The organism is Flavobacterium rhizophilum (genome assembly GCF_046000485.1).
GTDB classification, from domain to species: domain Bacteria; phylum Bacteroidota; class Bacteroidia; order Flavobacteriales; family Flavobacteriaceae; genus Flavobacterium; species Flavobacterium rhizophilum.
Genome location: NZ_JBELQB010000003.1, coordinates 173,015 through 288,357, shown reverse-complemented (window position 1 = coordinate 288,357; position 115,343 = coordinate 173,015). Strand labels below are relative to the sequence as shown.

The window sequence follows — 115,343 nt, the reverse complement described above, 5'->3', positions numbered from 1 at the left end:
CTTCTTTTTCGGTGCCTTTGCTGTAAATAAGCTCGTGGTCATATTTTTGGTATGGCTCTATAAACGATGAAACCATCATAAATGTTGGTACCATTACTACAATAGACAATAGGGTAAAAATAGCTCCTAAGAGAAATAATTTATTACCTTTTACAAGTTTAAAAAATAACGGAAAGCCTATTTGGGTTTGCATGTTGAGGTGTGTTTGTTTAGTGGTGCGAAAGTAAAAATTCTGCATAGAATACACAAAGCCTAACCACATTAATACAATACACCTAATTAGCCTTTGAGATTGTTACGTCGTTCCTCCTCACAATGACAGTGGATCCAGAACTTAAAACACTGTAACTACCCTACTCCAAATCAACAAAAAACCAAATATACAAATAGGCATTTATGGTATTGCCAGTTATGGAAAATTAGATTAATTTTGCGTTTTCAACAACGTAACTACTTTTTCTAATGATCCATTTCTTCGGAAACCAGACGAATACCGTTTTTGCAGTACAAACGCAAGGCGAACTTTCTACAGAGGATATTTCAAAACTGAACTGGCTTTTTGGCAACGCACATAAGATAGAGAAATCCGTGCTGACGGATTTTTTTGTTGGGCCACGCGCCACAATGATAACGCCATGGAGCACCAATGCCGTAGAGATTACTCAAAACATGGGTATACAGGGTATTGTAAGGATTGAAGAGTTTGAAAAAACTACAGAAGACAATACTGATTTTGACCCTATGCTTTCGCAAAAGTATAACGGACTTAATCAGGATATTTATACCATAAACATACAGCCGGAACCTATACTGGAAATTACAGATATAGCGGCTTACAACGAAAAAGAAGGACTGGCACTTAGCCCTGATGAGGTTGAGTATCTTGAAAACCTTGCTACAAAACTGGGCCGTAAACTTACGGATTCAGAAGTGTTTGGTTTCTCTCAGGTGAATTCAGAGCACTGCCGTCACAAAATATTTAACGGTACGTTTGTAATAGACGGTGAGGAAAAGCCATCATCTCTATTTAAACTTATCAAAAAAACATCGCAGGAAAACCCTAACGATATCGTTTCGGCTTACAAGGACAACGTAGCCTTTATAAAAGGTCCACGTGTGCAGCAGTTTGCTCCAAAAACTGCTGATAAGCCCGATTTTTATGACGTTAAGGAATTTGACTCGGTTATATCTATAAAAGCAGAAACGCACAACTTCCCTACTACAGTAGAGCCGTTTAACGGTGCTGCAACCGGTAGTGGTGGTGAAATTCGTGACAGGCTGGCTGGCGGACAGGGTTCACTTCCGTTAGCAGGTACAGCAGTGTATATGACCTCGTACTCTCGCCTTGAGGAAAATCGCCCTTGGGAAAACGGTATGGAAGAGCGTAAATGGCTTTACCAAACCCCAATGGACATCCTTATAAAAGCATCAAACGGTGCATCTGACTTTGGTAACAAATTCGGGCAACCGCTTATCTCGGGTTCAGTACTAACATTTGAACATGAAGAAGATGCACGCAAACTTGGTTTCGATAAAGTAATCATGCTTGCAGGTGGTATCGGGTACGGTAAGGAGAGCCAGTCAATAAAACAAAAACCGCAAACAGGCGATAAAGTAGTTATACTTGGTGGTGAAAACTACCGCATTGGTATGGGTGGTGCTGCGGTATCATCTGCCGATACGGGAGAATTCAGCTCGGGTATCGAACTTAACGCCATACAGCGTTCTAACCCTGAGATGCAAAAACGTGCTGCAAACGCCGTGAGAGGTCTTGTGGAGAGCGACGAAAATCCAATTGTTTCTATTCACGATCACGGTGCGGGCGGACACTTAAACTGTCTGTCAGAACTTGTTGAGGAAACAGGAGGTAAAATAGATTTAGACAAACTGCCTGTGGGTGACCCTACCCTTTCGGCTAAAGAAATAATAGGTAACGAGTCGCAGGAACGTATGGGACTTGTTATAGGACAAAAAGATATTGATACCCTTAAACGTATTGCCGATCGTGAGCGTTCGCCAATGTATGCTGTGGGTGATGTAACGGGTGACCATAGGTTTACATTTGAGTCGGCTACCACAGGGGCTAAGCCAATGGACTTTGCTCTGGAAGATATGTTTGGCTCATCACCTAAAACAATAATGACCGATAAAACGGTTGAAGCGAAATATGCTAACCCTGAGTACACTCAGGAAAACATTCACAACTACCTTAACCAGGTACTTCAGCTTGAGGCTGTAGCTTGTAAAGACTGGTTAACCAACAAAGTTGACCGTTGTGTGGGCGGACGTGTTGCTAAACAGCAAACTGCCGGACCTATACAATTACCGCTTAACAACGTGGGTGTTATGGCACTTGACTTTGCAGGTAAGGAAGGTATTGCAACCTCTATAGGACACTCACCTGTTGCTGCCCTTGCCGATGCTGCTGCCGGTAGCCGTACTGCTATTGCAGAGGCTTTAAGTAACATTGTTTGGGCTCCGCTTAAAGACGGACTTAAAAGTGTATCGCTTTCGGCAAACTGGATGTGGGCCTGTAAAAACGAAGGTGAAGATGCAAGGCTTTATGATGCTGTAGAGGCATGTAGCGACTTTGCTATCCAGCTGGGTATTAACATCCCTACCGGTAAAGACTCTTTATCAATGAAACAAAAGTACCCTAACGGCGATGTTATCGCTCCGGGTACTGTGATTATATCGGCTGCAGGTAACTGTAACGACATTAACAAGGTAGTAGAACCTGTACTTAAAAAGAACGGCGGAAACATTTACTACATTAACCTATCAGGCGATGCATTTAAGCTTGGAGGTTCGTCGTTTGCACAGGTACTTAATAAAGTAGGTAACGATGTTCCTACTATTAAGGATGCTGCCAAATTCAAAACAGCTTTCAATACTATACAGGAACTTATCAAGAATGGTAAAATTGCTGCCGGACACGATATAGGTAGTGGTGGTTTAATTACTACGCTTCTTGAAATGAGCTTTACTGAGGTGAACCTTGGTGCTGAATATGACCTTACTGCCCTTAACGAAGCCGATACGGTTAAAGCCCTGTTTAACGAGAACATTGCGCTTGTTATACAGGCAGATGCAGCTGTAGAGGCAGAACTTGCTAAAAACGGTGTAGACTTTACCCTTATAGGTAAGCCTGCAGAAGGTGCTGTGGTTACCGTTAAAAACGGCGAAAGCAACCTTAGCTTTAATGTAAGCGAGGCTAGGGATACATGGTACAAAACATCGTACCTGCTAGACCAGAAACAAAGTGGAAAAGTAAAAGCGCAGGAGCGTTTTGACAATTATAAAAACCAACCGTTAACCTATAGCTTCCCTAGCCATTTTGATGGTAAAAAAGTAGCTATAGACAGCAGCAAGCCAAGACCAAAAGCGGCTATTATTCGTGAAAAGGGTTCGAACTCTGAGCGCGAAATGGCAAACGCTATGTACCTTGCCGGATTTGATGTTAAGGACGTACACATGACCGACCTTATCTCCGGTCGTGAAACACTTGAGGATATTCAGTTTATTGGTGCTGTGGGTGGTTTCTCTAATTCAGATGTACTTGGCTCGGCTAAAGGATGGGCTGGTGCTTTCCTTTACAACGAAAAGGCTAAAACGGCTTTAGAGAACTTCTTTAAGCGTGAAGATACCCTGTCGGTAGGTATTTGTAACGGTTGTCAGCTTTTCGTTGAGCTTGGGCTTATAAACCCTGATCATGAGAACAAACCAAAAATGCTTCACAACGACAGCCACAAACACGAAAGTGCGTTTACATCGGTTACCGTACAGGAAAACACATCGGTAATGCTTTCTACCCTAGCCGGTAGTACGCTGGGTGTTTGGATTTCGCATGGTGAAGGTAAGTTTAACCTGCCTTATGGCGAAGACCAGTATAATATTGTTGCCAAGTATGGTTACGAAGGTTATCCTGCAAACCCTAACGGATCGAGCTATAATGTAGCAATGATGGCTAGCAACGACGGTCGTCACCTGGTAATGATGCCACACATTGAGCGTTCTATGTTCCAGTGGAACTGGGCTTACTACCCTGAAGGTCGCGAAGATGAGGTTACGCCTTGGCACGAAGCATTTGTTAATGCCCGTAAGTGGATTGAGAACAAATAATAAGACGTTTAGAATATAGACGCCAGATAATAGACCAAGAGCCCCGCAAGTTGCGGGGCTTTTTTTATGGGTTATGTTAAAATAAAAATGTTAAATTAGTGGACGTAACTTTAAACACCTTACAAAATGAAACCTTTAGTTTGGATCAATGAAATCGAATTTAATGATGGTACAAAAATTCCATTATCTAAAAATGATATTATTGTATTTGTTGGACCTAATAATTCAGGAAAGAGTCTTTCATTGAAAGAAATTGAAAAAACTACAAGTCACCTCAATTACGAAACAAACAAAGTCATAAAAAAAGTAACATTTTCAAAAGAGGGCTCTGAAGAAGAATTAATTTTATATATAGAAAAAGATTCAATAAAAGGAAATGAGGGACAGCTTCTAGGATATCAATTTTCATTAAATAATAATAATATTAAATATTACTGGTCTAATGTTCTTTCGCTAGGTCTACAAGATTTAAAAAGTTACTTTTTAAATCTCTTATCAACTGAAAGAAGATTAGCAGCTGCTAACCCACCTCGGGCTATTGCATTAACTTCAGAACCACCTTCACACCCTATACATATTCTACAAAAAAATGATGAATTAGAAGAAGTTTTTAGTAACTATTTCAAACAGGCTTTTGGAACTGATTTAATAGTTCACAGAAATGCGGGTAATCAAGTTCCTTTATATGTAGGAAAAAAACCTATTCCTGAACAAGGAAAAGATAGAGTTTCTACATCTTATTTAAAAGAACTAGAAAAATTAGATTTATTACATCTTCAGGGTGATGGGATGAGAAGCTTTGTAGGAGTTTTATTAAATGCTTTTATTTCGACATATTCTATTTTATTAATTGATGAACCCGAGGCTTTCTTACATCCTCCACAAGCTCGATTATTAGGAAAAATGATATCTAAAAATATGTCCTCTGAAAGACAAACATTTCTATCAACTCATAGTGAAAGCTTCCTTAAAGGTTTATTAGATACTGATTCAAAAAATTTAAAAGTAGTTCGATTACAAAGGGAGGGAAATATAAACAAAGTTAGTCTCTTAGATAATACCGATATTAATACTATTTGGAGCGACTCACTTTTAAGACACTCAAATATATTGGATGGTCTTTTTCATTCCAAAGTAGTAATTTGTGAAAGCGATTCTGATTCCAGATTTTTTTCTTCAATACTCAGTTCACAATTTGAAGACACCAATCAAATTTCACCTGATATATTATTTATAAATGTGGGAGGAAAACATAGAATTCCAGTTGCTATTAAAGCTCTTAAAAATTTAAATGTTCCAATAAGTGTGGTATCAGATTTTGATGTACTTAATAATATCCATCCTCTAAAAGCAATTTATGAAGATTTAGACGGTAATTGGAATGAAATTAAATCAGACTGGGAATTAGTTAAATCAGAAATTGAAAGGAAAAGACCTGAATTTCTAACAATGGAAGCTAAAGAGGAAATAGAAAATATCCTAGAAGGAATAACAGATAGAATTTTTCCGAAGGAAAAAGTTAGAGAAATTCAGCAAGTATTCAAAAAAGCCTCACCTTGGACAGAAGCTAAAGCTGTAGGAAAAGCATTTATTCCTAGTGGTAATGCTACGCAAGCATTTGAACGTTTACAATTAAAATTTAAAGATAAAGGATTATTTATAGTTGAAGTTGGAGAATTAGAAGGTTTTGTAAGAAGTGTAGGCAATCATGGTCCAAAATGGATAAATGAGGTACTAATCAAAGATCAAAAAAATGATCCTGAACTAGAAATTGCACGCCAATTTATAAAACAAATTATATAAAATTACTCCCCTGCTGGCGCGAGCGTCCCGCTCGTGTTGCAATAAAAAACTAAATTAGGAAAATGCCATTATTAAAAAAACATAACATCTATTTGTTCAAAAATAAAAAAGGACTAATTGAAGTTGATTCTAACAACAATCGAGATCTTGCAATTTTTATTGAGTTACTTGCTAAGTACAAACCTGAGCTGGAAGATTTTTTAAGTACGCTAAACAATGCTTTGGACAATAAGTTTAATTTAATAGAAGAATGGGAATGGCTTCAGGAATTAGGCTTCCAAATTTATACAGGCATTATAAAACAGGATATGACTTTTGATGTGTTTATGGAAGATTATTACGACCTACTGGAGACCTATCCGTTAATAGATATAAAAGAGATTGTTGAAGAGGTATTAAACCTTATGGAGAAGTAAATTACATTACGTATCGGAATGACAACACGTTATGTCATTTCGATATGAAGCGAAGCGCAATGAGACACGAGGCTGAAAAGCCGACTGATGGAATAAATCCCCCTCTAATGAAAGAGATGTCTCCACAAGGTCGACATGGAAACGACAGTACAGTCAAGCTCCGGCATAAAACGCCGTGGCGTAAGCAAATTACAAACGAGGCGTTAATAAGTATCCGGTGTTTAAGGCGACAGCCGAGTTCGGATGGTTTAGCCGAGTGCCGAAATTTGTAGCCTAAGGGGTTAGAGCCTTGAATTTTTCGTTCTTTTGTTTCAAGACAAAAGGATAAAACACAATTTGAGATTTCTCACTTCATTACATTACGTATCTAAATGACAGCACGTTGTGGCATTTCGATATGAAGCTGAAAGATGTCTCCTGTAGTCAGCATGATATACCATTGCGGAAAAATAAAAAAGGCTCCCCAACTTCCAGGGAGCCTTTATGGTATTTTTAATATGGCTTATGACAAAAGCTTTCTGTTTACAGGCAGCCAGTACAGCACCACAAATAAGAGTCCGAAGAACAAGCCGGTCCCTACAGAGATAAGCGTAAATATGATATCAAAGTTTTGGAATATTGATATAGTAGTATATATCGTTATTATGATACTCAACCCGGCAGCTACGGTGTAAATATAAAGTCCTTTTAATTTTTTTTGTAACATAAATATAGCCCCTGTTAATTTACTTACCGATATAATTGCAGAAGCAATAAATACAGGCATAAGCGGATATCCTAAATCAATATTATGTGACAAACGCGGAGAGGTTATCAAGTTCATTAATGAAGTTATGAGATTAAAACCCATACTCAATATAGTTAGTATGCACAATACTTTTAGAAACACATCGCTTTGTTTTGGCTTTATTTCAAATTGCTCAAAACCTTCTTTTTGTTCAGTATTACATACATAACAAAAAGTGGCATCTTCGGCAAGCATGTTGCCACAACTTAGACATGGTTTCATGGTGTGATTATTTTTAAAAATTTAGGAGGGTAAAAATAACCATTCCAAAATTATCACAACAATTTATAAAACAATATTTAGTTTTTGTACTTAGGCTTTTATTTTGTGCTTTTTAGCTCCTGTAAAACCATAGTAAAATATAATAAATAGTATTGCATAGTTAAAGTAGCGCTCCAGTAATGGTTGCTGTACATTATAAACAATACTGTAAATGTTATACGTAAATTTTAAAAGTACTAATACAAGGGTAGTAATAGCCATTTGTTTTTTCATAGCTATAAAAATACTCATTAAGGAAATGCTTTAAGCCTAATTACTACCGCCGTTTTGTTCACATTCCATCATACATAAATTAAGGTCTGCCGGGATAATTATATTCATCATAAAATCATGATCTCTAACAGCCATATCTCTATATTCCTGACTTCCTAAAACATCGGCAAGTATTAAATCCTGCCTGTAACCTTCTATCTCCACATCTATATTATAAGTACAGGCATCCATACAGGCCTCTTCACATGCACTTTGAATATCCGGCTCCGGAGTAACAATTTCAAGTTCAGGATTTATTATATATGAATAAATCAAGTCATTATTAGCAGCAGTACGCAATAAATTAAACAGGCGCTGGTTACTTTGCCTTACAACAGTACTTTTACTCACAAAATCATTATACATATATTCAAACTGATTTACACTTGCATAATTAGTTTTCGAAATATTACTGCTTATCCATTGCATCCACTCGGCCTTAGTTAAAAAACTTACGCCCTTATTATATCCAATTTTAGTGTTAAACGCCCTAACAGAAGTTTTCATATCTATATAGGGTTGCGATTGCATCATATCAGCATAAAGTCTCTTTGCAACAGCTATACTGTCTGAAGACATGCTTTTCAGCTGAAATGAGATAGATTCAGGCTGCTGATTATCTGTTGCATTATCAATATCTGACGAACAGGAAAAATAAAAGAATGTCGAAACACAAAAAATAAAGGGTAAGGCTAGTTTTTTCATAAGGATAGTTTCTAAAATTAATTTAACAATTTTAGATATAAAAAAACATGTTTATGTTAAATAAAACATAAAATATATAACAAAAATTACATATTCAACGTACCATATACCTTTTTAATACCTGCATCAATAAACACCATTTGGTTAAGGGATCCTGCTATTTTTATTATTCTTAGTTTTTTATATGCGTTTTCCTTTTTGAGGTTTTTAAGAAGCTCTTTAAGAGCTGTTAGCTCCTTTTTATTTTTTTCTATAGTTTCTCTTATTTTATATACACTTACAATTTGGCTAATCTCTATATCGGTTGGATTAACACTTATCTCATTTTTTTTGAGATCGGCTTTCGTAAGAATGCCATTAGCTAACAATAGCTGTTCACACAGTTTTTGTTCCATACAGTTGAGGGATTGAGGTAAACTTATTATTCTTTTGAGTTTAATACGGTACTATAAAATTACACCTTTTAAAGTTATTAAGCTATACCTAAAATCCTCATTATCCTTATTTTAGTATATTTTAAAGAAATGCAGTGCTTTTTAACAATATAAATCAAAATCATCTCATGGTATTGACTCTTGGCTACTATAGTTTGTATAGGTTCAAATCCGGTATGTCTCGTCTTTTTATCATTATTTTTCAGTTGGGTAAATACAAGGTTTGCTTTACAAATTACTGTAATGAACCAAAAAACAATGTTTGAAAAACGTAATTTATTGTTTGAATCTTGCAAGTTTACCCGTTTACCCTTATCTAAATTTACATGGCTTTAAGGCAGGCATCAGTAAATTAAAAGGAAAGCTTATTGGCTTTTGATTCACTGATACTTATCTTAAATATTAGCAAAATATTAAAACCTGTTCAACAGGTTTTACCTTCAAAAATAACTAACTTTAAAGATTACCAAAAAACAAATCTATTATGAGTGTAACAAACGTAAAGGCTTATGGCGCACAAGCCGCCGATGCCGACTTAAAACAACTTAATATTGACCGCAGGGAACCAACTACTAAAGATGTGGAAATTGACATTTTATACTGCGGTGTGTGCCACTCTGACCTGCATACTGCCCGTAACGACTGGGGCGGGTCTATGTATCCTGCCGTACCGGGACACGAAATTGTAGGCCGGGTAACCCGTGTAGGTAGTGAAGTAAGCAAGTTTAAAGTAGGCGACCTTGCAGCTGTAGGGTGTATGGTAGACTCCTGCGGTGAGTGCCCCAGCTGTAAACAGGACTTAGAGCAATACTGTGTACCCGGATTTACAGGTACTTACAATGGTAAAGACAAACATTTGGGCGGACATACCTTTGGCGGATATTCTGAAAAGGTAGTGGTAGATGAGCACTTTGTACTTAGAGTGCCTGAAAACCTTGACCTTGCAGGAACAGCCCCGTTACTATGTGCAGGTATCACAACATGGTCACCATTACGCCACTGGAACGTGGGACCAAACAGTAAAGTAGCAGTTGTAGGACTTGGCGGATTAGGCCACATGGCCATTAAGCTTGCCAATGCCCTTGGAGCTAATGTAACCCTGTTCTCAAGAACTCCGGGAAAAACTCAGGATGCGCTTGACCTTGGTGCACATGAGGTGGTTATCTCTACAGATGATGAGCAAATGAAAAGCGTAGCTGGTAAGTTTGATGTTATTATCGATACTGTGCCTTATGTACACGACCTTAACCCATATGTAGGTACACTTGCCATTAACGGCACTCTTGTAGTTGTAGGTTACCTTGGCGGACTGGAGCCGTTACTTAATACCGTACCTATGATTTTAGGCAGGAAAGCAGTAGCCGGATCGGTTATTGGTGGTATTGCCGAAACTCAGGAGATGCTTGATTTTTGTGGTAAACACAACATCACATCGGAAATTGAGGTGATCAAAATGCAGGAAATAAACGAAGCGTATGAGCGTATGATAAAAAGCGATGTACGTTACCGTTTTGTAATTGATATGGCTTCACTAAAAGCCTAATTGTATTACCATATAAACACAACAAAAATCCCCGCACAGGCGGGGATTTTTTTATCCTCAAGAGCTTCTGATTGTGGTTCCGAAGGTCGTATCTATATTAATTGTTGGATTTTCTCACGGTATATAATCCGCCGGCAAGCAAAAGTATTGCTCCCCCTAAATATATAAAGCCCTGCATTTGCCCCGATTCGTTTGAGGCATCAATTTCAATTCCTAAAAAGTTGATTGCTTTAGTACTGTCGGCTACTTTATTTACACCAATATACCCCACTCCCAAGCTTATCACAATCAGTATAATACCTATTACTTTTGATACATTCATAATCTTTTGGTTTTAATGTTTCTCTAATTTAACAAGAATATTTTGCATGAATGAATCCTGACTTGTAATTAGCTTTTTTTTAGTACATAACCTTAAAATATTACACTAATTTTAAGAAAACCATACTGCTATTGCGATTAAGATACAACGAAGCAATCTCAATAATTATATAGATTACCACACTCCATTTCATTGCTCTCGTAATGACAACTTTAATCTTTAAAAGCTACGTCCAGAGAAGGGGAATTAAAAACTTAAAACCTCTATCTGGTCAATACTTCATCAATCATCCCGAAGGCTTTGGCTTCTTCGGATGTCATCCAGTAATCGCGTTCGGCACTTTTATTAATGGTATCAAAGTCTTTACCGCTATGGCGGGCAATTATACTGTACAGGTCTTGCTGCACTTTTAATACCTGACGTACACTTATATCCATATCGGCAGCCGTACCCTGTGCCCCACCCGATGTTTGGTGTATCATGACCCTTGCATGTTGTAATGCCGATCGTTTACCTTCAGCTCCCGCGCATAACAGTACCGACCCCATTGAGAGTGCAACTCCGGTACATATAGTAGCTACATCGGGCGTTATGTACTGCATAGTGTCATAAATACCAAAGCCCGCATATACCGATCCGCCCGGGGAGTTGATATATAACTGTATGTCTTTTTTTGCATCGAGCGACTGTAAAAAGAGTAGCTGTGCCTGTATAATGTTTGCATTACGCTCTTCCACCTGTTCCCCTAAAAAAATAATCCTGTCCATCATTAGCCTTGAAAAAACATCAAGCTGGGTAATATTAAGCTGGCGTTCTTCCATAATGTAGGGCGTTAGCGCCGTTGGATCGGCATAGCGTTGTGTATTACTCATGTATTTATCTACATGCAGGCTGTTTATCCTATGGTGTTTTACCGCGTAATTGCGAAATTCTTTTGCGTTCATAACTGTTCGTTTTTTGATTTGATTAAAGCATAACTATCCTGCCACCGCTATAGCACAGGGTGTTACTGATTGTGATTGTATTTTAAATTTGATTACCTAAAAAAACTAAACACCTTTTCCTTAAAGGAAACATATTTACGGGCAGTAAACACATGGTGGGCTACCTGTTCTACTTCGGATTTAAGCTGTTGCCTGCCATACTGCTGTACTATGGCACGGGTAGTTTTTTGCCAGTGCAGGTTTTCTTTTAAATCGAGTTCGAGTAGCAGGCGTGCTTCAAACAGCACTTTCTCTTCACCACTGCATTCACCGTTGAGGTAGCTGTCGGTCTCAACCGTATTATTCCATGAAGTCTTCATACTGCAGCGATTTTTGTTTTACGGTTTCCTTTACCTTTTCAAGGCATTTGTGTTTTTGTACTGTAGCCGATCTACTTCCCGAAAAACCGAACCTTTGCGCCAGTCTTTCAGCATCCAGTTTCTCATAATAAAAAGCCGATAGCAAATCCATACACTTTTTACCGGTTGTACTAAGCAGGCGCATCAGTTTTGGTGTGGCAGCCTCGGTATAATCAGCATCCGTATCGGTAAAAGGAATATCTCCGCTGTACATTTTGGTCACCTCATCAAAACGTTTACTCCACAAATGTTTTGAGATCCCCATTATATAAGCCTGTTCATTATTAGGCACTTCCCTCCCGTTTTGAATGTGCTCCATATAAATAACAAGGGCATCATGGAAAACATCTTTAGCCTCATCAAGAGTTCCTCCCCTTTTTGATACATAACGTGCCACGGCAGGGAATGCTTTTATATATAAAGCTTCCAGTAATTCTGCACGGGGTATTGTTGGATTATTTATAGCCATACTACATGGTGTTTATATATATGTGCCAAAAGTAAGGCAGATATCACCATAAAATTACTCTATTTCTAAAACAACTACCGAAAAAGGAGGAAGTTTTACAGTTAATTCCTCTGCTTTAAGCTTCATAGTATTAAATGTTTCCGGTTTAATAATTTCGGGATTTGCAAAAGTATTATGGTCATTCATATCTTTTGAGGTAAGTATCCTTCCAGATACTTTTTTATATTTTTTGTTGGTTGATATAACAATGGTTTGCGAAACCTTATTATCTACATTTACTAAAGATATATGAGTTTTACCGTTTTTTACCGATGCTGATGCAGTAACCGCAGGTATACTGTCTCCTTTATAAGTAAAATTAGCAGAATTTACTTCCAGAGGTACAAGCGTTGCATCCTGATGAACCTTATACATTTCCATTACATGATAAGTAGGTGTTAGCAGCATCTTTTCGCCATCAGTTAAAATAACAGCCTGAAGCACATTTACAGCCTGTGCAAGATTTGCCATTTTTACCCGTTCGGCATGGTTATTAAAAATATTAAGATTCATCCCGGCGATAATAGCATCACGCATTGTGTTTTGCTGGTAAAGTACTCCTTTATTGTCAGCCGGATCAGTATCATACCATGCCCCCCATTCATCTACTACAAGTGCTATTTCTTTTTTTGGATCATATTTATCCATTATTTCAGAGTGCTTTTCAATTTGCTCATTCATAAACCATGATGCCTTCATGGTATTAAAATATTCCTCATCGGTAAAATTCGTTGCCTTCCCTTTGTTACTCCAGTCTACTACAGTATAATAATGTAATGCAAGCCCTTTAACTAAATTTTTCGGGATTTTTTTCATTAATGTTTCTGTCCAGTTATAGTCGTCTCCACTGGCTCCCGAAGCAATCCTGTAAAGTTCCTTACCATTCCAGTTTGACATAAAAGTGGCGTACTTCCTGTACACATCGGCATAGTAATCAGCCGTCATATTGCCTCCACAGCCCCAAGCCTCGTTGCCTACTCCCCAAAACTGAACATTCCATGGTTTATCACGACCGTTATCCCGACGCATATTACTCATTGGGCTTGTACCTTTAAAATTTACATACTGCACCCAATCGGCTAATTCCTGAACCTCGCCGCTTCCCACATTCCCTGCTAAATAAGGCTCAGCCCCCAGCACTTCACATAAATTTAAAAAATCGTGTGTGCCAAAGCTGTTATCTTCGGTAACACCACCCCACCACATATTTACTATTTCAGGACGTTCTGTTTTTGGACCCACGCCATCTTTCCAATGATATGTATCTGCAAAACACCCTCCGGGCCAACGCAAATTAGGAATATTAAGTTTTTTTAAGGCTGCTATAATATCATTACGCACGCCATTTGTATTGGGAATTTTAGTGTTTGATTCCCCAACATATATACCGTCATATATACATCGCCCTAAATGTTCGGCAAAATGTCCATAAATGTGACGGCTTATTATAACAGTATCATTTTGTGAGGCAAAACGTATGGTGTTTTGTGCCCATCCTGTTATTCCGTAAAATAAAAGCAGATAAAAAAAGTAACGTTTTTTCATAAATTACAAATTTGTTATAAATCTATTTGCAATATAGTCATTTTGACAATATCTGTCTATTTGTAATTTTTATTCTTTAAATTTTACATATTTCTATATTGTTTAATGCCTTCTAAAACATATATATCACCCCATTATCACAGCTTGTTTTATTAAATAAGTTAAAACCACAGCCTGATATTTCTTAGTACATTTTAGCACTTAGGCTCCTTCGAAAGGCAATAGATAATAATAGATAGATGGTAATGTGATAGAGAGCACAAATGCATTGACAATATAAAATGAAACTAAATCTTTTAAAAAGCAGTTCATACTATTTTATATTCAGTTACAGTTATAACTATACACCAACTTTGCAATACCATGATAATAAACCGATTCACATCATTACTCTTAATTATTTGGCTCGCCTTTATGAGTTGTGGTAAACAGAAAGAACAACCACAAGTGAACTATGAAATAGCCATAGCCGACACTACCAAAACAACACTACCTGTAAACAATATGGTTTTTGATACAACAGCCAAAACCATTCATGTTTATGTGGCATTGTGTGACAATAAATATCAGGGTATAGTACCTGTACCAAAAGCTATAGGTAACGGTCAGGATCCCGATAATAACCTGTACTGGGGATGTGGATATGGTGTAAGGACGTTTTTTAAAAAGAGTACCGAATGGAAACTCCTTAAGAAAGAGAAAAAAGACACTCTAATCATGGAGCGCCTGGTATTTAAACACACCTCTAAAAACTACTACCTGATAGCCGATGCCTATAATGGTAAATACATAAAACAGTGTACCAAAGATTTTTTAAACAGTAGCGCAGGCAAACTTAAAGATACTCTCAATGTAAACGGAACAACACTGGGCATTGCAGGAAACTCAAAACTTATTACCTACACAGGTCATGACGGACTAATGGATTTTAACCTGTATGACGATTATATCAATACCGATGGCAAAAAACGTGATGTGATTATACTGGCCTGTTACAGTAAAAGTTATTTTGGTAAACATTTAAAAAAAGCCAATGTAAATCCCTTAGTATGGACAACAGGACTTATGTGCCCGGAAACCTATACCCTGCATGATGCCATTACAGGTTATATAAAGGGCGAAGACAACACACAAATACAACAGCGCGCAGCAGCAGCTTACAGCAAGTACCAAAAGTGTAGTGTAAAAGCTGCAAAAAATTTACTCGCTACGGATTGGTAGTAATTTTAAAAATCAATATGCTTTACAAACGACATTTGGAAATTGATTCCGGTGAGGTTTAGGTCGCTTTCCCCGTCCGGATACAGTGTTTTGTTATTAACAAGAATCGTAGCAGCAAGAGCCCAGTCGTTTTTATGATACACACCAGACCACCTTCCTAAAGCTGTTGGGTAGGCCTCCAGTTTCCAGTTCTTAAGTTCATCGGGGTCGTTACCCACATTGGCCCCCACTGTTAATATACCCGTAAGCAACCATTTTTCGTTAATAACCCAGGTATAGGCATAGCCCGCATTTGCACCAAACTGAAGATTATCCAAATGAGCAGGGTCGTTTTCCCAAAGTTCGCCCCCCGGATTAATCCTGAAAAGGTAAGCACCACCGCCAAGTATAAAACTCCCTGCCGACTTCAGCTGTATTTCGCTTTGCTGAAAAGCTGCCTTAGTAGAGAACTTATCCCCTTTAAAAACATAGGCAAATTCGGCTCCGATATTTCTAACCGACATATCAGGGAACAGTTCAATATCACCGTCATTATCGCTATAAAATCCTTTGTATTTTTGGTAAAACAAATCCAGTACAAAGTATCTGCTATATTGGTGTAGCTGTATATCTACAGCTTTGGTATCTCCCTGCCTTTTATCGGCAAGCGGTGCAAGTCCAAAATTGTAGCTTAGGTTAATTACGGTATTCTTTATCGCTATACCCGCCCCTACCTTTAAAGGATTATTAGGCATGTATTCCTTCTCCTCCGTACTCAGCTGAATACTGTTTTGTGTTAAAAAACCTGTAAGCATTACATTATGTGGATATTCTGCAACGTAAGTAGTATCGGCTTTTGACTGACCAAAAACCAGATTAGTAAACAAAAACAAAGGGATAATAGCGAAGTATCGCAACATGACTGATAGTGATTTATGTAAAGTCTTTCTGATAAACGGAACAAATATAGGCTTAGTATTTCCAAAATGAGATTAACTTGCGTTTAAGAGTATAAAATTTTAGGGTTAAAAAAATGCAGAAATTTTAATATGCACGCATATTAAAAACAGATAATGCAAAACCAAATGTGGCTTTTAGTGTGTTTAAAATTAAAAAAAAGCAGCAATAAAGCCACCTACTTACATAGTTATCAAAAGGTTACTTATTAAACTTAGCATAATCTCAAAAAAATTGCTTTTTATCATATATTTTCATAATTTGCATTAAGCAATTTTTAACAATACACATGAACACTATCACCCGTTTATTCGATTTTCCTTATCACCAGTTGGAAAAGTATAATTTACCCGATGCGCTTGTAACAAAATACGGCGACCAGTGGGTAAAAACATCAACACAGGAATATGTAGATAAAGCCAATGCTTTTTCCCGAGGGCTGCTAAGGATGGGAATAAAAAAAGACGACAAGATAGCTGTTATCTCCTCTAACAACAGGACCGAATGGCATATTGCCGATATAGGCATACTGCAAACCGGTGCTCAAAACGTACCTATTTACCCTACCATTAGTGAAGAAGACCAGGAGTATATATTAAATCACTCGGGAGCTACACACTGTATTGTTTCAGATCAGGAACTGTATGATAAGGTAATGTCCATTAAAGACAAAACCCAACTAAAAGAGATTTATTCCTTTAACGACATACCGGGATGCAAAAGCTGGAACGAAATACTGGAACTTGGTAAGGACGACAGTAACCAACAGGAGGTTGAGGATATTAAAAACACCATTACCGAAAACGACCTTGCCACTATAATTTACACATCGGGGACTACAGGAAGACCTAAAGGTGTAATGCTTTCGCATAAAAACATTGTATCTGATGTTTTGATGAGTGCCGAAAGGGTTCCGTTTGAGGCAGGTAAATACAGGGGGCTTAGCTTCCTCCCTATTTGCCATATTTATGAACGAATGATACTTTACCTTTACCAATACTATGGCGTGAGTACTTACTTTGCCGAATCTATTGAAAAGGTAAGCGATAATATTAAAGAGGCTACACCCGATGTTATTACGGCTGTACCAAGACTACTTGAAAAAGTATATGATAAAATTATTGCCAAAGGCAGTGAGCTTACAGGTATTAAACGCAAACTGTTCTTTTGGGCAGTTGAGGTTGGCCTTGAGTACGAACCCTATGGTGCAAACGGTGCATGGTATGACTTTAAACTGGCTATTGCCCGTAAACTGATTTTCAGTAAATGGAAAGCAGGTCTTGGCGGAAGACTTGGACTTATGGTAAGCGGTAGTGCTGCCATACAACCAAGACTGGCACGTGTGTTTGCTGCAGCCGAAATCCCTGTAATGGAGGGTTACGGACTTACGGAAACTTCTCCTGTTATTGCTGTGAACGACCAGCGTAATGGTGGTTTCAGAATCGGTACTGTAGGTAAACCATTAAACGGACTCGAAGTTAAGATTGCCGAAGACGGTGAAATTCTTTGTAAAGGTCCTAACGTAATGATGGGATATTACAAAGATGAGGAAAAAACCAATGAGGTTATGACCGACGGATATTTCCACACCGGGGATATTGGAGAGATTGACAAGGACGGTTTCCTTAAAATTACCGACAGGAAGAAAGAGATGTTCAAAACATCGGGAGGTAAATATGTTGCCCCTCAGCTTATAGAAAATGCCATGAAACAGTCGCGCTTTATTGAGCAGATTATGGTTATAGGCGAAGGTGAAAAAATGCCTGCAGCGTTTATACAGCCCGACTTTGAATTTGTAAAAGAATGGGCTTCACGCAAGGGTATTAAAGTTAGCTCTAACGAGGATATTGCCAACAGTAAGGAAATACACGACAGGATACAGGAAGAAGTAAGTGACATCAATAAGAAATTCGGACACTGGGAACAGGTAAAACGATTTGAAATTACTCCGGAATTATGGTCGGTAGACGGTGGGGAAATGACCCCTACCCTTAAACTGAAGCGTAAAGCCATTAAAGAAAAATACCAGAAACTGTATGACAAGATATACCGCACCGAAGGTGACAGGTAAAACACACTCCCCAAACCGGGGAGTTTTTTTGTATAAAAAGACTATGAAAAAACTACTCTATATATTACTACTCCTACCCTTTGCTACAATGGCACAGGAGGTGCCTACGGTTAACGGTTACAAAACCTACCTTGATAATAAACAGGTAGATATTACCCATTATTTTATAGAGCCGGCTAATGTGGCTAACGTTCGTACAGATAAAACCAACAAAGAAGTACATATTACCCGCAAAGAACAAAGCGAACTGGTATGCCTTGCAGATATTTTAAAAGAGATTGAAAAAGACGGAGCAACTGCCGTTATTGTTGTAAACGACAATCTTATTGAAAAGCCTGAAACCTACTATCTTGAAAATAATGCTATAGCCGCCGTGAATATCAATAAAACAGTCGAGGTTGCCCGCATTACTATTATAACAAAAAATGCTAGCAAAAATTAATTTCAAACTAGTTACACTACTCCTAATACTATTTACACTGGTAAGTTGCGGGAGTTCAGTAAAAAGCAGGAATGAAGCCCAAAAGGAGTTTGAAGCAAAACTAGCATCACTTAACAGTTTTCTAAACGGACAGCCCGACACCAGCCTGAGAATAATAGGAACCATAAGCTTTTTTGAAAAAGTTACAGGTATAATGTCGGAATCAGATGGTAGTGATATAGGTAAATTCAACCCTACAAAACAGGATTATTTAAACTGGCAACAATGGTATAAGGTAAACAAAACCAAACTTTATATAGATACTCATACCGGAAAAATTGAACTAAAACAATAGCAAACTCTTACTTCTCCATTCAAGATTATTTAAACCGTTTCGATTAATTTGGTAAATTAGTGTTTTTATACATCAACATGATACCTTACAAATGCTACACTATAGAATCACAATTAAGCTTTGACGAAATTATGGGCAGGCTTAACCGCCTTACGCAAAGTGAAAATTTATGGAAAATCTTTCCGCATAAAAAACAAAAGTATTTTACCGGTGTAGTTAGTAAAAACAGTTTTAACATAATGGAAACATCGGGTGCTACAAATAAGTCTGTTGTAGAGGGCACGGTAACACCAATAGGCAATCATACGGTTATTAAAATTAAAGTCAAACTGTCTATATCATTTATATTATTACCCATACTCATTACAGGTTGGTTTGTTTACCTTAATTTCAGGAACGACACATTAACCGATCTTTATCTTGCTATAGGCTCATCGATAATTGTATTTATCATATCTGTATGGAGTTATTACAATAATTCATTACTACTCAAAAAAAACCTCATTACTCTTTTTACTGAAGCAACACCTGATAAAGAGTAAAACTTTATTTATAAAATATTTATTATTTTCGCTACCCTAAAGGGAAAATCAATCCACACCAATTAAAAATGAAAAAAGTATTATTCGCATTATTACTATTGGCAGCCGCGTTACAAAGTTGTGACAATAAACCTGAAACAATCTCAAACAACGATATAGACCCAAAACTTAGGGAAGTTATAAAAGCCAAAAACGACAGCCTTTTTGAAGCCCTTTCAAACAGTAGTACAAAAGTGTTCGCCCAACTGGGATCAGATAAGTTTAACGACAACCTAACGGCAAACCTAAACGACGTAATTTGGCCTTTTAGAAAAGGAATGCTGGAAACAGATCATGAAGTGTATGAGGAGTTTTACAGTAAACACACCAAAGTAAACCATGAAGCGACTATACTGTCAGCACAGCATAACTACAAGTTACAGTTTGTAAACCAAAACTACGAAACCTATGTTTCGCTTTTAAAAAGCACCTATAGAGAAGTTACCGATTATCTTGTAACCGTTATTTATGCCAAAATAGATAACAAATGGAAAATAACTCACATAACTATGGGAACACTTGGCTCATATGATAAAGATGCCAATGATCTTTTTAATGATGCAAAAAGCTTTCATGATAATGGTTATGATATAGATGCCCTGCATCATGCCAAAATGGCGAAAGGATCCCTTGAACCTGCTAAAAACCTTATTAAGTATAACTTTGCAAAAGATATTGATGATTTTGGCGAAAAATTAGCTAATGAGATTAACAGGACTTACCCGTTACCCGATACACTTTTTCAAATTCAAAGTAAGCCTGTTGTTCTTGATCTTAACGTTGTACAAAACGCCGAAGGTATTTTCCCGCTTATAAGCTATGAGAGCCAAATACCACCAAACGACGAAACATCATTAAACAATGAGTTTGAGGTTGTTAAAAAAGAGATTCAGAAAAAATACAAAATAGACTATAACCAAAAGTTTGTTTACTACAGGGCTTATAACAAAAATGCGCAGGGCTTACTCTCTGAAAGTAAAACTTTTACTGAGACGAAGTAATGCTTTCCGAAAAAGAAAATACCCATATCAGTAAGTTTCTGAGCTTAGTACTTCGCCACAAACCCGAACACATAGGCATTGACCTTAACGAAAACGGATGGGCTAATGTTGAAAGCTTAATTACACTATCGGGTAAGGCAGGAGTTAATTTCTCCTTTAAGGAGCTAAAGCACATTGTAGACACCAACAATAAAAAGCGCTTTGCCTTTAATGACGACTGTACTCTTATAAGAGCAAGTCAGGGACATTCGGTTACAATAAACAGCGGATATGAACCGCAACAGCCTCCCGAAGTACTATTCCACGGCACGGCAATAAAAAACCTCGATTCTATACTCGCAAACGGACTACATAAAGCAAACAGACTGCATGTACACTTAAGTTCTAATACAGAAACTGCAATAAATGTAGGCAGTCGGCATGGTAAGCCCGTTGTGCTGGAAGTCATGGCGCTGCAAATGTATAACGATGGTTTTGCTTTTTATCTTTCTGACAATAAAGTATGGCTAACTGATAATGTACCTGTTAAGTATTTAAAAGACCTTTAAACATCGGTTATGAGTGAAAGAAAATTCAATTTTTTCTCAAATAAAAAAGAGTATATTACTACTCCGCTAAGAAAATTATTTTCAATCTATTTTTTTTCCAGCTTAGCAGCGCTTTTATTAATCTTTTTTGAAGATATTTTCCTTACTCTTCAGGTTTTCCTTATGACATTAGGAATTTGTATGATGCTTTTTTTAATCGTATTCCTATTACCTACCCTACTTATATACTATAATCATAAGAAATTTAACGAAAATAGTACATTTAATATCAGGTTAAGTACAGGTGAGTACTATTATTCGGATAAAAGCGGTGAACTGATTTTTAGAGATAGGGATATAAAAAAAGTAGTACTATTTTTACCGCATGGTTTAGGAAGTCGAACCTCTGTATGGAATCAATTGTTTTATACTCTTATAATACTTAAAACAGGTGAAAGGATTGTTTTATCCTGCTTGATTTTCAATCAGGTTAACATATATCCTAATACTTATAAATATTTTCCTGAAGCATCTTTAACAAGTTCATGGAAGGTTATACGCGAAAAGGTAACTTTCCCTAATGTAAAGAAAGGTTTAGCTCCTGCTTCAAACAATAATCTGGATAAACACATTAAGCAGTTTTAACAAATATTCATGTTTGAAACTAAATTTGACTTCACCACAAACAAAAAAGAATACATAGATACTCCTATTAATTAAATATTTTTTTTGCAAAAATAACATTTACTTAACTGATAATATTCACGCATAATATTTAACAATACCGCAGTAATGCGTATATTTAACTCTCCTTATATGGAGAGTTTTTTAATTTTAAATAAAATTATTTTAAATTTAATATGCACGCATATTAAATTTTATTATCTTTGAGAAACCATTATATATGAAAGATAAAACTATAGATTACATTCTCAGGGCAACCTGGCAGGCAGTAGCAAGAATGTACAACGAAGAAGCCGGAAAATATGGAGCAACAATGTCAATTGGATTTGCATTGCTTTCTATTGACAAGGAGAAAGGCATCTCGTCTACAGCACTGGGTCCGCAAATGGGAATGGAGGCCACAAGCCTCACACGTACATTAAAATCAATGGAAGAAAAAGGACTTATTGTCCGCAAAAAAAACCCTGTAGACGGTCGTGGTGTAATTATACACCTTACCAAACTGGGCAGGGAAAAAAGAGATCTTTCCAAAGAGGTGGTATTAAAATTCAATGAGGCCGTAAAACAACGTATATCCCAGCAAAAAATGGATCATTTTGTGGAAGTGGCTGAAGTTATAAACGAGCTGATTGCCGAAAAGCAGATTTATGCAACCGAACAGCCCGAAGCAGAGATTGAAAACAAAACAAAATAATAAAAGGTGAAACCGCCTTGGCGGGCTGTTTCATTTAACAAACAACTAAAAATACAACTATAAAAAATGAAACGCACTATTAAAAAGGCGGCCGTAATAGGCTCCGGTATTATGGGATCGGCAATTGCCTGCCATTTTGCCAATATAGGTGTTGAGGTTCTTTTGCTGGATATAGCCCCAAAAGAGCTTACGGAAGCCGAAAAGAAAAAGGGGCTTACACTGGAGGATAAGGTCGTTAGGAACAGAATTGTAAACGAACACCTTGCCAACTCCCTTAAGTCTAAACCCTCCCCTATTTACCACCAGAAATTTGCTTCAAGAATATCTACCGGTAATATAGATGATGATCTTCCTAAAATTGCCGACTGCGACTGGGTAATTGAAGTAGTTGTTGAAAGGCTTGATATTAAACAAAAAGTGTTTGAACAAATTGAAAAGTACCGCAAACCGGGTACACTTATCACATCAAACACATCGGGTATACCTATCCACTTTATGAGCGAAGGCCGCAGTGAGGACTTCCAGAAACATTTTTGCGGAACACACTTCTTTAATCCGCCACGATACTTAAAACTTTTCGAAATCATACCGGGTCCTCAAACTTCACAGGAGGTACTGGACTTTTTAAATAACTATGGTGAGCAATTCCTTGGTAAAACATCGGTAGTTGCAAAAGACACCCCTGCCTTTATAGGTAACCGTATTGGTATTTACGGTATTATGAGCCTTTTCCATCAGGTTAAGGAAATGGGGCTTACTGTTGAGGAAGTTGATAAACTTACCGGACCTGTAATAGGCCGCCCTAAATCGGCTACCTTCCGTACGGTAGATGTAGTGGGTCTTGATACCCTTGTACATGTTGCAAACGGTATTTATGAAAACTGCCCTAACGATGAGGTTCACGAACTGTTTAAGGTTCCGGGATTCATTGATACCATGATGGAAAACAAATGGCTGGGTAGCAAAACAAAACAGGGCTTTTACAAAAAGGTAGACAAAGACATCCTTGCACTTAATTTGGATACGCTGGAATACCGTCCGCAGAAAAAAGCATCGTTTGCCACACTGGAGCTTACCAAAACTATAGACAAGCCTATTAACCGCTTTAAGGTACTTGTAAAAGGTACAGATAAGGCCGGAGAGTTTTACCGTAAAAACTTCTCGGGTATGTTTGCCTATGTCTCTAACCGTATTCCTGAAATTACCGACGACCTGTATAAGATAGACGACGCTATGAAAGCCGGATTTGGCTGGGAAAACGGTCCGTTTGAAATATGGGATGCCGTAGGTGTTGAAAAAGGTATTGAACTGATGAAAGCCGAAGGGCTTGAACCTGCTGCATGGGTTAACGAAATGCTGGCATCTGGCAACAAAAGCTTCTACACTGTAAAAGAAGGAGCTACTTACTATTACGACATCGCATCTAAATCCCAGAAAAAAGTTCCGGGTCAGGATGCCTTTATTATACTTAACAACATTCGCGAGAGCAAAAAGGTATGGAGCAACAGCGAGGCCATTATAGAAGACCTTGGCGACGGCATCCTTAACCTTGAGTTCCAGTCTAAAATGAATACCATTGGCGGTGGTGTGCTACAGGGCATAAACAAAGCCATAGATATTGCCGAAAAAGAGTATGACGGACTGGTTATTGGTAACCAGGCTGCAAACTTCTCGGTTGGTGCTAACATTGGTATGATATTCATGATGGCTGTAGAGCAGGAATATGATGAGCTTAACATGGCTATCAAAATGTTCCAGGATACTATGATGCGTGTGCGCTACTCCTCTATACCGGTAGTGGTTGCACCACATGGTATGACACTGGGCGGTGGCTGTGAAATGAGCATGCATGCCGATAAGGTTGTGGCTGCTGCCGAAACGTATATCGGACTTGTGGAATTTGGCGTTGGGGTTATCCCAGGCGGTGGCGGATCTAAAGAGATGGCGCTGCGTGCTGCAGATACCTTCCGTAAAAACGACGTAGAACTTAACGTACTTCAGGAGTATTTCCTAACCATTGGTATGGCTAAGGTATCAACATCGGCCTATGAGGCGTTTGACCTTGGTATACTTCAGCATGGTAAAGACGTTATTGTGGTTAATAAAGACAGGCAGATTGCCGAAGCTAAAAAACATGCCAAGCTGCTTGCCGAAGCGGGTTACACTCAGCCGGTTAAACGTAAAGATGTAAAAGTACTGGGCAAACAGGCACTGGGTATGTTCCTTGTAGGGACAGACAGTATGGAAGCCGGACATTACATCTCTGAACACGATAAGAAAATTGCAAACAAACTGGCTTATGTTATGGCTGGTGGTGACCTTAGTGAACCTACACTGGTTACAGAGCAGTACCTTCTTGACCTTGAAAGGGAAGCATTCCTATCACTTTGTGGAGAGAGAAAAACGCTGGAACGTATTCAGTTTATGTTAACCAAAGGGAAACCGTTAAGAAATTAGTATTGAGTATTTAGATATTAGAATTGAGACAAGATGCATAAGGTACAAGATTTAAAAATCTGGCAAAAATCAATCGAACTGGCAAAACAGGTTTATACAGTAGTTGCTGATTTACCCGCTGATGAAAGGTTTGGTTTAACATCACAGATTAAAAGAGCAGCAGTCTCAATCGCATCAAATATAGCCGAAGGTGCCGGAAGGAACTCCAATAAAGAGTTTAGGTATTTCTTGGGTATAGCTAATGGCTCAAGCTATGAACTACATACTCAATTAATATTGGCTTCTGAACTTGAACTGATTGAAAAGTCTAAAATTGATGCAATACTGAATCTGATTACTGAAATACAAAAAATGAATTATTCATTTCAAAAAAGTATTGGTGAAGTCTCAATTCTCAATACTAACATCTAAAATCTAAAATAAAATGAAAACAGCATATATAGTAAAGGCATACAGAACGGCTGTAGGGAAAGCACCAAAAGGGGTTTTCCGCTTTAAAAGGCCTGACGAACTGGCCGCCGAAACCATTCAGCATATTATGAATGAGCTTCCGCAGCTGGACAAATCAAGAATTGATGACGTAATGGTAGGTAACGCCATGCCGGAGGCAGAACAAGGCTTAAACTTTGCCCGCCTTATTTCCTTAATGGGGCTTAAGGTAGAAGATGTTCCGGGGGTTACGGTAAACCGTTACTGTGCATCGGGACTGGAAACTATCGCTATGGCCACAGCCAAAATACAAAGCGGAATGGCTAGCTGTATTATTGCAGGTGGCGCCGAAAGTATGAGTTACATTCCTATGGGTGGTTACAAACCCGTACCGGATTATAAGTTGGCTAAAAACGGCCATGAGGATTATTATTGGGGGATGGGACTAACTGCCGAAGCGGTTGCTAAGCAATATAACGTTAGCCGTGAAGACCAGGATGAGTTTGGTTATCAGTCACACCAAAAAGCACTTAAAGCTCAGGCGGAAGGCAAATTTGACAAACAGATTGTGCCTATTACCGTAGAGCAGGTATATGTAGACGAAAACGGTAAAAAAGCAACTAAAAGCTATACGGTTACTAAAGATGAGGGTCCGCGTGCCGATACTTCGGTTGAAGCTCTTGGAAGACTGCGCCCTGTATTTGCTGCCGATGGTAGTGTAACTGCGGGTACATCTTCCCAAATGAGTGACGGTGCTGCCTTTGTTATGGTAATGAGTGAAGAAATGGTTAAGGAACTTAACCTTGAGCCTATTGCCCGTTTGGTTAGCTATGCCGCTGCCGGTGTGGAACCAAGAATTATGGGTATAGGTCCTGTAAAAGCCATCCCGAAAGCGCTACAAATGGCAGGGTTAAACCTAAATGACATTGAACTTATTGAGCTTAACGAGGCATTTGCCTCTCAGTCGCTTGCTGTTATACGTGAGCTTGGGCTTAACAAAGATATTGTAAATGTGAATGGTGGTGCTATTGCACTGGGTCACCCACTGGGATGTACAGGTGCTAAGCTGTCTGTTCAGTTATTCGATGAAATGAAAAACCGCGGAAGCAAGTACGGTATGGTCACCATGTGTGTAGGTACCGGACAGGGAGCTGCCGGAGTTTATGAACTAATGTAAAAGACTTGAAGACGAAAGACAAAAGATAATAGACTAAAAACTTACTGCACCATACCGATGAGTGATTTTAAAAGACACAATTTTAAAAAGCTTAAAATATGGCAGATGGCCATGGAAATAGCAAAAGAAATTCTTGATTTAACAGATACTTTTCCTTCACATGAAAAGTTTGGGTTAAAAAATCAGATGGACAGATGCTCAATATCCATACCATCAAACATTGCGGAAGGTTCAAGCAGAAGTGCAAAATCATTTAGTCATTTTATTAATGTCTCTTTAGGTTCTTCTTTTGAGTTACATACGCAACTGCTGCTAGCACATCACAGAGGTTATATTTCTGAAAGCAATGCAGTAGTAATTGAAAATAAATTAGAGGAATTCCAGAGAATGACTATGAGTTTTCAAAACACTCTGGTTTCCGTATAAGTCTGTTATCTATTATCTATCATCTAAAAGTCTAAATTAAAATATTACAAAAATGAGCGAAGCTAAAGATATAACAAGAGGAGGTCAGTTCCTTGTAAAAGAAACCAAGTGTGAAGATGTGTTCACACCCGAAGATTTTTCGGAAGAGCAGGTTATGATGCGCGACACGGTTAAAGAGTTTGTAGACCGTGAATTATGGCCGCACAAAGACCGTTTTGAGAATAAAGATTATGCCTACACCAAAGAGTGTATGGAGAAAGCCGGAGAGCTTGGCTTTCTTGGCGTAGCCGTACCGGAAGAGTATGGCGGACTGGGTATGGGATTTGTTTCGACCATGTTGGTTTGTGATTATATCTCGGGTGCTACAGGTTCGTTCTCAACAGCATTTGGTGCGCACACCGGTATTGGCACCATGCCAATTACCCTGTACGGAACTGAAGAACAGAAAAAGAAATATGTACCTAAGCTTGCCACCGGAGAATGGTTTGGTGCTTACTGCCTTACCGAACCGGGTGCCGGTAGTGATGCCAACTCGGGTAAAACAAAGGCTGTGCTTAGTGAAGACGGTACGCATTACAAAATAACAGGACAAAAAATGTGGATTTCCAATGCCGGATTCTGTAGCCTGTTTATTGTATTTGCACGTATTGAAGACGACAAAAACATTACCGGATTCATTGTAGAGAACGATCCTAATAACGGTATCTCTATGAATGAAGAGGAGCATAAACTGGGTATCCGTGCCTCCTCTACCCGTCAGGTATTTTTTAACGAAACTAAAGTACCGGTAGAGAACATGCTTTCTGAAAGAGGTAACGGATTCAAAATTGCCATGAATGCCCTTAACGTAGGCCGTATTAAACTGGCTGCTGCATGTCTTGACGCACAGAGAAGAACTATCTCGGGCGCTGTTAAATATGCTAACGAAAGAATCCAGTTCGACACTCCTATCTCAAGCTTTGGGGCTATCCGTTCCAAACTGGCAGAAATGGCTGCAAGTGCCTATGCCGGAGAAAGTGCGTGCTACCGTGCTGCAAAAAGCATTGAAGACCGTATCGAAGCTCGTGTTGCTGCGGGAGAATCACATCAGGATGCTGAGCTTAAAGGTGTAGAGGAATTTGCTATTGAGTGTTCTATCCTTAAAGTGGCGGTATCTGAAGACATTCAGAACTGTAGTGACGAAGGTATCCAGATTTTTGGTGGTATGGGCTTCTCTGAAGATACCCCAATGGAAAGCGCATGGAGAGATGCAAGGATTGCCCGTATTTATGAGGGTACAAACGAGATTAACCGTATGCTATCGGTAGGTATGCTTGTTAAAAAAGCAATGAAAGGACACGTAGATCTTTTAGGACCTGCAATGAAAGTTGCCGAAGAACTTATGGCGATACCATCGTTTGATACTCCTGATTATTCGGTATTATTTGCCGAAGAGAAAGAGCTTATCGGTAAGCTTAAAAAAGCATTTTTAATGGTGGCGGGTAGTGCCGTACAAAAATACGGACCAGACCTTGACAAACACCAACAACTGCTTATGGCTGCTTCTGATATACTTATCGAAATATATATGGCCGAGTCGGTTATACTGAGAACAGAAAAACTGGCAAAAAGCAAAGGCGAAGAAAACGTAAAAGAGCAAATTGCAATGGCTCAGTTATATCTTTACAGAGCGGTAGATACCGTTAATACTAAAGGTAAAGAAGGTATTGCATCGTTTGCCGAAGGCGACGAACAACGCATGATGCTTATGGGTCTTAAACGATTCACTAAATATACCAATATGCCAAACGTAGTAGCCTTAAAGGAAACTATCGCTGCAAAACTGGTAGACGAAAACGCTTATGTATACTAATACCACTAGTAATCACTAATTTCCGTTTTTAGTTTAGTTTATTCAAAAACATCCCGCCTGTTGGCGGGATGTTTATTTATATAGTATCTCTTTTTACAAATACTTTTTGATTTTCCCTGCTGCCAACTGATATGAGTTTTCAACCTTATTAAGCACTGTGTTGTTTTTAGTTATTACAGTAAAGGTTGCCCCACCATCGCAAAACGCATAAATATCGTCACTACTAAATTTTTTAAGGCTGTCCTCATTCCCTTCAATAGGCATAAAGTAATGCTCGCCTTTCCAGTTATTATCTATTATCCTGGCTGCCCAAAGGTTTTTAAGCTCGGCTTTGTCAATTCCTATATAAACAATTTGGAGGTCTTTTTCTTTTTCAAGATGTTGCAGTGAAGGTATTTGGTTCAGGATACTGCTCCCTGCAAACTCTGCCGACCAAAATACCAGCAGTACATTTTTTTTGTTTTTGTATTTTTCAAGTATAGCCTCCAGCTTTTGCTTATCCAGTTGTTTGCTACTATCTCCCAGATTATACTTTTTATCTGTAAGCGCTGTCTCCATGAGCTTTATAAAATCAATCGACTTTTGATAGGATTCACTATTGGCATTGTTTTGAAGGTAATCTAACTGTTTACTGTACTTATCATAAGGTTGCCCCATACTTACTAACCACGAAAAAAATTCGGAATAATACCTGTCGCATACCTCGGGGGTGAAGTTTTCATTCAGGAATTTTTCTTCCCATTTAATGAAATCTTCTTCGCTTACATACTTGTACCAGTTTTCATAGTACAGCTCCTTACCCTTTAAACTTTTTAAATATTCTACCCTTAAAATAAGGTAAACTATATAAGCAGGATAGCAGTTATTTACATTAGTAATTTTTTTATACTCACTAACATTAAAAGGTTTATAAACCGGATCAGAAAAATCAATAAGTTTTCCTTCCATCTCTTCCGACTTATATTCCAAAAAAGCACCTATCTCAAACTTTTGCAGGCTTATAACCGACTTTAAAAAGTCGTATTCCTTGTCGCTTAACGGAGACTCATTTATAATACGCTCTAAAACTCCCCTGTTTGCCGCATTGATTATAACCTCATTGTTTTTCTCTTTTTTGTATACCGCATCAAGCAATGCCAACTTTGCAGATGATAAGCTATCCAGATAAGCTGCATATTCTGTAGGAGTCATATCCTCCATAAACTCATCATCAAACTGAGGCAGGTGCATCATGTTAATTTTTCCTGCTCCCTTACCGGTAGCAAAAAGTGTTTCGCCCGGTTTATTGACATCAAAGTTAAGATTAACGTTATCTCCTTCAAACATTACAAGGCCTGTAATGTTCTTGTCTTTAAAAATAATATAGTACTCAGCTCCGTCCAGTATCTTATCTGATTTAAACGTAAAATTACCTTCTTTACTAATTTGGGTTCCCATACTGGTAAAACCTAAAGGATTTAGGGAGCCTCTTAAAAATGGCCTGTAAATAAGGGTGACGATTTCGCCATTGGCATTTTTAACGGTACCGTTTAGAGCGGTTTGTGCATTACAGTAAAACGTTACCAGTACAAGTAGTGTACACAGAAGTTTTCTTTTCATGGTGTGGTTTGTTTTGTTATGAAATAATAACGAAAAACAAACCTGTTTATTTTTAGACATAAAAAAGCCGCTGCGAATGTATCGCAGCGGCTTTTAAATAGCATATCGTATTTTTAACTGAGGGGCTTTTTTCCTCTAAACACATTAACCAGTATAGCGATAAGTGCCAACACCAGTAATAGGTGTATTAAGGCACCGCCTACATGAATTACAAAACTTCCCAGCGCCCATAGTATGACTAATACAATAGCGATTATAAACAATAGATTTTTCATAGCAATTTTTCCCTTCCTGTTTATTTCATTTCCTTAATAAGGTCCTGTAGTCTTACAGCCTCATTATGGTGTGTTTTAAGCGTAGGTAACATATCGGCAGCCCACATTCTTATTTCTTCGTCATTAGCTTCCTCACTGGCTTTTTCCATCTTCTTAATTGCCTCTTCATGACCATCCACCATCATATCCACATACTTTTTGTCAAAGTCCTCTGTTTTCTCTTTGCTTAGTTTATCATAAGCTTCTTTCCCGTCTTCACTTAAAGCTGTGGGCAGCGATATATTTTTTAATTCTGCGTTTTTCTTCAGGTCTTCCATTGCCTTAGTATGATCATTAAAAAGAGTTTCGGCAAAAGCCCTCACTTCGGCATTTTTACTTTTTTGCTGTGCCAGTTTAGCCAGCTCAATTTCTTTCATGTTCACTTCGGCTGCAAAAACAAAATACTCAGCATCTTCTTCCTTAGCTTCGTTAGTATCTTCAAACTTGGCTTCGTTTTGCTCTTCGGCAACTTCTGCAGGATCTGTTTCCTTATTATCCTTACACGAAGTAGCCCCTAATGTCATGGTTATAAGCGCTGCGCCAAGCAGCATTTTTCCTAATATTGATTTCCTTTTCATAGTCGTTTGTTATTTAGATTATTTGGTTACTTCATGATTACAATGTCAAAATTAACACATAAAGTATGACTAAAATATTAAGGGATTCACAATTAGTGTTAGGGAAATACTAAATGTAATTTATTCGTCTATAACATCTTTCCTAATCTTAACGGCATAAGCATTAGGAGTTATTTTTTTACCGTGAAGACGTGCGTACACCTTGGTAAACTCGGCACCGAAGTATAATATGATAGCCGAATAATATACCCATAAAAGTATGATAATAACGGAACCTGCCGCCCCGAAAGCCGAAGCTACATTTGAGTTGGTGAGGTATAGACTGATACCAAATTTCCCCAGCATAAAAAGTATTGCCGTTGTACCCGAGCCTACAAAGGTATCCTTCCAGGTTACATGTCCGTCGGGCAGGGTACGGAAAACAATTGAGAACAATAAGGTGATGGTACAAAAAACTAATCCGAAGTTTAATACATATACCAGATAGACTGTAGTTTCGGGCAGGAGTTGCTTTAACTGGCTACGCAGTAAATCAAGCACGGTGTTAGCCAGTAAGCTCACCAACAATAAAAAGCCAATAGCCCCAATCATGGAGAACGACATAAGCCTGTTCTTAATGAACTTCTTGATACTCTTATCTGGTTTAGCTTTTAATCCCCATATATAGTTAATGGAACTTTGTATCTCCACAAATACCCCCGATGCTCCCACAAGCAGTACCGCAATACCTATAATAAGCCCCAGTACACTATCGCCAGATAGTTTTGTATTAGTAATAATCTCCTGAATTTGTGCTGCGGCATTTGGTCCTACAAACTCATTTATCTGTCCGTAAAATTCGCCCTTAACAGCATCTTCCCCAAAGAAGAGTCCGCAAACCGATATAATTATAATGGAAAGCGGCGCAATGGAGAATATGGTATAATAAGACAGTGATGCCGCCAGTTTAATGGCATTATCAGAAAAAAATTCGGTAAACGTAGTCTTTAAAAGCGTCCATACGGTAAGGCCTTTATGCTTTATGCTCATGGTTGTAACAGGTAATTTTATCGGTCAAACGAAAACAGGGACAAATCGCCGTTGTTTTTGCCCTGCAGCAGGTCACAAAGTATTTGTGCTCCCACCACGCTAAAGGTAATGCCGTTTCCGCCAAAACCCAAAGAAAAATATCCGTTTGGTAATTTTTTATAAGGTCCTATATACGGGAGGCCGTCTTTAGTGGAGCCAAAGGTACCCGTCCAAGTGAATTCGGGAATAAAATTGAGGTTTGGGAACATCTTATTAATATCATTAGTAAGCTGCTTTGTTTTCCTGTCTATCAGTTTATCCCGCTTAGCCGGATTGGAAAAATCTTCATCCCTGCCCCCTACCAGTACCCTGTTATCTGATGTAGTTCGTACATATAGGTATGGGTCGGCCGTGTTCCATATTAGCACCTCATCTTTCCAAAAAGGCCTGTCATTATACTGTTCGCTTACCACAGCATAGGTAGACAACAGGTTAACAATATCCTTATCAATAAAATTAACCACCTCATAACCTGTAGCATATATAAGTTTGTTGGCTTTAATAGTATGCCCTGATTCGGTTTTAAGTACCACTCTGTTTTTGCTATGCTTAATATCGGTAACCGGGGTACGATCAAAAACATTTAGATCCTCTCCTTTTTTGTGGTGTTGTAACAGGCAGTGTGTAAGCATATAGGCATCTACCTCAGCAGCCTTGTCTGATACTATAGCACCGTAGCCCTTAAAGCCATATTGGTCTTTCAGTTCGTCCTCATTAAGCCAGCGTACTTTAAACCCGGCTTCCTTTCTTGCCTCATATTCCTTTTTAAGCCAGCTTACGTCTTTTTTATAGGCAGCATAATACAGGCTTTTACGTTTTTTAAACCCGTCGAGTTTAAAACCTTTGGTAATCTCCTCAAGTGTGTCAATAGCCTCTCCGCATAGCTGATAGGCTCTTTTGGCATTTTCCTTACCTATCATTTCGGTTAGCTTATACAAAGGGACATCTATTTCATACTGAAGCAGTGCTGTACTGGCACTGGTACTCCCCAGTCCAATAGTACGTGCATCTATAGTGGTGCACTGTATACCTGCATTTACCAGATAATACCTAACCAACGCCCCCGATATACCTGCGCCCATAATAACAACATCAGTTTCCACATCATGATCTAACTTAGGAAATGTAAATGGTAGCCCGTTTTTTACCAACCAGAACGGATAGCCTGCTTTAAGATTCATATATTTATTAATTAATGATTTACTCATAAAGTTATGGCATAATATATTTGTAACGGAAGTGTTAGCCTAATTATAGGTTTTATTTAACTCTTGTTAAATTGGTTTTTTAATTTATAAAAAGTCATAGTTTTGCATTACAATTAATACAGTATGATTAACCCTTCTGCCAGCGGCTGGATCGATAAGTTTTTTGCCAAGCTTAAAGACAATCCGCATATAAATAACAGTTCCCGTGAGTTTTACCTTTGCGTAAGGGAAACAGGATTTATATATGGGCATGTAGTAACCTTTAACGATCTGGACGATGCCGAAACCAAAGGGTGGACATCGGAAGAAACCACAAAGGCAGCATTGCTTAACACTTTGTATGCTTTATACAGGCTGGTAAACCAGAAGGAAAATAAAACCGACTTTATTAATCAGGCAATTGCCTTTTACAGGGAGATGACCCCTGAAGGATTTAATCCGCTTAAAATGGTACTGCCGGCAGGAGGCCCAAGCCATCAGCTTGAAGCCATACTGGAACAGCGCATTAAAACAAACGATAATATTATAAGCCGTAACTTTTCGCACATACTTACCAATGCATTACTGTTTATGGATGTACTGGCTTTTCGCCAATACCTGCTGTACCATGAGCTTCCGGAAAAATACCTGAGAAGACTGGAGGAAACGGTTATGGGAATTGTTGCTATTGCTCTTACCGAAAAAACCGAAAAATCATACTACGATGACCTTATTATCAAACTGTTTGAATCGTCTGTTCGCTATACCAAACTATCCAAAATAAACAACGGCAGTATCACTATGCCCGAACTGGATTTTGCAGAATCAGAACTGGAAAAAAACTACCTGCTGGATATGGCCGGAATGGCGGTGTGGAGTGATGCGGTAGAGGAACAAACAGAAATTGAGTTTTTGTACAACCTTGCCGGTCAGCTTAAACTTAACAGGGATATTGCTAAACAAAGTATAGAGTCGTTTAATCTTTTTATTGAAGAATATAAAAACGAGATACCGTACTTTAAGTACTCAAATCCTGTAAAGCATTTTTACGGACACGCGGCAAAAACCGTTTCGCTGCTTATTACACGTAATAAAAAGCGCCTTATCAAGGAAATTTCCAATAATGGCGAACTAATGTTACTACTTACCCACTCTACTCACCGCAGCCTTGATGAAGGCGAAAAGAAGAAGGTAAAAAAGCAATTGCTTGAAATTTGTAAAACGGTACCTTCACTTACTATTTTCCTGCTACCGGGCGGTAGCCTGCTGTTACCGGTACTTATTAAGTTTATCCCTAAAATGCTGCCTACAGTATTTAACGAGAACCTTGATAACGAATAAAAACAAAAAAGCCGGAAAATATATGATTTTTCCCGGCTTTTCGAATTAACACACCTTCTATAATTATCGATTAACTAAACTCAATTTTTCTTAGTCTGCATTGTACTCTTTGTACCTGTAGTATTCCTGTATTGTCATTATACCCTTGTGTACGCTTTTTCTTTTAACTGCAAGCACTAACAATACTACTGTAAGTATTGTAACACATGCCACCAAAAAAATGAACAGGGTATTTAAAAGGAAACCGCTAAAGCTTTCGTTATCAAAGCTAAAATCGTTAATAAACAGGTAGCCTCCTAACAGTACTACAAACAATAATAGGAAATAGTAAAGCAGTTTCATGATTTTGTTTTTGGTTGGTTTTGATACTGCAATTTCTAAATTTATATAGTTACATACCAGCACTTTATGAGTATATAACTTTTGTTTAAGAAATTTTTAGCATGTAAAAAGCCACACCGTTTTACGGTATGCACCACAAACAAAGGGAAATTCAAAAAGTTTTTAAACAATTGTCTATCTGTTAAATAAAAACTAAAAAAAGATTAGTCTCTTTTCTCTGGTTTTTTGGCAAAAGGATTAAACGAAATTCCCACATTAAAATAACCTGTAGCGTTTTGCTGTGTAGAAAGTATATATTTTGAAGTCACTTTTCCCCTTTCGGTAAAACGGGAATTGAATACATTACTCAATCCTCCTTTAAAATAGGCTATAAACTGATGGTTAAGTATGGTTTCATAAGTAAAACCTGTTTTTACTTCCAGTTGGCGGTAATCGTATACCTGTGCAAAACCGCTGCGGTTAGGGTAGTAATAAAATCCGTTTGAGGTAAGCTCACTACCCAGCAGTATCCTGCAGTTTTTAAATAGCGGATGCCTAAACAACAACCTATTTGGCAGAAAACAGTCAAAAACCCATTGTGAGTTTTCAAACTTGTGTTCAAGCGTAAACACGGGTGCAACGGGTACGGGAGATGCCGGATCTATAAAAACAAGAAGTCCTGTACTAATAGTGGTTCGAGCATTACGCTTCAGTACGATTGTCCCTCCTACAAAACCTTTTACCCTTTCTGCCGACTGTTCTGACCCATCGACAAAAACACTGGCGTTATAAATAAACGGCTTATTGAACATTTTGGAAAAGTAAGTAAAACTTAATGCTCCTGCCAGATAATGAAAATCGCTGGTATTGTTATCTACAGGTCCGTTGTAAGTACCTGTATTAGTAAGATTGTTTACTGTAAGGCTCTCGTAAGTATAATTAAGTGATGTAGTAATATTCCATTTGGGCTTTCTTATGACAGGAAGGTTAACGGCAAGTTTCAGCCTGCTGTGGTTTTGCAGTGTCCCTTCCTGATAGTCCTGTTTGTAAAGCTCAGAATTAAAATCAGACGGCAGGTACTGCTGGTATTGCAAGTCGATTATACGAAACGACGGAAACCTGTCTGCCAGTTCCCTTTGGAAACCTTTCTTGATTTCGTCCTGTTCCTGAGCGTTTGCAAAAAGGCATAAGAATGCCGATGAAAATAAAAGCAGGCTTCTTTTCATGGAATAATGATTTTTGATTGATGATTAAACTCCTATAGCTTATCAGGCTGGCTGCGGCCTAAATAGAGTTCGAAAAAGTCTTTGCGATACACATCGCCTACAGGTATCTCTGCCGATTTTATATATACGGTATGATTGTCAAACGAATCTATATGGCTTAGGTTTACCACATACGACTTACTCACCCTAACAAACTGTTTGGTGTTGAGGTTACCATGAATGGTTTTAAGGTTCATGGCAGTTACCATTTTACTCTCGTCAAGATGAATTACCACATAATCCTTTAATCCTTCTATATATCTTATATCTGTAAAAAGTATTTTATGGTACCTACGGTCACTTTTAACCAGCATATACTCGTTTTCAACGCCTTCCATTTCCCCTCCCTTACCTTTAAGCAGGTTGTGGTACGTTAATGCTTTTTCTATTGCGGTTAGCAGCCTGTCTTTTTCTATGGGTTTTACCAAATAATCTATGGCTTCTACCTCATAGCTTTTTAGGGCATACTGCGAATAAGCCGTGGTGAATATTATAAGTGTTTCCCTGGGTACCGATGAGGCAAAATCAAGCCCGTTAATTCCAGGCATTTCTATATCCAGGAAAATAAGGTCTACGTCGTTTTCATTTAAAAACTCGCGTGCTTTTTTTACGCCGTTAAAACATCCTTTAACCGTTACACAGCCAATATCCTGCAAAAGCAACAACATACCTTCGCGGGCCAGTGGTTCATCGTCTACAATTATACAGTTCATACCAGTAACGTTAATTTAACCATAAACTGACTATCAGTTTCTTTAATATCGAGTTCAAAAGCCTCGCCATACAGCAGTTCTAACTGCCTTTGTATATTTATTAACCCCAGTCCGCCTTCATTATTCACTGCTGTAGGTTCTTCGGGTTTTGTATTTACACATGAAAACACCAGTTTGTGGTCTACAACCCCAAAACCTATATCTATGTGCGACGGATTATCTAAATCCACACTATGCTTTACCGCATTTTCTACAAAGGTTACAAACAGGTTTGGCGGAAGCATAATCATTCTTATCTCATTTTCACAAACCACATCAATGGTAAAGCTAAAATCATCCCGCCTTATATTTTCCAGCTCCAAAAAATCATTAAGAAACTGAATTTCAGACACCAGTGCTACCGAATCCCTCCTGTTCTGATAAAGTAAATGCCTCAGGAAGCCCGATAGTTTCATAATGACTTGAGAAGCCTTATCGGTATCCTTTTTAACCAGTACACTCACATTGTTAAGCATATTGAACAAAAAGTGGGGATTAACCTGATTTTTAAGTTCTTTAAGCTCAATTTCCAGCGAGTTGCGTTCCAGTTCGTTAATACGATTAGTATTATAAACCCATTCCTGAAACAGCTTTATGGCTGTAGAGGAAAATACCAGCATTATCAATATATTACTCACATTGAGTATTTCCCTGTATATCCCCAAATGATGAATTTTATCGGGGAGTACCCTATAGGGCTCTATATAAGTGGTTCTTACAATTCTTATCACTGCATAGCTGCAAACTACCATTGCTATAAGCGATATAAGGTAGGTTACAAACCGGCTCTTTAACAAAAAACGTGGTATAAACACATACATGTTTATGTATACCATAAGCAGGAAATAGCCAAACCATATTGTCTTATTATAAAAATTATAAGGGCCTGAATATTCTTTAACCCCGTTTGGGTCATACATTATTAAAAGTAAATAGCTAAGTATAAGCAAATGCCTGTACACCCTGTACTTTTTACCTATAAAAAACTCAACAAACCAGCTCTTATTATTAAAACAAAAGTTATCCAAACCTATCAATTTTACACTGCGAAATAATACAAATTAGCACTTTAACGCATCAATTTTATACAAAACCGCTAATTAATTATACCAAACTTACTAATTAAGATTTAAGTAATACTAAATATTAGGTTTGTATAATATAACAGGCTGTTTGTATAAAATAATAATCCTGTACTTATATGTAATTTACATTTGAATAAAACTAGTTACTAATGGATTTATATACAATGGGGCAATGGACAGATGCTATTGAAAATCTTTCTGTTAGCACACAAAAAAAGGAAAAGAAGTTACAGGAACTTTCCACTTTATGGAAGTTTGTATCCACAAGCAGGGAGTTTGTTACTATTAATGGTGACTTTGGCCTGAAGTATAATAACGAAGAGATTAGTACTGTAGTAACCGACCTCAACCTTATACAATCAGGCTACAGTGATGTTTTAGAACAAACACTACAGGAAACCGAACTTAACCTGCTCCACAATCAAAAACAGGGGTTTTACACGCTTACACTATACAAGCATATAAACAACTTTACCACAAACGGATTACTGGAACTACAGGAAGAACTTTTGTTGTGCAGCAAAGGTGAAATGGTACACTACTGCTATGTGAAGGAATTTAACCGCACACAAGCCCTTTACCATAAAATAAATACTAATCTTAAGGTTAAGGAAATTACCCGTGAAAATGTAATAGAAGTATTGAAAAAGGAGGAAGAGAAAGCCACCGGTACCAATAAAAAATGGCTTATACTTACACTTGATAATTACCAGAGTAAGTGTGATCATTTCTTTATAAAGGATGAGGTTTTATACCTTCCGTTTGAATCAGGATACGACAGGGTTTTTATATTTGATTTTTTCAAATCAGAGATTATTGAACTTAAAACCAATTTATAAAGCGAAGTTAAAGAGCGTTAAATAGCTTACCGTTATGTTTTGCTTTGAGTAATTTTAAGGTAAAATCAAACTGAAAAAGCTATGACCAAATCACTAGTAGTAAAAAACAACATCAGGATAAACGCACCCTTAAGCCGTGTGTGGGAGGTGCTTACAAAACCTAAATACATCCGCATATGGGACAGGCTTCCCGAAGATTTTGGCGATTTTGACATTGACCCTGCCACTGTAATTGAATGGCCGGGATATTCAAGACTTTCGGTAATTGAGTTTATCCCTAATCAAAAGCTGCGGTACGAATTGTATGTGCCTACATGGGAAGAACGAGTAACCAATATTGGCTACACTTATACCCTAACCGTAGATAACGAAGGTAATACATGGCTGGGTGTGGAAATAGGCGACTTTGCCATACTTGCCGAAGGCGACAAATACTATGACACCAGTGTGGACTTTGAAAAAACAGCTTCACAAAAAATAAAAGAACTCGCTGAAAAAAGGGAAATTGTATTCTAATTTCCCTTTGCTCTATCTGTCAAACTTTATATACATGTGCTCAAAATTAAGAGTCATTTTATCAAATTGCTTTATTACATCCTGACCGATATTGCCATAATACAGATTCTCTTTTGAACCTATGTTTTCGGTAAAGGCCTGCACACTGTCTAATACCAACTCGTGGCCTGCAACATTAGGCTTAAAGGTAATGTAATAACCTTTTTTGGAAAGGGTTCCCCCTGCTCCGCCAAAAGTAAGATCGGTTAGTTGGTAATTGCCCTCTATTTCTTTTTGGTATCGGTTAAAGTATTTTATATACAATGAGGTACCCACCGCCCCGGAATCGAACGTATAATGATTACCTTCTATACAGATTACAGGATTAAGGAAATCAAGAGCCATATTACGCAACGGATACTGGCGCGGTACTTTTGGCACTATGAACTCATCGTTTTTGGTGATTTGGATTTCCTTTAAAGCCTCAATAACCGGAAAACCTAAAATTCCGTTTATCTGGTAATTAATTTGAGGGAATGCTAATGCATCATCAGGAAATACTAAAAATACAGCATTACTAACCGTTATATCACCTATGGTAAACTCAGGACAAACCGCCAGTTGTGATTTTACTGATAGTCCTGTTATAGCACCTACTTCTATAATACCATCAAGCATTTTCATATTAAACTGCTTTGCAGTGGTTTCGGTAACTGTTGAGATATTTGCGCCAGTATCAAAAATAAAATCAGCTTCAATATTTCCCACTTTAACAGGGAGATTTGCCAAGCCTGCCACATCCCTTTTCATGGTTATGGTAGTAAGTCTGTTTACTTTTACCTGCTGCTTTGGTTGAAACGAAAGTGCCGTCCACATTATTTGTGAGTTCTTATAATCTTCAATCTGATCTTTAGACAGTACCCCGCTATACTTATCCAGTATCTCTTTCACTATCCTGTTTGCCTTTTCATATTCATACAAGCGTGCGTAATTACCTTGTTGTATTTCCAGTAACTGCTGCTTTACCGAATCGTTAACCTGCTGTGCATAGCCATTAAAAACCTCATCAATTTTTTTATTAGATGATTCGGGCTTATTAAAAGCATTATCTATAAAAGCCTCTAGTATAAACTTTTCAGGCTTGCCTATTTCGGGTTTGTAATACTCAAAAGTATCACGCGCCTTAAAGAAGTCCTTTTCTTTAAGGTAACCGTTTACCTGTGTGTATCGTTCCAGTGATAAGGGACTATCGGTTTTAGCACCACAGGCAGCCAGAAGGATTAATAAAGTAAGAGTAAAAAGTCGGTTCATTTATATTGGTGTTTGTCTGTATATAAAGATATTAAAAAGCTTTATACCAATTGCTTAAACCTGTAATAAAACAGTACTACCCCGTTACGGAATTCTTTTGTGTTTACCAATTCCAAAAAGTGCGGAGAAACTGACTTGAACAACAGTTTACCCCTACCCAGTTTTATGGGATGTACCCATAACTGAAACTCATCTATAAGCTTATTGTCTATTAAATACCAAACCAGTTGTGCACTACCATATATCATTATTGGGCTTCCCTTCTGCTCTTTTAACTTCCTTATATAAACGGCAGGGTCATCATTTATCATAATACTGTTATTCCATGTACTATGAGTTAGTGTTTTGGAAAACACCAATTTGGTATAACTGTTAATCATTTGTGCAAAGGCACGGTCTTCAATTGGGGAAGATAAATCAACTCCTTTATTAGACCAATAGGCCGACATGGCGTTGAAAGTAATGCGCCCAAAGAGAATGGTATCAGCTTTGTTAAGTTCGTCTGCAAGACACTCTGCCATCTCGGTTGTCCAGGCATTAAAATGCCAGTCGAGTTCACAGTTCGGTCCCGAGAGGTAACCATCCTGAGTTACATTCATCGAGAGTATAAGCTTTCGCTTACTTTGTGTTTCTTTATTTGTGTATAGCATAGCAGTTTAAGGTGATTAACAAAGATATAGCCCGGTAACTGCCCTTCAAGGTGTTCGTACAGACATTTTAAGGGGCGGTTACCGACATAAATAATTTTATTACCTTAGCCTTAATTTTCATGTTTATCGCTACCACCTTTAGGTTTTATTAAATAGAAAAAGGAATTATGATACATGTATCGATACTGGTGCCTAACGAGGCTATAATGGCCAGCATAGTAGATCCCCGAACCATTTTTACCGGTGCAAACAATTTTCTTGAGGCTGCCGGACATTCCCCTGTTTTTAATATTCAGTTTGTAGGGTTGTCCCGCGAGGTAGAATACCACGAAGGGCTTTTTGCCGTGCGTACCGATGCCCTGCTGAAAGACATTAAAAAAACCGACCTGATTATTATTCCTGCCATTAGCGGGCAACTGGAAAGGGCTATAGACATTAACAGGGATTTTATCCCCTGGATAATTAAACACTACAATAACGGCAGTGAAGTGGCAAGCCTTTGTATAGGTTCGTTTTTACTTGCATCAACAGGTTTACTTGATGGTAAGGAATGTTCCAGCCACTGGCAAACGGCAAACGAATTTAGACAGATGTTCCCCGATGTTACTCTTGTAGACGGACGCATTGTTACCGAACAACAGGGACTATACTCCAGTGGTGGCGCTACCTCTTACTGGAGCCTGCTTCTGCATTTGGTTGAAAAACATGCCGGGCGCGATATTGCCATTGTCGCCTCTAAGGTGTTTGCTTTAGAAATTGACCGTAAGAGTCAGTCTCCGTTTATAATGTTTAACGGACAAAAAAATCATGATGATGAGCCTATACGTAAAGCTCAGGAGTTTATAGAGCAAAATATTGCCGAAAAAATATCTATAGACGAGCTTGCCGATAAGTTTGCCATAGGGCGAAGGCATTTTGACCGACGCTTTAAAAAGGCTACAAACAATACAGCAGGCGAATATATACAACGCGTTAAAATAGAAGCCGCAAAAAAGCAACTGGAAACCAGTAATAAAAACATTAACGAAATAATGTATGAGGTGGGGTATAACGATACCAAAACCTTTAGAAACCTGTTTAAAAAACTAACCGGACTCTCTCCTGTTGAATACAAAAACAAATACAACAGGGAAACAATAGTTGCATAACTATAAAATTTAGTTAAAATTTGCAGTTTACCAGCAACCTTTTAAATACTGTTGCATCTAATTAACAAAACAAGCAAAAAGTATTATGAAGTACCTTAAGTTTTTAGCACTATTTATAGGAATGACAACCCTTAGCGGATGTTTGAGTGACGATGAGAATTATTGTTCTCAAACCATACAGCCCTATGTAACTCAGGTTACGGGCCCCGGTACAGCCTTAACAGGTGAGGAAATAACCATAAATGTATCATTTGGTATGACCGAAGGATGTAGCACGTTTGTAGCCTTTTATGACAATGACGTATATCCAAGAACCGTTGCTCCGGCGGTAAAGTATGAAGGATGTACCTGTAGCGGTAACGCAATTACAGCTACAGAAGGATATACATTCTCTGAAGATGAACCGGGTGAATACGAGCTTAAGTTTGTAAATGGTGTAAATGAAGAGGGAACTGCATATACTTATATTTATAAAACCATTACGGTAAGCGATCCTGACTAATCTAAAATAATTTTAGTTTATTTATATTGATGTATGGCCCTGCAAATTGCAGGGCTTTTTTTGTTAAATATTAAGCTGATTTTGATATATTTGAAGCTTACACGCTTTACTTATGAACGAATTTGAAAAACAATATCAGGAAATATTGGACTTCCTGAAGTTTGAAGACTATCTGCTAGCCGTTAAACGTATTATTGACTTTACTTTGGATACTCAGGAAATCAGTTTCTACACAAAAACATGTAACCTGCTTAACTGGCTTGACAATAACCCTGATGACAACTCTAAAAAGGAAAAGTTACAGGAACTGCTGGCAGAACTACATTCGGCATTAGTAAAGCGGCCTCAGCAAATAAGGCAAAACATACTTGAAGCCAGTGAACTTACAAAAAAATACTCAGGTTTTACCCTTGGCCCCGTTAACCTATCCCTTAATGAAGGAGATATTATTGGTCTTGTAGGTGAAAACGGTAACGGTAAAACAACCCTTTTACGTTCACTGTGTGGTGAGTTACATCCTACTAGCGGACATATAAGCTATAATTTTAAACATGAGGATTTGTATGACCTGCGCACCAAGCTGGTTTACATACCGCAGCGAACAGATACCTGGTATGGTTCCATGATGGATAACCTCCTGTTTACTGCCTCAAGCTATGGTTTCTCTCCACAGGAATCTCCGCTGGTGGTAGAACTGATAGTTGCCAGACTGGGACTTAGAAAATTCAGGAAACATAAATGGAAGGATCTTTCTTCCGGTTATAAAATGAGGTTTGAACTGGCACGTATGCTGTTACGAAAACCTAAAGTATTGCTTATAGATGAACCTCTTGCCAATTTAGATATACTCGCACAACAAACCGTACTGGAAGACTTTAAAGCCATAGCCAAATCGGCATTCAGGCCAATAGGAATAATACTGAGTTCGCAGCAACTGTATGAGGTAGAAAAAACATCTGATGAGGTTATATTCCTGAAACAGGGAGTACAAAAAAACCTGAAAGAAAATAATGATGATAACGATACTGAAAAACATCTTGTAATAGAGTTTGAAAGCTCATGGTCGCAAGGTGCGCTTAACGATTGCCTGGCAAGTACAGGTTTGTTAAGCCTACAGTTTAACGGAGGTACTTATATTGCCACATTTAACGGAAATGTTACCATAAACCATTTTATGAAAACGGTTATAGACCAAAACATACCGGTGGTTTACATGCGTGATATTTCTAACTCAACCAGACGCTTTTTTGTTTCCTAATAATCACACCTGCTATGTTTAAAAAAATACAAAACTATTTACTGCTTCATCACCCTTTACTGTGGAATACCAAATTTGTACCTGTACTAATCACAACATTAATAATAAATATAATATTCTTTATTTGGGGTTATAGCGAAGGAGCCGTTGATTTTCATTCCACCGATTACGACTATTATGATAAGTTTTCCTATCAATGCACTTTTTATGCTGTTATAATCTCAATACTTGTTTTGGTGCTTTGGCTTGTATTCTATTTCAGGAATAATGCCTTTAAATCGTTTTATCCCAAAAAAAATTCATCCCTGTTTAAGGAATGGATAATTATAGCTGTACTATGCCTGCTTAATATATCCTATACATTTAGTTATTACTATGCTCATGATCTAAGGGGAAGAAATTACTTTGACCGGGAGGAGGGTGAAAGAAGGTGTACTATACTAAGTGAGGCGTCTATATTTATTGACGGATCATTCAGGCATTATAAAAACGATGAAACAAAAACCCTTGTTAATGAAAACTATTATCCTGAATTAAGATATTATGGGGGTGAAAATGATTATTATGAGGATAGTGAAATACATTATAATATAAAATCCCCTAGCGATTATGACTCGGTATGCTATTTTGGCAAAATGCACCCCTATATTTCGCTAATAAATAAACAAACAAGCACTTATTCCATACTTAGCCATGAACGTGATTCCATATTAAATTATAAAGTAAAAGGCTGGCTGTTACAAAATAAAAAGGATTCGGTAACCCAATTGTTCAGGAACTTTTTAGATATACAAAACGAACACGGTCTTAAAGCTAATATTACGGCCGAACAATGGATTAGCCTTGTATACAACCCTCCGGTATTTGATGACTATTACACCATAGGGGCATCACACTATTCATATATAACAGGATATGAATACCCTGTTAATGTGCCAGACAGATATGACAGCGAAAATAACGAAGCGGAAAAAAACACCAAAGACAACATTATTACTACAGATAAATATGGCGATAAAGTTATTTTACCACGTTATTATGTATCGTTTAAACAATTAGACTATGCATATAATAAAATTTCGCGAACATGGACTTCCCCTTTTGACCTTAAATACTCTATTGCATATTTATATGCAGCATTAGCTTTTTCACTTATCATCTTCTCATTCAGGATTTCAACAATAAGAAATTGGTTTATTGCTGTAATATCAACCGGTATAGTAGGTTTTATTCTGTTTGCTATTGTAATGTCTTTAAGACATGTTATAAGACATACTTTTTATTTTGATGAGCTAATACTCTATCTGGCTATCTGGCTCGTAATACTAATGGTTATTTATATTGTATTTTTTTCTGTTTACAAGAACAAAGGCAGTAAAAAAATCACTTCAGTATTTATAAATATAATACTATGGCTATCGCCATGTGTGTTACTTATTATCTATGCAATACTTCATGAAATATATGTAGACGACCGTTATTATTATGAACCCTGTAACACCGGCATTTGCCCGTGGTTAAAAGAATTTGAAGGTTATATTTTCTTTACCAACCTTGTATTCACAGTACTTTATATGTACCTGCTTACCAGAATAATAAAAAAATGGAAAGGTATTGCAGAGGCTTAGTCCTGCTGCATTTTGGGCAGGGTACTTACATATAGGTTTTCCACCTTTTTACGTGCCCAGTCGGTTTTTCTTAAAAATGTAAGGCTTGATTTTACACTTGGATTCTCGTTAAAGCATTTTATGTTTATCAGTTCGCCAAGAGTATCAAAACCGTAAAAAGCTACGAGGTCTTCTACCATCTTTTTTAAGGTTATGCCATGTAACGGATCGTTTGATTGTTTTGTTTCCATAGTGTAAATATAGTTAGTATTTTTAATACCCATCGGAAAGCAGAATTACGCATACATTATCAATAAAATATAATTATTACAGGCAGGGCTAACCTCTTGCCGCATTAAACTATTGTACTTACCTTTGCAATCCTTATGCAAAAAACAGTTAACATACTAAACAAAAGAGCTCGCTTTGATTATGAGATACTGGAGCGTTATACAGCCGGTATTGTTTTGGCAGGGTCTGAAATTAAATCCATTCGTTTGGGCAAGGCTTCTATTGCCGAAAGTTTCTGTGAATTTCACGGTCATGAGCTGTTTGCCATAAACACCAATATAGAAGAATACACCTATAGCAGAAGCTTTAGCCATGCCCCAAAAAGTGAACGTAAACTACTGCTTAACAAAAGAGAGCTTAAAGGCCTTTTAAAAAGTGTACAGAACAAAGGTTTAACTATTGTTCCGCTTAGGCTGTTTACAAACGAAAAAGGACTCGCCAAACTGGAAATTGGACTGGCACGCGGTAAAAAGAATTATGACAAGCGTGATACTATTAAGGATCGTGACGTAAAACGCGACCTTGACAGGATCAAAAAAATATACAAATAAAAAAGGGTTGACATTAAGTCAACCCTTTTTTATATACGTTTAGTTTTTATTTTCCAACAATGGCACAAACCTAAATTCACCAAACTCATGTTTTTCAAACTGAGTTTCATTTTTTCTTATCAGCATAGTCATTATCTGTATACCCTGCTCATTATCAACAGGAATAATAAGCCTGCCTCCTATTTTTAACTGCGCCATTAAAGGTTTAGGGATAAACGGAGCTCCGGCAGTAACTATAACACTGTCAAACGGAGCAAAATTAGGCAGTCCTTTGTATCCGTCACCAAACGAAAGATGCTTAGGTCTAATACCCAGTTTAGGCAATAACAGCGATGTGGTTTTAAAAAGTTCCCTTTGCCTTTCTACACTGTAAACTTTTGCCCCCATTGTACATAATACAGCAGTTTGGTAGCCAGACCCCGTTCCTATTTCGAGTATTTTATGTTCGGGATCTACTTCCAGCAATTGTGACTGGAATGCTACGGTGTAAGGCTGAGATATGGTTTGACCGGCCCCAATAGGGAAAGCCTTATCCTGATAGGCATAATCTTCAAAACTGGAATCCAGAAAAAGGTGTCGCGGTATCTTTTTTATTGCCGCAAGCACATTTTTATCTGTAATACCTTTTTGTTCCAAAACGCTTACCAACTGATTACGAAGCCCCTGATGTTTTCCTGTATCTCTCAATGCTGTAAAATGTTTATTTTGTAAAAATAGAAAACATTTCACATAGGGTGCAATACTAAACTCACTATCATATTAACAATACTGTATTATTAAAAAACATACTTTATTTTTAGTGCTGTGTTCTTGCGTTTTACAGCGAAATAGTTTTATTTTTGTTAAAAATTTTTCTTTATGCTTAAAGTAGGAGTATTGGGCGCAGGCCATTTAGGGAAAATCCACCTGCGTTTACTCAACCAATCCCAAAAATATGAACTGGTAGGGTTTTATGACCCTAACAGTGCCAATGCCGATAAAGTGGCAAAAGAACACGGCTACCGTAAATTTGACTCTATAGAAGAACTTATAAATGCTGTGGACGTGGTAGATATTGTAACCCCTACCCTTTCACATCACGACTGTGCCAAAGAGGCCATTACTGCCGGCAAACACGTTTTTGTTGAAAAACCTATATCTAACACGGTTGAAGAAGCCGAGGAGATTATAGCCCTTGCCAAACAACATAACGTAAAAGGACAGGTAGGACACGTGGAGCGTTTTAACCCTGCTTTTATGGCTACCCGCGAAAAGATTGTTAACCCCATGTTTATTGAAACCCACCGCCTTGCCGAGTTTAACCCTCGCGGTACAGATGTGCCTGTGGTGTTGGATTTAATGATACACGACATAGATGTTATACTTAGCGTGGTAAAAAGTAAGGTAAAGGATATTAAGGCCAGTGGTGTTGCTGTTATTAGTGATACTCCCGATATTGCCAATGCCCGCATTGAATTTGAAAGCGGTTGTGTGGCAAACCTTACAGCAAGCCGTATATCGCTTAAAAATATGCGTAAATCACGTTTCTTTCAAAAGGATGCTTATATATCGGTTGACTTTTTAGACAAGATGTGTGAGGTGGTAAAAATGAAAGATGCTCCCGAAGAACCGGGTGATTTTGACATGATACTTCAAAATGCAGAAGGACTTAAAAAGCAAATTTACTTTGAGAATCCCGAAATTGTTGCTAACAATGCTATACTGGACGAACTTGAAACTTTTGCCGATGCCATAAACAACAATACTACACCAATAGTAACGCTGGAAGACGGTACCGAAGCATTAAGGATAGCTTACCGCATTATTGACTGTTTCGAAAATAAATAACAATGACTACACGGTACACATTGAGCGCATATTTTATTTCATTCTTTGCTATTGTAGTACCGGTAATAATATTTCTCATTTTATACAACATAAATATTATTTTTCATAATAACATGTTTTATACTGTATTGTATACAGCAGCAATGCTTGTTGTTGAATTCATATTGTATACAACTTTAAGAACCAAAGTAATTACCGTTAGTATTAATGAAACAGAAATATCGGTTAAACGCTTTTTAGGATTAGGACCCGAAAAAAAGTACAGAATAAAAGATTTAGACGGCTTTCACTTATCAAAAGTTGAGATTAAAAGAGGATATTACGACTGCATTTATATTATATATAAAAATAAAAAAGTAGCTAAAGTATCTAATCTCTATCATGATAATTATGATTACTTTTTAAACAGAGTAGAAAATCATCTAAAGGATTTGGGGTTTACCGAAAGTGATTTTATAACCGAATTAAAAGATGCATTTGATTTTTAAAAGGCTATGATAATAACATCTAAATTTAAAACAGCTGCATATTTACCAATTATCGCTTTTGTATTTTACATCTTAGTAACTTTTTTTATTTATTATTTTCCGGGTATATTTCTTAACATGCCTAAAGTACTTGTAATAATAGTAACTATATATACTCTAGCAACAATAATAAAACTGTTCCTTATTGAAGGATTATTAAAAATAAATACCTTACAAATAAATAGCAGGGAAGTAATTGTAAAAAAAGCATGGGGTTTTTTGAACGAAAAAAAATACAGACTTAAAGACCTTGACGGATATTATACTTCAACAAAACAACTTAGGAGAAAACAGCAAACTTTTACCTATAACTATTTACTTATTATGCAAAAAGGTAAAATTGTAGCTCATATTTCAAATCAGTATCATCAAAATTTCAATGAGATGAATGATTTTATAAAAGAAAACCTAACCGAACTTGGTTATAAAAAAAGTACTATATTCTTAGATATAAAAAATGCACTAAAATTCTAATACATAAACCTTACCCAGCCATGAAAAAACTATTTTCCTTACTATTATTAGTCGTTACTACAAGTGGTATTGCACAAAACCTTATAAAAGGTACTGTGAAAGACCTTACTACACTGGAAAACATGGAACTGGTTACGGTTAGCACACTAGACCAGCAGCATAACACCATATCAAATACTGAAGGGAACTTTCAGTTAAGTTACCCTGACGGGACTGAAACCATAGTATTTACCTATTTGGGATATGCCCCACTGGAAGTGAATCTTACAAACCTGCCACAGGATAACGTTTTTTACCTTGAACCAACTGATTTTGAGCTTGAGGAAATTGTGGTTATCAGTACGCCACTTAATGAGTTTGTAGAACAGTTGGTTAAAAACTCATACAACCATTTAAATGCTCCTTTCCTGTTAAGCACGTATTACAGGGAGTTTGTAAAAATCAACGACACCTACAGTAAATTTTCTGACGGGCTTATAGATTACAATGTAGACAAAGGCCGAAAGAAAATTAAAAGTGATGTAGTAGTAAAACAAAGTCGTGCCTTTAAACTTAATGGTGATGAGGAAAGCATGCTGGCTGCCGAAATGACCTCTCCGCTAGACCTGCGCAAAGCCATTTCGAGAGATTGTAACTTTGGGGTACTCGATCATGTTTTTGATAAAAAGGAATTTAAAAAATATTCCTTCATTATTAAATCACAAAAGGATGCAAACGGTAACGATGTACAAACCATTTACTACGAACCGCTACCGGAAATAGAAGAACCGTTATATGCAGGAAGTCTTACTTATGACCCGGCTAAAAACCTTATACTTGCCATGGAACTACAAATGGCTCCATCACACAGAAAGTATTCTAAACTAAGAAATTTTCTGGTTATTAAAGCAAGGCTTGATGATATTGGTTATAAGTGTTTCTTTAAGGTAACAAATAACGATTATATGCTGTCTTACTCCTGCGTATATGGTGATATTTACATCAAAAACAAAAAAAAGTTTGACGATAATATAATATTTAAGAGTGATCTTATAGTAACCAACTTCACTAGTGACCTAAGTTCGTTCAATAAAAAAGAAAAGTACAGGGATAAAGATCTTTATCAGGCTGGAACGAATTATACCGAGGAGTTTTGGAAGAAAAATAACTCTATACTTTTAACTGCCGAAGAGGAAGAGATTATCAGTTCGCTAAAGGATGTAAAATAAGTACAGTTAGCAATCAAAAGCTGTGATAATTACGAATTTGAAAAGAAATTCATTACAAAAACGTTTTCTGTTGCAAATTTGCCATTATTGTTACTAATTTTACCGGCAAATTTTCATAAATTCGGCAAACTTTAAACAAACAGACTTTATAATGAAAAACATAGCAGTAATAGGTGCAGGAACAATGGGTAACGGTATTGCCCACACCTTTGCACAAAGCGGATTTACAGTAAAACTTATTGATATATCAGAAAAATCACTGGACAAAGGTATGGCTACCATAGCCGGTAACCTTGACAGGATGATTGCAAAAGGCACTATTACAGAAGAGGATAAAGCTAAAACAATAGGTAACATTATTACCTATACCGATATTAAGGACGGTGTTGTAGGTGTTGACCTTGTGGTTGAAGCAGCTACCGAAAATGTAGACCTTAAACTAAATATATTCAAACAGCTTAACGAGTACTGTGAGGAAAACACTATTTTGGCAACAAATACGTCGTCTATCTCTATTACTCAAATTGCAGCTGTTACAACAAGACAGGACAAAGTAATTGGTATGCACTTTATGAACCCGGTGCCAATTATGAAACTGGTGGAAATTATTCGTGGTTACAACACTTCTGACGAAGTTACCAAAACCATTATGGACCTGTCGGTTAAACTAAGTAAAGTACCTGTAGAAGTTAACGATTACCCTGGCTTTGTGGCAAACCGTATACTTATGCCAATGATTAACGAAGCTATCGAAACACTTTACAACGGTGTTGCGGGTGTGTATGAAATTGACACGGTAATGAAACTGGGTATGGCTCACCCAATGGGGCCGTTACAACTTGCCGATTTTATTGGTCTTGATGTATGTCTTTCTATCCTTAACGTAATGTACGACGGATTTAAAAACCCTAAATATGCACCATGCCCGTTATTGGTTAACATGGTACGCGCCGGTAAACTGGGTGTTAAATCAGGAGAAGGTTTCTACGATTATTCCGAAAGCAGAAAAGCCGAAAAAGTGGCAAAAATGTTTGCAAAGTAGTATATTTAAAGACGGGTTTTTCAACCCGTCTTTTTTAACTCTTTAAATCATGGAAATTAATTGGGATAGCCAGTCACTTTTGGTACTGGGCATGTCGGGACTTGTGTTTATTTTGGTAGGTGCTATAATGTATTTTTTTCCTCCCAAAAAAATCAACCATCTATACGGTTACCGCACACCAAAATCAATGGCTTCACAGGAGCGATGGGATTTTTCACAAAAATACTCTTCGGTGTTACTTATTATAAGCGGAGTTATTATAGTTCCGTTGGGAGTTATCATATCTTTACTTCCTATCAGCCAGAAAGCTGATATCCTGTTAAGTGTACCAATCCTGCTCCTTACAGTAATATTATTTTTTATTAAAACCGAACGTGAACTGAAAAAGCGTTTTGGTAAAAACTAAACACTACATAATTGGCAAAAATAGTTCCGTTTAAAGCTGTGCGCCCTACGCGCGACAAGGTGAGCCTGGTTACATCACGCTCATACGAAGAGTACACCCCTGCCGAACTGGCATCGCAGCTTGATTATAATCCTTTTTCGTTTTTACATATACTTAATCCTGCTTATGTAAACCTGCACAAAATATCTACAGACACAAGGTTTAAGGGAGTACAGCTAAAGTATCAGGAGTTTAAGGAAGAAGATGTTTTTAAAAAGGAACCAAATCCTGTATTCTTCCTGTATGAGATAGAAAGCAAAAATAACACCTTTACGGGTATTATTGCAGGTACATCTATAGAAGACTATAAGAACAATGTGATAAAGAAACACGAAGATACGCTTGCTTACCGCGTGGAACTGTTTAAGGATTACCTGCACCAAACCGGCTTTAATACCGAACCGGTACTTATTACCTATCCGCAAAATAACGAACTCCAGCAATGGATAGACAAACGCAAACAGAAAAGACCGTTATACCTGTTCTCTTCCCTTAATAAGGACAAGCATACCATTTGGCGTATTAAAGAGGATGAGGAGATACAATGGGTACAGGAACAGTTTGAAAAAATGGGTAACCTGTATATTGCCGACGGTCACCACCGCTCAGCTTCGGCAGAAATGCTGTACGATCAGGATAAAGATTCGGGTAACGCAAACCTGAACCATTTTATGAGCTTCCTGATATGCGAAACCAATTTAAAGATATACGAATACAATCGCATAGTTAACGACCTTAACGGACTTACAAAACATGCTTTCCTTAAAGCCCTGGAAAAGGATTTCACGATAGTAAACAAAGACCAGGAGTTATGGAAACCAAAACAAAAATACCAGTTTGGTATGTATCTGGATGGTGATTTTTATGCCCTTACGCTAAAAAACACTAACTTTAATTCGGTTATGGAGTCACTGGATGCACAAATTCTTTACACCAAAGTACTTAACCCGCTACTGGGAATTGGCGATTTACGTAACGATGAGCGCATTGCCTACATACCGGGCAGCAAACCTGTTACCGCCATTAAGGAAATGGTAGACGGTGGTGATTTTGAAGTGGGCTTTATGCTCTACCCTGCCTCTATAAACGAGATTAAGGAGCTGGCAGACAACAACCTTATTATGCCACCTAAGAGTACGTATATTGAACCAAAATTCAGGAGCGGACTTGTAGTGTACGAAATTTAGTTTTTAGATTACCCTATTTTTAGACTTACAAAGCATGAAACTATTAATTGTTTTACTTTTTACATCTATGTGCTGTTATGCACAGCAGGAGGATATTACAGAAAAAGTAAAGCAAATAGACGATATGTCTCAAAACAATAGTATTGCATCACTAGCCTGTGGAAGTATTTTCAAGAAAAGATTTCTTTTTGGTAAAAAAACTATTGGCGGATTTTCAAATCAAGTGTATTGTACTAAGCCTGTAAACGGTGTACAATACAAAAATGATTCTCCTTCAATCATGAAAGGACAGTACACTGAAACAAGTTTTATAACAAAAAACAGTACTGGGTACCTTGACGCTACTTTTTATTATGATAATGATAAATTGTTTTTTGTATGTATCGAAAAAGGTATAAAAAATAAAAATGCCGAACCTGTATCTGAAATATATAATATTGAACCTGGAAAAGATATTAGTCCTGAAATAAGTGAAAAACTAGGCTTTGATATTACCGAATGGATTAATAATCGTAAAATTCTATTTGAAGAAATGAGAGACCAAATGAAAGGATTAACAACTATGACTTATTAATTCATTTGTAAAGGTGTATTAAAACACTGCTTTTTGTTAGCAAATAGTATTAAATTTGTTATTCGGGACGATACCTAAAATCAGCCCTAAATACCACAATTGAAAAAATGTCGATAAAAGAAAATTTACTTTCCATAAAAGAGGCGCTGCCATCACATGTTACTCTTGTGGCAGTAAGCAAAACCAAGCCTGTTAGCGACCTTATGGAAGCTTATAATGCCGGGCAGCGTATTTTTGGCGAAAACAAAATACAGGAAATGACCGATAAGCATGAGCAAATGCCTAAGGACATTGAATGGCACATGATAGGCCACGTGCAAACCAATAAGGTAAAACATATGGCTCCGTTTGTTAGCCTGGTTCATGGCGTGGACAGCCTTAAACTGCTTAAGGAAATAAACAAACAGGCTAAAAAGAACGACAGAATAATAAACTGTTTGCTACAAATGCACATAGCCGAAGAGGATACCAAATTCGGGCTGTATGAAGCCGAACTTAACGAGATACTGGAGTCAGACGAGTTTCAGCAAATGGAAAACATAAAAGTTACCGGACTGATGGGTATGGCTACATTTACCGAGAGCGAACACCAAATTGAAAAGGAATTTAGCTACCTTAAAGGTATATTCGACAGGCTAAAGGATCATCCTGAAAGAAACAACTTTAAACCAGAAACACTTTCCATGGGAATGAGCGGCGACCATAAACTTGCTATTTCATGCGGAAGTACCATGATTCGCGTGGGTAGTAGTATTTTTGGTTCAAGACACTAAATTTTGGGAATTTTATCCGAAATTTGCAGCTTTAAAACTTTAAACAGATAAATACATTTTTTGTACGCAATACTTGACATAGAAACGACCGGAGGACAGTATAATGAGGAAGGAATAACCGAGATTGCCATATATAAATACGACGGGCATGAGGTAGTAGACCAGTTTATCAGCCTTGTAAATCCCGAGAAACCCATTCAGCCTTTTGTGGTAAAGCTTACCGGTATTAATAATGCCATGCTTCGCAGTGCCCCTAAGTTTTATGAGGTTGCCAAGCGTATTATTGAAATTACCGAAGGTTGTATTATAGTGGCACACAATGCCCAGTTTGATTATAGGGTACTGCGTACCGAGTTTAACCGACTGGGGTATAACTACGAGCGCCAGTCACTATGTACTGTAGAGCTTTCACAAAAACTGTTACCCGAACAAAAATCACACAGCCTTGGCAAGCTCGTTCGTGCACTGGGAATCCCAATGAGCGACAGGCACCGTGCTACCGGAGATGCCATGGCAACCGTACATCTGTTCAAGTTATTACTCTCTAAAGACACCACTAAAGAAATTGTAAAAAGCCTTATAAAAACCGATCAGAAAAAAGGCATACCTCCTAAATTGTTTGATATACTGGAAGGAGTACCTGCGGTTACAGGAGTTTATTACATATACAAAGAAAACGGCGACCTGATTTACATCGGCAAGAGCCGAAACATTAAAAAAAGACTGCATCAGCATTTTACAGCAACTTCGGGTAAATCAAAACGTATTCAGCGTGATACATATGCCGTAAAGTATGAAGAAACCGGAAGTGAACTTATTGCCCTGCTTAAAGAGTGTCAGGAAATCAAGGTAAATAAGCCGGTGTATAACCGTGCCCAAAAGAAAACGGTTTTCCCATGGTCTGTTTACGTTGAAAAAAACAGTGACGGCTACCTGTGCCTTAGCCTGCAAAAAACTGACGGCCGTAAAAAAGAAGTAGTTTCGTTTGCAAGTGTTACCGATGGTAAAAATGCCCTACATAAAATTGTAGAGCAGTACAACCTGTGCAAAAAAATAAACGGACTTGAGAGTCCGTCAAAAGCGAGTTGTTTCGGTCTTGAACTTAATACATGTAACGGTGCCTGTATAGGCAAAGAATCTGTCGAAGAGTACAACAATCGTGTACAGGAATTTGTAGGCAAGAACAGTTTTTATAATCAAAGTATGATTATTATAGACCGCGGCCGTACTGTTGACGAACGAAGTGCCGTGCTTATTGAAAAGGGCGAATACAAGGGCTATGCCTTCTATAACCTAAACTACCAGATCACTAAAACAGATATCCTTAAAAACATCCTTATCCCTATGGAGAATAACAGGGATGCCAAAAACATTATTAAAAGCTATATAAGGAAAAAGAAAGCTTTAAAAATAGTGCGTCTGTAAGAGTTTTAGTAATTTTGATAGGAATCAAACCCTACTGCATTGAAAAAAGGCATAATCAGCGACGATTTCAGGAAAAAACTACACGTTATAATTTACGAGGCCGATACTCCGGCTGGTCGTTTTTTTGACCTTGCCCTTCTGTTTGTTATCATTATAAGCATAGTAGCCGTAATGCTGGAAAGCGTAACATCTATAAGACTGCTTCACGGTAAGGAACTTGCCATTGCCGAATGGATTATAACCATACTTTTTACGCTTGAATATATTGCACGTATTGTAGCACTAAAAAAACCTTTAAACTACATTTTTAGCTTTTATGGTATAATAGACCTGCTCTCTACCCTGCCTAAATATATTGATGTACTATTCCCGGGACTTGGTTTCCTTATATCCATAAGAGCACTGAGGTTATTAAGGGTTTTCAGGATTTTAAAACTAAGTCAGTTTGTAGGAGCATCAAACCAACTATTAATGGCACTCAAAAAGAGCCGTGTAAAAATTGCCGTATTTTTGTTTACTGTAGTTATACTCTGTATCATTCTAGGTACACTTATGTTTATAATTGAAGGTCCGGAGAGTGGTTTTAGCAATATACCCGTTAGCATTTACTGGACTATAGTCACGCTAACTACAGTGGGATTTGGTGACATTACACCAGTTACACCTTTAGGTCAGTTTGTATCGGTTATTATCATGATTATGGGTTATGGGATTATAGCTGTACCAACCGGACTGGTTACCGCACAGTTTATGCAGGAACGAAATGAAAACAGTAATACACAGGTGTGCCCAAACTGTAATTCTGATCACCATAAGGATGGTGCTAACTATTGTTATAACTGCGGGCATCATTTACATCATTAATTCATGAATAGTACAGATAAAAAATATCTTATTACCGTTATAGGCCCTACGGCCATAGGGAAAACAGCTATGGCAATTGAGCTTGCCAAACATTTTAACTGTGAGATACTTTCGGCAGACAGCAGGCAGTTTTTCAGGGAAATGAATATTGGTACTGCTGTTCCAAGTGAAGAGGAACTGGCGCAAGCACCTCATCATTTTATACAGAATATTAGTGTTTTTGACGAATACAATGTAGGCGATTTTGAACGTGATGCTATAAATAAACTCGATGAGCTATACACTCAAAATGATTTTGCTGTTTTGGTGGGCGGTTCAGGACTGTATATTGATGCTGTTTTAAAAGGTTTCGACGATTTCCCTGATGTAGACTCGGCTGTTAGACAGGAAATAATAAACAACTATGAGGAAAACGGAATTACATGGCTACAGCAGGAGCTGGAAAGAAAAGACCCTGTACATTATGCCAATGTAGCCAAAGAGAATCCGCAACGCATGATGCGCGCCCTAGAGGTATGTATCAGTTCGGGTAAGCCCTACTCCTCTTTCCTTAACATCAAAAAGAATTCAAGACGCTTTACCCCTATTGTTATTGGACTGGATGCCGAAAGAGAAGTAATGTACGACCGTATTAACCGCCGTGTGGACATCATGGTAAATAACGGACTTATTGACGAGGCAAAAGCGCTCTATCCGCATAAAAAGTTAAATGCTTTACAAACCGTGGGATACCGTGAATTATTCAGTTACTTTGATGGCGATTTTACCAAAGAATTTGCCATAGAGGAAATAAAAAAGAATACACGACGCTTTGCCAAAAGGCAAATGACATGGTTTAAGCGTACCGAAGGCGTGCATTGGTTTGATTTCACAACCAATCCGCAGGAAATTATTAATTACATAGAAAACTCACTATAATGCCAATATCTCCACAATTCACATCAGTTTTTACACAGGACTGGGAAATTAATTTTTTACAGTGCCTTCCCAGCGGACACCTAAAGCATACTGAACTGTGCAACCTTATGCAGCTTACCGCAGGTGCACACGCCGAACTGGGTGGTATGAGCTTTACCGATATGCAGGTACACGATCAGGCATGGGTACTTAGCCGTATGAGAGTTGAAGTGGATGAGTTACCTAAATGGCGTGATACAGTTACCATAAAAACATGGATATTAGACCTGCAGGGATCACGATCTGTAAGGGCACTGGAAATGTATATAGGCGATAAAAAAGTAGCAGGAGCCCTAACCTACTGGGCTGTTATAAACACGAAACTACGTAAAGCAGAGGCTTTGGTTTTACCCCATGAGCATTTTGAAAAATATCCGGAAAGGATGCCTACACAGGAGGCTTTTAAAAAGGTAGAAATCTCAAGGGAAAGTGAAGTTGCTACCGAAAGAACAGTATTACTATCTGACCTTGATATTGTGTTCCATGCCAATAATGTAAAATATTTGGAATGGTGCCTTGACACGGTAGATTTTAAACCTTTGCTAAAACAACAGCTTAAAAGTTTTGACATGAACTACCTAAGGGAACTTAAGCTTGGTGATAAAATTACTATTAACAGAGGACAGCAGGATAACCAAACTTATTTTACCGTACAAAAAGACGATAAACCTAGTTTTGCCCTGGAGCTTAACTGGAAATAAAGCATAAAAAAGACTGCCTGAAAAACAAGTATGAGATCGAATTCATAAATTTTTCAGGCAGTCTGCAAAAGTGGATTACTTATCTTTTATTTTTCTTCTACTTTGTTTTTAACCACTAAACGGAAACCTTCTCCGTGAATGTTAAGAATTTCAACATCCTCATCCGGTTTAAGGTATTTTCTAAGTTTAGCAATATATACGTCCATACTTCTTGACGTAAAGTAGTTATCATCTCTCCAAATTTTTGTAAGTGCAAGCTCTCTCGGCATCAGGTCATTTTCATGAAGCGCAAGCATTTTTAGTAGCTCGTTTTCCTTTGGTGAAAGTTTAATTGGTTCTTCATTATCAAATGTTAGGAAACGTAGTTTTGAGTTAAGGTGGAACCTTCCAATCTGGAACTCAAACTTAGCATTATCTGTTTTGGTTTCAGAAGCCTTTCTTTGAATAATAGCCTTAATTTTCATTAAAAGCACCTCACTGTCAAAAGGTTTGTTAAGGTAATCATCTGCCCCAACTTTATATCCTTTAAGTACATCTTCCTTCATAGATTTAGCTGTAAGGAAAATAATAGGCACTTCTTTATTTTTTTCTCTAATTTCTCTGGCAAGTGTATATCCGTCCTTATAAGGCATCATCACATCAAGGATACAAAGGTCGAAATTGTCCTTCTTAAATTTCTCGAAGCCTTCCATACCGTTTTTGGCTAGTGTAACTTCAAAATCATTAATTGACAGATAATCTTTTAAAACCGCCCCAAAGTTAGGGTCGTCTTCTACTAAAAGAATTTTTTTGTGTGTTTCTTCCATATCTCTTTTTTTAATTTATTAGCGGCATCTTTATAATAAAAGTACTGCCTTTACCTTTTTCACTTTCTACGTATATGTGACAGTTGTGGTCGTCTATTATCCTTTTAACATAGGCTAATCCTAATCCGTGTCCTTTCACATTGTGCAAATCTCCTGTGTGCTCCCTGTAAAACTTCTCAAAAATTCGTTTTTGAGTGGTTTTAGACATTCCCAAGCCCTTATCGGTAATTTTGATCAAAACAAAATCCTTTACGTTCTCGGTATAAACATCTATTTCAGGTTCGCCCTCAGAATATTTAATAGCATTGTCAAGAATATTCACTATTACATTAGTAAAGTGTACATCATTTAACAACACTGTTGTTCTGGTTGCATGGAAATGGCGTGTTAACTGCCCTTCCCTTGCTTCAATAATCAAATGAACGTGCTCTATAGCATCTTCAATAATATCGTGTATATCGGCCTGATCTTTAGTCAGGTCAAGTTCTTTTCTGTCCAGTTTAGAGATTTGAAGTACATTCTCAACCTGAGAGTGCATTCTTTTATTCTCTTCCCTAATCATTTGCAGGTACCGCTGTACCTTTTCGGTATCGCCTAAAATTTTTGGGTTCTTAATCGCATCCAGTGCAAGGTTTATTGTTGCAATAGGCGTTTTGAACTCATGTGTCATGTTATTAATAAAATCGGTTTTAATTTCCGATATCTGCTTTTGTTTAATAAGCTGGTTAATGGCACTTAAATAAGCAATAATGATAATGAGCGTAAATACAATTGACAATGATGTTATACCCAGAAGCTTTGTTAATATATACTTTTGCTTATTAGGAAAACTAACCATAAGCCTGTAATCGGGCTTATCTCCTACACTACTGCTACCTGAGAACAATGTTATACCATAATGTCCTTCTTTGAAGCTGAACCCCTTGGACTGCATTTTTGTAGCAAGTCCGTCTTTGTAAACAACATATTCAAAATAAGTATCAATACCACTTTCTTCCATCTCGGCTTTGAGTGTACGTACCAATGACTCTTCAGAAATACGGCTTTCTATCGGCCTACCTTCATTGTAATAGTCAAAAAGTAGCTGAATTTTAAGGCTTTCCTTTTTTTCATTCTCCTTTTTGGCGTTATTCATTGACTGCTTAACAGCATCAATAGTCATGCCATTTTCACCCGAATTTTCTGTTAAAGAATTGTTTTTTGAAAACGATGAATCATCAATGAACTCCAACTCTTCTTTATAACTCTGAGCTATTATATCAGAGTATATTATATTGTTTCGTTCTCTTATATTTCCTTTATAAAGATAATTGGCAAAATCAGCCTGATTTGGCACATGTCCCACACTGTCTTTAATATGAATATATAACCTGTAAAAATTCTCTTTTTCTTCATTCTCCAGCTTTAACGAAACCTTGTTCATTAATCGCTGTACATCGGATTTAAACTGGTCTTCTCCGTTTTTAAAAGATATATTGATCCAGTATAGCTGTACTAAAATGATACCTATCAATGAAAGGCTCATAAAAAATACTAATAACCGGAATCTTGTTTTATTCATCAATACAAAATTAACATTTTAACAATTATACTCTTAATATATTAACCAAAGATTAACAACGACAGTATTTTTTACATATTATTCAATTCTGAAAAAATTTTATATGCTTCATTTTTAGCTGCCTCCCTGTCAATATTATGTATTATATAGTCACTTAAAACTACTTTTTTTTCTTCGTCCCACTGGTTGGCCATTCTATTTAAAACCTGTTCTTCGGTCACATTGTCACGTTGCATAACCCTTTTTATTCTAAGGTCTTTAGGGGCTGTCACAAGTATTACCTTATCGCAGTCTTTATAACTCCCGCTTTCAAATAATATTGCAGCTTCCTTTATCACAAAATTTTGCGAATTATGCATTTTCACCCATTCCAGAAAATGTTCTTTCACTTTTGGATGAATAATACCGTTTAATACAGCAAGCTTTTCGGGATTATTAAAAACAACCCCTGCCAATTTGGCTTTATCAGGTAAACCATTTGTAAAAACCATTTCGCCAAACGCTCCCTTAACTTCTGCAACGACTGCCGGCAGGTATAATATTTTTTTTGCTTCTTCATCGGCAATATATACCGGCACACCCAGTGAGGCAAAATAATTTGCCATGGTGCTTTTACCACTACCTATACCTCCCGTTAAGCCAATAATTTTTGTACCCATATTATTTGAAAAATAATTTAGGAAATGCTGTTTCCGGCTTTTGCTTCAACAACTGTACTTTATATAGTGATAATGCATAACCGGTGCCGTAACCATAAAACTGAATAAAAACTGCCACTACCGAAAGTAAACCTATTGTAAGGCTTTTGTTTTGTATGGCCGACAGTATAAACAGTAAACAGAAGTACAAAATATAAACATCTATAAAAAAATGCACATTAATTAACAGTACTATAAGAGAAAGGAATAATCCTAACATAAAAAGTGACGGAAATAAAAATACCGGCTTTTTATATTCCGGATGCCAAACATCCAGTATCGGTCTTGCTTTTCCAAACTTGTTTACCTGTATGTAAAACTTATTCCAGTCTATACGTCGTTTGTGATATACATAACTGTCTTTAAAAAGTTTAGTAGTAAAACCCAGTTTCCATAACCTTATTGAAAGATCGGGGTCTTCACCCGGATGAATGTTACCAAAACCTCCTGAAGCCTCAAATGCTTTTTTAGAAATACCCATATTAAAACTGCGGGGCTGAAACTTTTCTATCTTTTCTGACTTTCCTCTAACTCCTCCTGTGGTTAAAAAAGAGGTCATGGTAAAGTTGATTGCTTTTTGAACATCGCTAAAGGAGTCAAGCGCTGCATCGGGTCCGCCAAAACAATCAGTGTAGTGTTTATCAAGATTATGGGCAATACTTTGCAGATATAGTGGCGGCAGTATACAATCAGAGTCCAGAATAATAAAATAATCTCCCTTTGCTACTCTCATACCGTAGTTACGGGAATCTCCGGGACCACTATTTGGCTTAAAATAATAGGAAATACTAAGCCTGTTGCTGTAATTACCAACAATATCTTTACAGGTAATGGTAGAACCGTCTTCTACAATTACTACTTCAAACTCTAATTTAAATGTTTGGACTGTAAGGCTTTCCAGTAATTCCTGTATTTCATCGGGCCTATTGTAAACAGGTATAACAAGAGAGAAAAACATTAAGCAATCTTTTTTTAACAAAGTTAGTCTTAAAAAAGTAAAAAGCCACCATAAAACTGGTGGCTTTTCTATTTTTTTTAAACAAATGTTTAAAAGGTATGTTTTATAACAGTTTTACTGTTTTTTAATCACCCTTATTGTTTTTGTTGCAGTATCGGTAGCAACATTCACAAGGTAAGTACCTTCTTGTAGTGCACTCATGTTCACTGTACCCTCAAGAGCATTTATTTTTTGTGAAAGCACTTCCTGCCCTACCATGTTATACACTTTTACTGTAGTGATTTGAGATGAGTAAGATATACTTAATACATCTTTAACAGGGTTTGGCCAGTAAGTAAACGATGCTAAATCAAACTCTTTTGAATCAAGTGTAATAGTTATCGTTACAGCAAGAGGCTCACTACTACAACCATTTACAGTTTGTACAGCATAATAAGTTGTTTCGCCCTCTACCTCAGTACCTTCTACCAGAGGATTTTCTCCTGAAAGAGCATCTTCCTCGTTTGCATACCAAGTAATTTCACCGCCTTCAATACCGGTTACTTCAATATCTTCAATAGTAGCAACATAACCGTTTTCTATCTCGATATCCTGCATTTCATCTCCTTCAGGAGCCGGAATTATATTTATGGTAACAGCAACAGCTACTCTTTCACTTTCGCATCCGTTTACTATTTGAGACGCATAGTATGTTGCTGTTTCTAAAGCTGTATCTTCTGTAAGGGCTTCACCTTCTGTTTCGTTTGCATACCATACTATATTGTTATCTTCAGTAAGAAGGTCAGCTACTGTAGCAGCACTACAAAAATCAAACTCTTCACCTACATCAGGAACTTCTGTTACATTAACATTAACCTCTACATCTGCAGTAACAGAACATCCAAAGATGTTAGTCATAGTTGCAGTATAATTTACAACTCCTGCAGTTTGAGATTTAAAGTATACAGTTCCGGCATTTTCACCTTCTGTATATGGCTGCGTAGCCTCTTCATCTAAATACAGGTTTTCAACTGATGACCATGTTACTTCCTGCTCTATATTTTGAGAAATCTTAATGTCAAACTTCTTAGAAGAAGCAGTTCCTGTTGTCGCTGTAGTATTATTATAGTTATATAATGTTGCATTACCTGTTACTGTTGTATAATAGGTTTCTGCATTATCATATTGATCGGCACCAGAATACGATACACTTACAACAATATTAGAAACTCCATCCCATATATAAGGAGTTGTGAAGTTAATAGTATTCCATCCTATTGCGTGAGTATAAGTTACAGGACCATATACTGTTGTAAACGAATCCTCTGCAAGATAATTAGTATCTGCAAAAACATCCTGAGTAGTAGCACCAAGTTTAACAATATAATTATCATTAAAATTTTCGTCACCTACAGAAGTAATATTGTAAGCTATAGAAGTAATTTCTCCCGGAAGCACACCAGCTGCAGTTAGTTCTTCAGCCGTATAAATAGTTTGATATTTTAAACTTTGCCTTCTGTTACTAAATGCAGTAAGCTCTTCACTAACACCTGTTGTAGTTTCGTTAGTTCCAAATTGCGCCTCTACACTTACAGCAGCATTAGTTACCGATAATGGTAAAACTGTCGATCCGCAAACTTCAAAACTTTCTTCCGCAAATTCTACATCCTCAGGTAAAGGATTTACCTGTACTGTAAATGTTATTACATTTATACAACCAGAGTCTGCATCTGTAGCTGTAACAGTATAAGTTGTTGTTACTTCAGGAGAAACTGTAAGCTCTGCTCCTGTTAAATCTCCAGGCATCCATGCATAAGTATACCCTTCGTTATCACTTACAGCAGTAAGTGTAGTACTGCCTCCGTTACAAATTGCATCCTGAGTAACGCTAATTGTAACAGCCGGAGCTTCGTTAACCACTACCTCAACCTCTTCACGTTCTGAAAAACATAAGCCATTACCGTTAAAGATAAACTGTGGTCTTACAGAATATGTATTCACATTACCGCCATCGGTAGCTGCACATGCCTCTGACCCTGAAGTTGACGATGAGAAATAATGGGAAATTGTAGATACATAATCAGTCGTATCTGATTTTACGGTTCTACTCATTGTAGCACCTGATGATGGATTACCATGACAAAACTCTACAACAATATTTGATGTACCATCCCAGTTAAAAGGAGTATTGAAATAGAATGTATTTACACCAGAAACCGGCATGTATATAGCATTAGTATAAACAACACTAAAGTCATTATTTGCTACAAAACTCTCCATAGTTGTAGCAGTAGAAGCACCTATTTTTATAGTAAGGTCTCTCATTGCATATGAACCTACAGAAGTTACATCTAAACCAATAGAGTTTATATTACCTGCAGATAGTCCTGATGCTATAAGCTCATCTGCTGTTATAAGGTGCTGTGTATGGTTATTACTCCATGATGAATAGAATGGATTAGAGTTAGTACTTGTTGTACCACTACCATTACCAACCTTTACGTTTGCCCCAAGAGATAATTGTGCACTACTCACGTAGTAAGAAGTTGTCTCTGTTATGTAAGGTGTTTCAAACACATTACCTGTTGCTAAAAGTTCACCACCTTCAGCCTCAGCATACCAGTAAATATCACCATTTGTAGTAGATGCCTCTAACTCGATAGTTCCCTGACCACAAATATCAGCAGGCTCTTCTATAGTTAAATCAGTTTGCTCACATGGAGTCATTGCAAGTACAGGACCAACCCAATCACTAACGGTATCAGTATCACAGCTGGATCTAACCCAAATATAGTTCATTACGCCTAAAGGTAAATCTGCAACAGTTGCTGTTAGCACACCTGCCTCAACGCTACCTGTCACCTCAACATCTGAAGCAGGTATTTCGTTAGACTGAGAAACATAGTATTCATATCCGTTAGCAGGAGCTACAGGAGCTGCTGTCCATGAAACCTGTGCCGATGAACCGTTTAATTCATTTAAAACAGGATATTGCGGTAACGCACAAGCTGGCTGAACATCTACTTTAAAGTTGTCTATATAAAACCTTAAATCGGGTGTATCATCTTCACTATATCCGTAAAAACCTATTTTAATAACACCTGTATAGCCTTCTAAAGAAATAAATTGGTGTACACCACCTGCAGGGATATTATCATTATCAAATGTTACAAGCACATTAGCCTCATCCCATGTTAATCCACCATCGGTAGAGATGACTACCTGACCATATTTCTCTTCCATATCAGTAACAGGTGTACTACCGGTCCATGGAAGTATTGAAGCATCAAACTCTAACTGGTAGGTTATAGAACCGTCACCTAGATCAAAAGCCGGAGAAATTATCCACGCATTATCTTCATCATAAAGATTAATAAGAGCAGCTGTACCGTTACTATTTGACCCAGAATTATTATAATTCCCATTTGTCCAAGTACTTGAACCTCCGGTTAAAGTAACTGCAGTGCCAAGCGCTCCGGTTTTTTCCTGCCAGCAGCTATCTTCTGTATTGCCATCGTAATCACTAAAATCATACACATAAGGAAGTGTAGTAATATCACACTCTGTAACAAACGAACCTCCACTTACCCATTCACTTTCTGATCCGTCACAGTTACTACGTACCCAAAAATAATATTCGGTTAAAAATTCTAATCCGTTTACTGTTACAGTAGTTGCATCTGCTATGTTCCCAGACACTTCTGTAGTATCATCAGGAGCCTCATTTGTAGTAGAATAATAGTAATCAAATCCTCCGGCAGGTAAATCAGCCGCAAATTCCCATGATATCATTACATTACCCAAACCTACAGTAGCTGCAAGGTTTTGTGGTGTGTTACACGATACTTCGGTAACGCTTAAATTATCAATAGCTATAGCTTGTTCGTCACCACTGCCTCCATCATTTCTCCATTCAAAAACAATTCTTGCAATCCCTCCCTGATATTCATCAACATTTACAACAAAAGAAGCTGAAATAAACTCTCCTTCAGAAAGGTTTAACTGAGCTACTTGCTCTCCACCGGAAGATGAAGATATTTGTGAACCAGCTTCTAACGTATAATTTGTAGGTACAACCCAAACCCTAAGGTAGTCATAATTACTTTCTCCTCCACTTTTCCAGTCAAAAGAAATTTCCATCTGTGCAAGATCTTCCGGAACTGCCACATCCCTGTAAGCCTGTACTACAGAAGATGTATGACTATAAGTATTTGAAACACCATTATCACTACTCACGTAAAGTGCAGATGTGCCTCCGTTATTTACGGCATCGCCTACAAACCACTGATTAGTTTCATCACCATTATTTAGATATAAAGTAGTACCATCTTCAAAATCCTCTTCAAAAGGTAGTACTGCAGGAACCTGTGGCGAAACATACATAAGCGGACCTGCCCAAGGAGAAAACTCACCACCGCAGTTGCCTCTTACCCAAAAGTAATATTGAGTATCGGGCAATGTTGTTAAAGTAGCAACAGTTTCGGTAGTAGTACCTGTAGCTACTGTAGCCGGACCGGGAACCTCACTTGTGGTTGCAAGGTAATATTCATATCCTGATGCAGGAGCAGTTTCAGGAGCAGTCCATGATACTTCACCCGTATTTGCATTATTTAAAGTTAATGCTGTAGGCGGAATACATGTGGTTTGAGCAATGGTAACATCGTCAAAATAAATATGTAAATCCTCTCCAGTCATTGAAGATGCATAGAACCTAACGTAAACAGTGTCACCGTTAGCCGGTATAAATGTTACTGTCCTTTCGGCGCAATCTGTAGTAGATGTGTAGTTTGAATCATCAATAGTTTCAAGAGTTGTCCATGTTCCGCTAAGATCATTTGTCCATTGTACATCAAGAGTAAAATCATCACCTACTGCAGGTGATGTACTTGAAGCATACTGCATTACTTTAAAACTGTAAGTAAACGTAACCTCACTCCCATCAGAAAACGATATTGCAGGTGAAGTTAAAATACTATTCAATCCATAATAAATATTAGCTCTTACAGATTGATCTCCTGAGCATGGGTTTGTACTAGATGTGCTAAAAGAGCCCGCATTACCTGAAGACTGCCAGCCATCTATACTGCTCTCCCATCCTGTTGTATAATAAATTTGTGATTTTGCTGTATAGCCCATTAACAGCATTACGAAAAAGAGTAAGAATCGGGAATACCGATTTACGACTGCATTTCCGTGATAAGGCCGGAAATTAGCCGGTAAGGTAATTCTTTTCATGAATAATTTGGTTTTAATTAATTAGTTTGCTAAAAATATAAAAAATAGACTACAAAAAGTTTCATTTTTAACATTTGACATGTTTTTTATTAAAATAACTGTATTTGTTATATTTTAATAAAAATTAACTGTTAAAGTTTATTTTTAATTAAAAATTCAATTATTCAATAATCATAAAATGTTATGAATTTTAAACTAATGTTAAATAAATATTAATTTGTTTTATATTAAATACAAAAAAGCCACCTGAAATGAGGTGGCTTTTAAGGTAAATTCATAAACAACCCCTTTTAAGAGGTTGTTTAATCAATTTAACAAACTATTGTTTTTTGATAACTCTAATAGTTTTTGATGCATTTTCGGTATTTACTATTACTATGTAGCTACCGTCTGAAAGACCACTCATATTAATAGTTCCCTGTAATGCATTTATTTGTTGTGACATAACCGGCTGTCCTAATAAGTTATATACTGTGGCCGATGTTATACTTGATGAGTAAGAAACATTAAGTACATCTTTTACCGGGTTTGGCCAGTAGTTAAAGTTAGCTGTTTCAAAATCTCTTGCATCAAGTGTTATAGATACTGTTACTGCAAACGGTGCACTACTACAGTCGCCTATAGTTTGTACAGCATAGTAAGTATTACCCGATGTTACAACAAAATCAGAAGAAAGCGGGTTTTCGCCGTTCATTGCATCTTCCATAGAAGCATACCAGTTTACCTCAGCACCTTCTGCAGCAATCACTACTAAGTCTCCTATAACAGCATCATTACCCGCCATTACTTCCACATCCTGCATTTCCTCACCTTCAAGATCAGGAACTGTATTAATTGTTACAGTAACAGCAGCTCTTACAGCACTTTCACATCCTTCATACATCATAGCCGCATAGTACATGCCTCCGTCTATAAGTTCTGTCTCAGCAGCAAGAGGCTCTCCTCCTGTTTCATCTGCATACCACATAATATCATCACCATCAGCCATTAAGTCAGCCACAGTAGCACTTCCACAGAAAGACTGTTGAGCATCGGCCATTGGAGTTTCAACCACGTTAACAAATACTGCTACCGGAGTTCTCATAAGGCTTTCACAACCATCTATAGTTTGAGATGCAAAGTATAAAGCAATACCTGCCTCAAGTTCTGTTTCTGGAGCTAATGGCTCACCACCTTCAAAATCAGCATACCATTGTACATCAGTACCTGTTGCCATTAAATCAGCAATAGTACCGGCGTTACATACTAATTGTACATACTCATCTACAACCGGTGCCGGTGTAGTATTTACAGTAGCTGTTACCGCTACCCTTACAGCGCTTTCACATCCGTTAACTGTTTGTGAAGCATAGTATACTGTAGCATCGTTAAGCATTACAGTTTCAGCCAGTGCATCTCCGCCAGTAGCAGAATAGTACCAGTTAACCATTTCACCTTCTGCTGTTAAATCTGCTACGGTAGCACCTGCACAGAATATCTGAGAAGCCTCGGCGGTTGGAGCCGGAGTTACAACAATTGTAAGATCTGTTGAAGCAGAAACTGCACAACCAAATTCGCTTGTTACAGTAACTGTATAGTTAGCATCTGCCGAAGCATAGTAATATACTGTTGCTGCCGGTTCACCCATATAAGGTACTGTAGCTGCCGCATCAGAATATAATCCGCCTTGTGGCGACCAAATGTAATCTACAGGGTTAGTAGCACCTGTAATGTTTACATTATACTCTTCATACTCACCAAAGCCTGTCCATGCACATGATGATGTTGCCTGAGACTGTATATTGTAACTACATAACACTCTCATTCTTGTCATACCATTGAATGCTGTAGTAGGTATGGTTATATCTCCCGTTACGGTTGTAGATGAAGTGACACCTGATGTAGTTGTGAATACACTTTCGTCTTCACTATACACACCATCCTGGTTGTAATCAATCCAAATTCTTAAATACTGACTCCAGGTTGCACTACCTGTTTGCATTGACACTGTATATGTATCACCACCTGTTACGTTTGCAGTAAGGGCGCTGTAGTACGTATAGTCATCTGCCGCATCGCCTGAATCATTATTTGTAATATTTGCAAATGAGAAGCTGTTTAGGTAATCACCAGAAGCACCAGGGTTGTTCATTGAAATTTCACAGTACTCCTCTGCAATTATTGTACTACCACCTGAAGCTGCAAGTGCAACCACTGAGTTTTGACAAACATCTGCCATATCAGGAGTAACAGAAAGTCCTATAGGAAGCGGATTAACCACAATTGTTATCTCTCCTACTTCCACACAACCTGAATCAGTATCTGTAGCTGTTACCATATAAGTAGTAGTTTCTACCGGAGATACAGTTTGCATAGCACCTGTTAAGTTACCCGGCATCCATACATACTCGTAGTTCATATTGTCACTAGATACCGAAATATCTGTACTCTCACCTTCACATATTGATGATTCACTAGCCATAAGCATAATATCCGGGGCATCAGTTACAGTAGCTGTAACTGCCATCCTTGGGCTTGAACATATAGCTGTACCATTAATTATCATTTGTGCTCTGTTTGAGCTTGTTGTTGTATTACCGGAATCACCTACACTACCTGTAGTTGCTGCACAAATAGCATCTGCAGTTTGGTTATCTGCATAAGTATAAGTTGTACCTGTATATCCTGCATTGTCATACAATACTGTTGATGATGAACCTCCTGTGTTTACATTACTGTAACAAACCTGTACTACAATGTTACTTGTACCATCCCAGGCAAACGGAGTGGTAAACGCATAAGTATTAACACCAACTGTTAATGGCTGAGCCGCATTGGTATACACCTGAGTTAAACCGTCTACATGAGTATTTGTAGCCTCATTTTGAGTTGTAGTACCAATACTTACAGCAAAGTTATTGAAAGTAGAAGTACCTAACGAAGTAATTGTAAAGGCTACCGAGTTTATAGGACCTGCAAATAAACCTGCTGCCTGTAAATCAGAAGCTCTTAATATGTATTGTGTTTTAACTCCTCCCCAACCGTGATAGTATGGAGAACTACCTCCGCTTGAACTTGTACTTTCACCAGCTCCAAAAGTTAAATCAGTATTAGCAATAGGAGAACCTGCACTTACATAAAAATCAGTAGTTTCAGTAACTAAAGGAGTAGTAAACATTTCTCCCTGTCCAAGCATAGTACCGCCTTCGGCAGCATCATACCAGCTTAATACACCATCAAGCTCGGTAGTTGCAGAAAGTTCTGCTTCACCCTGCCCACAAACTGTACCACCTTCTGTAGTAAGTACTTCAGGATAATCACACATAGTAGTAAATACCTGGGCTATACTCCAGTCACTGTACACATCTGTACATTCTGTTCTTACATATACATAGTACATTGTAGAAGGCATAAGCCCTGTAACATCTACAGAAGTTTCGGTAGTCATATCACCTGAAGCCGGAGCAGTATCAGTAGTAACAACTGCATACTCATAACCTGTAGGTACCCCTACAGTTGGAGCTTCCCATGAAAGTGATACACCATTTTTAGTAACGTTAGCAGGAGCTACCACCACTGGTACATCACAAGACGGAGTTTCCTCCACAAGTATATTTGTGATATGGAAGTCATAATCCGGTGAGTTATCCACAGGTCCGTCTGTACCCTGGAAACCTATCTGGATAGTTTGTCCCACAAAATCAGTAAGCGGTAAAGTAAAATCAGTAAGTGAGTTTGTTAAAGTAGCTGTGTTGGCTGCTTCAAATACGTAAAGAGAAGTCCATGTAGCACCACAGTCAGTACTAACAAGTACATTAACTTTATCATCTGTACCCTGCATTCCGTCAGGATCTGCACCACCACTGTTATAGTTACTGATAGCAGCTTTGAATTTAAGTCTTGAATTTACTGTTAGTGCAATTTTAGGACTTATTATCCAAGAGTTTCTTGTGTTAGTATACAAGTTGATTTTTGCTGTTTTAATACCAAGGTTAGTACTACTTGTCCAATCTGAAGAAAGTCCTCCAGGGTTAGCATTTGTAGGCTCTGTACCACCAGATGTGGTAATTGAAGCCTCAAACCAACCCGGTACAACAGCGCCAAGGTTAGCTCCCGTAAAATCAGTAAAATCATTTGCAACAGGTAAACCTGCAGCAGCACCCGGTACGTTTACCGTTAGAGCATTAGTATCGGTAGTTACGTTGATTAAAGTATTGTACGGGTCAGAGCCACAACGGTTGTACTCATATACTTTTACATAATACATAGAACCACAGGTTAAACCTGAAACAGTTACTGATGTACCTGTACCATCATAAACAATTTGCTGACCTGCATTAGCAAAAGTGCTGTTTGCAGTATAAGCCGCAATACCTACACCATCTGTAGGATCTGTAATTGGTGTATCACTTACCACAACCATTCTGCGTCCGCCATCACCACTAGTCCAATTAAGCGCCATTGAACTAAAGCCTATATTACCTGTCACTAAAGCAGAAGCCTGTGTAGCAGGAGCTATTTGTGGAGTTAATGTTACCGCTGTAGAGTAAGCATCCTCTGTACTGTTTGTACAGGTAACTTTTAAACGGTACTGAATATCTGTCCCTGCATAAGCAGGTGGAGTATAAGAAGCAGTAGTTGCTCCTGTACCTCCTGTAGCGTTAGCCCAGTTTGCACCTGCATCGGTAGATTCCTGCCACTGATAAGTAATACCAGGAACCACTAAACCAGATGCACCAGTTACACTTATAGCCGATGGTGTAGCACCTGCACATACATAACGTACAGCAGGATCATTAGCTGTTCCTCCATCAGGCACGCCTGTACATGGAGGCGGTGGGTTAAAGGTATAAGTTAATCCACTTGTAAATCCTAAAGCTCCATTAAATGATGCTATAGATGAACTGCTAACTCCTGTAGTAATTTGAACAGGAGCATTCCAGTCACCATCTGTAGCAACAGTTAAACATAAATAATTTGATGTTGAGCTCTTAATTCCAAGTTGTGGCTGGTAATCAGTAGTAGCTGCATAAGGAGGAGTACCATCATACACAAACTTTATAACACCAGTTACAGTGTTTAAACGTGCCTGAAAGTTAAAACTCTCTGATTTGTTGTATCTCCTGAAATTAGTCCACTGGATTACAACCTCGTCACCTACCTGTTCCCAACGTATAGTTGCAGTACCGGTAGCACCGGCAGCTAAATCTCCGGAGAACGGAGCCAAAAATACATTGTTACCTGTATTACTGCTTATAACGCGGTAATTAAAGCTTGAAGGCGCACTACTTCCTCCTAATTGTACCTGTCCGTTGCTGGTTACATAAAAGGTAGAATAAGATGTACCTGCAAAGCTAAAAGCTGTTGGCAGTGTTAACTCGCTTGAAGAATAACTATCCAACGAAGGTGAATAATCTGTAGCAGAGGTAATAACCGTACCTCCCGTTATTGGGGTGTACACTCCGCTAGATTGAACAAACGAATATACATCCGCCTGTGAAAAAGTTTTTGTAGCTCCTAACATAAGAAGTAAGTAAGCGGCAGACATAATCCACCCCTTATAACCTCTTTGCCAGAAGTTTTTTAATGTAGTTTTTTCCATGTAACATCAAGTTTTAATTAATTGTTAATAAAATTATAATTTTTTACCCTAAAAAATTGATAATATAACAATAGGTGACATTTTTATTAAAAAAATTGATTTTGTTACATTTCATTAAATTTTTTACACAATATCCCTTTTTTATCTAATTATTTATTTTTTAAATAATGTTTTTATGTTAATTTTTTAACAGACAATTTTGTTAAAACAAATAAAAAATCACAAAATGAATAAAAAAAAGTCCCACAAGGGGACTTATTGTACAATATACCATAAAAGTTTAAAAATTATTCCTGTTCAGGATATAACATATCCATAACTTTTGCACTTACTCCGGTAGAAGAATAACCTCCGTCGTGAAATAAATTTTGCATGGTTACCATCCTGGTAAGGTCTGAGAAAAGTGTTATACAGTAATCTGCACACGATTCGGCATCAGCATTACCCAGCGGAGCAATCGCATCAGCATAATCGTAAAAGTCATTAAACCCTTTAATACCGGTACCTGCTGTTGTTTTTGTAGGTGATTGTGATACAGTATTGATACGTACCTTTTTTTCTACCCCATAATGGTATCCAAAGCTTCGGGCAATAGATTCGAGCATGGCCTTAATATCTGCCATATCTGTATAAAAAGGATAAGTTCTTTGGGCTGCCATATAGGTTAATGCCACTACGCTCCCCCCTTCGCTAATTGCATCAAGGTGTTTTGCAACACTAAGCATTTTATGCAGTGACAGTGCCGATACGTCTACACCTTTCATAAAATAATCATAGTTAGAGTCTACGTAAGGTATTTTTTTACGAATATTCACACTCATACCTATAGAGTGAAGTACAAAATCTATTTTACCTCCCAGTATCTCCTGAGTCTTAGTATATAAATTCTCTAAGTCCTCAGTATTAGTAGCATCTGCAGGGATTATCTGCGAACCGGTTTTCTCAGCAAGCTCATTAATTTCTCCCATCCTCATGGCTATAGGAGCATTAGTTAACACAAAAGTTGCACCCTGTTCATGAGCCTTTTCGGCAATTTTCCATGCAATAGAATTCTTGTCTAAAGCTCCGGTAATAATACCTCTTTTACCTTTTAACAGATTATTCATAATTTAAATTATTTTGGTTAGAAACAAAAAAACCTGCAAATTGCAGGGTTTCCCATATGCTTTATTGTATACTTTCAATAGGTACAACCTCATTTACATCTGCTTTATAATCTACTCCTTCGTAGTCAAAGCCAAACAGGTTGTAAAAATCTTTTCTGTATCCTTCAAGATCACCAATTTCATTTAGGTTCTCGCTTGTAGCCTGTTCCCAAAGTTCGGCAACTTTCTGCTGAATATCATCACGCATTTCCCAGTCATCTATCCTAATACGGCCTTTTTCATCTACAGGGATATCACCTCCAGTGTAAAGTCTTTCGGCATATAAACGCTGCATTTGCTCTACAGTACCTTCATGAATACCTGCTTCTTTCATGGTTTTGTAAAGCAATGAAATATATAACGGAATTACCGGTATAGCCGAACTCGCCTGAGTTACCAATGCTTTGTTTACCGATACAAACGCTTTACCGTTGATGTCTTTTAGCGCATCTGAAATTTCGAATGCTGTAGCTTCAAGATGATCTTTTGCACGACCAATAGTACCTTTTCTGTACACTGGCTCTGTAAGTGCAGGCCCTATGTAAGAGTAAGCTACGGTAAGTGCTCCATCGGCAAGTGCTCCGGCATCTTTAAGCGCCTTCATCCACATAGCCCAGTCTTCACCCCCCATAACGGTTACAGTGTTTTCGATATCATCATCCTTACATGGCTCGATAGAAATTTCTGAAACCTTACCTGTATGGAAGTCTACCGTTTTATTACTAAACACTCCACCAATAGGCTTAAGTACACTACGGTGAGTTACACCTGTATCAGGATGAGTACGCACCGGAGAAGCAAGGCTATAGATTACTAAATCTACCTGGCCTAAATCTTCCTTAATAAGATCTATTGTCTGTTTTTTAATTTCGTTTGAGAAAGCATCACCGTTAATGCTTTTTGCATATAAACCGGCTTTGTGAGCTTCTTTTTCAAAAGCTGCCGAGTTATACCATCCCGGTGATCCCGGTTTACCTTCGCTAGGTGCTTTTTCAAAGAATATACCTATTGTAGATGCATCACTACCAAATGCGCTGGTAATTCTTGATGAAAGTCCGAATCCTGTAGAAGCTCCAATAACAAGTACCTTTTTAGCACCGTTAATGGCTCCTTTAGACTTTACATATTCAATCTGATTTTTTACGTTTTGCTCAGCTCCCGTTGGGTGGGCAGTTAAGCAAATAAATCCTCTCATTCTAGGTTCTATAATCATACCCTCAAGTATTTTTTATCAAATGCAATTATTTCTCTACAAATATAACCTGTTTTTTCAGTTGAGCAACGCTCTGGCGTGGTTAAGGGCAGAATCGGTAATATCTTTACCCGAAAGCATTTCGGCAATCTCCCTAATCCTTTCATCCTCAGTTAAAAGCTTAAGTTCAGACACCGTGGTATCCCCCTGTATGCTTTTAAATACTTTATAATGCTGAGCACCTTTTCCGGCAATTTGAGGCAGGTGGGTAATAGCAAATACCTGCATATCACTACTCATTACCTTCATGATATCACCCATTTTATTAGCTACCTCACCCGAAACTCCGGTATCAATCTCATCAAAAATAATAGTTGGAAGTTGAGAATAATCGGCCAGTACGGCTTTTACTGCAAGCATAATTCTTGACATCTCACCACCTGATGCTACCTTTTTAAGTAACCCGAAATCAGTCCCCTTATTAGCCGAGAACAGCAGGCTTATTTCATCCTTACCGTTTGGCTGATAAGTATCTTTATGAGTAATATCAAAATTAAAGCGTGCATTTGGCATTCCAAGCTGCGCCAGTATCGTCATAACCCTGTCGGTTAGCACAGGTATGGCTTTTTGCCTGTTTTCAAACAACACAAGTGCCGTAGCATCAGCATCAGCTTTAGCTTTTTCAAGTTCGGCCTCCAGCCTGTTGATAGACTCGTCAAGTTCATCGGCTTTAAGTACTTTACCATCCAAGTCTTCACGAATAGCAATAAGCTCTTCTACCGTAGCCACATTGTGCTTTTTTTGCAGACTATATATTAACTGTAATTTCTGGTTTACCAATTCCAGTTGCTGAGGGTCGTCTGCCAGCTTTTCAGCATCCTGAGACACCTCATTGTTTATATCATCAAATTCTATAAGCAGGCTGGAAATGCGTTCATGGAAATCGTTATACTGCTTACTGATCCCGCTTATTTTTTGCAGGGCATTTTTAATCTCTTTCAGGTTTTGCAGTGCTCCCATCTGCTCCTCATTAGCAAGTGTAAGTACTTTAGAAAGCGACTCCTTTAAAAACTCTACATTACTTAACTTTTCCAGTTCGGCTTCAAGCTCTGCCTGCTCCCCTTCTTTAAGGTTTGCCTCAATAAGCTCGTTAAGCAGGAATGTATTATAATCGGCCTCCTTAGCAAGGGCTTCTTTTTCCTCTTTGGCTTTTTTAAGTCCGCTTTGCGATTGTCTAACTACCGAAAGCTGTTTTTTATACACTGCCAAATGCTGTGCATTTTTTCCAATAGCATCGAGTATTTGCAGTTGGTACTGCTCGTCTGACAGTTCACGGGTTTGCTGCTGCGAATGTATATCGATAAGGAAATCTCCCAGTCCCTGTAATTCCTGCAGGTTAACCGGACTATCGTTCACAAAAGCGCGCGATTTGCCTGAAGGGAGTATCTCCCTTCTAATTATGGTAACATCCTCATAATCGAGATCGTTTTCCTGAAAAAATTCCTGAAGATTATAACCGCTTATTTTAAAATGTGCTTCTACCACACATTTTTGTTCTTTATCCTTAAGCGATGTCAAATCGGCACGTTTTCCCAATATAAGACCAAGGGCTCCTAAAATAATAGATTTACCGGCTCCTGTCTCACCTGTGATTACAGATAGTTTATTGGAAAACTCGATATCAAGATGCTCAATAAGAGCAAAGTTTTTAATAGATAATGATTGTAGCATATTAAACGGCGGCTGTGTTTTGCTTACACAAATGTACTATTTAATAGTACTCCATTTAGCAGAATTAAGCGGAGAAATTTTATTTAGTGTATCTACAAGGCCTGTAAGGGTTACCATAGGCCCGGCAGAGAAGATTGATACTACCTCGTCTGACTTGGCATCAAAGAAAACACGGGTTAAAAAAGCATTTGGCCTTGCCCTGTTCACTTTTGAAAGTGTATTGATGGCTGCTATAATCTTTTCTTTACCATCCTTACTGTTATCGGCCATTATATCCATACCTAAACGATGATAGTCATATAGTGCCTGCCTAAAGTCTCTGTAGGTATTAGACATTATGTCGTTTATTAAAAAGTATCTGTTTTGGTTACCATCCTGCTGGCTCCAACCTTTGTAACCACTTTGCTGTGCAGCAGAAGCGATACGTTGTGCTATCTCATAATATGGTGTTCCTCCTTCAAACTCATAGGTATCGGCATCCATACCAATAATCATATTAGCATAAAACGAAATAACACTTATAAGGTTTGATGTATAACTTTCCGGATTGTATACCATATTTTGGAACTCAGTATACGAGAACCCAAAATTCTTGTCGTTAAAATTAAGTACAGGAGAAAGGTAAGATGAGTTAAAAATTGGTCTTGATGACTGCACCTGCAGTGTAGCATCAAAACTATTAGACTGGTATGCTGTAATGTTTATAAAAAACACACAGTCTATACGTTCGTTACGTTCAAAATTCCTGTTGGTAAAATGTGTATTGTTTATAAATTCGGTAACCGAAGTTTCAAGTGTTTTAAATATTTGGGTATTAGCATCGGTAATCTGACTGTAATTAACCTGAACCGCTGCATTAAGTTCCTGCCCTTTTACAGAAAAAGATAATAACAGTAACAATAATCCTAAATATCTATACATTGTACCTGGTTTTAATTTTATTAACTATATCCTGCGCCACCTCTTCTTTAGATTTAAGCTCCTGTGGCTCTATATTAAACTGTGCATCGATAAAGGTAACCTTATTTGTTGGTTTACCAAAACCTGCTCCCTCATCGTTAAGGGAATTTAATACAATCAAATCTAAGTTTTTTTTCTTAATCTTTTGCTTGGCGTGCTCAATTTCATTTTCGGTTTCGAGTGCAAAACCTATCAGATACTGATGTTTTTTCTTTTCTCCGAGTGATGCCAGTATATCTGTTGTCTTTTCGAGCTCCAGCACAAGATTATTGTCGTTCTTTTTTATTTTCTGGCTGGCAACCGTTTTAGGTCTGTAATCAGCTACTGCTGCAGCTGCCACAGCTATGTCTACACCTTCAAAATACTCATGGCATGCAGTATACATATCCCTTCCCGAAACAACCGGAACAAGTGTTATACCATCACCATATACTTTTAAATGTGTAGGACCGCTTACCAGTATTACCTCTGCCCCATCTTTTGCGGCGGCATGTGCAATATCAAACCCCATTTTACCGGAAGAATGATTTCCTATAAAACGTACAGGATCTATAGCTTCGTATGTTGGTCCTGCTGTAATAAGTATTTTTTTTCCACGTAGCGGAAGTTTACCTTCTATATCCTTCTCTATAAATGCTACTATATTTTCGGGTTCTGCCATACGCCCCTCGCCCGAAAGTCCGCTTGCAAGTTCGCCAGATTCGGCAGGTATCATAATATTACCAAATTCCTGCAGGGATTTAAAGCTGGATAGTGTAGAGGGATGCTTGTACATGTCAAGATCCATTGCCGGAGCAAAGTACACCGGGCATTTTGCCGATAAATATGTTGCTATAAGAAGATTATCACTGTTACCCGACACCATTTTTGCCATGGTATTTGCAGTCGCCGGGGCTATTAAAAACAAATCGGCCCAAAGGCCCAGTTCTACGTGATTGTTCCAAACCGCATTTTCATCCTCTTCGTCATAGAAAGTAGAATGAACCGGGTTTTTAGATAATGTGGAAAGTGTTAGCGGAGTAACAAAGTCTTTAGAAGCAGGTGTCATGACAACACGTACATCGGCACCTGCTTTTATAAGTAACCTTACCAGTGAAGCTGTTTTATATGCGGCAATCCCTCCTGAGATTCCCAGTAATATTTTTTTGCCGCGTAAAACAGACATGGTAAATTATTTGTTTGATTCCCTGTAAGCTACTTTTTCTTCAAACCATTCCTGTACAGCCAATGCGTGAGGCTTAGGAAGCTTTTCGTAAAATTTAGACACTTCTATCTGCTCTTTATTTTCAAAGATCTCTTCAAGACTGTCGTTGTAAGTAGCAAACTCCTCAAGCTTCTCAATAAGTTCTTTTTTGATCTCTGTATTGATCTGGCTTGCTCTCTTAGCTATAATAGTAATAGCTTCGTAGATGTTACCTGTAGGCTCTTCAATTTTGGTTCTGTTGTAGGTAACCGTGTTTACCGGAGCAGTTGTCTTCTTTAAATCCATCACTCGTTCTTATTTAGAAAATTTTTGTAATTCGGTTTCAATAGCGGCAAACATTTCGTCTACCTCTTTTCTGTATTTGGTTTCACCGTTAAATTTGACAAGTGCCTTGTAGTTTGCTATTGCATTTTCCAAACGCTCTTCTTTTTTACTTGCTATACTGTTCATGGCAAGCCTGTATGAAGAATCAAATTTATAGTAAAGCGCATCTTCTTTTAGTTTTGTACCCGGAAAATCAATCAAAAAGTTATCAAACGTTTTGATTGCTGCCGCATAATCCCCAAAAAAGTCTGCCGTTAAATGATATTGTCTTGCAATCTCAAACGCCTTTTTCTCCAGTTTTTCCCTAAGCTCCCTTGCTAACTGGTTAGCCTCGTCCATATACTGGGATTCAGGATAGGTATCAATAAAGCTTTGTAAAGCTGCAACTGCCACATAAGTATCTGCCTGGTCTTTAGAATAAACCGGCGATAACATATATCGGCTTTTTGCTGCTAAAAACGCTGCCTCTTCTTTCACATCACTCTTTGGATAGGTATTTACAAAACTCCCAAATTCGTAAGCCGCGTTATAATATTGCTTTTTAAAATACATTGACTTGGCATAAACATAAAACAGCTTTTGTGCAGATGGCTTTCCTTTTAAAACAGGTTTAAGTTTTTCTGCCAATGTTATCACCTTGTTGTATTTTCCTTCTTCATATAATTTCACCGCAACTTCATACTGATACTTAACGTCATCAGATTTAAGGGCTTTTTGGTATTCATTACACGAGGAAAAAAGTACCGCAAGTAATAGTAAATAAAAGTATTTGCTCATATTTTTTTGTTTACGCCGATTCATGGCCGCAGTTTTCTAAAGCAACTGCAAATTTAGTTAATAATTATGGAATACAAAATCTTTTTTTACAATGCTTAAACCCCATAAAAAAAGATGCCCGCAGGCATCTCTTTAAACTATAATTATATTGTTTTATTGTACAATATTATGGCCTGCAGAAGAAAAAACCTTCATGTCGTTATCAAACAGATACAAACCTCCTTTATCGTTACCTATCAAATCTATTTTATCAAGTATGGCTTTTGCGGTAGCTTCCTCCTCTATCTGTTCGGAAACATACCATTGCAGGAAGTTGTGAGTAGCATAATCTTTACCGGTTAGCGCAATATCTACAAGCTTGTTAATACTTGCCGAAACCTTTACCTCGTGATTATACAACTGTGTAAACAGCGTTTTGAATGAGGTATAATCAAGCTTTGGCTCATCCAGCGAGGAAATAACAGCATATCCTCCCCTTTGATTTACATATTTCACAAGCTTAAGCATGTGCTCCCTCTCTTCGTCAGACTGCTTAAACATAAATGTGGCTATACCTTCAAATCCTTTTACTTCTGCCCACGATGCCATGGCCAGATAAATTTGGGAAGATTCTGCCTCAACTTTTATCTGCTCGTTAAGTGCAGACTGCATTGCATCAGATAACATGGCTCTTTGTTTTAATGGTTTACACCACTAATTTAACGAATTTTCTCAACAAAAGCGTTAAGCCTTCCTGCTAAATCTTCGTTAACGTTTACAAGCGGAAGCCTTACAACATCTTCGCAAAGTCCTAATGCTTTAAATACGTGTTTGATACCCGCAGGGTTACCCTGTTCAAAAATCATATCAATAGAATCGGCAAGAAGATAGTGTAACTCATAAGCCTCATCTGCTTTTTTCTCCAGTCCAAGCTGAACCATTTTAGAGAATTGTTTAGGGAAGCCTTCACCAATTACAGATATTACACCTGCACCTCCGGCAAGAACCATAGGAAGTGTAATCATATCGTCACCAGATATTACAAGGAAACCTTTCGGAGCCCCCTGAATAAGCCTCATTGCCTGTACGATATCACCTGCTGCCTCTTTAATAGCGACAATATTTTTAAAATCATTAGCAAGGCGTATTACCGTTGCCGGAAACATGTTGCTTGCCGTTCTTCCCGGTACGTTATATAATATCACAGGCACTGGAGAAGCCTCTGCTACTGCTTTAAAGTGCTGGTATATCCCTTCCTGAGTTGGTTTATTATAATATGGAGAAACCGATAGTATTGCTGTAAAAGCACTTAGATCACGGCTTTTCAGTTCTTCTGTAACTTCGTGTGTATTGTTTCCTCCCACACCAAGCACTAACGGAAGTCTACCTGCATTAGCCTCAATAACAGTCTTTATAACAAGTTCCTTTTCGTCCTTGTTCAAAGTGGCTGATTCGGCCGTAGTACCAAGAACAACAAGGTAGTTTATACCGTTCTCAACCTGGTAATTCACAATTTTCGTAAGCGCATCGGTATCAACTGAAAAATCTTTTTTGAATGGGGTTACAAGCGCAACACCCGTACCTGTTAATGACTGCATAGTTTATATTATGTTTAGTATTTTCAAATATTTAAAAAGTTCGGACATATACTCCTTATACTTTGCAGGCTCTACTGCAATGGTAAAGTCGTTAAGCCTTAAATCGGCACTGGCTAACCCAACTTTAAATTTTGCCTGAGACTGTAGCGTAGCAAGCATCAGTAACGGATTGTCAGTATTATAATAACTGATAAGCAAATCAAACGGCGCAGTTACGAAAGAAGCGACAGGTTCTTTTACAAAGTTCCCTCCTGCCGAAACAAACTTTCGGGAATACGCCCTGTATTCCATTTGTGCTTCATTTTTTGGAGATACTCCCTTACTGTAAACAAGCAGGCTTATGTTTTCTTCTTTTATACCATATTTGGTAATTTCGGATAAAGCATTTTTTTTACCCGTAAACAGAGCCTCATCTATCAATAATCCTACTTTAACTACCTTATGAGGCATACCGGCAGGTTTATATTGAGCTAAACATTTCTTAATGTTTTTTTTTAACCCAAGGCCCTTAATAAACTTTAAAAACATAGTACCTTTACTTGTTGAGTGCAAAATTAATTTAAATAACTATCAGTACAATGGCATTCCATAAAAAGTATAACACACCTGCCGGCTGGTTTGTTTTATTTTTAACTTTCTCTTCATTACTGTCATGCAGCAGCAGTAAGCTATATAATAGCAAGATTGAAGGCAAAAAAATAAGCATCACTTCAGACTATAAAGACGACTCTAAAATCGAGGCTTTTATAGCCCCCTATCGCAACCATATAAACAAGGACCTGGACAGCGTTTTAGCCTACTGCCCCGAAACCTTAGACAAGAGCCAAGGTAGATGGCAAACCACAATAGGTAACCTGCTGGCCGATGTTACTTTTGAAAAAGCCGATAAACTGTTACAGCAACGCGAAAATAAGCATTTAGACGTTTGCCTGCTAAATCATGGCGGAATTCGTGCAATAATTCCTAAAGGAAACGTTACAACCCGTACCGCCTATGAGATTATGCCTTTTGAAAACAGCCTTATAGTTGCCACACTTAAAGGTACAGAAATAAAGGAAATTGCACAGTATTTAATTGACGGTAAAAAGCCACATCCGCTTAGTGGTATGCAAATTTTTATTGACAGTAACGACAAGATAAAAAACATTACAGTACAGGGTAAACCTGTAACTGATAACCAAACGTACCATGTAGCTACGTCTGACTACTTATATAACGGCGGAGACAATATGAACTTCTTTAAGAAATCAACCGCTACCTACGACGTGGAGTATAAGCTGAGAAACCTGCTTATAGATTATTTTAAGGAAACAGATACATTACCCGTTATTACAACACAACGCATAATTACCGAATAGTCATGAAAAGGAGAGATTTTATACATAAAACCGCAGCCGGATCGGCATTAGTATTAGGCGGACTTTCCCTTAGCAGTTTTACTACTGAACCTGCCAAAAAAATTACCATACTGCATACTAACGATGTGCACAGCCATATTGATCCTTTCCCTGCCGATGACCCAAGAAACCCTAACATGGGCGGCGTGACACGTAGAGCCACACTTATAGAAAGCATTAGGCAGGAAAACGAAAACGTACTGTTACTGGATGCCGGAGATATTTTTCAGGGTACACCTTATTTTAACTACTATGGCGGCGAACTGGAATTTAAACTGATGAGCATGCTTAAGTATGATCTTGCCACGTTAGGCAATCATGACTTCGATAATGGTATTGACGGATTTTATGCACAATTGCCACACGCACAGTTTGATTTTGTGTCGGCCAACTACGATTTTAAAAACACGCTACTTGATGGTATCGTGAAGCCGTATAAGGTATTCGTAAAAAACGGTATTAAGATTGGGGTTTTCGGGCTTGGTATTGAACTTGCGGGACTGGTAGACCAACGCCTTTACAAAGAAACCGTATACAACGACCCTATTGAAGTTGCTAAAGATATTACCAAAACACTTAAACAGGACGAAAAATGTGATCTTGTAATTTGCCTGTCACACATTGGCTTTGCTTACAGAAACAATCCGGAAAAAGTGTGTGACATTACTCTGGCTCAAAAAACAAGGCATATAGACCTTATTATTGGCGGACATACCCATACTTTTTTAAACAAACCATACATTGAGAAAAACCTTGATGGTGAAGAGGTGGTTATCAATCAGGTAGGGTGCTACGGACTAAACCTTGGGCAAATTGATTTTTATTTCGAAAACGGCTCTAAAACCTTTAACGGAAGAACAATAGTAGTGTAAGCATTTAGTATATTTGCTGTAAACCACTCCTACTTATGAAAAACCTTATGGCTATTGCAGCAGCCACACTACTGCTTATATCATGCAACGAAACAGACAGTAAAACAGAAGTTATTACATCTAAAGATATTACCAAATTAGAGAAGCAACTCAATTTAAAACCCGCACAGCCCGATTCGGTTCAGTACAAACTAACTATTAACAATAATTCTTTTGGTACGGTACCCGGCCCTTCTGATTATTATCTTGAAGGTGTACTTTACTACAACGACAGTATTTTTAAAAGAATAAAGGAAGAGTATAATAACGTTGATTACAATACTCCCGGTTTTAAAAAAGAAGCTTTTAACTTTAAATGGTTACCCCAAAATATTAAAAACGAACTGAACAGTTCTCCCGAAAATTACAGCGGACACCCCGACCTATTTTTTAACCGTAACAGGATTACCCAGCTTTGGCTGTTAAAGAATAAAGTACTAATATTGTCGTACACCAACTAGCCACATCATGGAAAAACAGTATTTTAAGTACGGCACAGGCTATGTAAATATAGACAGCGAAAACCTGTACCTTACCAATAGTGGTAACTGGCAGGAAGCCCGCGAACTTAAAGAAAAGAGCCCAAAAACCAAAAGGCAGAACAGCTCACGTATTGCCGGTAATAACCTGTTTTTATTTATTGTTTTTGGCGGATTAACATTAGGAGCCTTTTACATGCTGAACAAAGCAAGTGATTTTAATATTCTTGATTTTTCAACTGTTGGTGCAACCGTTAAAAGACTTGGTCTTTTAGCCGCAATAGGTTTTGTTATATACAAATACTTCGCCCCCGAATTAGGGAAACGTTATAAGATACCACTATCAAAAATTGAATCGGTTGAGTACTGGGAAAGAGGCGTAAGAATCACCTTTCGCAACGAAGCAAACGAGCCCGACAGGGAAAATATAGATGACGTAGAGACAAAAGGTTTTGACATACTGCAAAAGCTAAACCTATTACCACAATCAACCACGGATATTAAAAACCTGTAATGAAAGATTTTTTTAAATACCGCTTCGGTTATATAAATATTGATGATGAAAACCTGTATCTAAACGAAACGGGCAACTGGTCGTATGTAGAGAAGTTAAAAGAGAAGAAAAAAACGTCTCCCATACAAAGACCTGCAACAACTATTATTTACAAACTGACTTATCTGCTTTCATTAATAACAATAGTTGTATTTTTAGCACTATACAATTCGTCTTTCATCAATGGTATAATTGTATTTTTTGTATATGCATCTATTTATTACTTCATTTTCGAACACCTTAACATCAAAATTGATTACAATTATAAAATTCCGCTACACAAAATAAACAGTATCACACAAAAAGGAAATACACTCGAAATAAACTTTCTCCTTAAACATAACACTCAAACACAAACCTTTATTCTTGATAAAATTGAGCCCAGAGGTTTTGATATTCTAAGGCAAAGACGTTTACTGGAAAGCTAAGACACTTAACAACTAAGCATCTTAGCATCTGTCATTATTTTACCAGCTCTATAAAATCATCTTCACTTATTATGGCTACACCCAGCTTGTTGGCTTTTTCCAGCTTGGCAGGCCCCATATTATCTCCGGCTACCACATAATCGGTTTTGGAGGAAATGGAACTCCCTACCTTACCGCCGTTATCTTCAATAGCCTTTTTGAGTTCGTCGCGGGAAAACTTCTCAAACACACCCGAAACTACCAGCGTTTTACCAGCCAGTTTATCACTTACAGATGTATCTTCCTTAGCTACAGCTTCAAGCTGAACACCATAACCTTTTAAACGTTCAATTAATCTTACATTCTCTATATTGGCAAAGAAATCTACTACACTTTGAGCTATTTTCTCCCCAATTTCATCTACCAGAATAAGATCGGTTAATGAAGCCAACGCCAAATTATCTATAGTCTTATAATGTTTTGCCAGTTTTTTAGCTACGGTTTCTCCAACATAACGAATACCTAAAGCATAGAGTACACGCTCAAAGGGAATCTCTTTAGACTTCTCTATACCATTAATAAGGTTCTCGGCCGATTTGTCTGCCATGCGCTCTAACGGAACAATCTGTTCTTTTTTAAGATCGTACAGGTCGGCATAGTTTTCAATAAGCCCTGCATTATACAGTAAGGCAACCGTTTCTCCTCCAAGACCTTCTATATCCATAGCCTTACGGGAAATATAATGCTGTACCCTACCTATAATTTGCGGAGGACAACCATAAAAATTAGGGCAGTAATGCTGTGCTTCGCCCTCTTTACGTTCCAATGGTGTATTACATTCCGGGCAATGGGTTATATAAACCGTAGGCTGTAAATCCTCCGGTCGTTTTGTAAAGTCGACTGCAATAATCTTAGGAATAATCTCTCCTCCTTTTTCCACAAACACTTCGTCTCCCACACGCACATCCAGTTTCTCAATCTGGTCGGCATTGTGTAATGAGGCTCGTTTTACGGTAGTACCGGCTAGCTGTACCGGCTCCAGATTAGCCACGGGAGTGATAGCCCCTGTGCGCCCTACCTGATAAGAAATGGAATTTAACCTCGTTGCAACCTGCTCTGCCTTAAACTTATAGGCAACAGCCCAACGTGGCGATTTTGCCGTATAGCCCAGTTCTTCCTGCTGGTGAATATCGTTTACTTTAACAACAACACCATCAGTCTCATAAGGCAGTTCATGGCGGTGTTCATCCCAATAATCAATAAACGCCATTACCTCGTCAATATTTTGGGCAAGTTTAGCTTCCTTTGGTACTTTAAAACCCCATTTACGGGCACTTTCAAGTCCTTCATACTGAGTTGCAACAGGCAGATTATTTCCAATTATAGAATAAAGCAGGCAGTCTAACGGACGCCTTGCCACTTCGGCACTGTCCTGTAACTTTAAACTACCCGATGCCGTGTTACGCGGATTTGCATAAGGTGTTTCGCCTATCTCAATCAAATCCTGATTCATTTTAGCAAACCCGTCTAACGGAAGTACAATCTCTCCTCTAATATCAAACTTTTCAGGATAATCACCCTTTAGCTTAATAGGCACGGCACGTATGGTTCTTATATTAGCGGTAACATCGTCCCCCTGAAAACCATCACCACGGGTTACAGCTCTTAGCAGTCTGCCATTCTCATAAGTTATACTTATGGAAGCTCCGTCATATTTAAGCTCACAGGTATACTGCACATCTGCAGTACCAAGCCCTTTTTGCACACGCTTTTCCCATTCCAATAGTTCTTCTTTGGAGTATGAATTATCCAAGGAATACATGCGATGCTCATGCTGTATGGTTTCAAAGTTTTTGGTAACACTACCTCCCACACGCTGTGTAGGCGAATTTTCGTCAAAATATTCAGGGTGTTTGGCTTCCAGTTCCTGTAATTCTTTAAGTTTTATATCAAACTCAAAATCAGTAATGGTTGGGTTATCGAGTACGTAATAGTTGTAATTGTGTTGATTAAGCTCTTCCCTAAGCGCCTGAATAGTCTGAAGGATATCCATTGAATAAAAAGTTAGTTTACAGTGCTAATTTAACCAACTTTTAAATAACGGGAAATGTTTATATATGCTAATTTGAGAATTAGCAATTAAAAAGTATTTGCACTGACAAATACCCTGATAAGTTTATAAAAAACAAAAAATCGCCCTGAGGGCGATTTCTTAAAACATATCTTCAAATTGTTTGTAAAGGTCACCATTGGTTAAAATAGCACCCTGCTTAAGTATATCAAAAACCTCTGCATTCCTGTCCTCTCCAAAAGGTTTCTTACCACGTTTGATTTCTACCTCTTTTGAAAACAGATTCTCATTAAGCCATTGTAGTCCGCCCTCGGTTAAAAAATCAGCGTGTGCCACGTGTGAGTGTATCACTATACTTTCCATTTCCTCTTTACCCAGCTTAAATAAAAAGATGTGGTTTTTAGAGTAATGTTCCATATATTCTGTTTGGGTAAGTACACCTTCCCATACAAGGTCTGAAAAAACATCCAGTTCCTGCTCGGCAACTTCGGGCTTTTCTGCTTTTATCTGATCCCACTCGGCCTTATCAATTTGCTGAGAAGCCAAAAAGTTTGCAAATTCCTCGTGTAACTCTTCCAGTTGTTCTTTAGTCAATCTGATATATTTCATATTACTTTTTTAAGTGTAAAAAAAAAGCCTTCCGTTACCGGAAGGCTTTAGGTATAATTTTAATAATTATTGTACCTCAGCTACGATTTCGTAAGGAAGCTCAACAATTACTTCTCTGTGTAATCTTACAGATGCAGTGTATTTACCTACACGCTTAACGATACCACTGTTGATGAATTTCTTCTCAATAGTCTGACCGTTTTTCTCTAAAGCTTCAGCGATATCTGCATTGGTTACAGAACCAAATAGTTTTTCGCCACCTGCTTTAGCAGTAATTTTTATCTCAAGAGCTTTAATAGCTTCAGCGATTTTCTTAGCGTCGTCTACTAATTTTTGCTCTTTAAATGCTCTTTGTTTTAGGTTTTCAGCTAATACTTTTTTAGCTGTAGGAGTTGCAACAACTGCAAAACCCTGTGGTATTAAATAGTTACGACCATATCCTGGCTTAACTGTTACAATATCATCTTTAAAACCTAAGTTCTGTACGTCTTGTCTAAGTATAAGTTCCATAATACTGCCTCCTTTTTATTTTAATAAATCAGCCACATATGGCATTAATGCTAAATGACGTGCTCTTTTAACTGCAACAGACACTTTTCTTTGGTATTTTAAAGATGTACCTGTTAAACGGCGAGGAAGAATTTTACCTTGCTCGTTAACGAATTTCAATAAAAAGTCAGGATCTTTATAATCAACATATTTGATACCTGATTTTTTGAAACGGCAATACTTTTTAGTCTTGTTCGTCTCTATGTTTAAAGGCGTAAGATATCTGATATCCCCGTCTTTTTTTCCCTTAGCTGACTGTTCTATACTTGACATAATTAGTTTGCTTTAGTTTTTAGTTTCTCTCTTCTTCTTTCTGCCCATGAGATAGCGTGCTTATCTAAAGTTACAGTAAGGAAACGCATGATTCTCTCGTCACGTCTGTACTCAGTCTCAAGACCAATTAGTACATCTCCGGTTGCTTTGAACTCAAGCAGGTGGTAAAAACCACTTTTCTTGTGTTGAATTTCGTAAGCTAATTTTTTAAGACCCCAGTCTTCTTTTGCTACGATCTCGGCCCCTTTAGAAGTAAGATAATCTTCGAACTTACTTACTGTTTCCTTTACCTGAGTTTCAGATAAAACGGGATTCAAGATGAAAACAGTTTCATAATGATTCATAATACAATATATTAGTATGTTATAAAATTGGCTGCAAATTTAGTCAATAATATTTATCCTGCAAGCGCAAAAATTAGTTTTTTAAAAGTTAAAAAGTAGATTTTTTATCTATATTTGTATTTATCCAAACTAAAAAACCAAAAAACATTGCTAAACGTTACAAACCTAATTGAATCATGAAACTAAACTGTGTTGTTGTTGACGATAGCACAATTCATAGGATCACGATTGCCAAGCTCGTAAACGATCACCCGGATCTTAACCTGGTAGGTGATTTCTCAAATGCGTCGGAAACACGGAATTGTATCCTAACCAAGCCTGTTGACCTTTTGTTCCTGGACATTGAAATGCCGGTTCAAAGCGGGTTTGATTTGCTGGACGGACTTAAAAAAAGACCACAGATTATTGTGGTGTCCTCCAAGTCAGATTATGCCCTCAAGGCTTTTGAATATGCAGCTATCGACTATTTGCATAAACCCATAACTAAAGACCGTTTTAACAAGGCCGTGCAAAAAGCACTGGACCTGCAAAACCTAAGAAAAGAAAACACCGAAGACGATGGTGAGTTTATCTTCATTAAAAGCAACCTTAAGAACTTCAAGATATTTATTTCCAAAATCAAATGGATTGAAGCCTATGGTGACTATGTGAAGATTATTACCGAAGAGGAAAACCACCTTGTGCTGTCGACAATGAAATCTTTTGAAAGCGAACTTCCTGACGAAAAGTTTATGCGTGTACACAAGTCGTTTATAATTAACATTGACCGCGTAGAACGATTTAACAGCAAATTTGCCGAAATAGGCCCTGTGAAAATACCACTAAGCAGGAACAAAAAAGAAGAACTGGCTAAAGCCCTTAACAAGGCATCTTCTTAATAAGGATCTACGTTAACCGAAACCCTTATTGATTTGTATTGAGGTATAGCGTCAAAACTGTCCAGGATTTTTACTATTGCTCTTTTGGTGCCCCCAATTGAATTACCCTGTGGCAACTTTATCATTATAGTGCGTATATACTCATTCCTTATTCTGCTTATAGCAGGCTCCTCGGGCCCCAACACCGGGAGATTAAGGTTTTCCGACAATACATTATACAGCCACAATGCCCCATTTTTTAATTTTTCATAATCCCTTTGCTTTAAGGTTAACCTTATTAACCTGTAGAACGGCGGATATTTAAAGTTATGCCTTTCATACACCTGCTCTTTATACATGGCAGGATAATCATTATTGGTTACCTGCTGGATTATATTATGCAACGGATTGTAAGTTTGTATAAGTACCTTACCTCTTACATCCTTACGCCCTGCCCTGCCGGCTACCTGCACCATCATTTGGTAAGCCCTTTCAAATGCACGAAAATCAGGCTGGTACAACATATTATCGGCATTTAGTATCCCTACCAGGCTTACATTATCAAAATGAAGTCCCTTTGCCAGCATTTGCGTACCTACCAGTATATCTATCTCCCTGTTTTTAAAGGCATCTATTATTTTTTCGTAGCCAAATTTACCACGTGTAGTATCCTGATCCATTCGCCATACATTTTTTGCAGGGAATAAACCTTTCAGTTCCATTTCAATCTGCTCTGTACCGAAACCTTTAGTAGACAAATCGGTCGAATGACACTGATGGCAGTGTGTAGGGTTCGCAATATTATAGCCGCAATAATGACAGCGCAGTTGGTTTTTAAACTTATAATACGTTAAACTCACATCACACTGCGGGCATTGCGGTACGTGTCCGCACGTCATACATTCTACCCAAGGGGAATACCCTCTCCTGTTCTGGAAAAGTATAACCTGCCTGCCTTCGCTAAGTGCTTCGGCAATAGCCTCATTAAGGGTATCACTAAAATGCCCCGTCATACGCTTGCGTTTGTACTTATCTTTAATATCAACCAAAACTATTTCGGGTGGCAATACCTTACCATAGCGTTCGGTTAACTGTACATAACCATACTTACCTCCTGTGGCATTGTAATAGGTTTCTATACCCGGAGTAGCCGAACCCAGTAATACTTTAGCATCATACATCCCTGCCAGCACTATAGCTGCATCACGTGCATGATAGCGTGGCGCCGGATCCTGTTGCTTGAAGGTTTGCTCATGCTCCTCGTCTATCACTATAAGCCCAAGATCATTAAACGGCAGGAATAATGCTGACCTCGCCCCTATTATTACACGTGCCTTTTCTGAATCTTCCAATACCTGCTGCCAGGTTTCAATACGTTCGTTATTGGAGTATTTGGAATGGAACACCGCCACCTGATTACCAAAGTAGGCTGTTAGCCTCACCACCAGTTGGGTTGTAAGTGCAATTTCAGGCAACAGGTATAACACCTGCTTACCGTTTTTTATAAACTCTTCAATGAGTTTAATATATATTTCAGTCTTACCACTGGAGGTTATACCATGCAGCAGCGTTACCTGATAGGTATCAAAACTTTGTTTAACCGACTCAAAAGCCTCCTGTTGTTTATCACTCAGCTCAAAGCCCGAATTGTCATCTTTCTCAAACTGAATACGATCTTCCTCAAGGATATACTCTTCAAAAACACCTTTATCAACCAATGATTTTATTACTGCTGATGATACACCCGACTCCTCTGTAAACTGTTTTTTACTAATTGGTTTCTTATCTCTTGCCTGCAACTGAAAGTAATACATTACGGAATCCCTTTGTTTTTGGGAACGTGACAACAACTCCATAAGTCCGCTTAATTTATCCTGCTGCATTAGTTCCTGTGGCATCCTGATATAGCGGATAGTTTTAGGCTTGTACTTTTCGTTGATTTCCTCCTGTAAAGAAATGGCGTTTTTAGCAATAAGCTTATTGATTACCGGAAGCGTTGCTTTTTTATTTAGAATAGCCGATACCTCCTGTACTTTTAATGCCGATTGTTTTTGCAGGGCTTCATATACCAAATATTCGTCATCTGAAAGTTGAATATCGCTGACATCAAAATCCTTTTTAGAGGTAATAAGCGTTTCGCTCTCTAAAAGAAAGCCGCTTGGCATAGCTGACTTATATACATCGCCTATATTACACATGTAATAGGAAGCTATCCAGCCCCAGTGTTTTAGCTGAGTTTCGGTAACAATAGGAAAATCGTCAAGTATCTGGTGGATTTCTTTTGCCTGATATAACTGGGGCGGATTTTGATGCAGGTCGGTTACCATTCCGGTGTAAATCTTATTACGCCCAAACGGAACCGCTACACGCATCCCCTTTTTGATAAAACCATACTCAGCCTCGTTTATGGCGTAGGTAAAAGGTTTTGGCAGAGATAATGGTAAAATTACTTCTATAAAAAAGGGCATACAGGCTTATAATTAGATTTGAATACAAATATAAAACAACTGGGGTATATATTTAAGACTTCCTCTATTGAGATTCCTCACTCTGTATCGGAATGATAAATCCCACTTTATTTATAAGTAAGAGAAAATATCATAAAAACAAAAAACACTCCATTGCGGAGTGTTCTTATATTGTATTAGTTTTCAATATTATTTTACCCTATGCCATGTTTGAGAACGGCCTATAAAAGAAAATCCAAGATACCCTCTTACATCAAGCTTGTCTTCTCCGTCAAGCTTAATAGTACAGCTGTATGTTTTACCTTTATTCGGGTCAAGAATATCACCATCGGTATATTCATCGCCATCTTTCTCTAATCCTTTTATAATTACAAGTCCAAGTATCGGCTTGTCTTTATCACTGCCTTTACATTTTGTACACTTGGCATCTTTTTTAGCCGGGTTAAGTATCTCCACGACTTTACCGTAAACCTTACCGTCTTTTTCATAAATCTCAACGATAGATTTCGCTTCACCGGTTTCATCGTCAATGGTTTTCCACTTCCCGGTTACCTGAGCGCCAGCCGAAAATATTCCGGCAATAGCAACAAACAATACTGTTAAAAAGTACTTCTTCATAAAAAACACGTTTAATTTTTACTAAATATATAAATTTTTCCTTTTTAATTTATGAATTAACGCATTTAATTCGAATCCTAATAAAAGAATAAAACAGTTAATCCAAATATACAGCATAAGTACAAGAAGCGTACCAATTGCTCCATACAGTTGGTTGTACTGGGCAAACCTAACCACATAAATACCAAACACATAAGAAGTTATAACAAACAGTATGGTAGTAAAAACCGAACCGTAACTAAAAAAGGCAGCTCCTTTGGTTTCTTTTGCAGCAAACTTAAACAGCATTGAGGTAATAGTTAATACCATAAGTACCAGGAAAATATACTTACCTATTTCAAGATATATCACATCGTCACTTAGCAAGCCTCTGCTTTTAAGCTGCGCTATAATTATCTGTAAAATAACTATTGCCGCTACAGTTACTAAAAGTATTGTAGATAACACCAGTGATAACCCTATAGCAAGGGCATACTGCCTGAAAAAGCTTCGCTTAATGGTAATATGCAGTGACGACTGAAATCCGCTTAGAATAGCATTCATTCCGTTTGACATAAGGAGTATAGCCAAAAGTATACCTGTTGAAAGCAGACTGCTGTAACTGTTTTGCATAATATCATCCAGTATGGACTCAACAGCACTATATGTATTAGGTGGCACATTTTCCCTAACAAAATCCATAAAATCATCCCTAAAGCCCTCAATAGGAATTTGGGATATTAGATTAAGAATAAAAAGAGCAAACGGAAACAGCGACATAAAAAAGCTGAATGCAATAGCACCGGCACGGTAAGACACATCGCCTTTTACAATACCGGATATATAAAGCTCTGTAAGGTGATAAAGCGTTAATCCCTCTCCCCATGGCAGCTTGATGCTTTTACCAAGCCTAACCAAATATTTAAGAACAGGGATGCGCTCCAGTTTATGTTCCAGTTCTAACGACATTAAAATGCTTTTAAACTAAGGTCCAGATTGTAAATTGAATGGGTTAATGCACCCGATGATATATAGTTAACCCCACAATCGGCATAATGACGCATAGTGTCTTCGTTTATACCTCCGGATGATTCGGTTTGACAATAGTTACCAATAAGCGCTACCGCCTCACGCGTTTGTTTATAGTCGAAATTATCCAGCAGTATGCGATACACTCCGGGATTTGAGATGATTTCACGAACCTCATCAAGATCACGCGCCTCTACAATTATTTTTAGGTCAAGATTATTTGCCTTTAAATACTCGTGCGTTTTAGTAATTGCCTGAGTGATTCCGCCTGCAAAGTCAATGTGATTATCTTTTAGCATTACCATATCATACAGCGCAAAACGGTGGTTTTCCCCTCCGCCTATCTTTACTGCCCATTTTTCTATGGCGCGTATTCCCGGTGTGGTTTTACGGGTGTCTAACACCTTGGTGCCTGTACCCTCCAGTATATCTACATACTTTTTGGTTTTGGTAGCAATGGCACTCATACGCTGCATAGCGTTAAGCACTAGTCTTTCGGCTTTTAGTATGGACTGCGAACTCCCCGAAACATGAAAAGCCACATCGCCATACTTTACTGCTGTACCGTCCTGTAAAAACACCTCAATTTCAAGGTTTGGGTCTACATAGGCAAATACCTGTTTAGCGAAGTCTACCCCTGCCAGTATACCGTTATCTTTTACCAGTAGTTTGGCACGCCCTGTAGCAGTTGCAGGGATACAGGCAAGCGAGCTGTGGTCGCCGTCACCTACATCTTCCCTAATGGCATTGGTAATAATTATATCGAGTTCTTTTTGAAATTGAATATCCGAAATCATGTGTGTTTATTATAGTATTGCTAAAGTAGTGGTTTTTTTCGGGAAATGGAAGGGAAGAATGTAAACTGTAAACTAGTGATAAAAACAAAAATCCCCACTGTTAGGTATTTTATTGCCTTATAAAGACTTATAATTTTACAATTACAACAAACTAAATTATTAACATTAAATTTAAAAGTCATGTCTGAAATTAACAACGAAAAAATTCAACAAAAAATAGATCAGGTAAAAGCCAGATTTGAAGAAAGAATTGAAAAAATAAAAAAGGAAGGAGCTCAAAAGATTAATGAAATTACTGATGATTCTCCCGACCCAAATGGTTTTGAAGCTGTACTCGATGCAACGTTTGACGTAAAATGGAAAAACACTTCAATCAAATTTGACATTCCAAAATTCTCCATGGAAAGGGAAATTATTAAATTTCATATTCCTGAAGTAAGAATGGAGTTAAAATCAATAAAATTTGATGTTCCTGCCGTAAGAATGGTTAGAACATGCTTGTTCAAAAAGCCAGAAATAACAGTAAAAGGAATTAAGGTATACACTAAAATGACCTGTGTATATGGTGATAAACCCGAAACTTATATGAAAACCATAGAAATCAAAACAGACATACCTAAGTTTACCTCAAAGCTTCAGGAAATAAGTTTTGACAAACCTGTTGTAAGGATGGAAACCACTGAAATTATTTTAAAATTACCTCAATTCTACCTAAAAAAAATCAGTACACAAATTGAACAGCAGGAAAATGAAATTGAAGATGTTAGCCAGGATATGTCCGCAAAAATAGCATTGGCCGAAAAAGATATGCAAATGTCTCTACAGTCTGAAATAGCACAGGAAATAAGTAAAATGAATGATGAAATAGGATCACAACTTCTTGCTGAAAGAGAAAATGTTTGCAGTTATTATGACGATGCCATAGCAAAAACAAAGGCAGCAATAAAAAGCCTAAAAGAAAACAATGCCACAGATGAAGTTGCAAGCCTAGAAAACGAACTTTCTAAAATTATAGAGGACTATAAAACAATCCTTAATAATATTGATGAAGGACTTACAAAAGCTACGATTCCGGATTTAGTCTTTAATTAATTGAATTACATCATGAAAAAGTATATTCAGTTTATAGTGCTGTTACTCTCAATAAACAGTTTCTCTCAACCTTCAAATGATCTGAAAGATCAGGAAGCCAATACAGAAATTGAAGAAAATTATAATTATCTAAATCAATACCAGATAAATGAAGTTATTGAGGAAACAAAACGAAAAATCGAAGATTTAGAAAACAATAAAGCTGCTTTGGAAAAATATCTGGTTAGCCTTAATTCTCTCAAAAACGAAGCTGAAAATTTAAAAGACAGTTTTCTAAACGAAGCCATCGAAAAAATAAGAAGTTCTATCACAGCCCATAATGAAGCCCAAATATATCAGGATGAAACGATTATTTTAGATGAATTAAACAAGCAATATCAAACTCTATATGACATAGAAACAAATAGTGAGAGTAGAAATCTCATGAGGCTGATATACAGAGCTACACAAGAACTTTACTCCGAATCTGTTATAAGGGAAATAGAAAAAACCCGTTATGAGAATAAAAAACCCATATTAACAACTGAGAGTAAGCTGGATAATTTTAAACAAAAAATTAACAGTTTAATCCCTAAGATAAATACAAATCTAAATTTGATTATTGATAATGAAATAAAAACAGTAACTCAAAAAATTGAAAAATGCAACAGTGAACTAAAGGGTAAAAAGGGTAAACTGACAGATTTATTTCAGCAAATGGAAGAGAAAGAAACCCAAATTAACAGTTTATCCATAAAGCTTGGACTACCTCTTTTCTGTTTAACCATATTACTGTTATTCTTAGGTCCTGCTCTGTTAAAAAACAAAAAAAATAAAGACGGAATAGAGTATTCGGAAGGATTCTCACAAAATGTAGTACTTGAAATAAGTACTGTTTTGTTACTAACTATGTCAATATTAATTTTAGGATTGTCAGGGAAAGTGAATAGTGAAGTATTAGGTACTCTTATTGGCGGAATATCGGGTTACGTTTTAAACAAAGTACGAACAAATTCTACGGCCTCGAATTCTTAAACAAGTATATTTAAAGATATTGCATTATTATTACTAATTACTTTTATTACAAAAAAAAATAAAGCAAAAAAGCGAACCCATTTAAGGTTCGCTTTTTATAAATAAAATATATTATTATTTTTAGCCACCACTAAAAGCCACACTAATGCAAGACCTTATTAACGAAGAAGAATTTATAAAACCTGTAAAATACAACCCGTGGAAATGGTTTAAACGTTCCTATTTAATAGCTCTTTTTCAGGCTTGTTTTATTTATTCGTGTACTATTTTCGGTAAACCTGAAAACGGTTTAATAATGATTGGAACTCTTATTTATTTTATTTGCCCTATTACTGTCCCGTTTTTTATTGTATTCAGAAAAAAATTATTTGCCAACACCTCTTTGGGCACAATAGTTTTAGGTATTCTGATATTAAATTTAGTTTATTCTTCACTGTTTATAATGGTGATGTGGTTAAGGGGGCAATATATTTTTGTAGATGATTCCCCCATGACTATTGCACTAGGAATAGTTTTATTTATCTTCTTTTGTACACTGTTAACCATACCTATAATAATAGTGATTCGCGCCATTTTAATAAAAAAGCTTAAAAAGAAAGAAGAAAAAGCCCTTGAAGCCCATAACCGGAATTTCTCCTAACGTTTAAATAACAGCTTCCTTTTAACTTTGTATCTTTGCCGTTTTAAGCCATATACCCTATGAACATTAAGCTACTCGCTATAGGCAAAACCGATGACAAATCCCTGCAAACTCTTATAGACGATTACACTAAGAGGTTATCGTTTTATGTAAAGTTTGACCTGGAAATTATCCCCGATATTAAAAACGTAAAAAACCTGAGCGAGGCACAGCAAAAAGAAAAAGAGGGCGAACTTATACTTTCCAAACTTTCGGCTACCGATCAGCTTATACTTTTGGACGAAAACGGAAAAACCTTTACCAGTATGAAGTTTGCCGACGAACTGCAAAAGAAAATGAATTCGGGCGTTAAAACTTTAGTGTATGTTATTGGCGGGCCTTATGGTTTTTCAGACGCTGTTTACAGCAAAGCACAGGGCAAGGTATCACTATCGTCCATGACCTTTAGCCACCAAATGGTACGCCTTTTCTTTATAGAACAACTGTACCGAGGCTTTACTATTTTAAGGAATGAACCTTATCATCATCAATAGGTTACGGGTTATTTGTTTCGGGTTACGTGTAAACTAGGAACCCGAAACCTGTAACTGTGAATACATCTTAACCACCTCCACTGCTTCCTTCACATCATGTACCCTTAAAATATTAGCACCTTTGGTTAGTGCAACCATGTTTAGTGCGGTAGTTCCGTTTAAGGCTTCCTGCGGAGTAATACCCAGTAGTTTGTATATCATGGACTTTCGCGATAGTCCTGCCAGTATAGGCAATTCGGTCATTTTAAACAATTCCATCTTGTTGAGTACCTCATAGTTTTGCTGTAGTGTTTTGGCAAAACCAAATCCGGGATCTATCACTATATCATCAATACCATAACTTCGGGCTTCGACTATCTTTTGGGAAAAGTACAACAACATTTCCTTTATAATATCGTCATAGTCGGTTAGCTTAACCATATCCTGTGGAGTACCACGCATATGCATCATGATGTAAGGCACTTTTAGTTCGCCCACCGTTTGCAGCATTTTATCATCTAGGTTACCGGCAGCAATATCATTCACAATAGCAGCACCGGCCTCAACCGCCGCTTTTGCCACCTTAGTCCTAAAAGTATCTACCGAGATTACCGCCTCCGGAAAATGCTTTAAAACCATCCCTACAGCAGGTACCATGCGTGCCAGTTCTTCCTCCTCACTTACAAACTCGGCATTAGGTTTAGTAGAATATGCACCTATATCAATAAAATCGGCACCTTCACTCAAAATACGGGCTGCCTGTCGGGTAAACTCGGCCTCGGCCTTATACTTCCCTCCGTCAAAAAACGAATCAGGGGTACAGTTTAAAATCCCCATAACTTTTGGTTGTGTCAAATCTATTAGCCTGCCTTTGCAATTGATGGTCATATTTACATGGTATTATTAAAAAAGCGCCTTTGGGAGTTGGGGGCTTTTTAGTACATTTGAAAAAATTTCAAGCAAATATACACCGAAATGAGGAATACTTCTCAGGAATACGACAACGTAATTGCCCACTGCAGGCAACTGTACATAAACAAAATGAAGGATTATGGCAGCGCATGGCGCATTTTACGCCTGCCTTCACTTACCGATCAGATTTTTATTAAGGCACAGCGTATAAGAAGCCTTCAGGAGAATGAAACCCGTAAGATAAACGAAGGTGAAGCGTCTGAATTTATTGGGATTATCAACTATTCCATCATGGCACTTATTCAAATTGACCTTGGTATTGCCGAACAGCCCGATCTTGATGTAGATGCAGCTACAAGGTTATATGATGAGAAGGTAGCCCTTACCAAAGAACTGATGGAAGCCAAAAACCATGACTATGGCGAAGCATGGCGTGATATGAGAGTAAGTTCCCTAACCGACCTTATTATTCAAAAAATACTTCGTGTAAAACAAATTGAAGATAATAAAGGAAAAACATTAGTGTCTGAAGGGATAGATGCCAATTATCAGGACATGATAAACTATTCGGTTTTTGCTCTTATCCACATGAAAGCACACCAATAACAACTCATTAACAAATAGAGGGAACATATCTTTTATTTTTGAGAAAAACTATACCATACTATCATGAAAATACTTACACACATTTGCAGGGTACTCGTAGGAGTATTATTTATCATATCGGGACTTATTAAGTTAAACGACCCAATGGGATTCTCCTTTAAACTGGAAGAATACTTTGGTGCCGGTGTCCTTAACATGGAATTTCTTATTCCGTTTGCTCTTGCCATTGCTGTGTTTGTCGTGATATTTGAAGTCATTTTGGGCGTTATGCTTTTAGTAGGTTTCAAATCGCGTTTTACCACGTGGAGCCTACTGCTCATGATAGTGTTTTTTACCTTTCTTACCTTCTACTCTGCTTACTTTAATAAAGTGACCGACTGTGGGTGTTTTGGCGATGCATTAAAGCTTACCCCTTGGCAATCGTTCACTAAAGATGTGGTATTACTCTTACTGATTATAGTACTGTTTTTCAATAAGAACCTTATAAAACCTATTGCGGGTCCGGCAGTAACCAACACTGTAGTACTTGCAAGTTTTGTATTTTGCGGATGGTTTGGCTACTATGTACTTAACCACCTGCCTGTAAAAGATTTCAGGGCTTATAAAGTAGGAACCAACATACAGGAGGGAATGGAAGTACCTGAAGGTGCTCCTAAGTCGGAATACGAAATGGTATTTGTTTATAAAGTAAACGGCGTTGATACCGAATTTACCGACAAAGAACTGGATAAAATTCCTGCTGATGCCGAGTTTGTAGATCGTATGGATAAGCTTGTGAAAGAAGGTTATGTTCCGCCAATTCACGATTTCTCTCTTGAAAGAGACGGTGTAGATCACACAGCTGAGTTACTGGAAGATCCTAAAGTAATACTGCTTATTTCATACAACCTTGATAAAGCAAGTGATGCCGGACTTGCAAAGCTGAATGACTTTGCTAAAAGAGCAGGTGAAAGAGGCTATAAAGTAGTGGGTGCAACAGCATCTGACGAAACAGTTATTGCTGATAAAACAGCTAACTTTAATCTTAATTTCGATTATATGTTTTGTGATGCCACTGCCCTTAAAACCATTATCAGGGCTAATCCGGGTATAGTGGTACTAAACTACGGTACTATAGTGCAAAAAGCACACTGGAATGATATTGACGAAGTTTCACTACCATAATACCACAACATCATGTCAAACCCTAAACAACCGGGCAGGTTAAAAAATTTTTTAGGCATTGCTTTCTTTTACTTTTTAGGTTTTATACTAACCCGTAAAGGATCGACCGATACCACCATGGGAACCATAATGATGGTTGCCGGATGGCTGTTGCTAATACTGTCTATGATACTTGCCGTAATGTTTGTTTACCAGGTTTTTAAAGACGCTTTCAATAAAAAGAAATAAAGTTAGAGATGAAAATCTTTAAATCATATCTGAGCTTTTTACCAATGTGCCTTGGCCTATATCATGTTTTTATAGCAAAACATGACCTTAGTACTTACAATGGATTAGTCATGATAATAATAGGATTGTTTCTTACAATAAATTACGGATATAATTTTTCAAAATGGCTTTATTCAAAACTTTACCCAATAATTAATAAAAATAATTGATAAAATACCTTCTATACAAAACAGGATATGCACTGCTAACACTTTTTGGAGTCGTTACGGTAATATTCTTTTTGTTTACGGTATTACCCGGCGATCCTGCCCGCATGATGCTGGACCAAAATGAAAATAGTGAGCAGCTTGCCATCATAAAAAAGAAGTACGGATTTGACCAACCCGTTTCTAAACAGTACCTGTATTATTTAAACGACCTGTCTGTACTGTCATTTCACAGTACAAACCCAGACGATTATACTTACCTTACAGAAGGTAAATACAATGCTGCCAAACTTTTTACCATAGGTAACACTATTATCGTACTGAAAACGCCCTACTTAAGGGAAAGCTTCCAAAAAAACGGAAAAAAGGTTACTCAGGTTATCGGCGACACATTGCCTAATACTGTAGTGCTGGCAACATCTGCCATTATTATTGCCATAATTATAGGGATTATACTGGGCATACTATCTGCCCTTTACAAAGATACCTGGATAGACAGGCTTATTGCACTTGTAAGTACACTGGGCATGAGTGTACCTTCTTTCTTTGCTGCCATATTATTTGCCTGGGTATTTGGTTTCCTGTTACACAAATACACCCATCTGGACATGACAGGCAGCCTTTATGAGGTAGACGACTTTGGCGAAGGCAAATACATAAAATGGAAAAACCTTATTCTCCCTGCTATAGTTTTGGGTATACGTCCGCTTGCCGTGGTAATACAGCTTATGCGTAATTCACTGCTTGAAGTTTTCAGTCAGGATTACATCCGTACAGCAAGGGCAAAAGGATTAAGTGAAATCCGTATTATCAGGAAACACGCACTCAAAAACGCACTTAACCCTGTAGTTACGGCTATTTCGGGATGGTTTGCCTCCATGCTTGCCGGAGCCGTTTTTGTGGAGTACATTTTCGGATGGAACGGATTGGGCAAAGAGGTTGTCGAAGCCTTAAACACACTCGATCTTCCGGTTATAATGGGATCGGTACTGGTAATTGCAGCTACATTTGTTGTTATCAATATCCTTGTTGATATTATTTATGCCTACCTTGATCCAAGAATACGATTAAGTTAAGGCTAACTCCCTTTTTACGAAAACGATATAATAGTTTTTCCTGCTTAAATCCTACCAAATATTTCATTTTTAAACGATATTTGTTCGGTCAGTTATTGTAAATTTGTTACTCTTAATAAGAAAAAAATGAAAAAACTACTGATATTACCAGTGCTTTTATTCGGACTTTTTTCATGTGCGCAAAATACACCTACAAGCTTTAGTGAGCAGGCATTAAGCGATAACATGAAATCGACCGATGGTACAGAAGTTACCTTTAAGCAGATACTGGAAAAACATAAAGGAAAAACCATTGTAATAGACATTTGGGCATCATGGTGCCCTGACTGTATTAAAGGAATGCCAAAGGTACACGACCTGCAAAAGCAGTTCCCTGATGTTACTTACCTTTTCCTTTCGTACGACAGAACTGAGGAAGCCTGGCTAAAAGGCATTGAGAAATACAATGTACAGGGTGACAATTACCTTATTGGTTCAAAATGGAAAGGCGGAGCTTTCAGCGAGTCGGTTAAACTGGACTGGATTCCGCGTTACATGGTGGTAGACAAAAAAGGAAACATAGCTCTTTTCAGGGCTATTGAAGCCGATGACGAAAAACTTATATCGATATTAAAACAACTGAAATAATGAGAAAAAAAATCGTTGCAGGTAACTGGAAAATGAATAATGACAGCCAGCAGACCCAAGCTTTACTAAGCGATATTTTAAACAAAAGACCACAAGATACAGCGACTAAAATTGTAGTAGCTCCAACATTTGTAAACCTACAGAGTGCAGTTATTCAAACTAAAAACAGCAATGTAATTGTAGCAGCACAAAATATGCACCAGGCAGAAAGCGGTGCCTTTACAGGTGAGATTTCTGTAGGTATGCTAAAAGGTATTGATGTTAACACCGTTATTTTAGGCCACTCTGAAAGAAGGGCTTACTTTGGTGAAACCAACAGTATACTAGCCGAAAAAGTAAACACTGCTTTAAAACATAACTTAACTATCATTTTCTGTTTTGGTGAAGAACTTGCCGACAGACAAAGCGGAAACCATTTTAACGTGGTAGAAAGCCAGTTAAGAGAAGGTTTATTCCATATTGGTGAAAGCCAGTGGACCAATGTTGTATTGGCTTATGAGCCGGTATGGGCTATTGGTACTGGTGAAACCGCTTCTCCGGAGCAGGCACAGGAAATGCACAACTTCATCAGGACGCTTATTAAAGAAAACGTAAGTGCCGATGTATCTGAACATACTTCTATCCTTTACGGAGGAAGCGTGAAGCCGGACAACGCTCAGGAGATATTCTCTAAGCCTGATGTTGACGGCGGACTTATAGGTGGTGCAGCGCTTAAAGCTGACGACTTCCTTGCTATAGTAAACGCTATCTAATTATAATAAACACAACAAACATGTTTGAAAAGCGGTAACAATTGTTACCGCTTTTTTATTAAAAACAACTATCAAAACACTGTCAATTAACTTTTACATTACCTTGTTTACATAAAATTTACCATTTATAAACACTACAACGATATAACTTAATGTTAGGTTGTTCCGCAATTAATGGTAAAGTAAAAACTGACATAGATTTTTGCACGTGATAACAAACCACCAGAAAAAAATCGTATGTCTAAAAATTACTTCTCAAAACTTATGCTGCTATTAGGGTTCTCCCTGATATCTCAATTATCAGGAGCACAAACCCTTATACACTACTGGAACTTCAACGACAACGCGTCTGAAGCGGCCATCACAGCCCCATCCCTGTCTTACGTTACAGGAGCATCGATAACTGCATTTGCAGGAACCGAAAGTATAATTGACTACTCAGGAGGTACAGGACAAAATTTTGATGTACAAAACCTAAATGCACAAAACGGCGATGTTGCCGGTTCTCACCTTCGTTTTAATGACCCTATAGGCGGTTCGCTTGAATTTGCCCTGCCAACAACAGGTTTTGAAGATATAATGATAAAGTTTGCTACCCGCCGTTCTGGTTCGGGAGCAGGCACACAAAACTGGTACTATTCTACCGATGGTACTACCTTTACCCTACTTACCACAGTAGCTCCTAATAACGGAGACCCTGCACTAGCTACGTTAGACCTTACAGCTATTACTGCTGCTAACGATAATGCTAACTTCAAACTTAAAGTAGAGTTTGAACAGGGTGACGGAGGTACAGGCGGTAACAACCGTTTTGATAACTTCACTGCCGAAGGTAACGTAGTAGGTGGCGGAGACCCAATCGCTCCGGTTGCAACTGTAACACCTACTAATGATGCCGTAAACATAACAGTAGCTACCCTACCTACCATTTCGTTTAACGAAGATGTAAGACTAGTGGATAATACAGCTATAACAAATACAAATATTGATGCAGTGGTAGAGCTTAGGTTAAACAACGAGTCAGGAACAGTAGTTCCGTTTGATGCTACCTTTGCCGATAACACCATCACCATCACTCCTGCTGTTGCATTATTAAACAGTCAGCAGTACTATGTTGCGCTTCTTGCCAACACTATTGAGGATATGAGCGACAATGCCATAACCGAGATACAATCTTCTACCTTTACAACAATATCACTTCAAACAGAATTTACTGCCGGAGATATGGCTTTTGTAGCCTACAGGATGAATGCCAGTGGTACAGAAGATGAAGTAGCCCTTATGACTTTTGTAGATATCGCAGCGGGTACATTTATCACCCTTACCGATTCTAAATATACAACTAACGAACAGCCACAATGTACCGATGGTGTTGTATGGACAGCTACAAGCTGCGTTCCTGCAGGTTCGGTTATAACCATACAAACTTCTGCACTTATTACCAGTACAGGTACTGTAACAGGTGGTGATTTCGGACTAAGCTCTGGTGGTGACCAGGTAATTGTTTATGCCGGCACTGCAGAAGCTCCAAACTACATTACTGCCATGTCGTCTAACCAATGGCTTACAGAAAACACAAGCTGTGGCGGTAGCAACTCTATGCTTCCTGCCGGTTTAACAGACGGTACAAGCGCTGTTAACCTAAGCACTGCACCGGGTAATGAAGCAGGTAATACTGCTAATGCTTACTATAACGGTACTCAGGCAGGTACTCCTGCCGAGCTTAAAGCTGCAATACTAAACCCTGCAAACTGGGTAGGTGCTGCTGCCGGAACCGATGCTCAGGAATGGCCTACATGGGGCTTCCCTAGCTCGCCAACAGTTCAAAACGTAACTGTAGTAAACGCAACAACTATAGAGCTTACTTTCAACCATGAGCTTAATGCTACAAGTGCAGCATTAATAACTAACTATACAGGTATTAGCGGACTTACAACTGCTGTTGCAGATGGTAACATGGTAACACTTACTTATGCTATAGCTTTTGAAGCCGGTATAGAATACTCGCTTATGGTTAACGGTATTGCCGATGTGAATGATATTGTAATGGCATGTGAGCATACTTACACTTTTACATACAACACACTTATCTCTTTTGATGAGACATTTATTGTAGTAAACGAAGATGCAGGCACGCTTGACCTTGTACTTAATCTTGAAGGTCCTGCTACTGCTTCGGTTGACTTAGTAGTTAAAGCGGCTCCGTTTAGCACTGCCGATGAGAATGACTTTACCTTTACTACTCAAACCCTAAACTTTACAGGTAGTAGTGATCTTACTCAGGTAATATCTATCGCTATTACAGATGATAGTATTGAAGAGCAGGCTGCCGAATATTTTGTACTTAGCCTTGAAAACCCTGTAGGTGTAGAAATTACAGAAGATAGTTTTGCTACTATCTATATTAAAGATAACGACAGAATGGCTCCGGTGCCTAACCATAGCATTGAGCTTGACTATATAGGAAGTTTTGATCCTTCAGGGACTAACGAGAGTACCTGCGAAATTGTAGTACACGACCCTGAAACACAAAGGTTATTCACTACAAGTGCTGTTGCAGGTTTCCTTGACATTGTAGATTTTTCAGACCCTACTGCCCCATCGGTAGTATCGTCTATAGATATGAACTCTTATGGCGGAGTAACAAGTGTAGCAGTACACGACGGTATTGTAGCCGTAGCTTCTCCAAACACTGAAGAACACCTTGACGGTAGCGTAGTATTTTTTGATACCGATGGTACCTTTATCGCTCAGGTAACTGTAGGCGCTTTACCTGATAATATCTCTTTCACTCCGGACGGCACTAAAGTACTTACAGCAAACGAAGGTCAGCCAAAGAGCGATTACTCTGTAGACCCGGAAGGTTCGGTAAGTGTTATTGACATCTCCGGCGGAGTTGAGTCGGTTTCACAAACTAATGTGACTACACTTTACTTTACGGATTACAACGCTCAGGAAGCTGAACTTTTAGCAACGGGTGTTAGAAAAGTATATGCGGGCAGCACACTGTCTCAGGATTTAGAGCCGGAATATATCACATCGAGCGCTGATTCTCAAAAAGCTTGGGTTTCACTACAGGAAAACAATGCAATTGCAGAGATTGACCTTGTTAATATAGCTGTAGCAGATATATGGTCACTGGGTACTAAAGACCTTAGCATTCCTGGTAACGGTTTTGATATTTCAGATAATAACGATGAAATACTTATTGCCAACTGGCCAATACAGGCATACTACATCCCTGATGCTGTGGCAAACTACAATGTAAACGGTGTAAACTACATCATCACTGCAAACGAAGGTGATGAGAAAGAGTACGACAACTTTGAGGAAAGAACTACAATAGGTAACAGCGGTTACAATCTTGATGCTACTGCATATCCACAGGCAGAAATGCTTAAAAAGAGCTTCAATGCAGGTCGTATGAGAGTAACTAATGTAAACGGTAATCTTGATGAGGATACAGAATTCGAACAGATATACTGCCTTGGTGCACGTTCGTTCTCAATTTTCAATGCAGATACTAAAGCAATTGTTTATGATAGTGGTGACGACTTTGAAATGTATACTTCTACAGATGCTTCAATAAGCGCCCTGTTTAACTCAGACAGTGAGGAGAACGAAATTAAGGGAAGAAGCCGCGCTAAAGGTCCGGAACCGGAAGGTGTAACAGTTGCACAAATTCAGGACAAAACATTTGCCTTTATAGGTTTAGAGCGTATAGGTGGTGTTATGGTTTATGATATAACCGACCCTAACGATGTGAAATTTACAGATTATAAAAACAGCCGTAGCCTTACAGCTTATGAAGGTGACCACGGCCCGGAAGGTATCACTTACATTAGTGAAGCCAACAGCCCAGACGGAAAAGGTTATGTAATTATTGCAAACGAGATAAGCGGTACATTAAGTATATATGAGGTAAATGCCGAAGCACTTGGAACAGGTGATTTCACTTTAGCACCAAAAACCTTTGTGGTATTCCCTAATCCGGTTACCGCCGGTACAGCTTACTTTAACCGTGCTGCCGATATTGAGGTGTATGACCTTAACGGAAAACTGATACATTCTGCCAAACAGGCATTAAAAATAGATACAACAAATATGACTTCGGGTATATATATCGTGAAAACATCCGAAGGCATTGTAAAGAAACTGGTAGTTAAGTAGTGTTAAGTAGCAGTTAAGTAGTTTCGTGTTTTTTTTCAAAAAAAATCCTGCCGGTGGGCAGGATTTTTTATTAGTAGTAAACACAATTAATTAAATATGGTTAAATACCTATTTCTACCTGAAAACGTACTAACCAAATTTGTCTTGAATCGCCATTATAGTAATTAAGGTCGTCCATTGAAAGTTCCATTTGGGCTTTAAATGTATGTTCCCAAATATATTTTGTTACACCAATGCTGTACTGGTTAATGTTTGGTGTAAACGTTTCAATATCCTTATGTACCTTTTGTGTAGAGAAACGACCTATAAGCTCATAGTCAGACGGGAAAAGGAGACTTAACTGGTAGTCAAACCCATGTCCTGTAAACACATAGTTAAAGTCGGTTATATCATCAGGATTGTAAGTCACAGGGTCTTTAGCTGTTCTCTGCATATAAGCCGTTTGGAACGACCATCCGTCATACTTAAACATAGCGTCTAAAAGTAACGACTGCATATCCCTTTTCTCAAACAGGTAGTTACCTAACTGTCCCTGTGTTTTTCTTGCTTTGTTATTAAACTGGTAAGCTCCCGAAACCATTACTTTTGGTTTATCTTCTCTTTTAAGGTCTCCTTCAAAAAAAGTACCGTTATTTTTAAAGGCACCAAACGGATAAAGCTCTACTTTACCTGTATAGGCAAGTCCGTTATCAGGTTCTTTGGTAGAGTTCCTACCTTCACCCATACTTATAGCTCCTTTAAAGTTGTATGAAAATTTATCAAGGTATTCGTTTAGGTTATGCACCTGAAAACCGAAATCCCTGTCTATTGTAAATCGTGCATTGTTTATAGTACGGTCTGTTAACTGTAGCGCTCCCGATGAGTTAATACGCTGGCGGTTACCCGGTAGTTTTGTTTGACCAAAACCAATATTCCAGTGTTTGTTAGGACGGTAAAATACAATCGCATCACGTATAATGTTTACGTTTTCACCTTCGTGTGCCTGGCCTACATCGCCCGGAGCAAAAGAAAGCTGAATTGCATAAAGGAATTTTGGATCCCCTACATAACCGTCAAAACGAAGCCTTAATCTACGAATCTGTCCGTCAATGGTACTCTCTCCTTCAGATTCTACATAAGACATCCTGTTTTGCATCCTGAAACGGATATTAAACTGGAAAAGACTATCGGGCGTAGTTAAACCTACTCCCTTACCATAACTATAGTATGGAAGAGCCGAAAGCTTTAGGTCATTATTATTTTTGGTCTTTTCGATTGTCACCTGTGCCGAAGCCGCAAGACCCATAAATAATAAAAGTGTGATTAATGTTTTTTTCATTTCTGTGTTTCGTGTGTATTTTTTCGTGTTTTTCTTAACTTTACATTAATGCAGATTTTGCTTTTTTATTAGCAAACATTTGGTAATTTTAGCGCTAATTCACTACCATAAGGCACCTTTGTAAAGTTTGCGCAAACTTAATATTAATTATCACTGCCTTATGTTATGTTAATGTTACCTTTGCGGAAAATTAAAGTTATGTCAAACATATATATAGGTTATCATTTTTCGGTTGAACCGAAAGAAACCGGAACAGAAATTTTACTTGCCGAACTTGGCGAAACTCCCTTTGAAAGCTTTATAGAGACTGAGGAAGGCCTTTCGGCTTATATCCAGAAACAGTACTGGAACGAGAACGTTCTTGATGACATATTCATCTTAAAATCACCTGAGTTTAAAATTGAATATACTTTTGAAGAGATAGAACAGGTGAACTGGAACGAGGAATGGGAAAAGAATTTTGAACCTATTGAAGTAGGCAACAGCTGTTATGTAAGAGCGCCTTTCCACGAGAAGACCAATGCACAATATGACATTGTAATAGAGCCTAAAATGAGTTTTGGTACAGGGCATCATGAAACAACTTTTATGATGATACAGCACCTGCTGGAAACCGATCTTGAAAACAAAAAAACTTTGGATATGGGTTGTGGTACTGCCATACTGGCGATACTTGCCGAAATGCGTGGTGCAAAACCTATTGATGCTATTGATATAGACAACTGGTGCTACCTTAACTCTATCGAAAATGCCGAACGCAATAACTGTGAACACATTAGCGTTTATGAAGGCGACGCTTCACTGCTTAACGGTAAAAAGTATGATGTTATAATCGCTAACATTAACCGTAACATACTTTTAAACGACATGCAACAGTATGTGGACTGCCTTAATGAAGGTGCCACTCTGCTTTTAAGCGGTTTTTATGAGGAGGACATCCCTACAATTGATGCTTCGTGCACCGAAAAAGGGCTTAAATTTGTTAAAAAGTTCGACAAAAATAATTGGGTTGCCCTAAAATACGTAAATTAGCAACCGGAATTAAAACATTGAATATGAGTACAAAAGAAAAAGTATTAGAAGAAGTATTAGTTGAGGAAGCCGTATCGGCAAACAACGAAATAGTTTTGTATAATGACGAAGTAAACACTTTTGACCATGTTATAGACACTCTTGTAAGGGTTTGCGACCATACACCAGAACAGGCAGAGCAATGCTCGCTTATTGTTCATTATAACGGTAAATGTACCGTAAAAACAGGAGAACTGGATAAACTGAAGCCACAATGCACCCAACTACTGGAAGCAGGCTTAAGTGCCGAAATTATATAAAACAATTTACTCATAAAAAAAGGGACGCTTGTGCGTCCCTTTTTTGGTGCATCCAACTTCATTATTTAACAAACAAATACTCCACTGCACCAAATGTTAAAATGGCCCCACCTGTATCTTCGTCCCTGTCCGGGTATGTTCCAAACTCATTAGTATAGGTAATCTCGTTACCTGTTTTTACAAGGTTAAGTATTACATCGTCATCATTATTATCCTGATAAGTAGCCCTGATAATCACATCACTACCCGATCCGGTTAATATCTCCCAAGTACCTGTATAAGTAGCATTGGTACATCCTGAAGTACCTTCGGTAGTATCTACCACCACACCGTTTTTCTCAAATGTAAAAGTGTTATCTGCATTTAAAACCAGTTGGCTTCCGTTGTAGCAATCCGTTTCCTGCATCTGGTCACTGTGAGAAGTTCCGTCAGCATCAAAATCGGTAGGCTCAGCAGTTGTAACTGCGGTTAGGTTGTAGGTTCCTTCAATTTGCGTTTCATTGTTCACTCCTGCTGTATCATCATCACTACTACACGAAGTTAAACCAAATCCCGTGACTAATAATGTACAGGCTAATACTCTAAACTTTTTCATTTTGCTATTTTTTTGATAGGTTAATAATGTCAAATCTATAAAGCAGCTAATAGGATAATGTTAAGGAAACCGTTAATTAAACTTTGTTTAACAACGCTTTAGGGATTTGGATTTTCACAAAGCTTTGCCTTATAAGCCATTTGGAATTTATTGTGCATTTTTTGTTAAATTGCCCGTTCGTACACTAATTAACACCTATTTAATAAATAACTATACAAACATGACCAGTTTGGATATATAAACTCAGGGTGAAAAATTTATTTTGTAATCGTATCTTCGTAATAAACTAACAAACTTCCCTTACACTTCGTGAAAAGAATTATACTACTATTAGCAGCATTATATACGCTTGCAGGTTTCTCACAAGACCTGCCCCCTATTCTTAAATACAGTACCAACCAGTACAGTGCCGGTAATCAAAACTGGATGATGAGCCAGGATAAGGACCACTTTATGTATTTTGCCAATAATGGCGGACTACTGGAATACAATGGTACTGCATGGACGCTGTACCCTTCCCCTAACGAAACAATCATCAGGTCGGTTAAGGTGATTGGCGAACGTATTTATACAGGTTGCTACATGGAATTTGGATATTGGACCCGCAACGAAGACGGAAGCCTTAGCTATACTTCCCTTAGTGAAGCTATACGTGATAAAATTTTAGACGACGAACAGTTTTGGAACATTGCACAATACGACCACTGGGTTATATTCCAGTCGCTTAACCAGATATTTATTTACGATACCCAAAAGAAAACCTATAACATACTGAAACCGGATACGGGAGTGAATAAAATTTTCAGGGTAGGTAACAGGATTTTGTACCAAACCTTTGGCACAGGATTGTATGAAATTGAAAACGGGGTTAGCAAGGTAGTAAACAATACCCCACAGCTAACCAACAATAAAATAATAAGTATTTACCCTTATAATGAAGGACTGCTTATCCAAACGCAATATAACGGTTTACTGGAACTGAAAAACAATACTATTACCCACTGGGACACTGAAGCCGACAGCGAACTGAAATCTAGCAGTATATACAGCGGACAGAAACTTAGCGATGGTAGCCTGGCTTTAGGAACAGTATCAAATGGTATTTTTATATTATCGCCACAGGGAAAAGTACGCTACCATATTACTCAAAACAAGGGACTTAGCAACAATACAGCCCTATCTCTTTTTGAGGATACAGATAAAAACCTTTGGATTGGCTTAGATAACGGTATTAACTGTATCAATTTACAGTCGGCAGTGAGGAGTTTTGTAGACGATACAGGCTTTTTAGGTACTGTATACACCTCTGCACTATATAATAACCACTTATATATAGGTACCAATCAGGGATTGTTTTATAAAACATACAATTCAGAAGAGGAATTCAGGTTTATTCCCGGCACCAAAGGTCAGGTTTGGTCACTATACCAATATGATGGCAGCCTGTTTTGCGGGCATGACTCGGGTACATTTATTATAAACGGAAGTCAGGCCAGCTTACTGTTTAACGGATCGGGTACCTGGAAGTTTGAGCCACATCCTAAAGATAAAACGAAACTGATACAGGGTAATTACTATGGTTTATCCGTACTGGAAAAGGTAAACGGAAACTGGACCTTTAAAAACAAGATAACCGGATTTGACTATTCCAGCCGCTACTTTGCCCTTTCAGGCAATAACGAAATATATGTGAGTCACGAATACAAAGGAGTGTTCAGGATTAAAACTGATAATAACTACACCCGCATAACCGACTTTGAAGCCTATAAAACTCCGGCTAAGGGTAAAAACGCATCACTTGTCAGCTTTAATAACACCATATACTATGCCTCAAAAGAAGGATTGTTTGTTTTGAATAACAAAACCAAAAAGTTTGAGAAGTATGAAAAGCTATCAAAACTGTTTAATCATGATGAATATATTTCAGGTAAACTAACCGCAGATAAGTCCGACAGGCTTTGGTTCTTTACCAAAAACTACATCAATTACTTCTCTCCGGGTAAACTTAATGCCGAACTGAAACACAATGCCATAGCAATACCTTCATCCCTTACCAACTCCATGCTGGGGTTTGAAAACATAACCCAGATAAAAGATAACATCTATTTGGTAGGCACTACAGACGGTTACTATACCCTAAACATAAATGAGCTAAACTTTAAAAGCAATACTATTACCATTACAGGGATTACCAATAATGTACTAAACGAAAAACCATCTCCTGTAATCATACAAAACGAGGGTGAGTTTAAGTATATCGAAAACAACCTTACCTTTTTATATACCGTACCGGAGTATAATAAATATGCCAATACCGAATTTCAGTATATACTTGAGGGAATGCAAAACGACTGGAGTGAATGGAATAATAAACCTGTTACTACATTTAAAAACCTTCCGGCAGGTACCTATACATTTAAGGTAAGGGCAAAAACGGGAAGTTCACTATCTGTAAATACCGCCAGTTATACTTTTGTAATACTCAAACCTTGGTATGCCACAAATATTGCTGTAGTAATTTATATCATCTTTGCCTTCGTAGCTGCTTTCCTTATTAACAGGGCCTATAAAAATTACTATCAGCGTCAAAGCGAAAAACTTATAGAGGAAAACAACAGGCTGCTTGAAATTAAAGAACTGGAAAAAGAACAGGAGCTGATGAAAATCAAGAACGAGCAGTTACAACAGGATTTTGAAAGTAAGAACAGGGAACTTGCTGCCTCTACCATGAATCTTATTAAAAAGAACGAACTGCTTTCTCTTATAAAAGATGATTTGAAGAAAACAGGTACAGGTGGTGCCGATAAAAATATCAAATCGGTAATTACAACCATTAATAAAAATATTAATGAGGATGACACATGGGATATGTTTAAGGAGGCATTCAATAATGCGGATAAAGATTTCTTAAAAAAGGTAAAATCTGTTCACCCTTCCTTAACACCAAATGACCTTCGATTATGTGCCTACCT

General features: G+C 37.8%; 111 protein-coding genes (2 of these 111 running past the window's edge). 59 read left to right on the top strand and 52 right to left on the bottom strand.

Annotation, left to right across the window (positions count from 1 at the left end):
• Positions 1–193 carry the start of a hypothetical protein gene (locus ABS768_RS05370; protein ID WP_408073947.1) on the bottom strand. Its footprint begins 587 nt before the window's first position, so 193 of the gene's 780 nt are visible here — the first part of the coding sequence; its start codon is at positions 191–193; its stop codon lies off the left edge, out of view.
• Positions 194–462: 269 nt separating this feature from the next.
• On the opposite strand from ABS768_RS05370, the gene purL reads away from it, so the two are divergent.
• From purL to ABS768_RS05355, 3 genes are all read left to right on the top strand, one after another.
• A complete protein-coding gene (gene purL, locus ABS768_RS05365) occupies positions 463–4,122 on the top strand; it encodes a phosphoribosylformylglycinamidine synthase (protein WP_408073946.1) in 3,660 nt (1,219 codons plus the stop codon).
• Positions 4,123–4,248: 126 nt separating this feature from the next.
• The gene (locus ABS768_RS05360) at positions 4,249–5,925 is read left to right on the top strand and encodes an ATP-dependent nuclease (protein ID WP_408073945.1); all 1,677 of its coding nucleotides are present in this window, start codon (positions 4,249–4,251) and stop codon (positions 5,923–5,925) included.
• A gap of 62 nt (positions 5,926–5,987) precedes the next feature.
• Positions 5,988–6,341: a hypothetical protein gene (locus tag ABS768_RS05355; RefSeq protein WP_408073944.1), complete on the top strand. Its 354-nt coding sequence runs from the start codon at positions 5,988–5,990 to the stop codon at positions 6,339–6,341.
• Positions 6,342–6,843: 502 nt separating this feature from the next.
• Here ABS768_RS05355 and ABS768_RS05350 read toward each other — a convergent pair.
• The 4 genes from ABS768_RS05350 to ABS768_RS05335 form a co-directional block, all read right to left on the bottom strand.
• The gene (locus ABS768_RS05350; RefSeq protein WP_408073943.1) at positions 6,844–7,350 is read right to left on the bottom strand and encodes a hypothetical protein; all 507 of its coding nucleotides are present in this window, start codon (positions 7,348–7,350) and stop codon (positions 6,844–6,846) included.
• A 90-nt stretch (positions 7,351–7,440) separates the two neighbouring features.
• Entirely contained in the window at positions 7,441–7,641 is a 201-nt protein-coding gene (locus tag ABS768_RS05345; RefSeq protein ID WP_408073942.1) for a hypothetical protein, read from the bottom strand.
• A gap of 18 nt (positions 7,642–7,659) precedes the next feature.
• Complete coding sequence (locus tag ABS768_RS05340) at positions 7,660–8,367, bottom strand: hypothetical protein (RefSeq protein ID WP_408073941.1); 708 nt, start codon at positions 8,365–8,367, stop codon at positions 7,660–7,662.
• Positions 8,368–8,453: 86 nt separating this feature from the next.
• The gene (locus ABS768_RS05335) at positions 8,454–8,762 is read right to left on the bottom strand and encodes a hypothetical protein (RefSeq protein ID WP_408073940.1); all 309 of its coding nucleotides are present in this window, start codon (positions 8,760–8,762) and stop codon (positions 8,454–8,456) included.
• A 523-nt stretch (positions 8,763–9,285) separates the two neighbouring features.
• Between ABS768_RS05335 and ABS768_RS05330 the strand changes: the two genes are divergently transcribed.
• A complete protein-coding gene (locus ABS768_RS05330; protein WP_408073939.1) occupies positions 9,286–10,344 on the top strand; it encodes an NAD(P)-dependent alcohol dehydrogenase in 1,059 nt (352 codons plus the stop codon).
• A 97-nt stretch (positions 10,345–10,441) separates the two neighbouring features.
• Here the strand turns inward: ABS768_RS05330 and ABS768_RS05325 are convergent, their stop codons facing one another.
• From ABS768_RS05325 to ABS768_RS05305, 5 genes are all read right to left on the bottom strand, one after another.
• On the bottom strand, positions 10,442–10,666 hold the full coding sequence (locus tag ABS768_RS05325; RefSeq protein WP_408073938.1) for a hypothetical protein: 225 nt from the start codon (positions 10,664–10,666) through the stop codon (positions 10,442–10,444).
• A 263-nt stretch (positions 10,667–10,929) separates the two neighbouring features.
• Positions 10,930–11,610, bottom strand: a complete 681-nt coding sequence (locus ABS768_RS05320) for an ATP-dependent Clp protease proteolytic subunit (protein WP_408073937.1) — start codon at positions 11,608–11,610, stop codon at positions 10,930–10,932.
• A 92-nt stretch (positions 11,611–11,702) separates the two neighbouring features.
• Complete coding sequence (locus ABS768_RS05315) at positions 11,703–11,969, bottom strand: hypothetical protein (protein ID WP_408073936.1); 267 nt, start codon at positions 11,967–11,969, stop codon at positions 11,703–11,705.
• Positions 11,950–12,477 (bottom strand): RNA polymerase sigma factor, encoded by a 528-nt coding sequence (locus tag ABS768_RS05310; RefSeq protein ID WP_408073935.1) that lies wholly within the window; start codon positions 12,475–12,477, stop codon positions 11,950–11,952. Before ABS768_RS05310 ends, ABS768_RS05315 begins: the two co-directional genes overlap by 20 nt.
• Positions 12,478–12,531: 54 nt before the next feature.
• On the bottom strand, positions 12,532–14,061 hold the full coding sequence (locus ABS768_RS05305) for an alpha-N-arabinofuranosidase (protein WP_408073934.1): 1,530 nt from the start codon (positions 14,059–14,061) through the stop codon (positions 12,532–12,534).
• A gap of 363 nt (positions 14,062–14,424) precedes the next feature.
• Between ABS768_RS05305 and ABS768_RS05300 the strand changes: the two genes are divergently transcribed.
• The gene (locus ABS768_RS05300; protein WP_408073933.1) at positions 14,425–15,282 is read left to right on the top strand and encodes a hypothetical protein; all 858 of its coding nucleotides are present in this window, start codon (positions 14,425–14,427) and stop codon (positions 15,280–15,282) included.
• 5 nt (positions 15,283–15,287) lie between these two features.
• Here the strand turns inward: ABS768_RS05300 and ABS768_RS05295 are convergent, their stop codons facing one another.
• A complete protein-coding gene (locus ABS768_RS05295; RefSeq protein ID WP_408073932.1) occupies positions 15,288–16,181 on the bottom strand; it encodes a DUF4421 family protein in 894 nt (297 codons plus the stop codon).
• 326 nt (positions 16,182–16,507) lie between these two features.
• On the opposite strand from ABS768_RS05295, the gene ABS768_RS05290 reads away from it, so the two are divergent.
• From ABS768_RS05290 to ABS768_RS05230, 13 genes are all read left to right on the top strand, one after another.
• A complete protein-coding gene (locus tag ABS768_RS05290) occupies positions 16,508–18,289 on the top strand; it encodes an AMP-dependent synthetase/ligase (protein WP_408073931.1) in 1,782 nt (593 codons plus the stop codon).
• Positions 18,290–18,332: 43 nt separating this feature from the next.
• On the top strand, positions 18,333–18,731 hold the full coding sequence (locus tag ABS768_RS05285; RefSeq protein ID WP_408073930.1) for a hypothetical protein: 399 nt from the start codon (positions 18,333–18,335) through the stop codon (positions 18,729–18,731).
• Positions 18,715–19,065 (top strand): hypothetical protein, encoded by a 351-nt coding sequence (locus ABS768_RS05280; RefSeq protein ID WP_408073929.1) that lies wholly within the window; start codon positions 18,715–18,717, stop codon positions 19,063–19,065. Before ABS768_RS05285 ends, ABS768_RS05280 begins: the two co-directional genes overlap by 17 nt.
• 77 nt (positions 19,066–19,142) lie before the next feature.
• Positions 19,143–19,607, top strand: a complete 465-nt coding sequence (locus ABS768_RS05275; RefSeq protein ID WP_408073928.1) for a hypothetical protein — start codon at positions 19,143–19,145, stop codon at positions 19,605–19,607.
• A 68-nt stretch (positions 19,608–19,675) separates the two neighbouring features.
• A complete protein-coding gene (locus ABS768_RS05270) occupies positions 19,676–20,647 on the top strand; it encodes a hypothetical protein (RefSeq protein ID WP_408073927.1) in 972 nt (323 codons plus the stop codon).
• On the top strand, positions 20,647–21,195 hold the full coding sequence (locus tag ABS768_RS05265; protein WP_408073926.1) for an RNA 2'-phosphotransferase: 549 nt from the start codon (positions 20,647–20,649) through the stop codon (positions 21,193–21,195). The genes ABS768_RS05270 and ABS768_RS05265 overlap by 1 nt, the downstream gene beginning before the upstream one ends.
• A gap of 9 nt (positions 21,196–21,204) precedes the next feature.
• Positions 21,205–21,819, top strand: coding sequence for a hypothetical protein (locus tag ABS768_RS05260; RefSeq protein ID WP_408073925.1), 615 nt, complete (start codon positions 21,205–21,207; stop codon positions 21,817–21,819).
• Between the two features lie 259 nt (positions 21,820–22,078).
• A complete protein-coding gene (locus ABS768_RS05255; protein ID WP_408073924.1) occupies positions 22,079–22,552 on the top strand; it encodes a MarR family winged helix-turn-helix transcriptional regulator in 474 nt (157 codons plus the stop codon).
• Between the two features lie 66 nt (positions 22,553–22,618).
• Entirely contained in the window at positions 22,619–25,009 is a 2,391-nt protein-coding gene (locus tag ABS768_RS05250; protein WP_408073923.1) for a 3-hydroxyacyl-CoA dehydrogenase/enoyl-CoA hydratase family protein, read from the top strand.
• 33 nt (positions 25,010–25,042) lie between these two features.
• Positions 25,043–25,420: a four helix bundle protein gene (locus ABS768_RS05245; protein WP_408073922.1), complete on the top strand. Its 378-nt coding sequence runs from the start codon at positions 25,043–25,045 to the stop codon at positions 25,418–25,420.
• Positions 25,421–25,433: 13 nt separating this feature from the next.
• Positions 25,434–26,615: an acetyl-CoA C-acyltransferase gene (locus tag ABS768_RS05240; protein ID WP_408073921.1), complete on the top strand. Its 1,182-nt coding sequence runs from the start codon at positions 25,434–25,436 to the stop codon at positions 26,613–26,615.
• 57 nt (positions 26,616–26,672) lie between these two features.
• Positions 26,673–27,041: a four helix bundle protein gene (locus ABS768_RS05235; RefSeq protein WP_408073920.1), complete on the top strand. Its 369-nt coding sequence runs from the start codon at positions 26,673–26,675 to the stop codon at positions 27,039–27,041.
• A gap of 52 nt (positions 27,042–27,093) precedes the next feature.
• On the top strand, positions 27,094–28,893 hold the full coding sequence (locus ABS768_RS05230) for an acyl-CoA dehydrogenase family protein (RefSeq protein ID WP_408073919.1): 1,800 nt from the start codon (positions 27,094–27,096) through the stop codon (positions 28,891–28,893).
• Positions 28,894–28,986: 93 nt separating this feature from the next.
• On the opposite strand, the gene ABS768_RS05225 is transcribed toward ABS768_RS05230, so the two are convergent.
• The 5 genes from ABS768_RS05225 to ABS768_RS05205 form a co-directional block, all read right to left on the bottom strand.
• Complete coding sequence (locus ABS768_RS05225; RefSeq protein WP_408073918.1) at positions 28,987–30,492, bottom strand: hypothetical protein; 1,506 nt, start codon at positions 30,490–30,492, stop codon at positions 28,987–28,989.
• A 113-nt stretch (positions 30,493–30,605) separates the two neighbouring features.
• Positions 30,606–30,767: a lmo0937 family membrane protein gene (locus tag ABS768_RS05220; protein ID WP_330443463.1), complete on the bottom strand. Its 162-nt coding sequence runs from the start codon at positions 30,765–30,767 to the stop codon at positions 30,606–30,608.
• A gap of 20 nt (positions 30,768–30,787) precedes the next feature.
• Positions 30,788–31,384 carry a DUF4142 domain-containing protein gene (locus ABS768_RS05215; RefSeq protein ID WP_408073917.1) on the bottom strand — a complete coding sequence of 199 codons (597 nt, stop codon included), beginning with the start codon at positions 31,382–31,384 and terminating at the stop codon, positions 30,788–30,790.
• Positions 31,385–31,504: 120 nt separating this feature from the next.
• Positions 31,505–32,413: a YihY/virulence factor BrkB family protein gene (locus tag ABS768_RS05210; RefSeq protein ID WP_408073916.1), complete on the bottom strand. Its 909-nt coding sequence runs from the start codon at positions 32,411–32,413 to the stop codon at positions 31,505–31,507.
• Positions 32,414–32,430: 17 nt separating this feature from the next.
• Positions 32,431–33,660, bottom strand: coding sequence for an NAD(P)/FAD-dependent oxidoreductase (locus ABS768_RS05205; protein WP_408073915.1), 1,230 nt, complete (start codon positions 33,658–33,660; stop codon positions 32,431–32,433).
• 123 nt (positions 33,661–33,783) lie between these two features.
• Here ABS768_RS05205 and ABS768_RS05200 point away from each other — a divergent pair, with 123 nt between their 5' ends.
• Positions 33,784–34,980, top strand: a complete 1,197-nt coding sequence (locus ABS768_RS05200) for an LETM1-related biofilm-associated protein (RefSeq protein WP_408073914.1) — start codon at positions 33,784–33,786, stop codon at positions 34,978–34,980.
• A 90-nt stretch (positions 34,981–35,070) separates the two neighbouring features.
• Here ABS768_RS05200 and ABS768_RS05195 read toward each other — a convergent pair whose 3' ends face one another.
• The 4 genes from ABS768_RS05195 to ABS768_RS05180 all read right to left on the bottom strand — a co-directional run bounded on the left by ABS768_RS05195 (position 35,071) and on the right by ABS768_RS05180 (position 38,346).
• Positions 35,071–35,322 (bottom strand): hypothetical protein, encoded by a 252-nt coding sequence (locus ABS768_RS05195; RefSeq protein WP_408073913.1) that lies wholly within the window; start codon positions 35,320–35,322, stop codon positions 35,071–35,073.
• 203 nt (positions 35,323–35,525) lie between these two features.
• Positions 35,526–36,527, bottom strand: a complete 1,002-nt coding sequence (locus ABS768_RS05190; RefSeq protein WP_408073912.1) for a hypothetical protein — start codon at positions 36,525–36,527, stop codon at positions 35,526–35,528.
• A gap of 32 nt (positions 36,528–36,559) precedes the next feature.
• The gene (locus ABS768_RS05185) at positions 36,560–37,279 is read right to left on the bottom strand and encodes a LytR/AlgR family response regulator transcription factor (protein WP_408073911.1); all 720 of its coding nucleotides are present in this window, start codon (positions 37,277–37,279) and stop codon (positions 36,560–36,562) included.
• A complete protein-coding gene (locus ABS768_RS05180; RefSeq protein ID WP_408073910.1) occupies positions 37,276–38,346 on the bottom strand; it encodes a sensor histidine kinase in 1,071 nt (356 codons plus the stop codon). Before ABS768_RS05180 ends, ABS768_RS05185 begins: the two co-directional genes overlap by 4 nt.
• A 206-nt stretch (positions 38,347–38,552) precedes the next feature.
• Here ABS768_RS05180 and ABS768_RS05175 point away from each other — a divergent pair, with 206 nt between their 5' ends.
• Entirely contained in the window at positions 38,553–39,242 is a 690-nt protein-coding gene (locus tag ABS768_RS05175; protein ID WP_408073909.1) for a hypothetical protein, read from the top strand.
• Between the two features lie 81 nt (positions 39,243–39,323).
• A complete protein-coding gene (locus ABS768_RS05170; protein WP_408073908.1) occupies positions 39,324–39,758 on the top strand; it encodes an SRPBCC family protein in 435 nt (144 codons plus the stop codon).
• Positions 39,759–39,770: 12 nt separating this feature from the next.
• On the opposite strand, the gene ABS768_RS05165 is transcribed toward ABS768_RS05170, so the two are convergent.
• Together ABS768_RS05165 and ABS768_RS05160 are read right to left on the bottom strand one after the other, a co-directional pair.
• A complete protein-coding gene (locus ABS768_RS05165) occupies positions 39,771–41,048 on the bottom strand; it encodes a retropepsin-like aspartic protease (RefSeq protein WP_408073907.1) in 1,278 nt (425 codons plus the stop codon).
• A 41-nt stretch (positions 41,049–41,089) separates the two neighbouring features.
• On the bottom strand, positions 41,090–41,698 hold the full coding sequence (locus ABS768_RS05160; protein ID WP_408073906.1) for a dihydrofolate reductase family protein: 609 nt from the start codon (positions 41,696–41,698) through the stop codon (positions 41,090–41,092).
• Between the two features lie 167 nt (positions 41,699–41,865).
• Between ABS768_RS05160 and ABS768_RS05155 the strand changes: the two genes are divergently transcribed.
• The 4 genes from ABS768_RS05155 to ABS768_RS05140 all read left to right on the top strand — a co-directional run bounded on the left by ABS768_RS05155 (position 41,866) and on the right by ABS768_RS05140 (position 46,234).
• Complete coding sequence (locus ABS768_RS05155) at positions 41,866–42,846, top strand: GlxA family transcriptional regulator (RefSeq protein ID WP_408073905.1); 981 nt, start codon at positions 41,866–41,868, stop codon at positions 42,844–42,846.
• A gap of 85 nt (positions 42,847–42,931) precedes the next feature.
• A complete protein-coding gene (locus ABS768_RS05150; RefSeq protein WP_408073904.1) occupies positions 42,932–43,348 on the top strand; it encodes a hypothetical protein in 417 nt (138 codons plus the stop codon).
• A gap of 112 nt (positions 43,349–43,460) precedes the next feature.
• Positions 43,461–44,606: an ABC transporter ATP-binding protein gene (locus ABS768_RS05145; protein ID WP_408073903.1), complete on the top strand. Its 1,146-nt coding sequence runs from the start codon at positions 43,461–43,463 to the stop codon at positions 44,604–44,606.
• Positions 44,607–44,620: 14 nt separating this feature from the next.
• Positions 44,621–46,234: a hypothetical protein gene (locus tag ABS768_RS05140; RefSeq protein WP_408073902.1), complete on the top strand. Its 1,614-nt coding sequence runs from the start codon at positions 44,621–44,623 to the stop codon at positions 46,232–46,234.
• On the opposite strand, the gene ABS768_RS05135 is transcribed toward ABS768_RS05140, so the two are convergent.
• Positions 46,231–46,464, bottom strand: coding sequence for a VF530 family protein (locus ABS768_RS05135; RefSeq protein WP_408073901.1), 234 nt, complete (start codon positions 46,462–46,464; stop codon positions 46,231–46,233). The two genes, ABS768_RS05140 and ABS768_RS05135, sit on opposite strands and share 4 nt — an antisense overlap.
• A gap of 135 nt (positions 46,465–46,599) precedes the next feature.
• On the opposite strand from ABS768_RS05135, the gene smpB reads away from it, so the two are divergent.
• On the top strand, positions 46,600–47,055 hold the full coding sequence (smpB, locus tag ABS768_RS05130; RefSeq protein ID WP_408073900.1) for an SsrA-binding protein SmpB: 456 nt from the start codon (positions 46,600–46,602) through the stop codon (positions 47,053–47,055).
• 39 nt (positions 47,056–47,094) lie between these two features.
• Here the strand turns inward: smpB and ABS768_RS05125 are convergent, their stop codons facing one another.
• The gene (locus ABS768_RS05125) at positions 47,095–47,742 is read right to left on the bottom strand and encodes a protein-L-isoaspartate(D-aspartate) O-methyltransferase (protein WP_408073899.1); all 648 of its coding nucleotides are present in this window, start codon (positions 47,740–47,742) and stop codon (positions 47,095–47,097) included.
• A gap of 171 nt (positions 47,743–47,913) precedes the next feature.
• Between ABS768_RS05125 and ABS768_RS05120 the strand changes: the two genes are divergently transcribed.
• From ABS768_RS05120 to ABS768_RS05060, 13 genes are all read left to right on the top strand, one after another.
• Entirely contained in the window at positions 47,914–48,882 is a 969-nt protein-coding gene (locus ABS768_RS05120) for a Gfo/Idh/MocA family protein (RefSeq protein ID WP_408073898.1), read from the top strand.
• A gap of 113 nt (positions 48,883–48,995) precedes the next feature.
• Positions 48,996–49,370 carry a hypothetical protein gene (locus ABS768_RS05115; protein WP_408073897.1) on the top strand — a complete coding sequence of 125 codons (375 nt, stop codon included), beginning with the start codon at positions 48,996–48,998 and terminating at the stop codon, positions 49,368–49,370.
• 117 nt (positions 49,371–49,487) lie between these two features.
• Positions 49,488–49,883: a hypothetical protein gene (locus ABS768_RS05110; RefSeq protein WP_408073896.1), complete on the top strand. Its 396-nt coding sequence runs from the start codon at positions 49,488–49,490 to the stop codon at positions 49,881–49,883.
• A 20-nt stretch (positions 49,884–49,903) separates the two neighbouring features.
• Positions 49,904–51,091: a carboxypeptidase-like regulatory domain-containing protein gene (locus ABS768_RS05105; protein ID WP_408073895.1), complete on the top strand. Its 1,188-nt coding sequence runs from the start codon at positions 49,904–49,906 to the stop codon at positions 51,089–51,091.
• A 151-nt stretch (positions 51,092–51,242) separates the two neighbouring features.
• A complete protein-coding gene (locus ABS768_RS05100) occupies positions 51,243–52,133 on the top strand; it encodes a 3-hydroxybutyryl-CoA dehydrogenase (protein ID WP_157481191.1) in 891 nt (296 codons plus the stop codon).
• A 49-nt stretch (positions 52,134–52,182) separates the two neighbouring features.
• Entirely contained in the window at positions 52,183–52,539 is a 357-nt protein-coding gene (locus tag ABS768_RS05095; RefSeq protein ID WP_408073894.1) for an SdpI family protein, read from the top strand.
• 11 nt (positions 52,540–52,550) lie between these two features.
• Positions 52,551–53,765 (top strand): DUF1015 domain-containing protein, encoded by a 1,215-nt coding sequence (locus ABS768_RS05090; protein ID WP_408073893.1) that lies wholly within the window; start codon positions 52,551–52,553, stop codon positions 53,763–53,765.
• Between the two features lie 34 nt (positions 53,766–53,799).
• Positions 53,800–54,339 (top strand): hypothetical protein, encoded by a 540-nt coding sequence (locus ABS768_RS05085; RefSeq protein ID WP_408073892.1) that lies wholly within the window; start codon positions 53,800–53,802, stop codon positions 54,337–54,339.
• Between the two features lie 107 nt (positions 54,340–54,446).
• Positions 54,447–55,112: a YggS family pyridoxal phosphate-dependent enzyme gene (locus ABS768_RS05080; RefSeq protein WP_408073891.1), complete on the top strand. Its 666-nt coding sequence runs from the start codon at positions 54,447–54,449 to the stop codon at positions 55,110–55,112.
• A 60-nt stretch (positions 55,113–55,172) separates the two neighbouring features.
• The gene (locus ABS768_RS05075; RefSeq protein WP_408073890.1) at positions 55,173–56,537 is read left to right on the top strand and encodes an exonuclease domain-containing protein; all 1,365 of its coding nucleotides are present in this window, start codon (positions 55,173–55,175) and stop codon (positions 56,535–56,537) included.
• Positions 56,538–56,576: 39 nt separating this feature from the next.
• Complete coding sequence (locus ABS768_RS05070; protein WP_408073889.1) at positions 56,577–57,401, top strand: ion transporter; 825 nt, start codon at positions 56,577–56,579, stop codon at positions 57,399–57,401.
• Between the two features lie 3 nt (positions 57,402–57,404).
• Positions 57,405–58,319, top strand: a complete 915-nt coding sequence (gene miaA / locus ABS768_RS05065; protein WP_408073888.1) for a tRNA (adenosine(37)-N6)-dimethylallyltransferase MiaA — start codon at positions 57,405–57,407, stop codon at positions 58,317–58,319.
• Entirely contained in the window at positions 58,319–59,059 is a 741-nt protein-coding gene (locus tag ABS768_RS05060; RefSeq protein WP_408073887.1) for an acyl-[acyl-carrier-protein] thioesterase, read from the top strand. Before miaA ends, ABS768_RS05060 begins: the two co-directional genes overlap by 1 nt.
• Positions 59,060–59,145: 86 nt before the next feature.
• Here ABS768_RS05060 and ABS768_RS05055 read toward each other — a convergent pair whose 3' ends face one another.
• The 16 genes from ABS768_RS05055 to ABS768_RS04980 form a co-directional block, all read right to left on the bottom strand.
• Positions 59,146–59,865: a response regulator transcription factor gene (locus tag ABS768_RS05055; RefSeq protein WP_129750162.1), complete on the bottom strand. Its 720-nt coding sequence runs from the start codon at positions 59,863–59,865 to the stop codon at positions 59,146–59,148.
• 10 nt (positions 59,866–59,875) lie between these two features.
• Entirely contained in the window at positions 59,876–61,426 is a 1,551-nt protein-coding gene (locus ABS768_RS05050; protein WP_408073886.1) for a sensor histidine kinase, read from the bottom strand.
• Between the two features lie 71 nt (positions 61,427–61,497).
• The gene (coaE, locus tag ABS768_RS05045; protein ID WP_408073885.1) at positions 61,498–62,085 is read right to left on the bottom strand and encodes a dephospho-CoA kinase; all 588 of its coding nucleotides are present in this window, start codon (positions 62,083–62,085) and stop codon (positions 61,498–61,500) included.
• Between the two features lies 1 nt (position 62,086).
• Entirely contained in the window at positions 62,087–63,082 is a 996-nt protein-coding gene (locus tag ABS768_RS05040) for a glycosyltransferase (protein ID WP_408073884.1), read from the bottom strand.
• Between the two features lie 114 nt (positions 63,083–63,196).
• On the bottom strand, positions 63,197–68,296 hold the full coding sequence (locus tag ABS768_RS05035) for an Ig-like domain-containing protein (protein ID WP_408073883.1): 5,100 nt from the start codon (positions 68,294–68,296) through the stop codon (positions 63,197–63,199).
• 319 nt (positions 68,297–68,615) lie between these two features.
• On the bottom strand, positions 68,616–73,877 hold the full coding sequence (locus tag ABS768_RS05030) for an Ig-like domain-containing protein (RefSeq protein ID WP_408073882.1): 5,262 nt from the start codon (positions 73,875–73,877) through the stop codon (positions 68,616–68,618).
• Between the two features lie 287 nt (positions 73,878–74,164).
• The gene (locus ABS768_RS05025; protein WP_408073881.1) at positions 74,165–74,983 is read right to left on the bottom strand and encodes an enoyl-ACP reductase FabI; all 819 of its coding nucleotides are present in this window, start codon (positions 74,981–74,983) and stop codon (positions 74,165–74,167) included.
• 61 nt (positions 74,984–75,044) lie between these two features.
• Complete coding sequence (gene fabV, locus ABS768_RS05020) at positions 75,045–76,235, bottom strand: enoyl-ACP reductase FabV (RefSeq protein ID WP_408073880.1); 1,191 nt, start codon at positions 76,233–76,235, stop codon at positions 75,045–75,047.
• Positions 76,236–76,292: 57 nt separating this feature from the next.
• A complete protein-coding gene (gene recN / locus ABS768_RS05015) occupies positions 76,293–77,945 on the bottom strand; it encodes a DNA repair protein RecN (protein ID WP_408073879.1) in 1,653 nt (550 codons plus the stop codon).
• 36 nt (positions 77,946–77,981) lie between these two features.
• The gene (gene porD / locus ABS768_RS05010) at positions 77,982–78,866 is read right to left on the bottom strand and encodes a type IX secretion system protein PorD (RefSeq protein WP_408073878.1); all 885 of its coding nucleotides are present in this window, start codon (positions 78,864–78,866) and stop codon (positions 77,982–77,984) included.
• Positions 78,859–80,070 (bottom strand): bifunctional phosphopantothenoylcysteine decarboxylase/phosphopantothenate--cysteine ligase CoaBC, encoded by a 1,212-nt coding sequence (gene coaBC / locus ABS768_RS05005; RefSeq protein WP_408073877.1) that lies wholly within the window; start codon positions 80,068–80,070, stop codon positions 78,859–78,861. Before coaBC ends, porD begins: the two co-directional genes overlap by 8 nt.
• Positions 80,071–80,076: 6 nt before the next feature.
• The gene (locus ABS768_RS05000; RefSeq protein ID WP_035132863.1) at positions 80,077–80,394 is read right to left on the bottom strand and encodes a DNA-directed RNA polymerase subunit omega; all 318 of its coding nucleotides are present in this window, start codon (positions 80,392–80,394) and stop codon (positions 80,077–80,079) included.
• Between the two features lie 9 nt (positions 80,395–80,403).
• Entirely contained in the window at positions 80,404–81,210 is an 807-nt protein-coding gene (locus ABS768_RS04995; RefSeq protein ID WP_408073876.1) for an outer membrane protein assembly factor BamD, read from the bottom strand.
• Positions 81,211–81,363: 153 nt separating this feature from the next.
• Positions 81,364–81,876: a ferritin gene (locus ABS768_RS04990; RefSeq protein ID WP_408073875.1), complete on the bottom strand. Its 513-nt coding sequence runs from the start codon at positions 81,874–81,876 to the stop codon at positions 81,364–81,366.
• A 32-nt stretch (positions 81,877–81,908) separates the two neighbouring features.
• Positions 81,909–82,787 (bottom strand): 4-hydroxy-tetrahydrodipicolinate synthase, encoded by an 879-nt coding sequence (gene dapA / locus ABS768_RS04985; protein WP_408073874.1) that lies wholly within the window; start codon positions 82,785–82,787, stop codon positions 81,909–81,911.
• Positions 82,788–82,790: 3 nt separating this feature from the next.
• On the bottom strand, positions 82,791–83,315 hold the full coding sequence (locus tag ABS768_RS04980; RefSeq protein WP_408073873.1) for a DUF6913 domain-containing protein: 525 nt from the start codon (positions 83,313–83,315) through the stop codon (positions 82,791–82,793).
• Positions 83,316–83,365: 50 nt separating this feature from the next.
• Here ABS768_RS04980 and ABS768_RS04975 point away from each other — a divergent pair, with 50 nt between their 5' ends.
• The 5 genes from ABS768_RS04975 to ABS768_RS04955 are packed head-to-tail and all read left to right on the top strand — an operon-like array spanning position 83,366 to position 86,555.
• Entirely contained in the window at positions 83,366–84,145 is a 780-nt protein-coding gene (locus ABS768_RS04975) for a 5'-nucleotidase C-terminal domain-containing protein (protein WP_408073872.1), read from the top strand.
• 2 nt (positions 84,146–84,147) lie between these two features.
• The gene (locus tag ABS768_RS04970) at positions 84,148–85,056 is read left to right on the top strand and encodes a bifunctional metallophosphatase/5'-nucleotidase (RefSeq protein WP_408073871.1); all 909 of its coding nucleotides are present in this window, start codon (positions 84,148–84,150) and stop codon (positions 85,054–85,056) included.
• Between the two features lie 35 nt (positions 85,057–85,091).
• Positions 85,092–85,556: a hypothetical protein gene (locus tag ABS768_RS04965; RefSeq protein ID WP_408073870.1), complete on the top strand. Its 465-nt coding sequence runs from the start codon at positions 85,092–85,094 to the stop codon at positions 85,554–85,556.
• Positions 85,557–85,563: 7 nt separating this feature from the next.
• Positions 85,564–86,088 carry a hypothetical protein gene (locus tag ABS768_RS04960; protein ID WP_408073869.1) on the top strand — a complete coding sequence of 175 codons (525 nt, stop codon included), beginning with the start codon at positions 85,564–85,566 and terminating at the stop codon, positions 86,086–86,088.
• A complete protein-coding gene (locus tag ABS768_RS04955; RefSeq protein WP_408073868.1) occupies positions 86,088–86,555 on the top strand; it encodes a hypothetical protein in 468 nt (155 codons plus the stop codon). Before ABS768_RS04960 ends, ABS768_RS04955 begins: the two co-directional genes overlap by 1 nt.
• A gap of 34 nt (positions 86,556–86,589) precedes the next feature.
• Here ABS768_RS04955 and ligA read toward each other — a convergent pair whose 3' ends face one another.
• The 5 genes from ligA to rpsF form a co-directional block, all read right to left on the bottom strand.
• Positions 86,590–88,587, bottom strand: a complete 1,998-nt coding sequence (gene ligA / locus ABS768_RS04950) for an NAD-dependent DNA ligase LigA (RefSeq protein WP_408073867.1) — start codon at positions 88,585–88,587, stop codon at positions 86,590–86,592.
• Between the two features lie 159 nt (positions 88,588–88,746).
• Complete coding sequence (locus ABS768_RS04945; RefSeq protein ID WP_157481225.1) at positions 88,747–89,214, bottom strand: DUF6495 family protein; 468 nt, start codon at positions 89,212–89,214, stop codon at positions 88,747–88,749.
• Between the two features lie 66 nt (positions 89,215–89,280).
• Entirely contained in the window at positions 89,281–89,724 is a 444-nt protein-coding gene (gene rplI / locus ABS768_RS04940; protein WP_408073866.1) for a 50S ribosomal protein L9, read from the bottom strand.
• A 15-nt stretch (positions 89,725–89,739) separates the two neighbouring features.
• Complete coding sequence (rpsR, locus tag ABS768_RS04935; RefSeq protein ID WP_114678073.1) at positions 89,740–90,036, bottom strand: 30S ribosomal protein S18; 297 nt, start codon at positions 90,034–90,036, stop codon at positions 89,740–89,742.
• 2 nt (positions 90,037–90,038) lie between these two features.
• A complete protein-coding gene (gene rpsF / locus ABS768_RS04930; RefSeq protein WP_408073865.1) occupies positions 90,039–90,380 on the bottom strand; it encodes a 30S ribosomal protein S6 in 342 nt (113 codons plus the stop codon).
• A 176-nt stretch (positions 90,381–90,556) separates the two neighbouring features.
• Here rpsF and ABS768_RS04925 point away from each other — a divergent pair, with 176 nt between their 5' ends.
• A complete protein-coding gene (locus tag ABS768_RS04925) occupies positions 90,557–91,258 on the top strand; it encodes a LytR/AlgR family response regulator transcription factor (RefSeq protein WP_408073864.1) in 702 nt (233 codons plus the stop codon).
• Here the strand turns inward: ABS768_RS04925 and priA are convergent.
• The 4 genes from priA to nadC all read right to left on the bottom strand — a co-directional run bounded on the left by priA (position 91,255) and on the right by nadC (position 96,128).
• Entirely contained in the window at positions 91,255–93,705 is a 2,451-nt protein-coding gene (priA, locus tag ABS768_RS04920; protein WP_408073863.1) for a replication restart helicase PriA, read from the bottom strand. The genes ABS768_RS04925 and priA overlap by 4 nt on opposite strands.
• A 189-nt stretch (positions 93,706–93,894) precedes the next feature.
• On the bottom strand, positions 93,895–94,323 hold the full coding sequence (locus tag ABS768_RS04915) for a DUF2147 domain-containing protein (protein ID WP_408073862.1): 429 nt from the start codon (positions 94,321–94,323) through the stop codon (positions 93,895–93,897).
• A gap of 21 nt (positions 94,324–94,344) precedes the next feature.
• Entirely contained in the window at positions 94,345–95,271 is a 927-nt protein-coding gene (locus ABS768_RS04910) for a YihY/virulence factor BrkB family protein (RefSeq protein WP_408073861.1), read from the bottom strand.
• A complete protein-coding gene (gene nadC / locus ABS768_RS04905; RefSeq protein WP_408073860.1) occupies positions 95,271–96,128 on the bottom strand; it encodes a carboxylating nicotinate-nucleotide diphosphorylase in 858 nt (285 codons plus the stop codon). The genes ABS768_RS04910 and nadC overlap by 1 nt, the downstream gene beginning before the upstream one ends.
• Before the next feature lie 180 nt (positions 96,129–96,308).
• Between nadC and ABS768_RS04900 the strand changes: the two genes are divergently transcribed.
• From ABS768_RS04900 to rlmH, 4 genes are all read left to right on the top strand, one after another.
• A complete protein-coding gene (locus tag ABS768_RS04900; protein ID WP_408073859.1) occupies positions 96,309–97,220 on the top strand; it encodes a hypothetical protein in 912 nt (303 codons plus the stop codon).
• 12 nt (positions 97,221–97,232) lie between these two features.
• Positions 97,233–98,234, top strand: coding sequence for a hypothetical protein (locus tag ABS768_RS04895; RefSeq protein WP_408073858.1), 1,002 nt, complete (start codon positions 97,233–97,235; stop codon positions 98,232–98,234).
• Positions 98,235–98,379: 145 nt separating this feature from the next.
• Positions 98,380–98,874, top strand: coding sequence for a hypothetical protein (locus ABS768_RS04890; RefSeq protein WP_408073857.1), 495 nt, complete (start codon positions 98,380–98,382; stop codon positions 98,872–98,874).
• A gap of 59 nt (positions 98,875–98,933) precedes the next feature.
• Positions 98,934–99,407 carry a 23S rRNA (pseudouridine(1915)-N(3))-methyltransferase RlmH gene (gene rlmH, locus ABS768_RS04885; protein ID WP_408073856.1) on the top strand — a complete coding sequence of 158 codons (474 nt, stop codon included), beginning with the start codon at positions 98,934–98,936 and terminating at the stop codon, positions 99,405–99,407.
• Positions 99,408–99,440: 33 nt separating this feature from the next.
• On the opposite strand, the gene folP is transcribed toward rlmH, so the two are convergent.
• Positions 99,441–100,274 carry a dihydropteroate synthase gene (gene folP, locus ABS768_RS04880; protein WP_408073855.1) on the bottom strand — a complete coding sequence of 278 codons (834 nt, stop codon included), beginning with the start codon at positions 100,272–100,274 and terminating at the stop codon, positions 99,441–99,443.
• 87 nt (positions 100,275–100,361) lie between these two features.
• Here folP and ABS768_RS04875 point away from each other — a divergent pair, with 87 nt between their 5' ends.
• The 7 genes from ABS768_RS04875 (at position 100,362) to ABS768_RS04845 (ending at position 109,127) form a co-directional block, all read left to right on the top strand.
• The gene (locus ABS768_RS04875; RefSeq protein ID WP_408073854.1) at positions 100,362–100,904 is read left to right on the top strand and encodes a DUF1599 domain-containing protein; all 543 of its coding nucleotides are present in this window, start codon (positions 100,362–100,364) and stop codon (positions 100,902–100,904) included.
• 63 nt (positions 100,905–100,967) lie between these two features.
• Positions 100,968–102,068 (top strand): BT_3928 family protein, encoded by a 1,101-nt coding sequence (locus ABS768_RS04870; RefSeq protein WP_408073853.1) that lies wholly within the window; start codon positions 100,968–100,970, stop codon positions 102,066–102,068.
• 12 nt (positions 102,069–102,080) lie between these two features.
• Positions 102,081–102,296, top strand: coding sequence for a hypothetical protein (locus ABS768_RS04865; protein ID WP_408073852.1), 216 nt, complete (start codon positions 102,081–102,083; stop codon positions 102,294–102,296).
• A gap of 205 nt (positions 102,297–102,501) precedes the next feature.
• Positions 102,502–103,578: an ABC transporter permease gene (locus ABS768_RS04860; RefSeq protein ID WP_408073851.1), complete on the top strand. Its 1,077-nt coding sequence runs from the start codon at positions 102,502–102,504 to the stop codon at positions 103,576–103,578.
• A gap of 126 nt (positions 103,579–103,704) precedes the next feature.
• Positions 103,705–104,205 (top strand): TlpA family protein disulfide reductase, encoded by a 501-nt coding sequence (locus ABS768_RS04855; protein ID WP_408073850.1) that lies wholly within the window; start codon positions 103,705–103,707, stop codon positions 104,203–104,205.
• Entirely contained in the window at positions 104,205–104,957 is a 753-nt protein-coding gene (gene tpiA / locus ABS768_RS04850; RefSeq protein WP_408073849.1) for a triose-phosphate isomerase, read from the top strand. The genes ABS768_RS04855 and tpiA overlap by 1 nt, the downstream gene beginning before the upstream one ends.
• Before the next feature lie 237 nt (positions 104,958–105,194).
• Positions 105,195–109,127: a choice-of-anchor I family protein gene (locus ABS768_RS04845; protein WP_408073848.1), complete on the top strand. Its 3,933-nt coding sequence runs from the start codon at positions 105,195–105,197 to the stop codon at positions 109,125–109,127.
• A 100-nt stretch (positions 109,128–109,227) separates the two neighbouring features.
• Here ABS768_RS04845 and ABS768_RS04840 read toward each other — a convergent pair whose 3' ends face one another.
• On the bottom strand, positions 109,228–110,445 hold the full coding sequence (locus ABS768_RS04840; RefSeq protein WP_408073847.1) for a porin: 1,218 nt from the start codon (positions 110,443–110,445) through the stop codon (positions 109,228–109,230).
• Positions 110,446–110,643: 198 nt separating this feature from the next.
• Between ABS768_RS04840 and prmA the strand changes: the two genes are divergently transcribed.
• Positions 110,644–111,477 carry a 50S ribosomal protein L11 methyltransferase gene (gene prmA, locus ABS768_RS04835; protein ID WP_408073846.1) on the top strand — a complete coding sequence of 278 codons (834 nt, stop codon included), beginning with the start codon at positions 110,644–110,646 and terminating at the stop codon, positions 111,475–111,477.
• 23 nt (positions 111,478–111,500) lie between these two features.
• Positions 111,501–111,776 (top strand): ATP-dependent Clp protease adaptor ClpS, encoded by a 276-nt coding sequence (locus tag ABS768_RS04830; RefSeq protein ID WP_035132939.1) that lies wholly within the window; start codon positions 111,501–111,503, stop codon positions 111,774–111,776.
• Positions 111,777–111,837: 61 nt separating this feature from the next.
• On the opposite strand, the gene ABS768_RS04825 is transcribed toward ABS768_RS04830, so the two are convergent.
• Positions 111,838–112,371, bottom strand: coding sequence for a hypothetical protein (locus ABS768_RS04825; protein WP_408073845.1), 534 nt, complete (start codon positions 112,369–112,371; stop codon positions 111,838–111,840).
• Between the two features lie 309 nt (positions 112,372–112,680).
• Between ABS768_RS04825 and ABS768_RS04820 the strand changes: the two genes are divergently transcribed.
• A protein-coding gene (locus ABS768_RS04820; protein ID WP_408073844.1) for a ligand-binding sensor domain-containing protein crosses the window boundary here: on the top strand, positions 112,681–115,343 show its 5' portion. Its footprint extends 142 nt past the window's final position; the window shows 2,663 of its 2,805 coding nt (coding positions 1–2,663); the start codon lies at positions 112,681–112,683; its stop codon lies off the right edge, out of view.

What these genes read in the sequence shown, in the direction of transcription:
- purL (WP_408073946.1), top strand. Translation starts at nt 463, where the DNA reads ATGATCCATTTCTTCGGAAACCAGACGAATACCGTTTTTGCAGTACAA.
- ABS768_RS05360 (WP_408073945.1), top strand. Translation starts at nt 4,249, where the DNA reads ATGAAACCTTTAGTTTGGATCAATGAAATCGAATTTAATGATGGTACA.
- ABS768_RS05355 (WP_408073944.1), top strand. Translation starts at nt 5,988, where the DNA reads ATGCCATTATTAAAAAAACATAACATCTATTTGTTCAAAAATAAAAAA.
- ABS768_RS05350 (WP_408073943.1), bottom strand. Translation starts at nt 7,350, where the DNA reads ATGAAACCATGTCTAAGTTGTGGCAACATGCTTGCCGAAGATGCCACT.
- ABS768_RS05345 (WP_408073942.1), bottom strand. Translation starts at nt 7,641, where the DNA reads ATGAGTATTTTTATAGCTATGAAAAAACAAATGGCTATTACTACCCTT.
- ABS768_RS05340 (WP_408073941.1), bottom strand. Translation starts at nt 8,367, where the DNA reads ATGAAAAAACTAGCCTTACCCTTTATTTTTTGTGTTTCGACATTCTTT.
- ABS768_RS05335 (WP_408073940.1), bottom strand. Translation starts at nt 8,762, where the DNA reads ATGGAACAAAAACTGTGTGAACAGCTATTGTTAGCTAATGGCATTCTT.
- ABS768_RS05330 (WP_408073939.1), top strand. Translation starts at nt 9,286, where the DNA reads ATGAGTGTAACAAACGTAAAGGCTTATGGCGCACAAGCCGCCGATGCC.
- ABS768_RS05325 (WP_408073938.1), bottom strand. Translation starts at nt 10,666, where the DNA reads ATGAATGTATCAAAAGTAATAGGTATTATACTGATTGTGATAAGCTTG.
- ABS768_RS05320 (WP_408073937.1), bottom strand. Translation starts at nt 11,610, where the DNA reads ATGAACGCAAAAGAATTTCGCAATTACGCGGTAAAACACCATAGGATA.
- ABS768_RS05315 (WP_408073936.1), bottom strand. Translation starts at nt 11,969, where the DNA reads ATGAAGACTTCATGGAATAATACGGTTGAGACCGACAGCTACCTCAAC.
- ABS768_RS05310 (WP_408073935.1), bottom strand. Translation starts at nt 12,477, where the DNA reads ATGGCTATAAATAATCCAACAATACCCCGTGCAGAATTACTGGAAGCT.
- ABS768_RS05305 (WP_408073934.1), bottom strand. Translation starts at nt 14,061, where the DNA reads ATGAAAAAACGTTACTTTTTTTATCTGCTTTTATTTTACGGAATAACA.
- ABS768_RS05300 (WP_408073933.1), top strand. Translation starts at nt 14,425, where the DNA reads ATGATAATAAACCGATTCACATCATTACTCTTAATTATTTGGCTCGCC.
- ABS768_RS05295 (WP_408073932.1), bottom strand. Translation starts at nt 16,181, where the DNA reads ATGTTGCGATACTTCGCTATTATCCCTTTGTTTTTGTTTACTAATCTG.
- ABS768_RS05290 (WP_408073931.1), top strand. Translation starts at nt 16,508, where the DNA reads ATGAACACTATCACCCGTTTATTCGATTTTCCTTATCACCAGTTGGAA.
- ABS768_RS05285 (WP_408073930.1), top strand. Translation starts at nt 18,333, where the DNA reads ATGAAAAAACTACTCTATATATTACTACTCCTACCCTTTGCTACAATG.
- ABS768_RS05280 (WP_408073929.1), top strand. Translation starts at nt 18,715, where the DNA reads ATGCTAGCAAAAATTAATTTCAAACTAGTTACACTACTCCTAATACTA.
- ABS768_RS05275 (WP_408073928.1), top strand. Translation starts at nt 19,143, where the DNA reads ATGATACCTTACAAATGCTACACTATAGAATCACAATTAAGCTTTGAC.
- ABS768_RS05270 (WP_408073927.1), top strand. Translation starts at nt 19,676, where the DNA reads ATGAAAAAAGTATTATTCGCATTATTACTATTGGCAGCCGCGTTACAA.
- ABS768_RS05265 (WP_408073926.1), top strand. Translation starts at nt 20,647, where the DNA reads ATGCTTTCCGAAAAAGAAAATACCCATATCAGTAAGTTTCTGAGCTTA.
- ABS768_RS05260 (WP_408073925.1), top strand. Translation starts at nt 21,205, where the DNA reads ATGAGTGAAAGAAAATTCAATTTTTTCTCAAATAAAAAAGAGTATATT.
- ABS768_RS05255 (WP_408073924.1), top strand. Translation starts at nt 22,079, where the DNA reads ATGAAAGATAAAACTATAGATTACATTCTCAGGGCAACCTGGCAGGCA.
- ABS768_RS05250 (WP_408073923.1), top strand. Translation starts at nt 22,619, where the DNA reads ATGAAACGCACTATTAAAAAGGCGGCCGTAATAGGCTCCGGTATTATG.
- ABS768_RS05245 (WP_408073922.1), top strand. Translation starts at nt 25,043, where the DNA reads ATGCATAAGGTACAAGATTTAAAAATCTGGCAAAAATCAATCGAACTG.
- ABS768_RS05240 (WP_408073921.1), top strand. Translation starts at nt 25,434, where the DNA reads ATGAAAACAGCATATATAGTAAAGGCATACAGAACGGCTGTAGGGAAA.
- ABS768_RS05235 (WP_408073920.1), top strand. Translation starts at nt 26,673, where the DNA reads ATGAGTGATTTTAAAAGACACAATTTTAAAAAGCTTAAAATATGGCAG.
- ABS768_RS05230 (WP_408073919.1), top strand. Translation starts at nt 27,094, where the DNA reads ATGAGCGAAGCTAAAGATATAACAAGAGGAGGTCAGTTCCTTGTAAAA.
- ABS768_RS05225 (WP_408073918.1), bottom strand. Translation starts at nt 30,492, where the DNA reads ATGAAAAGAAAACTTCTGTGTACACTACTTGTACTGGTAACGTTTTAC.
- ABS768_RS05220 (WP_330443463.1), bottom strand. Translation starts at nt 30,767, where the DNA reads ATGAAAAATCTATTGTTTATAATCGCTATTGTATTAGTCATACTATGG.
- ABS768_RS05215 (WP_408073917.1), bottom strand. Translation starts at nt 31,384, where the DNA reads ATGAAAAGGAAATCAATATTAGGAAAAATGCTGCTTGGCGCAGCGCTT.
- ABS768_RS05210 (WP_408073916.1), bottom strand. Translation starts at nt 32,413, where the DNA reads ATGAGCATAAAGCATAAAGGCCTTACCGTATGGACGCTTTTAAAGACT.
- ABS768_RS05205 (WP_408073915.1), bottom strand. Translation starts at nt 33,660, where the DNA reads ATGAGTAAATCATTAATTAATAAATATATGAATCTTAAAGCAGGCTAT.
- ABS768_RS05200 (WP_408073914.1), top strand. Translation starts at nt 33,784, where the DNA reads ATGATTAACCCTTCTGCCAGCGGCTGGATCGATAAGTTTTTTGCCAAG.
- ABS768_RS05195 (WP_408073913.1), bottom strand. Translation starts at nt 35,322, where the DNA reads ATGAAACTGCTTTACTATTTCCTATTATTGTTTGTAGTACTGTTAGGA.
- ABS768_RS05190 (WP_408073912.1), bottom strand. Translation starts at nt 36,527, where the DNA reads ATGAAAAGAAGCCTGCTTTTATTTTCATCGGCATTCTTATGCCTTTTT.
- ABS768_RS05185 (WP_408073911.1), bottom strand. Translation starts at nt 37,279, where the DNA reads ATGAACTGTATAATTGTAGACGATGAACCACTGGCCCGCGAAGGTATG.
- ABS768_RS05175 (WP_408073909.1), top strand. Translation starts at nt 38,553, where the DNA reads ATGGATTTATATACAATGGGGCAATGGACAGATGCTATTGAAAATCTT.
- ABS768_RS05170 (WP_408073908.1), top strand. Translation starts at nt 39,324, where the DNA reads ATGACCAAATCACTAGTAGTAAAAAACAACATCAGGATAAACGCACCC.
- ABS768_RS05165 (WP_408073907.1), bottom strand. Translation starts at nt 41,048, where the DNA reads ATGAACCGACTTTTTACTCTTACTTTATTAATCCTTCTGGCTGCCTGT.
- ABS768_RS05160 (WP_408073906.1), bottom strand. Translation starts at nt 41,698, where the DNA reads ATGCTATACACAAATAAAGAAACACAAAGTAAGCGAAAGCTTATACTC.
- ABS768_RS05155 (WP_408073905.1), top strand. Translation starts at nt 41,866, where the DNA reads ATGATACATGTATCGATACTGGTGCCTAACGAGGCTATAATGGCCAGC.
- ABS768_RS05150 (WP_408073904.1), top strand. Translation starts at nt 42,932, where the DNA reads ATGAAGTACCTTAAGTTTTTAGCACTATTTATAGGAATGACAACCCTT.
- ABS768_RS05145 (WP_408073903.1), top strand. Translation starts at nt 43,461, where the DNA reads ATGAACGAATTTGAAAAACAATATCAGGAAATATTGGACTTCCTGAAG.
- ABS768_RS05140 (WP_408073902.1), top strand. Translation starts at nt 44,621, where the DNA reads ATGTTTAAAAAAATACAAAACTATTTACTGCTTCATCACCCTTTACTG.
- ABS768_RS05135 (WP_408073901.1), bottom strand. Translation starts at nt 46,464, where the DNA reads ATGGAAACAAAACAATCAAACGATCCGTTACATGGCATAACCTTAAAA.
- smpB (WP_408073900.1), top strand. Translation starts at nt 46,600, where the DNA reads ATGCAAAAAACAGTTAACATACTAAACAAAAGAGCTCGCTTTGATTAT.
- ABS768_RS05120 (WP_408073898.1), top strand. Translation starts at nt 47,914, where the DNA reads ATGCTTAAAGTAGGAGTATTGGGCGCAGGCCATTTAGGGAAAATCCAC.
- ABS768_RS05115 (WP_408073897.1), top strand. Translation starts at nt 48,996, where the DNA reads ATGTTTTATACTGTATTGTATACAGCAGCAATGCTTGTTGTTGAATTC.
- ABS768_RS05110 (WP_408073896.1), top strand. Translation starts at nt 49,488, where the DNA reads ATGCCTAAAGTACTTGTAATAATAGTAACTATATATACTCTAGCAACA.
- ABS768_RS05105 (WP_408073895.1), top strand. Translation starts at nt 49,904, where the DNA reads ATGAAAAAACTATTTTCCTTACTATTATTAGTCGTTACTACAAGTGGT.
- ABS768_RS05100 (WP_157481191.1), top strand. Translation starts at nt 51,243, where the DNA reads ATGAAAAACATAGCAGTAATAGGTGCAGGAACAATGGGTAACGGTATT.
- ABS768_RS05095 (WP_408073894.1), top strand. Translation starts at nt 52,183, where the DNA reads ATGGAAATTAATTGGGATAGCCAGTCACTTTTGGTACTGGGCATGTCG.
- ABS768_RS05085 (WP_408073892.1), top strand. Translation starts at nt 53,800, where the DNA reads ATGAAACTATTAATTGTTTTACTTTTTACATCTATGTGCTGTTATGCA.
- ABS768_RS05080 (WP_408073891.1), top strand. Translation starts at nt 54,447, where the DNA reads ATGTCGATAAAAGAAAATTTACTTTCCATAAAAGAGGCGCTGCCATCA.
- miaA (WP_408073888.1), top strand. Translation starts at nt 57,405, where the DNA reads ATGAATAGTACAGATAAAAAATATCTTATTACCGTTATAGGCCCTACG.
- ABS768_RS05060 (WP_408073887.1), top strand. Translation starts at nt 58,319, where the DNA reads ATGCCAATATCTCCACAATTCACATCAGTTTTTACACAGGACTGGGAA.
- ABS768_RS05055 (WP_129750162.1), bottom strand. Translation starts at nt 59,865, where the DNA reads ATGGAAGAAACACACAAAAAAATTCTTTTAGTAGAAGACGACCCTAAC.
- ABS768_RS05050 (WP_408073886.1), bottom strand. Translation starts at nt 61,426, where the DNA reads ATGAATAAAACAAGATTCCGGTTATTAGTATTTTTTATGAGCCTTTCA.
- coaE (WP_408073885.1), bottom strand. Translation starts at nt 62,085, where the DNA reads ATGGGTACAAAAATTATTGGCTTAACGGGAGGTATAGGTAGTGGTAAA.
- ABS768_RS05040 (WP_408073884.1), bottom strand. Translation starts at nt 63,082, where the DNA reads ATGTTTTTCTCTCTTGTTATACCTGTTTACAATAGGCCCGATGAAATA.
- ABS768_RS05035 (WP_408073883.1), bottom strand. Translation starts at nt 68,296, where the DNA reads ATGAAAAGAATTACCTTACCGGCTAATTTCCGGCCTTATCACGGAAAT.
- ABS768_RS05030 (WP_408073882.1), bottom strand. Translation starts at nt 73,877, where the DNA reads ATGGAAAAAACTACATTAAAAAACTTCTGGCAAAGAGGTTATAAGGGG.
- ABS768_RS05025 (WP_408073881.1), bottom strand. Translation starts at nt 74,983, where the DNA reads ATGAATAATCTGTTAAAAGGTAAAAGAGGTATTATTACCGGAGCTTTA.
- fabV (WP_408073880.1), bottom strand. Translation starts at nt 76,235, where the DNA reads ATGATTATAGAACCTAGAATGAGAGGATTTATTTGCTTAACTGCCCAC.
- recN (WP_408073879.1), bottom strand. Translation starts at nt 77,945, where the DNA reads ATGCTACAATCATTATCTATTAAAAACTTTGCTCTTATTGAGCATCTT.
- porD (WP_408073878.1), bottom strand. Translation starts at nt 78,866, where the DNA reads ATGTATAGATATTTAGGATTATTGTTACTGTTATTATCTTTTTCTGTA.
- coaBC (WP_408073877.1), bottom strand. Translation starts at nt 80,070, where the DNA reads ATGTCTGTTTTACGCGGCAAAAAAATATTACTGGGAATCTCAGGAGGG.
- ABS768_RS05000 (WP_035132863.1), bottom strand. Translation starts at nt 80,394, where the DNA reads ATGGATTTAAAGAAGACAACTGCTCCGGTAAACACGGTTACCTACAAC.
- ABS768_RS04995 (WP_408073876.1), bottom strand. Translation starts at nt 81,210, where the DNA reads ATGAGCAAATACTTTTATTTACTATTACTTGCGGTACTTTTTTCCTCG.
- ABS768_RS04990 (WP_408073875.1), bottom strand. Translation starts at nt 81,876, where the DNA reads ATGTTATCTGATGCAATGCAGTCTGCACTTAACGAGCAGATAAAAGTT.
- dapA (WP_408073874.1), bottom strand. Translation starts at nt 82,787, where the DNA reads ATGCAGTCATTAACAGGTACGGGTGTTGCGCTTGTAACCCCATTCAAA.
- ABS768_RS04980 (WP_408073873.1), bottom strand. Translation starts at nt 83,315, where the DNA reads ATGTTTTTAAAGTTTATTAAGGGCCTTGGGTTAAAAAAAAACATTAAG.
- ABS768_RS04975 (WP_408073872.1), top strand. Translation starts at nt 83,366, where the DNA reads ATGGCATTCCATAAAAAGTATAACACACCTGCCGGCTGGTTTGTTTTA.
- ABS768_RS04970 (WP_408073871.1), top strand. Translation starts at nt 84,148, where the DNA reads ATGAAAAGGAGAGATTTTATACATAAAACCGCAGCCGGATCGGCATTA.
- ABS768_RS04965 (WP_408073870.1), top strand. Translation starts at nt 85,092, where the DNA reads ATGAAAAACCTTATGGCTATTGCAGCAGCCACACTACTGCTTATATCA.
- ABS768_RS04960 (WP_408073869.1), top strand. Translation starts at nt 85,564, where the DNA reads ATGGAAAAACAGTATTTTAAGTACGGCACAGGCTATGTAAATATAGAC.
- ABS768_RS04955 (WP_408073868.1), top strand. Translation starts at nt 86,088, where the DNA reads ATGAAAGATTTTTTTAAATACCGCTTCGGTTATATAAATATTGATGAT.
- ligA (WP_408073867.1), bottom strand. Translation starts at nt 88,587, where the DNA reads ATGGATATCCTTCAGACTATTCAGGCGCTTAGGGAAGAGCTTAATCAA.
- ABS768_RS04945 (WP_157481225.1), bottom strand. Translation starts at nt 89,214, where the DNA reads ATGAAATATATCAGATTGACTAAAGAACAACTGGAAGAGTTACACGAG.
- rplI (WP_408073866.1), bottom strand. Translation starts at nt 89,724, where the DNA reads ATGGAACTTATACTTAGACAAGACGTACAGAACTTAGGTTTTAAAGAT.
- rpsR (WP_114678073.1), bottom strand. Translation starts at nt 90,036, where the DNA reads ATGTCAAGTATAGAACAGTCAGCTAAGGGAAAAAAAGACGGGGATATC.
- rpsF (WP_408073865.1), bottom strand. Translation starts at nt 90,380, where the DNA reads ATGAATCATTATGAAACTGTTTTCATCTTGAATCCCGTTTTATCTGAA.
- ABS768_RS04925 (WP_408073864.1), top strand. Translation starts at nt 90,557, where the DNA reads ATGAAACTAAACTGTGTTGTTGTTGACGATAGCACAATTCATAGGATC.
- priA (WP_408073863.1), bottom strand. Translation starts at nt 93,705, where the DNA reads ATGCCCTTTTTTATAGAAGTAATTTTACCATTATCTCTGCCAAAACCT.
- ABS768_RS04915 (WP_408073862.1), bottom strand. Translation starts at nt 94,323, where the DNA reads ATGAAGAAGTACTTTTTAACAGTATTGTTTGTTGCTATTGCCGGAATA.
- ABS768_RS04910 (WP_408073861.1), bottom strand. Translation starts at nt 95,271, where the DNA reads ATGTCGTTAGAACTGGAACATAAACTGGAGCGCATCCCTGTTCTTAAA.
- nadC (WP_408073860.1), bottom strand. Translation starts at nt 96,128, where the DNA reads ATGATTTCGGATATTCAATTTCAAAAAGAACTCGATATAATTATTACC.
- ABS768_RS04900 (WP_408073859.1), top strand. Translation starts at nt 96,309, where the DNA reads ATGTCTGAAATTAACAACGAAAAAATTCAACAAAAAATAGATCAGGTA.
- ABS768_RS04895 (WP_408073858.1), top strand. Translation starts at nt 97,233, where the DNA reads ATGAAAAAGTATATTCAGTTTATAGTGCTGTTACTCTCAATAAACAGT.
- ABS768_RS04890 (WP_408073857.1), top strand. Translation starts at nt 98,380, where the DNA reads ATGCAAGACCTTATTAACGAAGAAGAATTTATAAAACCTGTAAAATAC.
- rlmH (WP_408073856.1), top strand. Translation starts at nt 98,934, where the DNA reads ATGAACATTAAGCTACTCGCTATAGGCAAAACCGATGACAAATCCCTG.
- folP (WP_408073855.1), bottom strand. Translation starts at nt 100,274, where the DNA reads ATGACCATCAATTGCAAAGGCAGGCTAATAGATTTGACACAACCAAAA.
- ABS768_RS04875 (WP_408073854.1), top strand. Translation starts at nt 100,362, where the DNA reads ATGAGGAATACTTCTCAGGAATACGACAACGTAATTGCCCACTGCAGG.
- ABS768_RS04870 (WP_408073853.1), top strand. Translation starts at nt 100,968, where the DNA reads ATGAAAATACTTACACACATTTGCAGGGTACTCGTAGGAGTATTATTT.
- ABS768_RS04865 (WP_408073852.1), top strand. Translation starts at nt 102,081, where the DNA reads ATGTCAAACCCTAAACAACCGGGCAGGTTAAAAAATTTTTTAGGCATT.
- ABS768_RS04855 (WP_408073850.1), top strand. Translation starts at nt 103,705, where the DNA reads ATGAAAAAACTACTGATATTACCAGTGCTTTTATTCGGACTTTTTTCA.
- tpiA (WP_408073849.1), top strand. Translation starts at nt 104,205, where the DNA reads ATGAGAAAAAAAATCGTTGCAGGTAACTGGAAAATGAATAATGACAGC.
- ABS768_RS04845 (WP_408073848.1), top strand. Translation starts at nt 105,195, where the DNA reads ATGTCTAAAAATTACTTCTCAAAACTTATGCTGCTATTAGGGTTCTCC.
- ABS768_RS04840 (WP_408073847.1), bottom strand. Translation starts at nt 110,445, where the DNA reads ATGAAAAAAACATTAATCACACTTTTATTATTTATGGGTCTTGCGGCT.
- prmA (WP_408073846.1), top strand. Translation starts at nt 110,644, where the DNA reads ATGTCAAACATATATATAGGTTATCATTTTTCGGTTGAACCGAAAGAA.
- ABS768_RS04830 (WP_035132939.1), top strand. Translation starts at nt 111,501, where the DNA reads ATGAGTACAAAAGAAAAAGTATTAGAAGAAGTATTAGTTGAGGAAGCC.
- ABS768_RS04825 (WP_408073845.1), bottom strand. Translation starts at nt 112,371, where the DNA reads ATGAAAAAGTTTAGAGTATTAGCCTGTACATTATTAGTCACGGGATTT.